This is a genomic window from Pseudomonas sp. BNK-7 (assembly GCF_048072025.1).
Taxonomy (GTDB): domain Bacteria; phylum Pseudomonadota; class Gammaproteobacteria; order Pseudomonadales; family Pseudomonadaceae; genus Aquipseudomonas; species Aquipseudomonas danubii.
The window spans coordinates 3,418,796-3,534,138 of record NZ_CP182252.1 but is presented as its reverse complement, the minus strand read 5'-3'; the positions used below and the strand labels follow the sequence as shown (position 1 = coordinate 3,534,138).

The 115,343-nt window shown below is 65.1% G+C and carries 79 protein-coding genes and 5 pseudogenes (2 of these 84 running past the window's edge); 41 read left to right on the top strand and 43 right to left on the bottom strand.

Features of this window, described 5'->3' with window-relative positions; all coding sequences use genetic code 11:
• Positions 1-278: the 3' portion of a hypothetical protein gene (locus ACMGF8_RS16435; RefSeq protein WP_250330318.1), read on the top strand. The gene continues 109 nt to the left of window position 1, outside the view; 278 of the gene's 387 nt are visible here — the last part of the coding sequence; its start codon lies beyond the left edge, outside the window; the stop codon is at positions 276-278.
• A gap of 358 nt (positions 279-636) precedes the next feature.
• On the opposite strand, the gene ACMGF8_RS16430 is transcribed toward ACMGF8_RS16435, so the two are convergent.
• From ACMGF8_RS16430 to ACMGF8_RS16420, 3 genes are read right to left on the bottom strand one after another with little or no spacing between them, the layout of a single operon-like run.
• Positions 637-1,713 (bottom strand): lipocalin-like domain-containing protein, encoded by a 1,077-nt coding sequence (locus ACMGF8_RS16430; RefSeq protein ID WP_416756770.1) that lies wholly within the window; start codon positions 1,711-1,713, stop codon positions 637-639.
• Positions 1,703-4,183 (bottom strand): FtsX-like permease family protein, encoded by a 2,481-nt coding sequence (locus ACMGF8_RS16425; RefSeq protein ID WP_250330316.1) that lies wholly within the window; start codon positions 4,181-4,183, stop codon positions 1,703-1,705. The genes ACMGF8_RS16430 and ACMGF8_RS16425 overlap by 11 nt, the downstream gene beginning before the upstream one ends.
• A gap of 1 nt (position 4,184) precedes the next feature.
• Positions 4,185-4,853: an ABC transporter ATP-binding protein gene (locus ACMGF8_RS16420; protein WP_250330315.1), complete on the bottom strand. Its 669-nt coding sequence runs from the start codon at positions 4,851-4,853 to the stop codon at positions 4,185-4,187.
• 116 nt (positions 4,854-4,969) lie between these two features.
• Here ACMGF8_RS16420 and ACMGF8_RS16415 point away from each other — a divergent pair, with 116 nt between their 5' ends.
• Positions 4,970-5,518 (top strand): YniB family protein, encoded by a 549-nt coding sequence (locus tag ACMGF8_RS16415; RefSeq protein WP_102861869.1) that lies wholly within the window; start codon positions 4,970-4,972, stop codon positions 5,516-5,518.
• Here the strand turns inward: ACMGF8_RS16415 and ACMGF8_RS16410 are convergent.
• The 11 genes from ACMGF8_RS16410 to pedF form a co-directional block, all read right to left on the bottom strand.
• A complete protein-coding gene (locus tag ACMGF8_RS16410; protein WP_416756767.1) occupies positions 5,492-6,343 on the bottom strand; it encodes a VanW family protein in 852 nt (283 codons plus the stop codon). The two genes, ACMGF8_RS16415 and ACMGF8_RS16410, sit on opposite strands and share 27 nt — an antisense overlap.
• Positions 6,344-6,494: 151 nt before the next feature.
• Complete coding sequence (locus ACMGF8_RS16405; protein WP_416756766.1) at positions 6,495-8,222, bottom strand: NahK/ErcS family hybrid sensor histidine kinase/response regulator; 1,728 nt, start codon at positions 8,220-8,222, stop codon at positions 6,495-6,497.
• On the bottom strand, positions 8,206-9,369 hold the full coding sequence (gene ercA / locus ACMGF8_RS16400) for an alcohol dehydrogenase-like regulatory protein ErcA (protein WP_060838525.1): 1,164 nt from the start codon (positions 9,367-9,369) through the stop codon (positions 8,206-8,208). The genes ACMGF8_RS16405 and ercA overlap by 17 nt, the downstream gene beginning before the upstream one ends.
• A 255-nt stretch (positions 9,370-9,624) precedes the next feature.
• Positions 9,625-10,539 carry a pyrroloquinoline quinone biosynthesis protein PqqB gene (pqqB, locus tag ACMGF8_RS16395; RefSeq protein WP_416756765.1) on the bottom strand — a complete coding sequence of 305 codons (915 nt, stop codon included), beginning with the start codon at positions 10,537-10,539 and terminating at the stop codon, positions 9,625-9,627.
• A gap of 61 nt (positions 10,540-10,600) precedes the next feature.
• Positions 10,601-10,672 (bottom strand): pyrroloquinoline quinone precursor peptide PqqA, encoded by a 72-nt coding sequence (gene pqqA / locus ACMGF8_RS16390; protein ID WP_011060521.1) that lies wholly within the window; start codon positions 10,670-10,672, stop codon positions 10,601-10,603.
• A 537-nt stretch (positions 10,673-11,209) separates the two neighbouring features.
• Positions 11,210-12,730: an aldehyde dehydrogenase family protein gene (locus ACMGF8_RS16385; RefSeq protein WP_416756764.1), complete on the bottom strand. Its 1,521-nt coding sequence runs from the start codon at positions 12,728-12,730 to the stop codon at positions 11,210-11,212.
• A 197-nt stretch (positions 12,731-12,927) separates the two neighbouring features.
• Entirely contained in the window at positions 12,928-14,703 is a 1,776-nt protein-coding gene (gene pedH, locus ACMGF8_RS16380; protein ID WP_102861874.1) for a PQQ-dependent alcohol dehydrogenase PedH, read from the bottom strand.
• A 381-nt stretch (positions 14,704-15,084) separates the two neighbouring features.
• Positions 15,085-16,014 (bottom strand): quinoprotein relay system zinc metallohydrolase 1, encoded by a 930-nt coding sequence (locus ACMGF8_RS16375; RefSeq protein WP_416756762.1) that lies wholly within the window; start codon positions 16,012-16,014, stop codon positions 15,085-15,087.
• Positions 16,015-16,049: 35 nt separating this feature from the next.
• Positions 16,050-16,820: a quinoprotein dehydrogenase-associated SoxYZ-like carrier gene (locus ACMGF8_RS16370; protein WP_416756761.1), complete on the bottom strand. Its 771-nt coding sequence runs from the start codon at positions 16,818-16,820 to the stop codon at positions 16,050-16,052.
• Positions 16,821-16,828: 8 nt separating this feature from the next.
• A complete protein-coding gene (locus ACMGF8_RS16365; protein WP_305948319.1) occupies positions 16,829-17,704 on the bottom strand; it encodes a substrate-binding periplasmic protein in 876 nt (291 codons plus the stop codon).
• 5 nt (positions 17,705-17,709) lie between these two features.
• Positions 17,710-18,171 carry a cytochrome c-550 PedF gene (pedF, locus tag ACMGF8_RS16360; RefSeq protein ID WP_416756760.1) on the bottom strand — a complete coding sequence of 154 codons (462 nt, stop codon included), beginning with the start codon at positions 18,169-18,171 and terminating at the stop codon, positions 17,710-17,712.
• Between the two features lie 253 nt (positions 18,172-18,424).
• Here pedF and exaA point away from each other — a divergent pair, with 253 nt between their 5' ends.
• Both exaA and ACMGF8_RS16350 read left to right on the top strand, forming a co-directional pair.
• The gene (exaA, locus tag ACMGF8_RS16355; protein WP_102861879.1) at positions 18,425-20,320 is read left to right on the top strand and encodes a quinoprotein ethanol dehydrogenase; all 1,896 of its coding nucleotides are present in this window, start codon (positions 18,425-18,427) and stop codon (positions 20,318-20,320) included.
• Positions 20,321-20,507: 187 nt separating this feature from the next.
• Complete coding sequence (locus tag ACMGF8_RS16350) at positions 20,508-21,167, top strand: pentapeptide repeat-containing protein (protein WP_115582050.1); 660 nt, start codon at positions 20,508-20,510, stop codon at positions 21,165-21,167.
• Positions 21,168-22,256: 1,089 nt separating this feature from the next.
• Here ACMGF8_RS16350 and ACMGF8_RS16345 read toward each other — a convergent pair.
• The 5 genes and pseudogenes from ACMGF8_RS16345 to ACMGF8_RS16325 all read right to left on the bottom strand — a co-directional run bounded on the left by ACMGF8_RS16345 (position 22,257) and on the right by ACMGF8_RS16325 (position 24,895).
• Positions 22,257-22,585 (bottom strand): annotated as a pseudogene (locus ACMGF8_RS16345) (type II toxin-antitoxin system RelE/ParE family toxin).
• Positions 22,582-22,818 carry a type II toxin-antitoxin system ParD family antitoxin gene (locus ACMGF8_RS16340; protein ID WP_416756758.1) on the bottom strand — a complete coding sequence of 79 codons (237 nt, stop codon included), beginning with the start codon at positions 22,816-22,818 and terminating at the stop codon, positions 22,582-22,584. Before ACMGF8_RS16340 ends, ACMGF8_RS16345 begins: the two are co-directional and overlap by 4 nt.
• Positions 22,819-22,860: 42 nt before the next feature.
• Positions 22,861-23,499, bottom strand: coding sequence for a response regulator transcription factor (locus ACMGF8_RS16335; protein WP_060838517.1), 639 nt, complete (start codon positions 23,497-23,499; stop codon positions 22,861-22,863).
• A complete protein-coding gene (locus ACMGF8_RS16330; protein WP_416756757.1) occupies positions 23,499-24,770 on the bottom strand; it encodes a histidine kinase in 1,272 nt (423 codons plus the stop codon). The genes ACMGF8_RS16335 and ACMGF8_RS16330 overlap by 1 nt, the downstream gene beginning before the upstream one ends.
• A 2-nt stretch (positions 24,771-24,772) precedes the next feature.
• On the bottom strand, positions 24,773-24,895 hold the full coding sequence (locus ACMGF8_RS16325) for a hypothetical protein (RefSeq protein WP_019092738.1): 123 nt from the start codon (positions 24,893-24,895) through the stop codon (positions 24,773-24,775).
• A 191-nt stretch (positions 24,896-25,086) separates the two neighbouring features.
• On the opposite strand from ACMGF8_RS16325, the gene ACMGF8_RS16320 reads away from it, so the two are divergent.
• The 6 genes from ACMGF8_RS16320 to ACMGF8_RS16295 all read left to right on the top strand — a co-directional run bounded on the left by ACMGF8_RS16320 (position 25,087) and on the right by ACMGF8_RS16295 (position 30,612).
• Positions 25,087-26,271, top strand: coding sequence for an ABC transporter substrate-binding protein (locus tag ACMGF8_RS16320; protein WP_416756755.1), 1,185 nt, complete (start codon positions 25,087-25,089; stop codon positions 26,269-26,271).
• Positions 26,272-26,301: 30 nt separating this feature from the next.
• Positions 26,302-27,276 carry a YVTN family beta-propeller repeat protein gene (locus ACMGF8_RS16315; protein ID WP_011060508.1) on the top strand — a complete coding sequence of 325 codons (975 nt, stop codon included), beginning with the start codon at positions 26,302-26,304 and terminating at the stop codon, positions 27,274-27,276.
• Positions 27,273-28,031, top strand: coding sequence for an ABC transporter ATP-binding protein (locus ACMGF8_RS16310; protein ID WP_108542700.1), 759 nt, complete (start codon positions 27,273-27,275; stop codon positions 28,029-28,031). The genes ACMGF8_RS16315 and ACMGF8_RS16310 overlap by 4 nt, the downstream gene beginning before the upstream one ends.
• The gene (locus ACMGF8_RS16305; RefSeq protein ID WP_060838512.1) at positions 28,028-28,822 is read left to right on the top strand and encodes an ABC transporter permease; all 795 of its coding nucleotides are present in this window, start codon (positions 28,028-28,030) and stop codon (positions 28,820-28,822) included. Before ACMGF8_RS16310 ends, ACMGF8_RS16305 begins: the two co-directional genes overlap by 4 nt.
• A 534-nt stretch (positions 28,823-29,356) precedes the next feature.
• Positions 29,357-29,899 (top strand): PQQ-dependent catabolism-associated CXXCW motif protein, encoded by a 543-nt coding sequence (locus ACMGF8_RS16300; protein ID WP_416756753.1) that lies wholly within the window; start codon positions 29,357-29,359, stop codon positions 29,897-29,899.
• A 47-nt stretch (positions 29,900-29,946) separates the two neighbouring features.
• The gene (locus ACMGF8_RS16295) at positions 29,947-30,612 is read left to right on the top strand and encodes a response regulator transcription factor (protein ID WP_092316068.1); all 666 of its coding nucleotides are present in this window, start codon (positions 29,947-29,949) and stop codon (positions 30,610-30,612) included.
• 409 nt (positions 30,613-31,021) lie between these two features.
• Here the strand turns inward: ACMGF8_RS16295 and nahK are convergent, their stop codons facing one another.
• From nahK to ACMGF8_RS16275, 4 genes are all read right to left on the bottom strand, one after another.
• Positions 31,022-33,658 carry a hybrid sensor histidine kinase/response regulator NahK/ErcS' gene (gene nahK / locus ACMGF8_RS16290; protein ID WP_416756751.1) on the bottom strand — a complete coding sequence of 879 codons (2,637 nt, stop codon included), beginning with the start codon at positions 33,656-33,658 and terminating at the stop codon, positions 31,022-31,024.
• Entirely contained in the window at positions 33,588-34,751 is a 1,164-nt protein-coding gene (gene nosP / locus ACMGF8_RS16285; protein ID WP_115582043.1) for a nitric oxide-sensing protein NosP, read from the bottom strand. Before nosP ends, nahK begins: the two co-directional genes overlap by 71 nt.
• Positions 34,752-35,005: 254 nt before the next feature.
• Complete coding sequence (locus ACMGF8_RS16280) at positions 35,006-36,190, bottom strand: porin (protein ID WP_416756750.1); 1,185 nt, start codon at positions 36,188-36,190, stop codon at positions 35,006-35,008.
• 225 nt (positions 36,191-36,415) lie between these two features.
• A complete protein-coding gene (locus tag ACMGF8_RS16275; RefSeq protein ID WP_416756749.1) occupies positions 36,416-37,477 on the bottom strand; it encodes an Ldh family oxidoreductase in 1,062 nt (353 codons plus the stop codon).
• 132 nt (positions 37,478-37,609) lie between these two features.
• On the opposite strand from ACMGF8_RS16275, the gene ACMGF8_RS16270 reads away from it, so the two are divergent.
• From ACMGF8_RS16270 to ACMGF8_RS16210, 13 genes and pseudogenes are all read left to right on the top strand, one after another.
• Positions 37,610-38,485 carry a MurR/RpiR family transcriptional regulator gene (locus tag ACMGF8_RS16270; RefSeq protein WP_060838506.1) on the top strand — a complete coding sequence of 292 codons (876 nt, stop codon included), beginning with the start codon at positions 37,610-37,612 and terminating at the stop codon, positions 38,483-38,485.
• A 16-nt stretch (positions 38,486-38,501) separates the two neighbouring features.
• Positions 38,502-39,254 (top strand): transporter substrate-binding domain-containing protein, encoded by a 753-nt coding sequence (locus ACMGF8_RS16265; protein ID WP_060838505.1) that lies wholly within the window; start codon positions 38,502-38,504, stop codon positions 39,252-39,254.
• A gap of 87 nt (positions 39,255-39,341) precedes the next feature.
• Positions 39,342-40,061, top strand: a complete 720-nt coding sequence (locus tag ACMGF8_RS16260; protein ID WP_060838504.1) for an ABC transporter permease — start codon at positions 39,342-39,344, stop codon at positions 40,059-40,061.
• A complete protein-coding gene (locus ACMGF8_RS16255; protein ID WP_235758576.1) occupies positions 40,058-40,768 on the top strand; it encodes an ABC transporter permease in 711 nt (236 codons plus the stop codon). The genes ACMGF8_RS16260 and ACMGF8_RS16255 overlap by 4 nt, the downstream gene beginning before the upstream one ends.
• A gap of 46 nt (positions 40,769-40,814) precedes the next feature.
• Positions 40,815-42,056 (top strand): NAD(P)/FAD-dependent oxidoreductase, encoded by a 1,242-nt coding sequence (locus tag ACMGF8_RS16250; protein WP_161759779.1) that lies wholly within the window; start codon positions 40,815-40,817, stop codon positions 42,054-42,056.
• A gap of 16 nt (positions 42,057-42,072) precedes the next feature.
• Positions 42,073-42,873, top strand: a complete 801-nt coding sequence (locus tag ACMGF8_RS16245) for an amino acid ABC transporter ATP-binding protein (protein WP_416756746.1) — start codon at positions 42,073-42,075, stop codon at positions 42,871-42,873.
• 2,124 nt (positions 42,874-44,997) lie between these two features.
• Positions 44,998-47,133 (top strand): hypothetical protein, encoded by a 2,136-nt coding sequence (locus tag ACMGF8_RS16240; RefSeq protein ID WP_416756745.1) that lies wholly within the window; start codon positions 44,998-45,000, stop codon positions 47,131-47,133.
• A 432-nt stretch (positions 47,134-47,565) separates the two neighbouring features.
• On the top strand, positions 47,566-47,847 hold the full coding sequence (locus tag ACMGF8_RS16235; protein WP_102861821.1) for a hypothetical protein: 282 nt from the start codon (positions 47,566-47,568) through the stop codon (positions 47,845-47,847).
• A 552-nt stretch (positions 47,848-48,399) separates the two neighbouring features.
• On the top strand, positions 48,400-48,768 hold the full coding sequence (gene hxsD / locus ACMGF8_RS16230) for a His-Xaa-Ser system protein HxsD (protein ID WP_233789337.1): 369 nt from the start codon (positions 48,400-48,402) through the stop codon (positions 48,766-48,768).
• Complete coding sequence (hxsB, locus tag ACMGF8_RS16225; RefSeq protein WP_416756744.1) at positions 48,765-50,252, top strand: His-Xaa-Ser system radical SAM maturase HxsB; 1,488 nt, start codon at positions 48,765-48,767, stop codon at positions 50,250-50,252. The genes hxsD and hxsB overlap by 4 nt, the downstream gene beginning before the upstream one ends.
• A gap of 5 nt (positions 50,253-50,257) precedes the next feature.
• Positions 50,258-51,487: a His-Xaa-Ser system radical SAM maturase HxsC gene (hxsC, locus tag ACMGF8_RS16220; protein WP_416756742.1), complete on the top strand. Its 1,230-nt coding sequence runs from the start codon at positions 50,258-50,260 to the stop codon at positions 51,485-51,487.
• Positions 51,484-52,113, top strand: coding sequence for a His-Xaa-Ser repeat protein HxsA (gene hxsA / locus ACMGF8_RS16215; RefSeq protein WP_416756740.1), 630 nt, complete (start codon positions 51,484-51,486; stop codon positions 52,111-52,113). The genes hxsC and hxsA overlap by 4 nt, the downstream gene beginning before the upstream one ends.
• Before the next feature lie 2 nt (positions 52,114-52,115).
• Positions 52,116-52,298, top strand: a pseudogene (locus ACMGF8_RS16210) (hypothetical protein); the annotation flags it as partial.
• A 642-nt stretch (positions 52,299-52,940) separates the two neighbouring features.
• Here ACMGF8_RS16210 and ACMGF8_RS16205 read toward each other — a convergent pair.
• Both ACMGF8_RS16205 and ACMGF8_RS16200 read right to left on the bottom strand, forming a co-directional pair.
• Complete coding sequence (locus tag ACMGF8_RS16205) at positions 52,941-53,729, bottom strand: methyl-accepting chemotaxis protein (protein ID WP_416760318.1); 789 nt, start codon at positions 53,727-53,729, stop codon at positions 52,941-52,943.
• Between the two features lie 66 nt (positions 53,730-53,795).
• Positions 53,796-54,551, bottom strand: a pseudogene (locus ACMGF8_RS16200) (MCP four helix bundle domain-containing protein); the annotation flags it as partial.
• A gap of 482 nt (positions 54,552-55,033) precedes the next feature.
• Here ACMGF8_RS16200 and ACMGF8_RS16195 point away from each other — a divergent pair.
• Positions 55,034-55,390 carry a DUF6572 domain-containing protein gene (locus ACMGF8_RS16195; protein WP_416756738.1) on the top strand — a complete coding sequence of 119 codons (357 nt, stop codon included), beginning with the start codon at positions 55,034-55,036 and terminating at the stop codon, positions 55,388-55,390.
• Between the two features lie 48 nt (positions 55,391-55,438).
• Here the strand turns inward: ACMGF8_RS16195 and ACMGF8_RS16190 are convergent, their stop codons facing one another.
• Together ACMGF8_RS16190 and ACMGF8_RS16185 are read right to left on the bottom strand one after the other, a co-directional pair.
• On the bottom strand, positions 55,439-55,693 hold the full coding sequence (locus tag ACMGF8_RS16190) for a hypothetical protein (RefSeq protein WP_416756737.1): 255 nt from the start codon (positions 55,691-55,693) through the stop codon (positions 55,439-55,441).
• Positions 55,694-55,761: 68 nt separating this feature from the next.
• On the bottom strand, positions 55,762-56,631 hold the full coding sequence (locus ACMGF8_RS16185; protein ID WP_416756735.1) for an AraC family transcriptional regulator: 870 nt from the start codon (positions 56,629-56,631) through the stop codon (positions 55,762-55,764).
• 372 nt (positions 56,632-57,003) lie between these two features.
• Between ACMGF8_RS16185 and ACMGF8_RS16180 the strand changes: the two genes are divergently transcribed.
• Both ACMGF8_RS16180 and ACMGF8_RS16175 read left to right on the top strand, forming a co-directional pair.
• The gene (locus ACMGF8_RS16180) at positions 57,004-57,507 is read left to right on the top strand and encodes a zinc ribbon domain-containing protein (RefSeq protein ID WP_416756733.1); all 504 of its coding nucleotides are present in this window, start codon (positions 57,004-57,006) and stop codon (positions 57,505-57,507) included.
• 38 nt (positions 57,508-57,545) lie between these two features.
• Complete coding sequence (locus ACMGF8_RS16175) at positions 57,546-57,902, top strand: DUF6572 domain-containing protein (protein ID WP_416756731.1); 357 nt, start codon at positions 57,546-57,548, stop codon at positions 57,900-57,902.
• A 20-nt stretch (positions 57,903-57,922) separates the two neighbouring features.
• On the opposite strand, the gene ACMGF8_RS16170 is transcribed toward ACMGF8_RS16175, so the two are convergent.
• The 7 genes and pseudogenes from ACMGF8_RS16170 to ACMGF8_RS16140 form a co-directional block, all read right to left on the bottom strand.
• Positions 57,923-58,198 (bottom strand): hypothetical protein, encoded by a 276-nt coding sequence (locus tag ACMGF8_RS16170; RefSeq protein ID WP_416756729.1) that lies wholly within the window; start codon positions 58,196-58,198, stop codon positions 57,923-57,925.
• Positions 58,199-58,261: 63 nt separating this feature from the next.
• Positions 58,262-58,984, bottom strand: coding sequence for a hypothetical protein (locus ACMGF8_RS16165; RefSeq protein WP_240322081.1), 723 nt, complete (start codon positions 58,982-58,984; stop codon positions 58,262-58,264).
• A gap of 145 nt (positions 58,985-59,129) precedes the next feature.
• Entirely contained in the window at positions 59,130-60,203 is a 1,074-nt protein-coding gene (locus tag ACMGF8_RS16160; protein ID WP_240322080.1) for a 2,3-butanediol dehydrogenase, read from the bottom strand.
• A gap of 88 nt (positions 60,204-60,291) precedes the next feature.
• Complete coding sequence (locus tag ACMGF8_RS16155; protein WP_416756728.1) at positions 60,292-61,404, bottom strand: acetoin dehydrogenase dihydrolipoyllysine-residue acetyltransferase subunit; 1,113 nt, start codon at positions 61,402-61,404, stop codon at positions 60,292-60,294.
• Entirely contained in the window at positions 61,404-62,417 is a 1,014-nt protein-coding gene (locus ACMGF8_RS16150) for an alpha-ketoacid dehydrogenase subunit beta (RefSeq protein WP_060843043.1), read from the bottom strand. Before ACMGF8_RS16150 ends, ACMGF8_RS16155 begins: the two co-directional genes overlap by 1 nt.
• 30 nt (positions 62,418-62,447) lie before the next feature.
• The gene (locus tag ACMGF8_RS16145) at positions 62,448-63,425 is read right to left on the bottom strand and encodes a thiamine pyrophosphate-dependent dehydrogenase E1 component subunit alpha (RefSeq protein ID WP_047303223.1); all 978 of its coding nucleotides are present in this window, start codon (positions 63,423-63,425) and stop codon (positions 62,448-62,450) included.
• A 2-nt stretch (positions 63,426-63,427) separates the two neighbouring features.
• Positions 63,428-64,503 (bottom strand): annotated as a pseudogene (locus ACMGF8_RS16140) (ATP-NAD kinase family protein).
• A 355-nt stretch (positions 64,504-64,858) separates the two neighbouring features.
• Here ACMGF8_RS16140 and ACMGF8_RS16135 point away from each other — a divergent pair.
• A complete protein-coding gene (locus ACMGF8_RS16135) occupies positions 64,859-66,727 on the top strand; it encodes a sigma-54-dependent Fis family transcriptional regulator (RefSeq protein ID WP_416756726.1) in 1,869 nt (622 codons plus the stop codon).
• Positions 66,728-67,874: 1,147 nt separating this feature from the next.
• Here ACMGF8_RS16135 and ACMGF8_RS16130 read toward each other — a convergent pair.
• A complete protein-coding gene (locus ACMGF8_RS16130) occupies positions 67,875-68,888 on the bottom strand; it encodes an AraC family transcriptional regulator (protein ID WP_416756724.1) in 1,014 nt (337 codons plus the stop codon).
• Positions 68,889-69,059: 171 nt separating this feature from the next.
• Here ACMGF8_RS16130 and ACMGF8_RS16125 point away from each other — a divergent pair, with 171 nt between their 5' ends.
• Complete coding sequence (locus tag ACMGF8_RS16125) at positions 69,060-69,911, top strand: 3-hydroxybutyryl-CoA dehydrogenase (protein WP_060838472.1); 852 nt, start codon at positions 69,060-69,062, stop codon at positions 69,909-69,911.
• Entirely contained in the window at positions 69,904-70,500 is a 597-nt protein-coding gene (locus ACMGF8_RS16120; protein WP_115582015.1) for a TetR/AcrR family transcriptional regulator, read from the top strand. Before ACMGF8_RS16125 ends, ACMGF8_RS16120 begins: the two co-directional genes overlap by 8 nt.
• 3 nt (positions 70,501-70,503) lie before the next feature.
• On the opposite strand, the gene ACMGF8_RS16115 is transcribed toward ACMGF8_RS16120, so the two are convergent.
• Together ACMGF8_RS16115 and ACMGF8_RS16110 are read right to left on the bottom strand one after the other, a co-directional pair.
• Positions 70,504-71,139: a response regulator transcription factor gene (locus ACMGF8_RS16115; RefSeq protein WP_060843037.1), complete on the bottom strand. Its 636-nt coding sequence runs from the start codon at positions 71,137-71,139 to the stop codon at positions 70,504-70,506.
• Complete coding sequence (locus tag ACMGF8_RS16110; RefSeq protein WP_102861841.1) at positions 71,136-73,025, bottom strand: PAS domain-containing sensor histidine kinase; 1,890 nt, start codon at positions 73,023-73,025, stop codon at positions 71,136-71,138. The genes ACMGF8_RS16115 and ACMGF8_RS16110 overlap by 4 nt, the downstream gene beginning before the upstream one ends.
• A gap of 180 nt (positions 73,026-73,205) precedes the next feature.
• Here ACMGF8_RS16110 and ACMGF8_RS16105 point away from each other — a divergent pair, with 180 nt between their 5' ends.
• The 6 genes from ACMGF8_RS16105 to ACMGF8_RS16080 all read left to right on the top strand — a co-directional run bounded on the left by ACMGF8_RS16105 (position 73,206) and on the right by ACMGF8_RS16080 (position 79,217).
• Positions 73,206-74,828 carry an acyl-CoA synthetase gene (locus tag ACMGF8_RS16105; RefSeq protein ID WP_250330892.1) on the top strand — a complete coding sequence of 541 codons (1,623 nt, stop codon included), beginning with the start codon at positions 73,206-73,208 and terminating at the stop codon, positions 74,826-74,828.
• 212 nt (positions 74,829-75,040) lie between these two features.
• On the top strand, positions 75,041-76,813 hold the full coding sequence (locus ACMGF8_RS16100; RefSeq protein WP_416756721.1) for an acyl-CoA dehydrogenase C-terminal domain-containing protein: 1,773 nt from the start codon (positions 75,041-75,043) through the stop codon (positions 76,811-76,813).
• Between the two features lie 120 nt (positions 76,814-76,933).
• The gene (locus ACMGF8_RS16095; RefSeq protein WP_416756720.1) at positions 76,934-77,347 is read left to right on the top strand and encodes an LIC_13387 family protein; all 414 of its coding nucleotides are present in this window, start codon (positions 76,934-76,936) and stop codon (positions 77,345-77,347) included.
• 60 nt (positions 77,348-77,407) lie between these two features.
• On the top strand, positions 77,408-77,884 hold the full coding sequence (locus ACMGF8_RS16090) for a hypothetical protein (protein ID WP_060838465.1): 477 nt from the start codon (positions 77,408-77,410) through the stop codon (positions 77,882-77,884).
• 62 nt (positions 77,885-77,946) lie between these two features.
• Positions 77,947-78,552, top strand: a complete 606-nt coding sequence (locus ACMGF8_RS16085; protein ID WP_416756719.1) for a hypothetical protein — start codon at positions 77,947-77,949, stop codon at positions 78,550-78,552.
• Positions 78,553-78,602: 50 nt separating this feature from the next.
• Positions 78,603-79,217: a hypothetical protein gene (locus ACMGF8_RS16080; protein WP_115582010.1), complete on the top strand. Its 615-nt coding sequence runs from the start codon at positions 78,603-78,605 to the stop codon at positions 79,215-79,217.
• 68 nt (positions 79,218-79,285) lie between these two features.
• Here the strand turns inward: ACMGF8_RS16080 and ACMGF8_RS16075 are convergent, their stop codons facing one another.
• Together ACMGF8_RS16075 and ACMGF8_RS16070 are read right to left on the bottom strand one after the other, a co-directional pair.
• Entirely contained in the window at positions 79,286-79,471 is a 186-nt protein-coding gene (locus tag ACMGF8_RS16075; RefSeq protein WP_115582009.1) for a DUF2188 domain-containing protein, read from the bottom strand.
• Positions 79,472-79,563: 92 nt separating this feature from the next.
• Complete coding sequence (locus tag ACMGF8_RS16070) at positions 79,564-79,770, bottom strand: DUF6021 family protein (RefSeq protein ID WP_162884127.1); 207 nt, start codon at positions 79,768-79,770, stop codon at positions 79,564-79,566.
• A gap of 164 nt (positions 79,771-79,934) precedes the next feature.
• Here ACMGF8_RS16070 and ACMGF8_RS16065 point away from each other — a divergent pair, with 164 nt between their 5' ends.
• From ACMGF8_RS16065 to ACMGF8_RS16040, 6 genes and pseudogenes are all read left to right on the top strand, one after another.
• Positions 79,935-80,555, top strand: coding sequence for an HAD family hydrolase (locus ACMGF8_RS16065; RefSeq protein WP_102861848.1), 621 nt, complete (start codon positions 79,935-79,937; stop codon positions 80,553-80,555).
• A 1,327-nt stretch (positions 80,556-81,882) separates the two neighbouring features.
• The gene (locus ACMGF8_RS16060; RefSeq protein WP_102863589.1) at positions 81,883-82,071 is read left to right on the top strand and encodes a DUF1843 domain-containing protein; all 189 of its coding nucleotides are present in this window, start codon (positions 81,883-81,885) and stop codon (positions 82,069-82,071) included.
• 36 nt (positions 82,072-82,107) lie between these two features.
• Positions 82,108-82,737, top strand: coding sequence for a DUF1842 domain-containing protein (locus tag ACMGF8_RS16055; RefSeq protein WP_207167364.1), 630 nt, complete (start codon positions 82,108-82,110; stop codon positions 82,735-82,737).
• Positions 82,738-82,789: 52 nt separating this feature from the next.
• Positions 82,790-83,398 (top strand): DUF1842 domain-containing protein, encoded by a 609-nt coding sequence (locus ACMGF8_RS16050; protein WP_102863591.1) that lies wholly within the window; start codon positions 82,790-82,792, stop codon positions 83,396-83,398.
• A 136-nt stretch (positions 83,399-83,534) separates the two neighbouring features.
• Entirely contained in the window at positions 83,535-85,001 is a 1,467-nt protein-coding gene (locus tag ACMGF8_RS16045) for a GDL motif peptide-associated radical SAM/SPASM maturase (protein WP_102863592.1), read from the top strand.
• A gap of 315 nt (positions 85,002-85,316) precedes the next feature.
• Positions 85,317-86,104 (top strand): annotated as a pseudogene (locus ACMGF8_RS16040) (helix-turn-helix transcriptional regulator).
• A 71-nt stretch (positions 86,105-86,175) separates the two neighbouring features.
• Here the strand turns inward: ACMGF8_RS16040 and ACMGF8_RS16035 are convergent.
• The 4 genes from ACMGF8_RS16035 to ACMGF8_RS16020 all read right to left on the bottom strand — a co-directional run.
• Positions 86,176-88,134: a MacB family efflux pump subunit gene (locus tag ACMGF8_RS16035; protein WP_102882414.1), complete on the bottom strand. Its 1,959-nt coding sequence runs from the start codon at positions 88,132-88,134 to the stop codon at positions 86,176-86,178.
• Positions 88,135-88,136: 2 nt separating this feature from the next.
• A complete protein-coding gene (macA, locus tag ACMGF8_RS16030) occupies positions 88,137-89,288 on the bottom strand; it encodes a macrolide transporter subunit MacA (RefSeq protein ID WP_416756714.1) in 1,152 nt (383 codons plus the stop codon).
• Between the two features lie 148 nt (positions 89,289-89,436).
• Entirely contained in the window at positions 89,437-104,160 is a 14,724-nt protein-coding gene (locus tag ACMGF8_RS16025; protein WP_416760256.1) for an amino acid adenylation domain-containing protein, read from the bottom strand.
• Positions 104,157-115,343, bottom strand: partial view of an amino acid adenylation domain-containing protein gene (locus tag ACMGF8_RS16020; RefSeq protein WP_416760254.1) — the 3' portion only. 1,929 nt of this gene lie beyond the right edge of the window; the window shows 11,187 of its 13,116 coding nt (coding positions 1,930-13,116); the start codon falls outside the window, past its right edge — the gene reads right to left on this strand; the stop codon is at positions 104,157-104,159. The genes ACMGF8_RS16025 and ACMGF8_RS16020 overlap by 4 nt, the downstream gene beginning before the upstream one ends.

The following is a 115,343-nucleotide window of genomic DNA, read 5'->3' as shown; positions in this document are numbered from 1 at the left end:
GGGTCGGGCACGACTACGAAGTGGAACTGAGCCTGGAGGACGAGTTCAGCTGGAATGACAACCTGGAGCCCTGTGCCCAGGGCCCGTTCCGCCTGCACTGGGACCAGGGTGCCTTGCAGGTCAGTGGGCGCCTAGTTCAGCTCGATGAGGATGGCGTCGCCGCCCTGGCAGTAGGCCCCTCGATCATCCTCCTGTCCCTGCGGGATGGCCCCGAGCGCCTGCCGCAGTGGGTCAGTCTGCGCGCCCACCAGATCAGCCTGCAGCCCATCGCGCTTTGAGCGCCCACGACCAACCACGGTGCAGCGCAGAAAACCCGCAGGGGGGGTGTTTGAAGGGGAAGCTGAGCGCCTTTCAAGGGCTCGAACGTCGCCGGACGCGACAGTTACACAACCTGGCGTTCGCAGGACATTGTTCAGGGAGGGTGTTCGCCCAGTGCTCTGGCCTTGGCAATCCATGCACCGGTAAAGAGCCCTTGCACCGGGCGAACGATTGGCATTCTAGTGCAACTGAAGGGGAAAATCCGTGGGCGGATTCTGAATAAAACTGGACACAGGGTGATCCGTCGCCCTCGCCGCCGGCTCGCCCCTCAGTTCAGCCCCGTCAGCCCTGGCCCCTGGGGCTGTCCTGCAGCCCCCCTCAATACCCGGTCATCTCCAGATAACCGCTGCCGGTGTGACTGCCCTCCAGGGTGATCGGCCCCTCCCAATAGGGAATGCTCAGTTTCATCCACGACTGGGGATTCAAGGCCCGGGTTCTGATGTCCAGTTTCTTATCGGGAATCTTCAGTTGCCAGGCGCTCGGCAGGCGTCGCCCCTCGACCTGGGCTTCCTCCAGGGGCGTCATCTGGATCTGCTCACGCCCCAGGCTCTGGGTGCTGCCATCGGCATTGATCCAGGTGCCGGTGATGTAAGGCGCGCGACGGTTCTCCCGCACCCGGAACAGCATCAACCGTTCTCCGCTGTCCAGGTGCAGGGAGAACCAGTCCCAACCGGTCTGGTCGGCGGCCAGGGGCTGGCTGCTCCACTCCCGATCGAGCCAGGCCGGGCCGCTGACCTCATAGCGTTGGCCGTCGATCTGCAACTGCCCCGACGCCTGGAAGAACGGCTGGCTGTAGTAATACGACGCCTGACCCTGGTCCGACTTGCGGCTGTAGCCGCCCACGCCCTGCAGCACCAGCGGCTGGCGGCTGGACAGTTGCAACTGATAGGCGAACCCCGGCCCACTGGCCTGCACCTGCATCCGGGCCAGGGGATTGGCCCCGGTGGGCAGGCTGGTGAAGCGCCAGTCATCGATCCAGGCCTGGAACGGCTGCGCCGTGACCCCGGCCTGCCCCACCCCGCCCCGGGCATAACGCTCGGCGGCATAGTGACGGCTGGCCGAAGTGGCCGCCGCGTGCCCCAGCCAGACCAGCGGTGCACCCCAGCCGGGCTGCTCGGGCGCGGCCCGCAACGCACTGCGAAACAGCGTCCATTGCACACCGAATTGCCGGCCTTGAGCGTCCTTCAGGTTGGCCGTCAGGTACCACCACTCGATGCGAAAACCGTCATGTGGGCCATGATCGGCAGGAAAGCTGAAGGTGCGCCCCGGCACCACCGGGGCAAAGGCCGAGGCCTCGTTGCCCAGCCCGGCAAAACCCTGGGGCGCCGCGGCGTCCTGGTCGCAGCCGGCCAGCAGCAGAAACAGCAGCGGCAGCCACCGGCAATCAATCTTCATGGGCAAAGGTCCTCAGCAAATCCGCCGGTTGTGCACGGTACAGCTTCAACAGCGGCCAGGCCGAGGCCGCCAGGGTGGCCAACATGGCCAAGCCCAGCAGTTGCAGGATCTGCCCTGGAAACACCCGCAACGGCAGGCTCCAGCCAAAGGCCTGGACATTGATCACGCTGTTCAGGCACCCGGCCAGGACAATCCCCAGGGGCAACGCCAGCATCAGGGTGAGCACCGCCAGCAGCCAGGTCTGCCCGAGGTTCAGCAGCATCAACTGGCGCCGGCCCACCCCCAGGGCCCAGAGCGGTGCCAACTGGCCCAGGCGGCTCTGGCTCTGGGTCAGCAGGCTGATGAACAGTGCCACCCCGGACACCCCCAGGGTCAGGCTATTGAGGGCGGCGGTGGCGGCGAAGGTACGCTCGAAGACCTGCAGCGACCAACCCTTGAGCCGGGCCTGATCGATGATCCGGCTGTCATCCAGCTGAAACTGCTGTTGCAAGGCACCGATCAGCGGCGCAACCGCCTCCGGCGCAAGGCGCAGGTTGAAACGGTTCGGCGCCAACTGCGGCCAATGCGCCAGCAGGTGCTGCACATTCACCAGCAAGTGCCCCTTGGGATTGCCGTAGTCGGCATAGATCCCCACCACCTGGGGCGCCCAGTGCCCTGCCGGCACCGGCAGTTCCAGGCGATCCCCCAGGCGCACCTTGAGTCTTCGGGCCAACTGTTCGCTGAGCATCACGCTGTCGTGCGCCGCCAACTGCGCCCAGGGATCGGCCCCCTGGGCCTCCAGCAACGGCCAATGCTGGCGATAGCTGGGATGGTCGATCACCCCGTACAGGTCCGCCGGCCAGCCCTGAACCTGCAACGCCACCTGCCAGCTGGGCAGCACCGCCGTCACCTGGGGCTGGCGCGGCAGCCAGTCCAGCAGTTGCCCGGCCTGTTCGGGGCTTTGCGGGTTGAGGTAGAGCTCGGCGCTCAGGCGCTGCTCCAGCCAGTCATTGAAGGTCTGGCGAAAACCGGCAGTCATGCTGCCGGCGCCAATGTTCGCCGCCAGGGCCAGGAGCAGGGCCATCAAGGCCAGGCTCAGGGCCGGCAACTGCTGCCGACTATCGGCGACAAACCATTGCCCCAGCACCCCGCGACTGCGCCCCAGCAAACCGCCCAGCACCGCGTTGAGCAGCACCGGCAGGCCCAGGGCCGCCGCCAGCAGCAAAGCCGCCAGCAGCACGAAACCGCTGGCCAGGCTGTCGCCCCAGTGCCACGCCAGCAGGGCCACCAGCAAGGCCAGGCAAGCGATCCAACCCTGGCGCCGCAACCAGCGGGCATGGGCCTGGTGCCAGGCCTGGGGATTGGCCAGGGCCAGCAGCGGCAGGCGCGCTGCCCGCAGCAGGCTGGCGCCACCGGCCAGCAAGGCGCCCAACAGACTCAGGCCGATACCGCTGAACCACCACCCGGGACTCAGGCTCAACTGCCCGGCCACTTGCGCGCCGTACAAGCCCCGCAGGCTGGCGGCCACGTCCGGCAGCAACACCCCGGCCAGCAGGTAGCCGCTGACCACGCCAGCCACACCGCCCAACAGCGCCAGCCCTCCCAGCTCGACGATCAGGCAGGCAATCAGCAGCCGCGCACTGACCCCGCAGGCCCGCAGGGTGCGCAGCAAGCCGCGCCGCTGCTCCAGGGCCAGGCCAATGGCGGCGTGCACGATAAACAGCCCCACCACAAAGGACAGGAACCCCAAGGCATCCAGGTTCAGGTGAAAGCTTTCGGTCAGGCGCGCCAGATCGCCCTCTGCTTCACCCTGGCGCAGCACCAGTTGCCCCGCCAGTTGCGCCGGCAGTGGCGGTGCCTGGGCGGCAAAGTCCCTGGGCAGCAACAAGCGGCTCAACTGCCCGGGCTGGCCGAGCACCTGCTGGGCAAAACCGATGTCCATCAACAGCAGCCCCGGGGCCATGTCCGCCTGCACCCGCAGCGGCGGTAAGCGCTGGCCATTGACTGCCTGGGGTTGCTCGCCCTCTTGCAAGCCCAGGCTGGCCAGGGTCTGCGGCGCCACCCAGGTGGTGCCCGGCACACTGAAGAACTCGACCATCTGTTGCAGCGCCAGGGCCTGCCCGGCCACCGCGGAACCGGCGGGCAGCGATAAGGGCTCGATGCCCATCACCTGCAGGGGCTGGTCGGGGTGATCCTTGAGCTGCACCCGCCCCTGGAGCACCGGCGACACCGGCCAGCCGGCACGGCGCAGCTCGACGAACCCCTGCTGGGAAAAACTCGCACCACTGGCGCTGCCCAGGCTGGCCTGAGGCTCGCCGCCGATCAACTGGCTGGCCCGGGCATAACTGTCCCGAGCCTGACTGTTGAGAGCCAGCACGCCGGTCAACAAGCTGGTGGCCAGCCAGAGTCCGGTGAGCACACTGAAAAACTGCACCGGATGCCGGCGCCAGTGGCTCAGCAGCGCCTGCATCGCTGTGACAAAGACCCCCATCTCAAGCCCCGACCGGGTCGGCCAGACGACCGCGTTGCAGCACCACCGTCTGTTGCAGGCGGCTGGCCACCCGCTGGCTATGGGTGACCATCAACAAGCTGGTGGGGCTGTCCGCCAGTAGCTCCAGCAACAGCTGCAACACCTCGTCGCTGGTGGCCTCGTCGAGGCTGCCGGTGGGTTCGTCCGCCAGCAGCAACCCGGGTTTCGCCGCCAGGGCCCGGCCCAGGGCGACCCGTTGCTGCTGGCCACCGGAGAGCTGCTCCGGGTAACGCCGCAGTAAATCCCCCAGGCCCAGGCGCTCCACCAACTGCGCCTGCCACAGCGGATCGAGGCGCCCGGCCAGGCGCGCCTGGAAGCTCAGGTTGTCTTCCACCCGCAGGCTGCTGATCAGGTTGAACTGCTGGAACACCAGGCCCACTTCAGTGCGTCGCCAGTCGGCACGCTGGCCCTCGGTCATCTGCTCCAGGTGCTGCCCGCCGATGCGGATGCTGCCAGCGTCGACCCGGTCGAGCCCGGCGATCAGGTGCAGCAAGGTGCTCTTGCCACTGCCCGACTCGCCCATCAGCGCCAGGCTGCTGCCGTGCCGCAGCTGCAGGTCCACGCCCTGCAGCACCGCCAACGGGCCCTGGGGCGTGGGGTAACTCTTGAAGACGCCTTGTACCTGCAGCATGGGCTGATTCGTCCGAGTAGAGAGGGAGCCAAGGATAGCCTGAGCAGCACCGCCCCTATCGGCCCGTGCCGGTGAAATATAGTATTGCGCCACTTTCTTCATGGCAGGACGCACAGATGAACTACACCCAGGCCCAATTGAAGTACCGGCTGCAGATTGGCGCAGGCGCATTGATGTTCACCGGCGCATTGATCTCCACGCTGTTCTCCACCCTGAAAATGCTCCACTGGCGCCTGGACAGCTACACCGCCATGGCGAGCACCATCAACCGCCCGATTCAGCAGTTCACCCTGATGGTCTCGGAAAACACCCGGGCCCTGGACTGGTTCTGGGACAACAGCCCGACCCCCAGCTTCATCGACCTGAGCTACTCCTCCCACTGGAAATTCCTGGTGATCTACCTGCTGATCTTCGTCGGCGCCGCCCTGTTCGCCTCGGGCCGGACGCTGATGCGCAAGGTCGAGGCCGTGGAACCGCTGATCGAGGCCCAGCTCAACGCCCCGGTCGAGGACGGCGTGCCCGCCAGGACCCTGCAACAGCTGGAGGAGTCGACCCGGGTGGAGGCCGCGCCAGCGTTCTTCAGCCAGACCCGCCTGCTGGTGGTCTGGCCCCTGGGCGGCGCCGCGGTCTACCTGGGCCTACTGTGGATGCTGGGCATCATCTGAGCCCGGCACCGGCTGATCGAGCAGCGCCTCGGCCACCGGGTACTTGACCAGCACCCGGTTGCGATACAGGCACTCCTGGCGCAGCAGCTGGGCGTCCTGGCCCTTGGTGCGAATGTCGCGCCAGATCTGGTTTTCGCGGTACACCCGGGCGCCCTCGCGCACAAAGCGATGGGCCCGCTGGTAGACGTGATAGCGATACTCCCGCGGCCGCTCGCAGAGTAGCTCGCCCTCCAGCTGCTGCGACCCCACATGCAGCTTGAGCTGCAAGGTCTGGGGGCCGGGGTTGTACAGCACCAGATCGATGTAGTTGTAGAAGATCGCCGCACCGGAACCGAAGGGCAGCACCCGGCCCTCGTCGGGGAACGGGTCGAAGCTGTGGTTGGCCCGCTCCACCACCTGGAGCGGCGAATGCAGCGCCATCCAGTGAATCAGGTTGCTCAGTTGGCAGATGCCACCGCCGATGCCGCGGCGGGCCTCGCCGAACGACAGCTCCATGCCTTCGACAAAACCGCGCCGGCGACTGGGTCGGCCCACCATCTTGCAGAAGGAAAAATACTCGCCGGGGGCGATGCGCACGCCATCGATGCAGGCCACCGCCAGCTTGAGGTTGATCACCTTGTTGTGCTGCAGCGCCAGGTCGGAGTCGCCCAGGGTACGGATCAGTTTCGAGGTGTGCTTGATCAACCGATGGGGCAAGCGCGGGCTGCCGGCCTCGGGCCGGGCGTAACGGCGCCCGGAACAGCGCCAGGCCAGGTGGCGCATCAGGCGCTTCTGGCGCACCCGCAGCCAGTACAGCAGCGGGTGATAAGAGGACAGGGGTTTCATCGATGGGTCAACGGCGGCCCGGCGCGCTGGCGCAGGAGCCGGCTTCGTCCTTGAAAAAAAGAGCGGCATCTTAGCCGCAAGCCTGCCCCCATGCCAGAAGCCCCGCACCCGAGCGCCCCCTCCTCGGATGCCCCATGGAACCGGCCCGGCCCTAGCCCAGCAACTGGCTGAGCACGGCCCGCAGCTTGCCCGGCTTCACCGGCTTGTTGAGCAGCGGCGCTCCCAGTTGCTGCAAGGCCCGGCGACACTGGTCGCTGCGGTCGGCGGTGATGATCACCGCCGGCAGCGGCTGCTGGAAGTGCTCGCGCAGCTGTTGCACCACCTGGCAGCCGGTGACCCCGTGATCCAGGTGAAAATCCGCCAGGATCAGCTCCGGCGCCCGGCCCTGAAGCACCGCCAGGGCCGCCGCCTGATCGGTGGCGGTGAGCACTTCGCAGCCCCACTGCCCGAGCAGCGCGGCCATGCTCTCAAGGATGCTCAGCTCGTTGTCCAGCACCAGCAGACGCCGCCCCGGCAGCGGGTTGCCGGTGCCCGGCTGCGGTGCCTGCAAGCTGATGGGCAACGGCACCCGGTCCGCTAGGGGCACCTCGATACTGAACCGCGAGCCGCGTCCCGGCCGCGACTGCACCTGCACCCGGTAGCCGAGGATCTTGGCGATGCGCTCGACAATCGCCAGCCCCAGGCCCACCCCTTTGCGGTCGACGGCGCGGCCCACGTCCAGCTGATTGAATTCGAGGAAGATCGAATCCAGGCGGTCGGCGGCAATGCCGCGCCCGGTGTCCCACACCTCCAGCCGCAACTGATCGCCGCGGCGCCGCGCCGCCAGCAAAATGCTGCCGCGCTCGGTGTAGCGGCAGGCATTGCTGAGGAAGTTACGCAGAATCCGCGTCATCAGCCGCAGGTCGGTGAACAGGGCAAAGTCGCCAAAGCGTACCCGCAGCTCCAGGCCCGCCGCCTCGGCCACCGACTGGAACTCCGAGACCAGCGGCGCGAGCAACTCATCCAGGCGATAGACCGCAGGATCGGGCTTGACCGCCGCCTGGTCGAGCTTGGAGATGTCCAGCAGATCGGTGAGCAGGTCCTCGGCGCCTTCCAGGGCCTGGTGAGTGCGCTCCACCAGCAGTTGCTCGGCCGCCGGCAGGCGCCGCTCGCGCAAGGTAGAGATGAGCAGGCGCGCGGCATTCAGCGGTTGCAGCAGGTCGTGGCTGGCGGCGGCCAGGTATTTGTCCTTGCTGCGATTGGCCGCCTCGGCGGCGTCCCGGGCATCCCGCAGATCACACTCGATGCGTTCGCGCCGGGCGATCTGCTGCTGCAGGTTGCGGTTGGCTTCCAGCAGTTCATCAGTGCGCGCGGCGACCCGCTGCTCCAACTGGTCGTTGAGCTGTTCCAGGTGCTGCTGGGCCAGCTTGCGTTCGGTGATGTCGGCGACAAAACCTTCCACCAGCCCGTCCTGGTCGGGCTTGAGCAGCAGGTTCATCAGCACATCGATGCTGCTGCCGTCCTTGCGCCGCAACTGGGTTTCATAGCCCAACAGGCTGCGCTGGCGCTGCAGCTCCTCGCCGATGGCCGCCAGTTCCGCCGCACCGCCGACGAACAGATTGCCCGCCAGGTCGGCCAGGGAGAACAGCACTTCCTGCGGGTCCTGATAGCCCAGCATGCGCGCCAGGGCCGGGTTGGCCGCGCGCAGGCCGGCCTGCAGGCTGGCCTGGAAGATGCCGTGCACCGCATGCTCGAACAGCCACTTGTAGCGGTTGCGCTCGGTTTCCAGGTCTTCCAGGCGCGCCGCCAGTTCCGGGTAGTGACTCTTGCGCGCCGAGTGGTTGCCCAGCCCCAAGAGCCCGGCCAGGGCTCGTTGCTGTTCGTCAGAGGGCCTCGCCATACACCACCTCGACATCACGCTGGCTGGATTCGCGAGGGTTGGTGAGGATGCACGGATCGTCCATCGCATGCTGCGAGAGGAACGGAATGTCGCTGCTGCTGACCCCATGCAGGCTCAGGGTTTCGTGGAAACCGATGGCGTGCTTGAGGGCGATCAGGTGCTCCACCAGGCGCCCGCAGATCTGCCGCTGGTTGAGCCCGCGGCAGTCGATGCCGAAGGTCTCGGCAATCACCTTGAAGCGCTCCGGCGCCGAGCTGTAGTTGAAGGCCACCACATGCTCCACCAGCACCGCGTTGCACAATCCGTGGGGCAGGTCGAGAAAGCCTCCCAGGCTGTGGGACATGGCATGCACCGCGCCGAGAATCGCGTTGGAGAACGCCAGCCCGGCCTGCATGCTGCCGAGCATGATCTGCTCGCGCAGGGCGATGTCGCCGGGGTTGGCGATCATCTGCACCAGGTTGCCGTTGATCAGGCGCATGGCTTCCAGGGCATGGGGATCGGTGAGCGGGCCGTGGCCGGTGGAAACAAAGGCCTCGATGGCATGCACCAGGGCGTCGATACCGGTGCAGGCAGAAAGAAACGGGTCCATGCCCAGGGTGGTTTCCGGGTCGATCAGCGACACATCCGGCACCACCGCCTTGCTGACGATGGAGAACTTCATCCGTTCCTGCTGGTTGGAGATGATCACGAACTGCGAGACGTCCGCCGAGGTGCCGGCGGTGGTGGGAATCATGATCAAGGGCGGGCTCGGCACGCGGATCATGTCCACCCCTTCAAACTCCAGGATGCTGCGCCCGTGGGCCACCACGATGCCGATGCCCTTGCCGCAGTCCATCGGGCTGCCGCCGCCGACGGCGACGATCACATCGCAGGCGTTTTCGCGGTAGACCTCGGCGCCCTGCATCACCTCCTCCACCCGCGGGTTGGGCGAGACCTGGCTGTACAGGCAATAGTCGACACCCTGGGCCTGGAGACTGGCCTCGACATCGGCGACCCAACCGGCGGCAATCACCCCGGGGTCGCTGACCACCAAGACCTTGCGCGCGCCGAAGGTCTTCGCATAGTTGCCGACGTTATGCCGGCAACCGGCGCCAAAGATGATTTCCGGAGACACGAACTTGCGCAGCAGACTGAGATTCTGGCTCATGACGGAAGCCTGTTTTCTTATTGTTCTGGAAGGAGAACGCCAGCCTAAAGCATCCGTTGCTGAAAGCAATCCGACCATCGGCGGACTTCGCAGCCTCGCAGGCCCTGTAGCCGCTGCCGCAGGCTGCGAACGGCACGAAGGGCCGCGGCGTACTTGAGGCCGCTGCGGGTTTGGCGGGGGATCGTCAGGCAAGGCCCTGCGGGCCTTTGCGCAGCTTCGCCGTGGCTCAGCAGCGGCTACAGGGACCGGGTGGCGTCAGAGGTGGATGTCCAGGCCGTCATGCGCCACTTCGATGCCGCGGCGGGTCAGTTCGGCGCGCTCGGCGGAGTCTTCGTCGAGGATCGGGTTGGTGTTGTTGATGTGGATCAGCACCTTGCGCGCCCGGGGAAAGCGTTCCAGCACCTCGAGCATGCCGCCGGGGCCGCTTTGCGCCAGGTGGCCCATGTCGCTGCCCAGGTTGTCGCCGACGCCACAGACGCGCATTTCATCGTCGCGCCACAAGGTGCCGTCCACCAGCAGGCAGTCGGCGCGGTCCATCCACTCCAGCAGGGCCTCATCCACCTGCCCCAGCCCCGGGGCGTAGAACAGGCTGGCGCCGCTGCGCCGGTCCTCGATGAACAGGCCGATATTGTCCCCCGGGTGCGGGTTGCCGCGATGGGGCGAATACGGCGGCGCGCTGCTGCGCAGGGCAATGGCCCGCAAGGCGAGGTCTGGGCAGGCCGGTAGGCTGAACTCGCGGCCATCGAGGTGGATGGGCTGCCACTGCAAGCCGCCGTTCCAGTGGCTGAGCATGGTGAACAGGGGGAAGCCGCTGCACAGGTCCTGATGGACCATCTCGGTGCACCAGACCTGATGCGGGCAGCCTTCGCGCAGGCTGAGCAGGCCGGTGCAGTGGTCGATCTGGCTGTCCAGCAGGATCACTCCGGCCAGGGCGGTGTCGCGCAGCTGTCGGGCCGGTTGCAGGGTCGGGAAGGATTCCAGCTGCTGGCGAATATCCGGCGAGGCGTTGCACAGGATCCAGTCGTTGCCGTGGTCGCTCAAGGCGATCGACGACTGGGTACGGCGCTGGGCGCGCAGGCTGCCGTCGCGCACCCCGGCGCAGTTGCGGCAGTTGCAGTTCCACTGGGGAAAACCGCCGCCCGCCGCGGACCCGAGAATGCGGATATGCATGACGTGCTCCTGAAGGGCAAAAGACTCCGGCCAACACCAGGAGCGGCCGGAGCGGGACGGCTCAGCGGTTGGCGAAGTACATGGTCACTTCAAAGCCGATGCGCAGGTCGGTGTACGCAGGTTTATGCCACATGGGGTCAATCCTCTTGTTGTGCCGGACGATTCCGGTAGAGGCATTAATGCACGGGGCACGCGGCGGCCGAATGCTACTTTGGGACGAGCCGGCGGGGTGCATTGGTAGGGGCTTGGCGCACGTGTAGCCGCTGCCGCAGGCTGCGAACGGCACGAAGGGCCGCGGCGTTCTTGAGGCCGCTGCGGGTTTGGCGGGGGATCGTCAGGCAAGGCCCTGCGGGCCTTTGCGCAGCTTCGCTGGGGCTCAGCAGCGGCTACAGGGCCGGTGTCGATCCGAGGTTGTGTAGCCGCTGCCGCAGGCTGCGAACGGCACGAAGGGCCGCAGCGTTCTTGAGGCCGCTGTGGGTTTGGCGGGAGATGGTCAGGCAAGGCCCTGCGGGCCTTTGCGCAGCCTCGCCGAGGCTCGGCAGCGGCTACAGGATGGCGCAAGTTGAGGGGATCGGGGTCTCTAAAAAAAACGGCGCGACGTCCACCCAAGACGTCGCGCCGTTGCCACACAAAGCGGGGCAGCACCCAACTACCCCGCCCTTTCTTGCCCTTAGAAGAAGCCCAGGGGGTTGATGTCGTAGCTCACCAGCAAGTTCTTGGTCTGCTGGTAGTGGTCGAGCATCATTTTGTGGGTCTCGCGGCCCACGCCGGATTTCTTGTAGCCACCGAACGCAGCATGCGCCGGGTACAGGTGGTAGCAGTTGGTCCACACCCGACCGGCCTTGATCGCCCGGCCCATGCGGTAGGCGCGGTTGATGTCGCGGGTCCACAGCCCGGCGCCCAGGCCGAACTCGCTGTCGTTGGCAATCGCCAGGGCTTCGGCTTCGTCCTTGAAGGTGGTCACGCCCACCACCGGGCCGAAGATTTCTTCCTGGAACACGCGCATCTTGTTGTGGCCCTTGAGCAGGGTCGGCTGGATGTAATAGCCGCTGGACAGGTCGCCTTCCAGGCGCTCGGCGGCGCCACCGGTGAGCAGCTCGGCGCCCTCTTCCTGGGCGATCTGCAGGTAGGAGAGGATCTTCTCGTACTGCTGCTGCGATGCCTGGGCGCCGACCATGGTCTCGGTGTCCAGCGGGTTGCCGCGCTTGATCTTGACGATCTTCTTCATTACCTCGGCCATGAACGGCTCGTAGATCGACTCCTGCACCAGGGCGCGGGACGGGCAGGTGCAGACCTCACCCTGGTTGAAGAACGCCAGCACCAGGCCCTCGGCGGCCTTTTCGATGAACTTGGGCTCGGCCTGCATGATGTCTTCGAAGAAGATGTTCGGCGATTTGCCGCCCAGTTCCACGGTGGACGGAATGATGTTCTCGGCGGCGCATTTCATGATGTGCGAGCCCACCGGGGTCGAGCCGGTGAAGGCGATCTTGGCGATGCGCTTGCTGGTGGCCAGGGCCTCGCCGGCTTCGCGGCCAAAGCCCTGGACGATGTTCAGCACCCCGGCCGGCAGCAGATCGGCGATCAGTTCGGCGAAGATCATGATCGACAGCGGGGTCTGCTCGGCGGGCTTGAGCACCACGCAGTTGCCGGCGGCCAGGGCCGGGGCGAGTTTCCAGGCGGCCATCAGCAGCGGGAAGTTCCACGGGATGATCTGCCCGACCACGCCCAAAGGCTCGTGGAAATGGTAGGCGGTGGTCAGTTCGTTGATCTCGGCGGCGGCGCCTTCCTGGGCGCGGATGCAACCGGCGAAGTAACGGAAGTGGTCGGCGGCCAGGGGCACGTCGGCGTTGAGGGTTTCGCGCACCGCCTTGCCGTTGTCCCAGGTCTCGCTGACCGCGAGGATCTCCAGGTTCTGCTCGATGCGGTCGGCGATCTTCAGCAGCACCAGCGAACGGTCCTGGGCGCTGGTCTTGCCCCAGGCATCGGCGGCGGCATGGGCGGCGTCCAGGGCCTTGTCGATATCGGCGGCGCTGGAACGGGGGAATTCGGCGATCACTTCGCCGTTGACCGGCGAGGTGTTGGTGAAGTACTGGCCAGCCACCGGCGGCACGAACTGGCCGCCGATGAAATTGCCGTAGCGTGGCTTGAAGGACACGACGGCGCCTGGGGTTCCGGGTTGTGCGTAGATCATGCTGAGCCTCTGCTGGTCGAGGCCTGTCCGACGACAGGCGATGGACCGATGGTAGAGAGCCCCGGGTGCCGGACGAATGCATCGTTGGCAGGGGGGGCTCTCGTCATTTGGTCGTAGGTTGATTGCCCTGTGCGGGAGCCGGCTTGCCGATGAAGGCGCTCTTGCGGGCCTCTTCGCCAGCAAGCTGGCTCCTACGATTAGCGTTTGCTCACCAGGTCCTTGGGCAGCTTGAAGGTCCAGAGCATGCCGCCCTGGTTGAAGTCCTTGACCCGCTTGGCCACTTCGCCGCCCCACAGCGGCACCGCGCCGCCCCAGCCGGAGAGCACCGAGACGTACTGCTCGCCGTCCATTTCCCAGGTCACGGGCGAGCCCAGGACTCCTGAGCCGGTCTGGAACTCCCAGACCTTCTCGCCGGTCTTGGCGTTGAACGCCTGGAGGAAGCCTTCAGGCGTGCCGGTGAACACCAGGTTGCCCTTGGTGGTCAGTACCCCGCCCCACAGCGGCGCGAAGTTCTTGTGGCGCCAGACTTCCTTGCCGCTGATGGGGTCGATGGCCCGCAGCACGCCGATGTAGTCCTCGTTCAGCGGCTTGATGGTGAAGCCCGCGCCAAGGAACGCCGCGCCCTTCTTGTAGGCGATGCCTTCGTTCCAGATGTCCATGCCCCACTCGTTGGACGGTACATAGAACAACCCGGTGTCGCGGTTGTAGGCCATGGGCATCCAGTTCTTGGCGCCGAGGAAGGCCGGGGCGACGAACACCGAACTGCCCTTGGCTTCGCTGCCCGGGGCGCCGGGACGGCTGGCCTCGTTGTAGATCGGCCGGCCGTTCTTATCCAGGCCAGTGGCCCAGGTGATCTTGTCGACAAAGGGGAAGCCGCGGATGAACTTGCCGTTGGTGCGATCGAGCACGTAGAAGAAGCCGTTGCGGTCGGCGGTGGCGGCGGCCTTGATCTCCTTGCCGCCCTCCTTGTAATTGAAGGAGATCAGCTCGTTGACGCCGTCGAAGTCCCAACCGTCGTGGGGGGTGCTCTGGAAGTGCCACTTGATGGTGCCGTCGTCCGGGTTCAGGGCCAGGCGCGACGAGGAATACAGGTTGTCGCCAGGGCGCAGGTGGGAGTTCCACGGCGCCGGGTTGCCGGTGCCGAACAGCAGCAGGTTGGTTTCCGGGTCGTAGTAGCCGCCCAGCCACGGCGCCGCGCCGCCGGTCTTCCACAAGTCGCCCGGCCAGGTCTTGCCCGCCTCGCCACCGGAGATGCCGTTCTCGATGGCCTTGCCGTCCTTGTACACATAGCCCATGTGGCCTTCCACGGTGGGGCGCATCCACAGCAGCTCGCCGTTTTTCGGGTCGTAGGCCTGGATCTTGCCTACCACGCCGAACTCGCCGCCGGCGACCCCGGTGATCAGCTTGCCGTTGACCATCATCGGCGCCGCGCTGATGGAATAACCCTCTTTGTGGTCGGCGACCTTCTTGCTCCACACCACCTTGCCGGTGTCCTTGTTCAGGGCCACCAGCTTGGCGTCCAGGGTGCCGAAGAACACCAGATCGCCGTACAGCGCCACGCCGCGGTTGATCACGTCGCAGCACGGGCGGATGTCGTCCGGCAGGCGCGCATCGTACTGCCAGAGCTTCTTGCCGGTGCGCGCGTCCACCGCGAACACCCGCGAGTAGGAGCCGGTCATGTACATCACCCCGTCCTTGATCAGCGGCTGGGCCTGCTGGCCGCGCTGCTTCTCGCCACCGAAGGAGAAGGCCCAGACCGGCCGCAGCTCCTTGACGTTATCGACGTTGAGCAGGTCCAGCGGGCTGTAGCGCTGGCCCTGGACGCCCAGGCCGTTGGTGACGATCTGCTGCGGGTTCTTCGGGTCCTGGAGGATCTCTTCATCGGTGACGGCGGCCAGGGCCGCGCTGGACAGCAGCATGGCGCTGAGCACCAGGCTCACGGCGAAACAGGGACGACGTGGGGGTTGGGTCATGACGGCTACCTCGGCGGTTATTGTTGTTCCCGGGAAATTTTCCCGGTCTGCCGGGAATTCTTGGTCCCGGCCTGTTTGCCAACAATTGCCCGCAGTGCGGAGTTTTCTAGTTCCTTGGTACTGGAGGGGCAGAGGCAAGCGACAAGCAGGCGCCATGCCCCCGCACTGTAGGAGCTGGCTTGCCAGCGAAGAGGCCCACAAGACCGCCATCGACGGCAAGCCCCCACAAGATCCCTCATGTAGATGTGGCGAGGGAGCTTGCTCCCGCTGGGTGGCGCAGCCGCCCCAATGGCGGCCACCCCGTTCTTGCTGATAGATCACGGATTCAGGTCTGGCGCCCGCTGCGCGGTCGAGCGGGAGCGAGCTCCCTCGCCACAAGGGTCAGTGATCGTCGATACGCTGCAGGCGCTGGCGCTCGTAACGCGGGTACAGGTGGCTGACGCTGCGGATCAGCTCATAGCGGGTCAGGCTGATGCCGGCAAAACGCTCGGGGATCGGGCGGCGGATCATCTCCGCCATGTCGTCGCCCCGGGCCGCGCCGTCGCGCATCAGCCCATCGAGCCAACTCAGGTAATCGCGCATCTGGGCAAAAGGCGCCGCATCGCTGGCCACCGGGCCATGGCCTGGGACGATCAGCTTCCACGGCAGGGCCTGCAAGGTGTCCAGGTCCTTGAGCCATGCCTCCAGCCCCGGGCTGTTGGGGGTGGTCAGCGCGCGCTCGTAAAACACCAGGTCACCGGCAAACAGCACCCCGGTGTTCTCATCGAGAATCGCCAGGTCGGCACCGGTGTGCCCACTCAAACTGAGCAGGCGCAAGCGATGCCCGCCCACCTCAAGCACCCCGGGCTGTAGCACCTGGGTCGGCAACACCACCTCGGTGCCGCGCATCCAGTCGCCGACCATGCGGTACAGGTTCTCGGCCATGGCGTCCCCCTGCTGGCGCAGCAGGTCGGCTGTGCCGGCCAGGGCGCCGATGGGCACATCGCCAAAGGCCTGGTTGCCCAGCACATGGTCGGGATGATGGTGGGTCAACAGCAGCTGGATCACCGGCTTGTCGGTGGTGGCGGCAATCGCCCGGCGCAAGGCTTCGCCGTAGCGCTTGGACGGCCCGCTGTCGATCACCACCACCCCGCTGTCGGTGACGATGAACCCGGTGTTGACGATATTGCCGCCATTGGCCTTGGCGAAGTTGTCGGTGCTGCCTTCCAGCAGCCAGGTGCCCTCAGCGATCTGCCGGGGCTTGAGTTGATAGTCCAGGTCGGCCCGGGCCGGCAGGCCCAGGCATAGCAGCAACAGCAGGATCCAACGCATGGTGCGCCTCGGCTCGGGTGGGTCAAAGGATGCGCTCAGGGCAGCTTGGCCTCGAACTGGTTGCCGCTGTTGTCGCGCAACAGCAAGCGGGTCTGCCCCGGCCCCTGGATGTCGAACCCCAGGTTGGGGTTTTCGCTGACCGCCGGGAACAGTTCGAGGCTGGCCAGAAGCTGATCGTTCTGGTCGCGCAATTCGGCGTGGTTGAGAAAGAACTCGGGGATGCCGCTGACCAGGCCGTTGTCCATCGGGTGGGACACTTGCAGGCGCAGACGGCTGGCATCACCCCGGGGGTAACGCCCGCCCAGCACCTCGCCGATGTGCTCTTCCCAGCCGGGCTGGGTGCGCACCACGCTGGGGGCGGTGCAGCCGCCACCGGCGGCATCGATCAGGGTCGAGCCCACGTGCCACAGGCCGTCGCGGGTCTGCACCGCGGCGCGCAGCGGCGTGGCCTGCTCGATGCGGATGCGGATCGACAGCCAGGGCAGCACCCGCTCCCCCGGCACGAAATCGACAATGCGCGGCAAGGGGTTGAGCTCGGCCCAGGCAAGGATGCGCACCACCTCGCCGCTGAAGGCCCGGGCGTCGATCTCCAGCGGCACCTGTCGCGCATCCTCGGCAAAGGGCGGCGCCAGCAGCTTGACCCGGTCATCGAAGACGAACGCGGCATCGCCCAGCAATTGCTTGTGGTAGAAGGCCCACATCACCGAGGGCACCGGGTCCGCACCCGGGGCCCGGGGATCGGCGGCCAGCGCCGAGGTCGCCAAGGGCAGCCAGCACGCCAAAAGACAGGTCGCTCGCCAGTTCATCGCAGCTCCTACTGATACATCTCTGGGACCTCGTAACGCAGGCCATAACGGGCGTACAGCGCCTGCAGGCGACCGTCGCGGATCAACCCTTCCAGGGCCTCTTCCACGGCATAGGCCAGCTGGCGGTTGCTTTCATGCACCGCCATGCCGATCTCCCACACCTGCTTGCCCATGTTCGGGTAGGCGTTTTCCGCCAGGGCCAGTTGCGGATCAGCGGCCTGGTGCAACTGCCAGTCGATCTCCCCGCGCATGGCCATCACCGCGTCCACCTGCCCGGCCCGCAAGGCGCCGAAGGCCTGCTGCACGCTGGGGTAATGATGGGTCTTGGCACTGAGCATGCCGTTGAACACCGAGGTCAGGTAGAACGACGGCACGCTGTCCACCTCGACGCCAATGGGGTGCTGCTGGAACACCGCGACACTGGCCACCGAGTCCAGCCGGCGGCGGTCGAATGCCACCTGCCAGCGCTCTTCCTGATAGGGGCCGAACATCACCACGTGATCGTTGGTCAGCTCTCCCAGTTCGTTGCGCTTTTGCGCAAAGTCGTGGTCGTAGGGCACGCGCATCATCAGGTCGGCCAACTGCTGATGGCGCAGCGGACTGCCGCGCCAGATGTAATCCCGCAAGTCGTCGTCGAGCTTCTCCCCGGGGGGCGCCCAGATCAGTTGCAGGCGCACCCCCAGGGCCTCGGCCAGGGCTTGCGCCAGCTCCACGTCGACGCCCCGGGGCTGGCCCTGGTCCTCGAAGCTGTAGGGGGCAAAATCCTGGTACACCGCCACCTTCAGCTCACCGGAGGCGATCATCGTGTCGTAGTTGCGCACCTCGGCCTGCACCGCCGCGCAGCACAACAGCAGGCCACTGAGGAACACGCCGAGGCGGCCCATGGCGATCACTCCTCGACGCGCACGCTGTCCAGGTAGGTGCGCACCGCCCACAGGGCTTCCTGGCTCAGGTAGTCGGCCATCTTCGGCATGTACACCCGGCCATCGCGCACCGCGCCGTGGCGCACCCGTTCGACGAACCATTCATCCCCGGCTTCGCCGGCATCGAGCATGCGCAGGTCCGGGGCGATACCGCCGGACTTGGCTTCCAGGCCATGGCAGGCGGCGCAGTTCTGGTTGTAGGCCGAGGCGCCGATTTCCACCGCCTTGTCGCGCTCGGGCGAGGTGCGATAGGGGTTGACCGCGGCCCAGCCGGCGCCATCGAGGCTCACACCGGCATCCTTGATCGGCGTCAGGCCCTGGGTTTCCACCGCCTGGGGCACCACGTTGCCATGGGCCCATACAGCGCCGGTGGCCAAGGCACCGGTCAGCAGCCCTACCGCGAGCAAGGCGTTGCGTTTTGTTGTCATTGTTATGCCCTCAAGATTGCACGCAAGACCTCGCTACAGAGGCCATGGCGCCATCTTAGAAACAGCCGGCGGGCGGCCGTATGCTGCTTTGGTGGTCGCGTCCTACTCCCTTGGTAGTAGGGCTTGTGGCGCGGGCCTAAATCAGGTGCCGCCCGGGAACTTTTCCCGGCAAAGGCGGGACTTTTTCCGTATCTCAAAGCGCGTCTCGCGGCAGACCCTAGTCAGGCCAAAACCTCCACTGGGAACTGCAACCATGACAATAAGATCGCTACCCGCCCTTTCCCCCCTGAGCCTCGCCGTCCAAGCCCTGCTGCTGACCACCAGCTTGTCCCTGGGCGCGGCGGCCACAGCGGCTACCGCCCCGGCGGCACCTGCCAGCAAGAACGTCACCTGGGAAGACATCGCCAACGACCACCTGACCACCCGGGACGTGCTGCAGTACGGCATGGGCACCAACGCCCAGCGCTGGAGCCCCCTGGCCCAGGTCAACGATAAAAACGTGTTCAAGCTGACCCCGGCCTGGTCCTACTCCTTTGGCGACGAGAAGCAGCGCGGCCAGGAATCCCAGGCCATCGTCCGCGACGGCGTGGTCTACGTCACCGGTTCCTACTCGCGGGTATTCGCCCTCGACGCCAAGACCGGCAAACGCCTGTGGACCTACAACCACCGCCTGCCGGACAACATTCGCCCATGCTGCGACGTGGTCAACCGCGGCGCGGCGATCTACGGCGACAAGATCTACTTCGGCACCCTCGACGCCCGGGTCATCGCCCTGGACAAGAACACCGGCAAGGTGGTGTGGAACAAGAAGTTCGGCGACCACAGCGCCGGCTACACCATGACCGGCGCCCCGGTGCTGATCAAGGACAAGACCAGCGGCAAGGTGCTGCTGATCCACGGCAGCTCCGGCGATGAATTCGGCGTGGTCGGCCAGTTGTTCGCCCGCGACCCGGACACCGGCGAAGAGGTGTGGATGCGGCCCTTCGTCGAAGGCCACATGGGCCGCCTGAACGGCAAGGACAGCACCCCCACCGGCGACGTCAAGGCGCCGTCCTGGCCCGATGACAAGACCACCGAAACCGGCAAGGTCGAAGCCTGGAGCCACGGCGGCGGCGCCCCTTGGCAGAGCGCCAGCTTCGATGCCGAAACCAACACCATCATCGTCGGCGCCGGCAACCCCGGCCCGTGGAACACCTGGGCGCGGACCTCGAAAGATGGCAACCCCCACGACTACGACAGCCTCTACACCTCGGGTCAGGTCGGCGTCGACCCGAGCACCGGCGAAGTGAAATGGTTCTACCAGCACACGCCGAACGACGCCTGGGACTTCTCCGGCAACAACGAACTGGTGCTGTTCGACTACAAGAACAAGGACGGCAAGGTGGTCAAGGCCACCGGCCACGCCGACCGCAACGGCTTCTTCTACGTGGTGGACCGCAACAACGGCAAACTGCAGAACGCCTTCCCCTTCGTCGACAACATCACCTGGGCCAGCCACATCGACCTCAAGACCGGGCGCCCCGTAGAGAATCCCGGCCAGCGTCCGGCCAAGCCGCTGCCGGGTGAAACCAAGGGCAAGCCGGTGGAAGTCTCGCCGCCGTTCCTGGGTGGCAAGAACTGGAACCCCATGGCCTACAGCCAGGACACCGGGCTGTTCTACATCCCCGGCAACCAGTGGAAGGAGGAGTACTGGACCGAGGAAGTGAACTACAAGAAAGGCTCGGCCTACCTGGGGATGGGCTTCCGCATCAAGCGCATGTACGACGACCACGTCGGCACCCTGCGCGCCATGGACCCCACCACCGGCAAGCTGGTGTGGGAACACAAGGAGCAGCTGCCGCTGTGGGCCGGCGTCCTGGCGACCAAGGGCAACCTGGTGTTCACCGGCACCGGCGACGGCTTCTTCAAGGCCTTCGACGCCAAGACCGGCAAGGAGCTGTGGAAATTCCAGACCGGCAGCGGCATCGTCTCGCCGCCCATCACCTGGGAACAGGATGGCGAGCAGTACATCGGCGTGACCGTGGGCTACGGCGGCGCGGTGCCGCTGTGGGGTGGCGACATGGCCGAACTGACCAAGCCGGTGGCCCAAGGCGGTTCATTCTGGGTGTTCAAGATCCCGAGCTGGGATAACAAGACCGCCCAGCGCTGACCGACTGGTGGCGAGGCGCTGGCGCCCGCTGGGCCGCGCAGCGGCTCCGAACCCTGCCCACGCGATAGCTCAGGCCTACCGCGTGGGCCGGGTTCACGACGGCTACGCCACCCGGGGCGCCGGCCGGTCCAGCGGGCGCCAGCGCCCTCGCCCCACCCGCCTTCACTCCCGCCTGGAGAACCGCACCATGAACTACCTGCCCCTGGTCCTGCTGTTGGGCCTGTCTCCCGCCTTCGCGGTGAACGTCGACGACGACGGCAACGATGTACCCCTGACTATCAATGGCTGCCTGATTGCCGAATCCAGCCAATGCCCGGGCGCCAACCTGCGCGGCGCCAACCTGGCCAACCAGGACCTGCGCAAGATGAACCTGGCCGGCGCCGACCTCTCCGGCGCCGACCTGCGCCATGCCCAGCTGGACCTGGCCAATCTGGAAAAAGCCCGCCTGCAAGGCGCCAACCTGACCCGTGCCAGCCTGCAACAGAGCAACCTGCGGCTGGCGGACTTTACCGACGCCAAGCTGATGGCCATTCAGGGCTGGGGCCTGTTTGCCCAGGGCGCGCAATTCGAGAACGCCAACCTCAGCGCGGCCTACCTGCAATTTGCCCGGCTGTCCGGGGCCAAGCTGCACCGGGCCAACCTGCAAGCGGCGGATCTGGAAATGGCCTGGTTGAGCAAGGCCGATCTGCAAGGGGCCAATCTGAGTGATGCCAATCTGCAAGAGGCCAAGTTGGGTGAGAGCAATCTGGAACGCGCCGATTTGCGCGGGGCGCGGCAGCATTATGGGAATTTTCAGGATGCCAATATGGAGGGGTGCCAGGGGTGTCCGGGGACTTGGGATAAGTAGGGGGATGGGGGCATAGCCGGTGCTGTGGGTGTGGCCGCTGGCGGTTTCGCTTTTACAGCGGTGGGCTGTGTACATATCCGTTGCTGCGGTCACGGCCACTTAGGGTTCCGCTCTTACAGCGAGTGGGAGGGGGTACATATCCATTCCTGCGGGTGCGGCCGCTGGCGGTTTCGCTCTTACAGCGAGTCACTTTGAAAAGCCCAAAGTAACCAAAGGCTCCTGCCCCTCCACTCGGTGCCTCGCCTAGGCTCGGCATGCCCGAACTCCGGCATTGATCCGTGGGCCGCCGCCACCGGCCTTCCCTGGCCGGGTGGCGGCTAACCCGGCGTCCTGCCGGGTTACCCACGGCTCAATGCCTGCGTTCGGCCATCGTGGTTAACGGGGCGTTCAGATCAAAATCAACAGCAAGATCAAAATCTGACGGCGGCCTGCCGGCCGGCCTGTTTCATTGCCGTTCGCGTTAATGTAGCCGCTGCCGAAGGCTGCGACCGGCTCCGCAGGAGACGCTAAACCTGCCTCCCCGATATTCCTGACCTATCGCGTCGCCTGGTTTTGCGAGCGCGAGCGCTCGTTCGCAGCCTTCGGCAGCGGCTACAAGGAGCCGGCCTGCGCACCTTGGCTTTGGCTTTTGATCTTGATCTTGATCTTGATCTTGATCTTCCGGCCCCTTCCCAGCCGGCCGAGCGTAGGCGTTGCGTAGGGGGCAGCTCGGCATGGATGCCGAGCTAGCCGCCACCCGGCCATGGATGGCCGGTTGGCGGCGGGCCCCCGGAGCAATGCCGGAGAGAGGGAACCCCGAGCCCCAGCGAGGGGCCCATGGAGGGGCAAGCGTTTTTTGGTTCCTTTTTTTGGCGTTTGAAAAAAAGGGACTCGCCGTAAGGGCGAAACCATAAGGGGCCATAACCGCAGCAACGGATATGTACTCCGTCCCCCATCGCCGTAAGGGCGAAACCCTAAGTGGCCGTAACCGCAGGAATGGATATGTACCCAACCCCCAAACCATCAAGACGAAACCACCAGCAGCCACACCCTCAGCAACGGATATACACCCCGCCCTTCACCACAAAAAGCCCCCAACATCCCCCACCACTACCGGAAAACACCTTCAGCCAACCACTCAGGAAAGTCCCGCATACCATGCAAAACCCGCCATACATCGATGTGGTCATCGCGTTCAACGTAGAACACCAGATAGGGATAGCGCTTCAGCGGCCAGCAAAGCACCCCCGGCAGATCCAGCTCGTGGGCGTAGCGAGACATACCCGAGGCCGGATGGCGGCCGATATGTAGATAGGGCTTTTCAAAGCATCGATAAAACCGAGCGCAGCCTGCTCGGCCTGTTGATCAAGGTAGTAGTTGATAACGCCTTCCACATCCTGGCTGGCAAGGGCGCGTGGCATGACCGGCTTGGCTTTCATCCTCGCGCCTTGTGAACCCTGGCACGCAGGGATTCGAAATAGTCACCCTGCACAGCAGTGCCCGGCCCCGATTGAGCACCGGCCAACAACAGACCACGCAGATGTTGCCGATCCTGATCCTTGCGAATCAGCTCACGCACATATTCACTGCTGGTGCTGTAGCCGCGCTGGCTGACTTGATCATCGACAAAGGACTTGAGAGCGTCCGGCAGGGAAATGTTCATGGTGCTCATGGCTTTGTCCGCCTTTGACAAAATTTGCCAAACCATACCCCCTCACCCCGCCACCCGCACCACCCCCATATCAATCCCCAAATGCACCAACTCCGCATGGGAGCTGACCTGCAGCTTGCTCTTGAGCAAGGTCAAATGGTTCGACACAGTCTTGGCGCTGATGCACAGCTGCTCGGCAATCACCCTCGCCGGGGTGCCCTTGGCCAGCATCACGAAGATCTCCAGCTCGCGCTGGGTCATGCTCTGCAAGCGCGGGTCGCTGGCGTTCTGCGCCGGGGTGCAGGCCAGTTGGGTGGCCAGGGGCTGTTCGATGTAGGCGTGCCCGGCCAGCACCCGGTGCACCGCTTCGATCAGCACCTGGGGCGCGGAGTTCTTGGTCAGGTAGCCCGAGGCGCCGGCCTCCAGGGCCTGGCGCACCAGGGGCAGTTCGTCGTGCATGCTGAAGAACAGCACCCGCAGTTGCGGCAGGCGCTGGCGCAGGCGGCGGGTGGTCTCCAGGCCGCTGATGCCCGGCAGGCCGAAATCCATGATCACCAGGTTCGGCACTTCTTCAGCAACCCGGGTCAGGGCTTCTTCGCCGCTGGCCGCTTCGCGCACCTGCATCGCCGGCAATACCGCGCGCAGCAGGCTGGCGTAACCCTGGCGAACCACGGCGTGGTCATCCACCAACAAGATGTTCATCAGGCCTCCACGGGCATGTTCAGGGGCATGTTCAAGGCCAGCGCCCAACCGGCGCCGGGACGGCTGAGAATGTGCAGTTCACCCCCCAGGCTGCGGGCCCGTTCGGCCATCGAGTGCAGGCCGACGCCGGGGCGCTGGGGCTGGCGTGCGCCGCATCCGTTGTCGCGCACCAGCAGGCGCAGGCCCCGGGCGCTGCGTTGCAGGCGCACCCGCACCTGGCTGGCGCCGGCGTGCCGGGCGACGTTGGTCAGCGCTTCTTGCAGCAGGCGGTAGAGGTGGGTCTTGCTGGCGTCGGGCAACGCTGGCAGGTCGGCGCCGACCCGCAATTGGCAGTCGATGCCCTGGCTGTCCTGCCATTGGCTCACCAGCAGGCCAAAGGCTTCGGCCAGCGGCAGGTGCTGCAGCACCACCGGGTACAGGTCCTGCACCAGGGCGCGAAAGCCCTGCTGCAAGCGTTCGCAATTGAGTTCCAGGGCCTGGGCCGTATGTTCCACCACCGTGGGCTGGCCGCTGACCATGCGCAGCAGGCAGACCTGGGCGCGGATGCCCGCCAGGTATTGCCCGAGGTCGTCGTGCAGGGTCTGCGCCAGGTAGGTGCGTTCGCGCTCCTGCACCGCCAGCAGGGCCTGGGTCAGTTGCGCGTTGTCGGCCCGGGTCTGCTCCAGGGTCGCGGTCATGCGGTTGAAGTGTCCGGCCAGTTGTCGCGCTTCCGGCAGGCCGGCCTCGCGCAGGCGCACCGCCAGTTGCCCGCCGGACACCTGCTGCAAGGCCCGCAGCAAATCATCCAGCAAGCCCATGCCCCGACGTACTGCCCAGCGGATGGTCAGCAGGCTCAAAAGCAGGGCCAGGCCGCACAGGCTCAACAGCTGTTGCAGGGAATCCCAGACTTCATCGATCTCGTCGCGCGCGTCCACGGCGATCAGCACCCGGCGGCCGTCGCCCAGGTCCAGTTCGCGGGCGCTGTGGCGACGGTCGCTGAACAGCTGGCGGCCAAGCCAGGCGTCCAGCCCTGCCTCTTCCGGCATGCGCGCCGCCTCGTCCAGCCCCAGCCAGTGCACCCGCACATGGCGCAGGCTCTGGGTGAGATGCGGTTGCAGCCCCGCCGGGTTGCGCTCGGCGCTGTCGCTCAAGTACTCCACCACCGCTGCGGCGGACTGCAGTTCACGCTCGACATCGGCCACCGCCTGATGCAGCAGCAAGCCGGCGCAGGCCAGGGTCACCACGGCAAAGAACGCCGTCACCCACAGGTTGATCCGCCACAGCGCCGGCATGCCTAGCGCCCCGGCACCAGCGGCACCGCCAGGGGCACGACCGGGCGCGGGCCATGCAGGCGATCGACGCCGATCAGGCTGAGGATCAACAGCAAGGGCAGGAGCAGCACTTTGATGATGCGCATGGGCGTCGCTCTCAAGGTTCGGGCTCAGGGTTCGGGGCAGATTCAGGCCAGGATCGAGGCCGCTGGGACCATGCTAAGACCGCCGCGCCCGCGCCGGGTTACTACCTTGGTACTGCCCGGGCGCTACTTTCTGCATATTTCCCCGCCCCGACGCTGTTCCTATGCTGGCGCCACCTGCCGTGGAGCGCCCTATGCACAAGCCTGCCCCGCTTATCCCGACTTGCCTGCTGGTGCTGGCCTCGCTCCTGCTGCCCCTGAGCGCCAGCCAGGCCAGCGAGGAACCCTTGCAGGTGCGCATCGGCTACCTGGGCTATCGCCCCGACCCCGGCCCGCTGCTGTCCAACATCATCCCCGAGCCCGCCGACGCCGGTCTGCAAGGCGCCCAGTTGGCGATTGTCGACAGCAACAGCACCGGGCGCTTTCTCAAGCAGCAGTTCCAGCTCGACAGTGTCAGCGTCGACAGCCCCGAGGCGCTGCTGCAAGCCGCCAGGGCCCAGCACGACCAGGGCCTGCGGCTGTTCGTGGTGAATGCCCCGGCGGCCAGCCTGCGGGAGTTGTCGGCGGCCCTGCCCGACAGCCTCTTGTTCAACGCCGGCAGCCCCGACGACGCCCTGCGCAGCAGCCAGTGCCTGGGCAACGTGCTGCACAGCCTGCCCGGCCGGGCGATGCTGGCCGACGCCCTGGTGCAGTTCATGGTGCTGCGCAAATGGCAGCGGGCCTTGCTCATCGTCGGCCAGACCGAGGACGACCGGGCCTACGCCGATGCCCTGCGCCGGGCCATGCAGCGCTTCGGCCTGAAGATCGTCGCCGAGAAAGCCTGGAGCTTCGACAACGACCAGCGCCGCAGCGCCCAGGCCGACATGCCGCTGTTCACCCAGACCGCCGAATACGACGTGGTGCTGGTGGCCGACGAACGCGGCGATTTCGGCGAATACCTGCCCTACCAGACCTGGTACCCGCGCCCGGTGGCCGGCACCCAGGGCCTGACCCCCACCGGCTGGCACAAGAGCGTCGAGACCTTCGGCGCCGCACAGCTGCAAAAACGCTTCGAAGCCCAGGCCGGGCGCTGGATGAACGACCGCGACTTCGCCGCCTGGATGGCCGTGCGCAGCGTCGCCAGCGCCGTGAACAAACTGCGCCAGGCCGACCCGCGGGCCCTGCAGACGCTGCTGCTCAGCGACCAGCTGCCGCTGGACGGCTTCAAGGGCCGCAAGCTCAGCTACCGGCCGTGGAACGGCGAACTGCGCCAGCCGATTCCCCTGGTGCAGCCCCGGGCCCTGGTCAGCACCTCGCCCCAGGACGGTTTCCTGCACCCCTTCAACGAAATGGACAGCCTGGGCTACGACCGCCCCGAAGTGACCTGCCGCTACCCCTGATCCGATCACCACAACAACAAGGAATCCGCCATGCGCCGCCCTCTTCTCTGCCGCTCCGCCCTCTGCGCGGGCCTGCTGCTCGCCGCCGGGCACGCCATGGCCGCCACGGCCTGGGTCTCCAACGAAAAGGACAACAGCCTGAGCCTGATCGACCTGCAGACCCTGGAAGTCACCCAGACCCTGCCGGTGGGCCAGCGCCCGCGCGGGCTGCTGCTGTCCCATGACAACAAGCTGCTGTACATCTGCGCCAGCGATTCGGACCGGGTCCAGGTGATGGACGTGGCCACCCGCAAGATCATCAAGGAGCTGCCGTCCGGCAAGGACCCCGAGCAGTTCGCCCTGCACCCCAACAACCGCTGGCTGTACGTGTCCAACGAGGACGATGCGCTGGTCACGGTGATCGACACCGAGACCGCCAAGGTCCTCGGCCAGATCAACGTCGGGGTCGAGCCCGAGGGCATGGCGGTGAGCCCTGATGGCAAGTGGGCTGTGAACACCAGCGAAACCACCAACATGCTGCACTGGATCGACACCAGCACCCAGACCCTGGCCGACAGCACCCTGGTGGACCAGCGCCCGCGCTTCGTCGAGTTCAACCAGGACGGCTCAAGGCTCTGGGCCTCGGCGGAAATCGGCGGCACCGTGACCATCCTCGACGTGGCCACCCGCCAGGTGCTCAAGACCCTGAACTTCAAGATCAAGGGCGTGCACCCGGACAAGGTGCAGCCGGTGGGCATCAAGCTCAGCGCCGATGGCAAGTACGCCTTCGTCGCCCTGGGCCCGGCCAACCACGTGGCGGTGATCGACGCCAAGACCTACGAGATCCTCGACTACCTGCTGGTGGGGCGGCGGGTCTGGCAGCTGGCATTCACCCCGGACCAGAGCCAGTTGCTGGCCACCAACGGGGTCAGCGGCGATGTCTCGGTGATCGATGTCAACAGCCTCAAGGTGCTCAAGTCGGTGAAGGTCGGGCGCTATCCCTGGGGCGTGGTGGTGACCCCATGAACGCTTTGGAGGTCAGCCAGCTGAGCTTCGCCTACGGCCCGCGCCAGGCCCTCGATCAGGTCAGCCTGAGCCTGGCTCCCGGGCGCTTTGCCGCCCTGCTGGGGCCCAACGGCGCTGGCAAGTCGACCCTGATCGCCCTGCTCACAAGGCTCTACGACCTGCAGCAGGGCGACATCCGCGTCGGCGGCTGCTCCCTGCGCAACGCCGCCCGCGCCGCCCTGCGCCAGCTCGGTGTGGTGTTCCAGCAAAGCACCCTGGACCTGGACCTGAGCGTCGAGCAGAACCTGCACTACCACGCCGCGCTGCACGGTTTGTCGCGGCGCCAGGGCCAGGCGCGGATCGACGCCGAACTGGCGCGCCAGGGCCTCACCGAACGGCGCCGGGAGAGCGTGCGCGCCCTCAATGGCGGCCACCGCCGACGGGTGGAGATCGCCCGCGCCCTGCTGCATGAACCGCGCCTGCTGCTGCTCGATGAAGCCAGCGCCGGCCTCGACCCGGCCAGCCGCCTGGCCCTCAACCGGCACATTCGCCAGCTGTGCCAGGAACAGCGCCTGAGCGTGCTGTGGACCACCCACCTGCTGGACGAAGTGCAGGCCGACGACCAGTTGCTGATCCTGCATCAGGGGCGCCTGGTGGCCAGTGGCGTGGCCAGCGCCATCAGCCAGCAACAGGGCGGCGACCTGGGCACGGCCTTCGCCCGCCTGACCCAGAATCCCCAGCCGCGCCCGGCGCCGATCGGAGAACCGCTCGCATGAACGCCTACTGGCAGTGCCTGCGCGGCATCGTGCTGCGCGAATGGCTGCGCTTCGTGCTGCAGCGCACACGCTTTCTCAGCGCCCTGGTGCGGCCCCTGCTGTGGCTGCTGGTGTTCGCCGCCGGCTTTCGCGCCGCCCTGGGCATCGCCATCATCGAGCCCTACAGCACCTACATTCCCTACGAGGTCTACATCGTCCCCGGGCTGGCCTGCATGATCCTGCTGTTCAACGGCATGCAGGGCTCGCTGTCGATGGTCTACGACCGGGAAATGGGCAGCATGCGCGTGCTGCTCACCAGCCCCCTGCCCCGGGCCTTCCTGCTGGCCAGCAAGCTGCTGGCCACCTCGCTGATCTCGCTGCTGCAGGTCTACGCCTTCCTCGCCGTGGCCTGGCTGTATGGCGTGCAGCCGCCGGCCATGGGCCTGCTGGCCGCCCTGCCGGCCCTGCTGCTGGTGGCCCTGATGCTCAGCGCCCTGGGGCTGCTGCTGTCCAACGCCATCCGCCAACTGGAGAACTTTGCCGGGGTGATGAACTTCGTGATCTTCCCGCTGTTCTTCCTGTCTTCGGCGCTGTACCCGCTGTGGAAGATGCTCGAAGCCAGCCCCTGGCTGTACTGGCTGTGCGCCCTCAACCCCTTCACCCACGCCGTGGAGCTGGTGCGCTTCGCCCTGTATCAACGCCTCAACCTCCTGGCCCTGGCGGTGTGCCTGGGGCTGACCCTGGTGTTCTCCCTGCTGGCGGTACTGACCTTCAACCCGCAACACGCCGCCCTGCGCAAAAGCACCGCCTAGGTATCTCCAGATAAAGAGCCACTGTAGCCGCTGCCGAGCCTAGGGCGAGGCTGCGACAAGGGCCGAAGGCCCTTCCAGCGATGCAAAGACCGGCACATAGCTGTGAAGAGAACCCGGTGGACTGTCCTGCTGGACCGCGTCGGCAGGTTTAGCGTCTCCTCCGGAGCCGTTCGCAGCCTGCGGCAGCGGCTACACGAAGCCCTGCGATCCCTGCAACGCCTGTAGCCGCTGCCGAGCCTACGGCGAGGCTGCGACAAGGTCCGCAGGACCTTCCAGCGATGCAAAGACCGGCACATAGCTGTGAAGAGAACCCGGTGGACTGTCCTGCTGGACCGCGTCGACAGGTCTAGCGTCTCCTCCGTCGGAATGCCGCCCAAGCCGTTCGCAGCCTGCGGCAGCGGCGACAGACAAGTACAAGAGCGTCACCCAGCCAGGACCTACGACTTTGGTACTGCTTTTGCTGTCGATGGTCGCATTCACAAATGCCCCCGCGCTGGCATGTAATGGGCCCATAACAAGAAGGACAACCCCCTTATGCCCCGTGCCCTGCAGACCCTGGCCCTGCTGTCCCTGAGCCTGACCCTGGGAATGGCCCAGGCCGAGACGCCGCTGTTTTCCGCCGACGGCTATCGCACCAGCCTCTACCGCAGCCCGACGCCCACGCAGATCGAGGTCGCGCAGATCATCGACACCCAGGGTTTGCAGGCCCTGCTCCAGGCGCAACCCAAACCCCTGCTGATCGACGTCTATCGCCGGCAATGGCTGCAAGGCCGCTTCATCGACAGCGAGCCCCACGCCAACCTGCCCGGCAGCCACTGGCTGGCCAATACCGGCGACGGCGAGCTGAGCCCCGAGTGGCAGCGCTACTTCAGCCGCTACCTGCAGCAGCTCAGCGCCGGTAATCGGCAACAACCGCTGGTCTTTTATTGCCGCGCCGATTGCTGGCTGAGCTGGAACGCGGTAAAACGCGCCGCAGCCCTGGGCTATACCTCTCTCTACTGGTATCGCGACGGCCTGGACGCCTGGGAGGCCGCCGGCTTGCCCGTGGTGGCGGCCCAGCCGGAAGCCTTTCCCTGAAGCCGCCAGCGCGCCCCCGCACAATCACAATAACGAGGTGAAAGGCCATGTATAAAATTCTGATAGCCGACGATCACCCACTGTTTCGCGAAGCCATTCACAACGTCATCAGCGACGGATTTCCCGGCAGCGAGGTGATGGAAACCGCCGACCTGGACAGCGCCCTGGCCCTGACCCAGGAGCACGACGACCTCGACCTGATCCTGCTGGACCTGAACATGCCCGGCATGCACGGTCTCAACGGCCTGATCACCCTGCGCAACGAAGCGCCGACCATTCCGGTGGTGATCGTCTCCGCCGAGCAGGACAAGCAGATCGTGCTCCAGGCCATCACCTACGGCGCCGTCGGCTTCATCACCAAATCCTCGGCGCGCTCGCAGATGACCGAGGCCATCGAACAGATCCTCAACGGCAACGTGTACCTGCCGCCGGACATCATCCGCACCCAGAAAAGCCAGCCGGGGCGCCGCAACAGCGAGACCCCGAGCTTCCCCCCGGAACTGCTCCAGGCCCTGACCCGCAAACAGCTTTTGGTGCTGGAACGCATGACCAAGGGCGAATCCAACAAGCAGATCGCCTACACCCTGGACATTGCCGAAACCACAGTGAAGGCCCACGTCTCGGCGATTCTGCGCAAGCTCAACGTGCACAACCGGGTGCAAGCGATCCTCAGCGCCGGGGATATCGATTTCGGCGCCTACCTGCGCCGCTAAACCCTGTAGCCGCTGCCGAGCCTTCGGCGAGGCTGCGACAAGGGCCGAAGGCCCTTCCAGCGATTCTGAAGACCCGCGCATTCATCGCAACCAAAGCCGGAGCGGTGAATCGGATCACGCGGGTTGTTCTGGTGGACCGCGTGGCCAGGGTTGGCGTCTCCTGCGGAGCCGGGCGCAGCCTGCGGCAGCGGCTACACGAAACCTTGCGCGCCCTGCAGGTCCTGTAGCCGCTGCCGAGCCTTCGGCGAGGCTGCGACAAGGGCCGAAGGCCCTTCCTGCGATTCTGAAGACCGGCGCATTCATCGCGACCAACGCCGTGGCGGTGAATCGGGGCACGCGGGTTGTTCTGGTGGACCGCGTGGCCAGGGTTGGCGTCTCCTGCGGAGCCGGGCGCAGCCTGCGGCAGCGGCTACAGGGGGGGCGTCAGCAGGTGGCTGATGGCGGTCTTGAGTTTCATCGGCCGCACCGGTTTGTGCATCAGGGTGTGGCCCAGCTGCCGCAGTTGCTGCTTGAGGTCGTTGCTGTAGTTGGCGGTGATCATCATCGCCGGAATCGCCAGGGCACGGCGGGCGTTGATTCGTGCCACGGCGTCGATGCCGTTCTGCTGGTGGTCCAGGTGGTAGTCGGCAATCAGCAGGTCGGCGTCGGCGCGGTAGTCGTCGACCTGGCGCGCCAGGTCTTCTTCGGACAAGGCGGTGATCACCTGGCAGCCCCAGCCTTCGAGCAGGGTGCGCATGCCGGCGCAGATCGCCGCGTCGTTATCCAGCACCCAGATCCGCGCGCCGTGCAAACGCTCCAGCAGCGCGTCGCCCAGCTCCGGGCGCGGCGCCGGCAAGGGCGCGCTGGCGCTGATGGGTACTTGCACGCTGAACACCGAACCGCGCCCCGGCCAGGAGCGCACGCCGATGCGGTGGCCGAGTATCCCGGCAATCTTTTCCACGATGGCCAGCCCCAGGCCCAGGCCGCGATCCTGGTCGGGGCGCTGTTCTTCGCCGCGTTTGAACTCCTGGAAGATTTCTTCCAGGCGTTCGGCGGCGATGCCCATGCCGCTGTCCCAGACTTCAATCGACAGCCAGTGCCCCTGGCGCCGGCAGCCCAGCACCACGCGGCCCTGGCGGGTATAGCGGATGGCGTTGCTCAGCAGGTTGCGCAGGATCCGCGCCAGCAGCTGGATGTCGCTGCGCACCAGGGCCGAGCACGCCACGAAGTGCAGTTCCAGGCCTTCGCTGCGGGCCACCTGGGCGTACTCGGCGGCGAGGTTTTCCAAAAGTTCGCTCAAGGCAAAGGGCGCGATGTCGGCCTTGATCACCCCGGCATCGAGCTTGGAGATGTCCACCAGGGTGCCCAGCAGGTTTTCCACGTCTTCCAGGGAGTTGCTGACATTGCGCACCAGGGCGCTGCTGGCCTGGGGGTCGCGACGCTCCAGCAAGGCGCTGGTGAACAGCCGCGCGGCGTTCAGGGGTTGCAGCAGGTCATGGCTGACCGCGGCGAGGAACTTGGTCTTCGACAGGTTGGCCCGTTCGGCCTCGGCCTTGGCCTCGCGCAGCCGCGATTCGACCCGGCTGCGCTCTTCGATCTCGCGCAGCAGCTGCTGGTTGAGGGTGGTCAGTTCGGCGGTGCGTTCGCGCACCCGCAGTTCCAGGTTCTGGTAGGCCTGATGCAAGGCCTCGGCGGTGCGCCGGCGTTCGGTGATGTCGCGAATCAGCACGAAAATCCCCACCACTTCGCCATTGGCCAGGCGGTTGGGCACGTAGGAGCGCAGCATGTAGCGCTCCTGGTTGTTGATGTTGGTTTCGGCGAATTCGAAGGTCACGCTCTCCCCGGCCAGGGCCCGTTCCACATAGCTTTCCAGGCGCTGGTAGTGCTGTTCGCTGTGCACCTCGCGCAGGCTCTGGCCAAGCATCACGCCCCGGGGCCAGCAGTACCATTCCTCGTAGACCTTGTTGGTGAACTCATACACCAGGTCGGCATTCAGGTAGGCGATCAGCGCCGGCACATGGTCGGTGATCAGGCGAATCCAGCGCTCGCTCTCGCTCAGGGCCTCGGCGTGCTGGTAGCGCTCGGTGATGTCGGTGAAGGTGTTGACGAAACCGCCGGTGGGTAGCGGATGGGTGCGGATCTCCAGGACCCGGCCGTCGCTCAGGCGCTGCTCGCATTCATGGATCACCCGGCCATTGCCGTCGCGGCTGGCGGGGGTCAGCAGGCTAAGCTCGCTGTCGCCGATGACCTCGGCAAACAAGCGGTGCGCGGCCACCGGGGCCAGCCCGCTGAGTTCCAGGAAGCGCCGATTCCACAGTTCGAGGATGCCCTCGGCATTGACCATGGCCACGCCCTGGGACAGGTTGTCCACCGCCCGTTGCAGCAGGTGGGATTTCTGCGCCACCGCCTGTTCCCGGCGCAGGGTTTCGCTGTGCTTGACCTCGGTGATGTCGGTGAACAGGATCACCCGCCCGCCCTCCCGGGTCGGCCGTTCGCTGACCTGCAGCCAGCGGCCGTTGTGCAGGCGATACAGCAGTTGTTCGTCGCCAGCGCTGCGTGGTTCCTCGCTGAACAGCCCGGTGCTGGTCATCAGTCGGCGCACTTCCGACAGGCGCATGCCGGCCATGATCCGCACCCGACTGTGGCTCCAGAAGGCGCGGAAGCGGCTGTTGAACAGGACGATGCGCTGCTCCTGGTCGAACAGCACGAAGGCGTCGGAAATGCTCTCGATGGCGTCGATCAGGTGCTGGTGCGCCGTCTCGGCCCGCAGCCGCGCCTCGCTGAGCAGATGGTTGCCGGCCTTGAGCTCGGCCATGGCCTGGTTCAGGGCGTCGGTGCGTTCGCGCACCTGCTCGGCCAGCACCACCGAATGCTGGAACGCCGCATAAGGGTCGTTGCCGCGGGTGATGCCAGATTCGACCCGTTCGATCAGCGCCTCGTTGATCCGCCGCAGCTTGCGGTTCTCGCGCTGCAGGCAGTCGAGCTGCGCTTGCAGCTCAGCGGCGGGCCGGAGTTCGACTGCGGGCAATGGCGACCCCGGTGAAGGTCTGGTTGATGTGCATGCCATTGAACTGTTCTCCGTAGGTGTTGAAACCCATCACCCGTTGATCCCGCAAAAAGGCCCCGATCTCCTCCAGGCTGCCGCGATCCTCCAGCTCCAGGCGGCGCAAAAAACAGTCGCAGCCGATGGTCAGCAACAGGCTGCCCAGGCGCTGCTGCAAGCCGTCGAACAGCTGTTGCAGGTTGGGCAGCAAGGGGCCGGGGGTCATGGCGGTGAGGACGATGCCGTTCTCCACCGCGCAGTAGAAACTCAGGCTCAGGTCCGGGTGCACCTGCTGCACCGCGCGCACGTAGTAGTGCTGGTTGATGCGCACCGCCAACGGGTGGGCGGCGAACACCCGGTGGTCGAGCTGCGCCAGGGGCACGCCGATCAGCCGTGCGTACTCCTCGGCGGCCGGTTCCGCGTTCAGTTCATAGACCCGGCGCGAGGCGCTGTCGGCGCCAGTGACCACCAGTTTTTCTTCCCGGGGCTGGATGTGGTGGGTGGTGAACACCTCGAAATCCAGCCAGGTGTTGACCAGCACCACCACCGCCGCGCCGCTGTGGAACTCGCCGCCGTAATACACGTGGGTGTGGGTCAGGTAGTTGTCATCGCCGGCCGAACCGCCGAAATGCGGAATGTCCCCCAGGGCTGCGCTGAGGGCGGCCAGGACCATTTCTTCGCGGCTCGACAGGCCGTCCAGCAGGGTCAGGGCGAAGCTGTTGCCCTTGATCGGCGCCAGGGTGTTGCTGCGGCAGCGGCCCACCAGGCGTTCGACCATCTGCTGGGCGTCGATCAGGCTGAAGTGCTCCATCTGGTCGATCAGCTCGGCGGCGATGGAAAAGTGCCGGTGATCGAAGCCGATGGCGGTCACGCAATTGCGCCCGTAGCCCAGGGGGGTGATTTCCCCGGCGCTGGTGCAGCCCACCAGGGGGATGCCGCCGAAGCTCTGTTGCAGGGCCGGGCCCAGGGTGTGCAGGGGGTATTCGGCGGAGCAGAAAAACAGCACGAAGCCCAGGTGCGGATGCAGCAACTGGCTGGCCAGGTCCTGGGCCACCTGCTGCGGATCGACGGCCTGGGACATGGCACTGACCACGCCCTCGCTCTGGGCTTGCTGCATCGTCGCCTCCGGCGCGGGTTGTCTGAGCAATGAGTGTACGAAGCCGGCCCCCGGGCACGAATGCTACTTGGGTAGCGGGTGGGCAGTTCCATGGGCGTAGGTGCAGGCTTGCCAGCGCAGGCGTCATCCGGGCTGGAGCAAGGCTGGCGGGCCGCTTCGCCGGCAAGCCGGCTCCTACGGGACATGCGGGAGATATGGGGAATGGAGGGGGCGCCGGCCCGGGCGCGATGCGCACGCCAGGGCCGGCGCTGGGGTTACCAGGTCAGCACGGCACCCACAGCGAAGGTGTCGGTGTTTTCGTTCTGCGCATTGGTCTGGCGGCCGTCGATCTCGAACTGGTTGTACTCGGCCACCAGCTTGAGGTTGTCGTTGATGTCGTGGAACAGCGCCACGCCCCGGGTCTGGTAATCGGCGCCGCTGCCGACCACGCCGTTGCCGTCGTCCTTTGTCTTGCCGTAGGACAGCGCCAGGCGGTTCTTGCCCAGTTTGTACGAGCCCTGCAGCAGGTAGCCCTTGCTGTCGACATTGCGCAGGGTGGCCTCGCCGGCATTGTTGGTGAAGAACGGGTTGATGCCCTTGGCCTGGAACCCGGAACCGGTCAGGGACAGGCCGCCCATCTTGGCCTGCAGGCCATAGCCCAGGCCCTTGGAGGTCACCGACTGCACGTTGGGGTCGGTGTTGTCGGAGGTCTGGTAGCTGCCGTTGAGCCAGCTGTAGAACTTGGCCCCGCCCAGGTCGAACTGGTAGGTGACCTCGCTCTCGGTGCGCGGGTTCTTCTGGTAGGCCTTGCCCAGGGCGCTGCTGTCGTTGGTGTCCACCGGGTCGAGGATGCCCACCGCCACCCGCAGGCCGTCCATCACCGGGCTGCGGTAAGTGATCTGCGACGACGGAAAGGGATAGGGGTAACCGCTGCCGATGTTGCCGAACGACACCCCGCCGCCGTCCACCAGCCCCAGGCTGTCGCTGACCTGGCCGTACCCGGCGAGCATTTCATCGAGCAGGATGTTGGAGCGGGCGAACAGGCCAAAGTCCTTGCCGATCAGCACCTCGCCCCACTCCGGGTTGGCCACGGTGCCGTAGAACTGGCGCACGTCGATGGCGGTGTCGGTGCCGTTGGTTTCGCTGTCGTTGATGGTCACCCAGAACGAGGCCCGGGCGCCGAGCTTGAGGTCGTCCACCTGCTTGCCCATGTTGAAGCCCAGGTAGTTGGGCAGAAAGCCCATCTTCACCCGCGCCTGCCGGCGGTCGTACTGCTCGCCGGCGCGGTCGACGTCGCTGTTGACGTAGAAGGCGTTGACGTAGCCGTCGGTGGAAAAGGTGGTCTGGTCCTTGTCGTACAGCATGATCTCGGCTTCGGCGACAGTGCCCAGGCCAAGGGTCGACAGGCCGACGAGCAGGGCCGGAATCAAGGGGTACTGGCAGTTCTTATTGTTATGCATGGCGCGCTCCGCAAACGGGGGACGAAATGTCGGAGGCGATTATCGAAAGGGCCCCAGGGCACTGACAGGCTGCCTTGGAGGCAGATTGCCAGTGCTTTGGAGGGGCTGGCAGGGAGCGGCAAATCCGATCCACGACCGGCCCGCTACCGGGCCCACTACCTGGAGTAACACCAAGGGCTCATGGCCCCGGGTGCGAAGGGATGAAGTCCTTAAGTCGTCGGCCGTTCAGTCGTCGCCCGTCTTATCGTCGCCCGCGAGCGCGCGCAACCGCGCCAGCTCGGCGGTAGCCAGGGGAATGCCGTGCTCCAGCGATTTGGCCCGGGTGCGGTAGCGCCGGTCGCCGGGCATGCGCTCCAGGCCCACGGCCTGCATCTGCCGCACCAGCTCGCCGCTGCGCTGGGCAAAACGCCCGCCGCCCAGGTGGCTGGGGTCGATGACGATCAGCAGTTGCCCGGTCCAGGGCGTTTGCGCCCCGGGGTGTTGCGACCAGTCGAACTCGAAGGAGAAATGGCCACCGGTCAGCGCCGCCGCCAGCAGCTCCACCATCATCGACAGCGCCGAGCCCTTGTGCCCGCCAAAGGGCAGCAAGGCGCCGCCGTCGAGAATCGCTGCCGGATCGCAAGTGGGCTGGCCGTCGCGGTCCACCCCCATGCCCGGCGGCAGCTGCTGGCCCTGGCGCTTGGCGATCTGCACATCGCCGTGGGCGATGGCGCTGGTGGCCAGGTCGAAGACGATGGGCTCGGCGCCCTCGCGGGGGGCGGCGAAGGCAATCGGGTTGGTGCCGAACAGCGGGCGCTGGGCGCCATGGGGCACCACGCAGGTCATGCTGTTGACCAGGCTCAGGGCCACCAGGCCTTCTTCGGCGAAGGGCTCGACGTCCGGCCACAAGGCGGCGAAGTGATGGGAATTGCGAATCGCCAGCACCGCGATCCCGGCGCTGCGGGCCTTGCTCAGCAGCAGCGCGCGGGCCGCGGCCAGGGCCGGCTGGGCAAAGCCGCCTGCGGCGTCCACCGCCACCACGCCGGGGGCCACATCCTCCACTTGCGGCACGGCCTGACCGTTGACCCAGCCACTGGCCAGGGACGACAGGTAACCGGGGATGCGGAACACCCCGTGGCTGTGGGAGCCGTCGCGCTCGGCGCGGGCGCAGTTGTCGGCCAGCACCCGGGCCACCTCGGCAGAGGTGCCGTGGCGAAGAAAAATCCGTTGCAGCAAGTCGGTCAAGGCCGGCAGGTCGAGGTACTCGGCATCAGCCTGCGCCACGGTCGCGTGGTTCGCGTCGGTCATTGCAGCTCCATTGGAATTGTTATTGGAAGGGGCCTGACTATCGCGTCACGCCAGTTAACTGTCAAATGTTGACTTCATGACAGAAAACCTTCATTTTCCGTTTCCAGCGGTCAATAAAAACAAGGAGCGGCCATGAGCCAGCCCATCAAACAACGCCTTGAAAGCAGCTTGTCCAGCGCCACCGCGTCGGGCCGGGCAATTGCCAGCTACATGCTGGCCAACCTCTACGAGCTGCCCTTCCAGACCGCCGCCGACATCGCCGAAAAACTCGGCGTCAGCGAATCCAGCGTCGGCCGGTTCTGCCGCGCCATCGGCTACAGCCATTTCAAGGATCTGAAAAACGACCTGAAGAACGACCTCGGCGAAGGCCCGTGGCTGGTGGGCGACCGCCTGCAGGAATTTCGCCAGCAGCCCAACCCGGCGGCCCAGGGCCTGCCCCGCAGCTTCGAGCTGGAAGTGGCGGCGCTGGTCAAGGTCTACGAATACAGCCTGACCCCGGCTTGGCAGACCGTGGTCCAGCGCCTGGCCAGCCGGCGCCGGGTGTACGTGGCGGGGTTCCAGACCGAGCGCGGCATCGCCGCCTCCATGGTCCACCTGCTGCAATACCTGCGCGACGGCGTGCACCTGGTGGACGGCTCTGCCGGGCATTTCGCCGACGTACTGCTCAGCCCCGCCGAAGACTGCGCCCTGGTGGTGTTCGAGGCCCGGCGCTATTCGCGCCACGCCCTGACCCTGTGCCACAAGGCTCGCGAGGCGGGGATTCCGGTGACCCTGGTCACCGACACCTTCTGCGACTGGGCCGAGCAGAACGCCGACGAGGTGTTCCGCGTGCCCACCGAGTTCAACCTGTTCTGGGAATCCACCGCGGCCATGCTGTCGCTGGTTCACCTCTTGATCAACGAGGTGTGCAAGCACCTGGGCCCCGAGGTGGAAAAACGCCTGGAAGCCACGGCCGCCCTGCATAACGAATTTGTTGGCTACACATCGTCCACCCGCGCAAAACAATAAATAACCGAGGTGCTCCATGAACAACGTCGTCCGCTTCGCCAGTGCCTGCGCCCTGGTCTTCGCCGCCTCCGCGGCCCAGGCCGAAACCCTGAAGATCGCCACCGAAGGCGCCTACCCGCCCTTCAACTACGTGGACTCCAACAACCAGCTGCACGGCTTTGACGTGGACATCGCCAACGCCCTGTGCAAGCAGATGCAGGTCGAGTGCCAGATCGTCGCCCAGGACTGGGAAGGCATCATCCCGGCGCTGCTGGCGAAGAAATACGACGCCGTGGTGGCCTCGATGATCGCCACCGACGAGCGCAAGAAAAAGATCGCCTTCAGCAACCACTACTACCGCACCCCGCTGTCGGTAGCCGTGGCCAAGGACTCGGACATCACCGACGCCCAGACCAACTTCAAGGGCCGCACCGTGGGCGCCCAGGCCTCCTCGACCCAGGCCATCTACGCCGAGGACCACTACGGCCCGGCCGGCGCCGACGTGAAGTTCTACCCGACCCTGGACGAAGCCAACAGCGACCTGGCCGCCGGGCGCGTGGACGGGGTGATCGCCGACAAATTCCCGCTGCTGGCCTGGGCCGAAAGCGCCGGCAAGGACTGCTGCAAGATCATCGGTGACGTCAACGGCACCACCGCCGACGCCTCGATCGCCGTACGCAAGGAAGACAACGCCCTGCGCGAGCGCCTGAACAAGGCCCTGGACGCGATCGTCGCCGACGGCACCTACAAGCAGATCTCCAGCCGCTACTTCGCCTTCGACATCTACTGACCGCCCGCCTTTGCCGCTGCCGTTGCCCCCGCGTTCCCTTGAGCGCGGCGGCGCCCTGCACGGTTCAATCCTCCAGAGGGTTCGCGCATGTTCGAACAGCTGTCACTCCTGTCCTTTGCCAGCGGCGGCTGGGGCTCGGCCCTGCTTGCCGGGGCCCTGGTGACCATCGCCCTGGCCTTGGCCTGCGTGCCCATCGGCCTGCCCCTGGGCCTGCTGGTCGCCCTGGCCGCACGCTCGAAAAACCGCTGGGCGCGGGCCTGGGCCACGACCTTTTCCACGGTGTTTCGCGGCCTGCCGGAGCTGTTGACCCTGCTGATCATCTACTACGGCTGCCAGATCGCCGCGCAGAAGATCCTCGGCGCCCTGGGCTACCCCGGTGAAGTGGCGATCAATACCTTTGTCGCCGCGATGATCGCCTTCAGCCTGGTGTTCGCCGCCTTCTCCAGCGAGATCTGGCTGGCCGCGTTCAAGACCCTGCCCAAGGGCCAGTACGAAGCCGCCAGCGCCCTGAGCCTGTCGCGGCGCACCACCTTCAGCCGGGTGCTGCTGCCGCAACTGACCCGCATCGCCCTGCCGGGGCTTTCCAACAACTGGCTGTCGCTGCTCAAGGACACCTCCCTGGTGTCGACCATTTCCCTGGTGGACCTGATGCGCCAGACCAACCTCGCGGTCAGCGTGACCAAGGAACCCATGCTGTTCTACAGCGTGGCCTGCTTGGGCTACCTGTTCTTCTCGGCGCTGTCGGGGCACCTGTTCAGCTTTCTTGAACGGCGCTTCAACCGTGCGCAACGGAGCCTGCAACCATGAGCCTGGATGACCTGCTGAACCTGTTCCTCAACCAGGACCTGCTGGAACGCTACGGCCCGCGCTTTATCGACGGCCTGCTGGTGACCGCCAAGCTGGTGGCGATTTCCTTCAGCCTGGGCGCCGTGCTCGGCCTGCTGATCGCCCTCGGGCGGCTGTCCAGCAATCAGTTGCTGCGGCGCTTCACCGGGGCCTACGTGTACTTCTTTCGCGGCTCGCCGCTGCTGGCCCAGCTGTTCATGCTGTATTACGGCCTGGGCTCGTTCAAAGGCTTCTGGCAGGACGTGGGCCTGTGGTGGTTCTTCCGCGATGCGTGGTTCTGCACCCTGCTGGCCTTCACCCTGAACACCGCCGCCTACCAGGCGGAGATCCTGCGCGGCAGCCTGCTGGCCGTGGCCCAGGGCCAGCGCGAAGCCTGCAAGGCCCTGAGCCTGTCGCGCTGGACCGCGTTTCGCAAAGTGATCCTGCCGCAGTCGCTGCTGATCGCCATCGGGCCTCTGGGCAACGAGCTGATCCTGATGATCAAGGCCAGCGCCATTGCCTCCCTGGTGACCATCTACGACCTGATGGGGGTGACCAAACTGGCCTTCTCCCGCAGCTTCGATTTCCAGATCTACCTGTGGGCCGCGGTGCTCTACCTGCTGATCGTCGAAGTGGTGCGGCGCAGCCTCAAATACCTGGAAGGCCGCCTGGGCCGGCACCTGAACTGAACCCTTTAGCGGGCCGCCGCGCGGCCCCTGTCATAAGGACCCAAACATGCATTGCCAAACCTTAGTTCTGGGCGCCGGAATCGTCGGCGTCAGCAGCGCCCTGCACCTGCAGGCCCGCGGCCGCCAAGTGGTGCTGCTGGACCGCCAGCCCCCGGGCAACGGCACCAGCCACGGCAACGCCGGGCTGATCGAACGCGCCAGCGTGATTCCCTACGCCTTCCCTCGGGAGGTGACCAAGCTGGTGCGCTACGGCCTCAACCAGCAATCGGACGTGCGCTACAGCCTGCGCCACCTGCCCAAGGCCGGCCCCTGGCTGCTGCAATACTGGCGCCACTCCTCGCCCAAGGGCCTGGCCGCCGCCACCCGCGCCATGCTGCCGCTGATCGAACGCTGCGTCACCGAACACCTGGCCCTGGCACGCCCGGCCAACATGCTGGAGCTGATCGCCGACGGCGGCTGGCTCGAAGCCTTCAACGACCAGCAGGCCTTCGACTTCGCCCAACGCGCCGCCGCCGACCTGCGGGACTACGAACTCAACTACCGGGTACTGGACCGCGCCGAACTCTTGGCCCTGGAACCCGGCCTGCACCCCGACATCGTCGGCGGCCTGCACTGGCTCGACCCCAAGACCGTCAGCGACCCCGGCGGCCTGACCCGCGGCTACGCCGAACTGTTCAAGCAGCGCGGCGGCCAATTCGTCATCGGCGATGCCCTGACCCTGACCCAGATCGAAGGCGGCTGGCAGGTGCAGAGCGAACTCGGCCCGATCACCGCACAGGAAGTGGTAGTCGCCCTGGGCCCGCAAGCCAGCGGCATCTTCGAGCCCCTGGGCTACCGCATTCCCCTGGCGATCAAGCGCGGCTACCACATGCACTACGCCGCCCTGCCCGGCACCCGCCTGCAGCACCCGATCCTCGACCCGGTGGGTGGCTACGTCCTGGCACCGATGGTGGGCGGCATCCGCCTGACCACCGGTATCGAATTCGCCGACCGCGACGACCCGATCAACGAAATCCAACTGCGCCGCTGCGAAGCCCTGGCCCGAAACTTCTACCCCCTGGGCGAGCGCCTCGACGCCGAACCCTGGCTGGGCCGCCGCCCGTGCCTGCCGGACATGTGCCCGGTGATCGGCCCCGCCCCGCGCCACCCCGGCCTGTGGTTCAACTTCGGCCACGCCCACCACGGCCTGACCCTGGGCCCGGTGAGCGGCCAACTGCTGGCGCAGATGGTCACCGGCGAAACGCCCTTTACTGACCCCACCCCCTACCGCGCCGAGCGCTTCAACTGACCGACGGAGAACCGCCATGCAGACCCAGACCGCCCCGCTTCCCGCCGCATCCGAAGCGCCTGCCCGCCCCGCTGCCGACCCGCGCGAAGTGGTGATCGATATTGCCGGGGTGAACAAGTTCTACGGTGCTTTCCATGTACTGCACGATATCGACCTCAAGGTGCGCCAGGGCGAACGCATCGTCCTCTGCGGGCCTTCCGGCTCCGGCAAATCCACCCTGATCCGCTGCATCAACCGCCTGGAGATTGCCGAAAAAGGCCAGATCCTGGTGGACCGCACCGACCTCTCGCAAAACACCCGCGAAGCCGCCCAGGTGCGCAGCCAAGTGGGCATGGTGTTCCAGCACTTCAACCTGTTCCCGCACATGAGCGTGCTGGACAACTGCACCCTGGCACCGATCACCGTGCGTGGGTTGTCGCGGAAAAAGGCTGAAGAACTGGCGCGGGGGTTTCTGGCCAAGGTGGGGATTGAGAATCAGGCGGATAAGTACCCGAGCCAGCTGTCTGGTGGGCAGCAACAGCGCGTGGCGATTGCCCGGGCGTTGTGCATGGAGCCGAAGATTATGTTGTTTGATGAACCGACCTCGGCGCTGGACCCGGAGATGGTGAGTGAGGTGTTGGATGTGATGGTCAAGCTGGCCGGGAGTGGGATGACGATGCTGTGTGTGACCCATGAGATGGGGTTTGCACGGCAGGTGGCGGAGCGGGTGTTGTTTCTCGATGGTGGGCGCATCGTTGAAGACGCGCCGCCTGAGGCGTTTTTTGGGGCGCCGAAGAGTGAGAGGGCTAAGGCGTTTCTTGCGCAGATTGTGCATTGAGATCGAACCCGATTCGTTACCACGGGTGCGGCAGCGACCTACAACGAATCTGGTTGGAAGGCCACAGTGAGCATGGGGCGCGGCGAGCTTACTGTGGCGAGGGAGCTTGCTCCCGCCCGAGCGGTCGGCGTCCCGGCGCGCAGCGGTCGTAAAACCTGAGGTTGCAGTCTTTTTGGTGTACATATCCATTGCTGCGGTAACGGCGGCTTATGGTTCCGCTCTTACAGCGGGTCACTTTGGAAAAGCCCCAAAGTAACCAAAGGGCTCCTGCCCCTCCACTCGGTGCCTCGCCTAGGCTCGGCATACCCTCACTCCGGCATTGATCCGTGGGCCGCCGCAATGGGCCATCCATGGCCCAGTGCGGCTAACCCGGCGTCCTGCCGGGTTACCCACGGCTCAATGCCTGCGTTCGGCCATCGTGTCTAAAGGGGCAGAAAGATCAAAAGCCAAAGCAAGAGCAAAAGCAGATGGCGGCCTACCGGCCGGCCTGTTTTATTGCCGTTCGCGTTCCTTGTAGCCGCTGCCGAAGGCTGCGAACGACCGCGAAGCGGGCGCAGCGATCTCAAGGGTGGCTAACTATCCGACTCCCCCCCTCAATAGCCCCAAAATCTACCAGCTCAAGAAGAAGGTACCCCACCACAACACCTAGGACAGTCTCTAAGCATCCCCGCCACTAAGAATGAGCAAAAGGGTAAACAACAAACCGAAAAATTATGCATTGCAGTAATCACGGCACAAAGTAAACGGCCATTAACTATTTTTGTGGCGGCCAGCTATCGACCAAGAACAGACCTAGTTCCCATTGGTTTTTGGACTAGCTTCCAGAAAGTGCCTAAGATCACATTATGAAATTTTATGACTTTATATTCAGACCATGAAAGTCGAGTTCCAGGGAGACACGTACGATCCGTATGTTTTTTTCAAACTCAGCGACCTCAAGCATGACACTTTAGAGCTCCAGTTCGTACCGACTTCCGTTCGATAGTCAAAAGCTTGGATACCTGCCGAGCAAGCACGAAAATTCATCATCGCTTTCAAGAAGGTGAGCTACTTTACACCGCATAGAAATGCTCAAAACACAGTAGGTAGAGATGAGGGGCTCATACCGTCGGTGTAGTCCTCACGACGCATCAACAGAAGAGTCTCACCTCACGGACATCTTCCGTCCGGACTATCACATAGTGTGTTCAAGCCAGACCTAGTGGATACAAGCAAATTATACGGAGCGTACAATAGTCTGCTGATGAGCCAGAAGTGATGACCTACATATAGCCATTTCGAAGCAAATAAGTTTCTTTTTGACTGTCTGTCTCGGGCTGCAAATCCATCTTAATCGATGTGAAATAATTTTGTTTTTTAGCCCCCCCATAGACTGCCGCCCTTAGATTTGATAGCGTCTAGCCATGATCTCTTTGAATGCAAAAATTCAAAAACTGCGCCCCATCCTCAATCAAAAAAACCTCACTACCTCAAGGACTAGACGAGTGATAACAGCAAATTTATTTATCGACTGGGACTCAGCTTCTCGAGTAGCTCGAATAAAGCCCAGAAGCGATATGCCGTTACAGCTACGACTTTCCTGTACTAAGCAAGCATTCACCGAGCTCCAGGATAGGATAATAAGCAAGCTAGCAGAACTTGAGCCAAAGTCACCCATTAAAATATTAAAATCTAGAATTTATCATGGATGGCATAGAGGCAAGTCTCCATCCGAAGATAAAATCGCATGGGATCAACTTAGAACTCAGCTGAAAGCGATATCCAGAAATGGGATCTCCTATTTACCTGATATAGAATTTGGGAATGAGCTTATATGCAGAGGATCTCGAAGTCCTATTTTTGACACTTTAAGGCCAGATCGAAGCAATCCTGGTTCTTCAAATCAAAAAATGGTAGACACAGCTCTTGTTTCCGACCTCCTAAGTTTTTGTCGATCTGAGAGTAGCAGTTTCAAAAGAAATGAAAAACCCAAGACTTTGGCCATAGTTGTGGGTGACGATGATGATCTATTACCAGGTGTATTTGTTGCTGAAGCCTGGGGATTACCAACATATGTCTTTCGGATAACGCGCGATCACGACAACAAGCATTTAAGTACAGACGGAATAATTCATAGGATTTGAAATGAGCATAGCGCAAGCAATTGAAGACATTAAACTATTCTGCGATCCATTCACCGAAATCGCACAAAAGCCTGTAGCTGGAAAGAAAAGAATAATACTAATCCGGAACGGAAGAGAGCTAACGTTCGACATAGACGTAGAGACAGGGAGAATTTCTGCAAAACATAAAAAAGCAGAATACAAAGACATAAAAACACTTATTGCCTCAAGTGAATTTTCAGACATAAAAAGATTTGCAGAAACCCAAAAAAGACTTTTTTCTCAAACAAAAGAAAAGCCTGTAATTGAGTCAGTAATAAGCTATAGCGGCAATGACATACTCGCAAAAGATCTTGATAGCAATATAAAAATAGCGGATGGAAAGGTAACTTTGGTTTTACTCGACGGCCCAGCCGGAGTAGGTAAAACATTCCAAATAACCGAATTAGCTAAAGCTCAATATCAAAAATTCCTCTCAGACAACACCAGCCCTCCTGTAATTATTATATCTAGCAGCGGACGTCGTTTATCTAATTTTAAAGACGTACTTGCGGCCACTACCCAAGAGATGGGTGCATCCTTCACAGGTGCGCACGTTCCTATGCTTGTTAGGCATGGTTTATTAATTGCGGCAATTGATGGCTTTGATGAACTCGTAGACGCTGATGGTTACGAGGACTCTTGGCGAGCGCTAAAGGACTTCATTGAAGAAATTGGAAACTCTGGAAAGGTAATACTGGCTGCGCGAGACACTTTCCTGGACGAACAGGAACTAATATCTCGAATTAGTACCGAAAACAAAGATGCGATTGACCTAAAGCTTGCACACATAAAACTTGCAACCATTGAAACCGCAGTCAAATATCTCTCAAACTCAAAATGGAAGCCAACCGACCTAGGCCAAGAAATCACAGCAGATATATTCTCCAGTAACAGCTACGCCTTACGCCCTTTTTTTCTCAGTGTTTTGAGAGATGCCGGCGGATGGTCGAATGTGCACTCGGAAGGTTTTCGCTCATTTTTAGTAAATAATTTAATTGAACGCGAGTCAAAAATACTTTCAAAAACCTTTGGCGGCTTAAATAGTGAAGAAGTGGTATCAAGCTTAAACTTACTCTTTGAAGAAGTATCGTTGGAAATGGCTACACGGGAAAACAATCTAATTGAAATAGATCACTTAGCCTTCCTAACAGACTATTGCTTCAGTGATTTACTTGACGACAGTTCCCGCCGAAAACTAACTCACAAGTCCGGTAGCATTTCGCTTCTAGAGACTTCGGATATCAAGGACAAAAGAAAATTCCCTCATACGGAGGTGCAATATTATTTCCTAGGTAACGCGCTGGTCGCGCAGCTAGCAAAAAAAACTATCCCCAGCGTACTTCGCAGAACTATTCTCAGCGCCGAGCATCTTGAAGTTTTTGCAGAAGCTTTCACACAAGCAGAACAAACTGCAAAAAATGCAATGGATTACTTGTATGCGACGATTAATGGAGACTCATCTAACGATGGTCTGGCGTCTAACGGTGGGGCAATGGTGCTGCTGAGTTTTGCCATGGGCCTTACTGACCGAATTGACTACCTTATAGTAAATGACGCAACTTTTGCAGGTGGTTCCCCAAGTGGTGCACTTCAAGACCTCACGATAAGTCGGCTAGATATTTGCGGGAGCGATGTTTCAAACGTTGTCTTTGAAAAAGTCAAAGTCGGAACTCTTGTAGTGAATGAATTCACTATGTTTGGCAGTAGCATACCAAGCATCGACGCACTAGAAATTCGTGGCGAGAGTTCTCGTGTCGAAAGAGATCCAGGCGAAATTGAAGTTTTCATTCGTAATCACTTTGCCGATACAGATACGGGAAAACTCAGAGAGCACCCAGCGGTTTATCTGTTAGAGAAAGTTGCTCGTAGATCGGTCAGATATTGCTATCTCCGGGATGGAGACGATGATGAGGGATCATTCATGCTCCGAGATGAACACTGGCCACTTGTTAAAAGTGTTCTGCTTGCTCATGGTCGAATGGAGGTCAAAAAAGGCAAGCCAATGCACGGCAGGCCAGCAGCACTAATGAGAATTAAGCGTCCAATTGAGCTACTCGACTTTAAGTCTTCGGAAACCTTGAGAATTGTGGAGCAGTTAATTCAGGAAGCCATATAACTTCACTAAGAATTTTCACGTAAGCTTTTGGCCAATAGATGTCAGCAATGAAGACAGCTATTGGCTGAAAGCTATTTTTCTTACACCCATCTAAAAAAGAACGTATTCTAAAACATCTTTATAACCTTACTGCAACCACTGGTGCCGCTAGACACAACCACTCAAACATCCTCTTCAACACCCCGTTGCCCGTTCTCACTCTCCGCCCCTATAGTCCTTCCCACGCAGCGACATCCGCGGCGACCTTGGCCGGTCGAATTACAACGCAGCATCAGCGTCCACAACACCTTTGCAGTCGCCTTTCCGGTGCCCGCGACAGGATGTTATGACGGTTGTGCGCGGTGATTCTCCGGTGGTCATAGGCGCGCACAGCGGTCATTTTCTTCGTCGTCGGCAGCCCAGGTGATTGCTCCATAAACAGGAGCTGTACCGATGATTGACCAGCCACTCTCGCGCTTTACCGCCGTCGACACCCACGACGCCAACCAAGCCGTCTTCTACCTCGACACCCAAGCCTCTCTGAGCGATCTGGCCAGCAGTGCGGCCCATCGTTTCACCGTGGTGCGGGATCTGATGGACACGCTGTCCACGCTTAACCTGAAAGACATTGCCGACTGCGACCTGACGCGGGTCACCCGAGGGGTGCATCTGCTCACCCGGGAGGGCTGCGCGGTGCTGGAGGTGATTCAGTGGCGAACAGCGCAAGAGCCCTGAACGCCATTGAACTCAAGAAACGCGTAAAACGCGCTTGGCTTTGCCCCGGCCTTTGATCTGGCTTTGGCTTTTGATCCTGCTTTTGATCTTGATCTTCCTGCCCCCTCCAGAAGGCCGAACGCAGGCGTTGCGCAGGGGGCAGCTCGGCATGGATGCCGAGCTAGCCGCCATCAGGCCATGGATGGCCTGTGGCGGCGTGCCCCCGGAGCAATGCCGAAGTGAGGGAACGCCGAGCCTAGGCGAGGCGCCGGATGCGGGGGCAGGAGCCCTTTGCTTACTTTGGGGCTTTTCCAAAGTGAGTCGCTGTAAGAGCGAAACCGCTAGCCGCCGCACCCGCAGCAACGGATATATCCCCAAGGCCCACAAAAAGCGTGCCGTGTCGAAGGTAGCTCCGCGTCATCGTTGACGAGCTTCGCTGACAGCCGGCATCTACAGGGAAATCGCTGATTCACAGCTGCCGTTCGCAAGGCCGCCTGGCTGGGACTTCATTAAATCCAATCGATTGCAGTCAAGAACGCGAGCGCAGAAATATTTTAAAGAAAGCTTCGACGAATGATGGCCAATCGCCCAGGAACTCGGCAAAATCCGCACACTCTTCAGGGTTTTCAAGGATTGATGTTGATGACATGGCCAGTCACTCTGCACCTCAGCGACACCGCATACCCTCTCAGCGCAGCACAAAGAACCGCCTATAGCTTGGCCGCTGAATTGGCTATTCAGATCACTCCTGAGCCTGGTTTTATCAACCTCACGATCTACCCTTCCAGCGCCCAAACAGCCCTCTCTATTGATCACGCACGGGCGCTAGTTCTCCAGCATCTGAATGACTTTGCTTTACGTGACCACATCCATAGTGAAACGGCTGGATTGCGAGAAGTCTTGGCACGTGCCGCACTCACTGGATGTGGGTTGCCTCAATGACCTTGATAGCCACCGAAACCCAAGGTTATCGCCTCCTGCCATTTCGCTTCATGCGTATGAGTTCAGGGAATGAACGGGATATTTTGCTTACTTCGGAAACAGGCGAATACCTCCATGTCACCGATCCACAACTTCGAGATCTAAGTTTTAAGCGCGTACAGCCAGGAACCTCTCTATACAAGGATCTACTCGCTCGTCATTTTATTTACGAGCCAGATCAACACGATCCAATTCCGGAGATGGCGGCGCAGTACCGCAGTCGGAAAGACTTCCTCCTGCAAGGTCCTGCATTACACCTGTTTGTGGTGACTCTGCGTTGCAACCATACATGTCAGTATTGCCAAGTATCACGTGCACCTTTGGGTGGCTCTGGACATGACCTTTCCGAAGCAGATGCACGTGCTGCCGTAGACCGCATGTTCGAGTCGAACGCTCGAGCCCTCACGGTAGAGTTCCAAGGTGGCGAACCTCTATTGGCCTTTGAACGCGTCCGCCAGATCATCGAATGGATAGTGGAGCGGAACGTCGTGGAACAGCGCGATATCCAATTCGTCATCACAACCACACTTCATCACTTGACCGAAGAAGTTCTCGTCTTCGCCAAGAAGCATCACATCCAGTTTTCTACTTCGCTCGATGGACCGACGTCATTACACAACGCTAACCGCCCCACTCCCTCCCGAGACTCTTATGAACGAACCCTCGACGGCATTCGTCGCGTCCGCGAATACCTAGGCCATGAAGCTGTCTCGGCTCTAACGACGTTAACAGCGAGGAGCCTTGAGCAACCAAGAGCGATCATCGACGAGTATGTAGCCCAGGGGTTTTCCAGTATCTCCCTTCGCCCCTTAAGCCCCTACGGTTTCGCTTCGAAGAGTGCACAACGGCTGGACTACTCGATGGAACGTTATTTGGTGTTCTACAAGGAAGCGCTGGCTTACCTGCTGGAAATCAATCAACAAGGTGTGTACTTGTCAGAGAGCTACGCAAGTCTACTGTTAAAGAACATCCTGACGCCTTTCTCATCTGGCTATGTCGATCTGCGCTCACCTGCCGGTGCCGGCACCGCAGCCTTGGTTTATAACTACGATGGCTACGTGTACCCATCTGACGAAGCAAGAATGCTGCTGGAAATGGGCGAGGATGGTTTGCGTTTAGGCAGCGTGCATCAGCCGTTAGCCGAGCTACTACGCTCACCAGTCATGGAAGCATTGCTAGCAAGTGGTGTTGCCGAAACACTACCGGGCTGCGTGGATTGCGCACTCGTCCCCTATTGCGGCGCCGACCCTGTGGAACACTTCGCACGCCAAGGCGATCCGATTGGTCACCGTGCCTTCAGTAGCTTCTGTAAGAAAAATCTAGGACTACTTCAACATCTATTCGAACTATTGAGAGATGGCGGCGATGATATCCAACGCGTCTTGCTTTCCTGGCTAAATCGTCGCGCCTACTCCGAAGTCCTCTTCCCTGGGTATCGAGGGTAGGAACGATGCTAAGAAAAGATACCCATTTCGAGACCCAGCATCTAATTGAACCTAAGTTGCTGAAGGTCGTCACCGTAGAAGAGTTCATTGAACAAGGCGTATCCATCTGCGCTGGGGACGTGAGCTTCGACGATCTAATACTATGGCTGCCAGATGCCGAGCTTCAACGTAACCCGCACTTACTATCATTACCCGTTGGAGGCTTCCTTACTCCGGAACAACTTAGCGGGAGTGCAGAGGTCGGCAAGCTGCGACTTCACTCCCCAAAAGATCCAGATGTCGTTCGCCCTGGTGACGTAATTGCCATAACACCCGGAAGCCCGATCGTCCGAGTTCTCTATCGACGCGGCTCCGACAGTAACCTGCTGTTCATGACTGATCGTTGCAACAGCCTCTGCTTGATGTGCTCCCAACCACCTAAGGATATTGATGATCGTTGGCACATTGAGGAGAACCTCCGTCTGATCGATCTAATGGATCCTGGCGACGAGAACCTAGGCATCAGCGGCGGGGAGCCTACGCTCTACCGCGATGGTTTGTTAGAAATCTTAGCCAAGTGCAAAACTGTGCTTCGACAAAAGTCTATTCATGTATTGAGTAATGGCCGGCTGTTCAAGGATCCGAGTTGGATAGAGTCACTTGCTCATATCCAGCATCCGCAACTAAGTTGGGGCATCCCGCTGTATGCCGACAACGCAAGAGATCATGACCACGTAGTGCAGGCGCCAGGGGCCTTTAGCGAAACACTCCAAGGGCTGTACAACCTCGCTCGAGCCAACCAGATCATCGAGATTCGCGTCGTCCTCAGCCGACTGACCACGCAACGACTTCCAGAGCTCGCTCACTACATTTTCCGTAATTTGCCCTTCGTACGACATATTGCACTGATGGGTATAGAGAGTACTGGCTTAGCCCGAAAGCATTATGAGGAGCTGTGGATTGATCCTCTGGATTACCAAGAGTCGCTAAGTCAGGCCATTTACTTTCTGCACAACCGAGGATTACCGGTCTCAATCTATAACCTCCCTCTGTGCCTGGTACCTGCACATCTCTCACGCTTTGCACGCCAGAGCATCTCAGACTGGAAGAATCTGTTCATCGACACCTGCCAACAATGCGCCGCAGCTCATCAATGCTCGGGCTTTTTCAAATCTCATACCGCGCGCTGGCAAAGCCGTGGGATAAAACAACTATCAACTGAGGCATTCAATGCCTACGCAAGGAGCGCACAGTGAAACTGCTTGATCGCTGGAAAATCCTGATTGGGGGCATGACCCTGTTGCCGGTCGCGAGTATCAACCTTGCCCATGCCAACCCAATGCCACTTGCCGATACAAATTGGGAGCCACGGGAGAAGAGTCAGCCACCAGTCTTTGCCGACACGCTCAATGCCCCTGATGCGACCAATATGTACGCAGCTCACCGCTCGCATAGTTCACACCGCTCGCACAGCTCCCATAGCTCTCATTACAGTGGATCAAGTGGCTATAGCGCGCCTCGGTACTACAACCCTCCTGCCACGAGCACTCGCAGCTACAACACACCAAGCAGCTCGAATTACGGCTCAAGCAGCTCTTCCGGCTCATCAACCAGCAGCTCTTTTTACCAATCATCTGGTACATCGACAGGCTCGACCTCAACGACTACTCGAACACGACCTAGCGAAGTACAGAAAAGCAACCTGGTCATACGAGTGCAAACGGCCTTAATGGTGCGCAGGTACTACCAAGGAGCAATCGATGGCGTGATGGGCAAAGGGACTCGAGGAGCGCTGATGTCGTTTCAAACGGACAACGGCCTGACCGTGAACGGACAGATGGACACACCAACATTAAACGCATTGGGCATTCGCATTCCTTAGGTGCTAGCAGCGCGGCCCATCGTTTCACCGTGGTGCGGGATCTGATGGACACGCTGTCCACGCTTAACCTGAAAGACATTGCCGACTGCGACCTGACGCGGGTCACCCGAGGGGTGCATCTGCTCACCCGGGAGGGTTGCGCGGTGCTGGAGGTGATTCAGTGGCGAACAGCGCAAGAGGCCTGAACGCCATTGAACTCAAGAAGCGCGTAAAACGCGCTTGGCTTTGCCCCGGCCTTTGATCTTGCTTTGGCTTTTGATCTGGCTTTTGATCTTGATCTTCCTGCCCCCTCCAGAAGGCCGAACGTAGGCGTTGCGTAGGGGGCAGCTCGGCATGGATGCCGAGCTAGCCGCCATCAGGCCATGGATGGCCTGTGGCGGCGTGCCCCCGGAGCAATGCCGAAGTGAGGGAACACCGAGCCTAGGCGAGGGGCCGGATGCGGGGGCAGGAGCGTTTTGCTTACTTTTGCGCTTTTCAAAAGTGAGTCGCTGTAAGAGCGAAACCGTAAGCAGCCATGACCGCAGCAACGGATATGTACGCAGAACCCTATGCAGCCAGGTGAAAAGCATCGGCAGGTTTGGCGAGGACTGCGTCCTCGTGCGCAGCCTCGCTGCGCTCGACAGCGGCTACAGGTTTCGACGGTCAGGGCCATAAGGAAACTGCTTGCTTTTGCGCTGTTCAAAAGTGAGTCGCTGTAAGAGCGAAACCGCCAACGGCCCTGACCGCAGCAACGGATATGTCCCCCACCCCGCGCCCTCATTGACAAGCTTCGCTGGCAAGCCAGCTCCTACGAAGGAACCGGACCAGCGTAGGGCAAAAAACTGCGCTCAAACCTTGAACCGTGCCACCAACCGATTCAGCTCAATCGCCAGATTGGCCATCTCCCCACAGGCACTGGCCGTCTGGCTGGCCCCCGCCGAGCTCTGGATCGACAGCTCGCGAATGCTGGTCAGGTTCTGGTCCGCCTCGCGCGCCACCTGGGCCTGTTCTTCCGAGGCGGTGGCAATCAGCAGGTTGCGCTCATTGATCTGGGTGATCGCCTGAGCAATCTGCTTGAGCGACACATCAGCGTTCTGCGCCACCGAAATCGAGCTGTTGGCCATCTCCGCGCTGACGTTCATGGCACTCACCGCCTGGGTCGAATCGGCCTGGATCGCAGTGATCATCTGCTCGATTTCCTGGGTCGACTGCTGGGTGCGGTGGGCCAGGGCCCGCACTTCATCGGCCACCACCGCAAAGCCCCGGCCCTGCTCACCGGCGCGGGCGGCTTCGATGGCGGCGTTGAGGGCCAGCAGGTTGGTCTGCTCGGCGATCGCGCGAATCACTTCCACCACTTTGCTGATGTCCTGGGCCCTGCCGGACAGCGCCTTGACCTGCTCGCCGGTGCTGGCCACGTTGCCGGCCAGGCCTTCGATGGCCTTCAGGGTCTGGGCCACGTTCTCGATGCCGGAACGGGTGAACTCCATGGACTCGCGGGACGACTGCGCGGCCGCTTCGGCGTTGCGTGCCACCTCGTCCACCGCGGCGCTCATTTCAGTCACCGCGGTGGCTGCCTGGCTGACTTCGTCGTTCTGCCGCACCAGCCCGCGGCTGGCGTCTTCGGTCACCGCGGTCATTTCTTCCGAGGCCGAGGCCAGTTGGGTCGAAGAGTCGGCGATGTGGGCGATGGTTTCCCGCAGGTTGCTCTGCATCTTGGCCAGGGCGGCCAGCAGGCGACCGGCTTCATCGCGGCCATTGACCCCGATCTCCCGGGACAGGTCGCTGCCGGCGATGCGCTCGGCCACCGCCAGGGCATCGCCGATGGGCGCGGTGATGCTGCGGGTCAGCACGGTGGCCAGCACCACGGTGAGCACCACCGTCACCCCCATCAACACCAGCACCAGCGTCAGGCCGCTGTTGTACACCGACGAAGCGGTGATCCCCGCCTGCCTGGCGCCCTCGTCATTGAAGTCCGAGAGCTTGTCCATCTTCTCCTGCATGGCGTTGGTCATGGGGCTGATGCGGGTGTTGATCAAGGTGATGGCCGCGGCGTTGTCACCGCTGCGCAGCAGCGGCTCCAGCTCGTCCACCAGCTTGAAATAGGCCTGCACATCGGTCGCCACCGCCTGGTACAGCTCACGCTCCGCCGGCCCGGTGATCAGGGGGACGTACTGGCTGATGGTGTTCTGCAGGGCGCTTCGGTAACCGCTCAAGGAGGCGATGCGGGTCTGGCGTTGTTGTTCGTCGGTGGTCACGGTGATGCGGATGCTTTCCAGGCGCAGGCGCAAGATGCCGGTCTTCATCTTGCCGATCTCGCGGATGCTGGCCATCCAGTTGGTCTCCACATCCTGTTCCGCGTCTCGCAGCTTGCCCATTTGCAGCACCGCGACAATGCCCAGGGCAAACACCACCAGGACAATGAGCGAGAAAAAGGCGGCAGACCTTGGAGCAAGATTCATTGTCCTGACGTTCATTTTTTATCTCTCTAATAGAATGTTCGGTACTTCTCTGCTTTCATTCCACGCTATCGACTGAGTGTCAGAGAGCTGCAAACAAGCCGACGACTGGGGTTGCGGCCCACTCGGCACGGCAACGTCGATACTCACTCGGGTCAATCCAGGCCTGTCGGGATTGCAGGCCACACTCCGTCCTCCTGCGCCCATGAACCGCCTCCCGGGCGGGTGAGCATCAGTTAAGTCGAATAACGCGGCCCGCGCCGTCTCGATGCTTCGGGGCAATGGCACCTGGAGCCCGGCGTCTATCCACCGGGGGGCCTAACAAGCCATAGCAGATGATGGCATTTTGTCACTGCCGTCGATCCGACCGCTCTTGAAAACCGCTCGGCCAGGTTGCGCCTGGACGGGGCAAAAACCGACTGCCCACTGAAGAATCCAGCCGCTACGGCATACAATGCCGCCCTCAACCGCCTGAAGGATCAGCCATGTCCATCACCAACCCAACAGTCATCGATATCTGGGCAATCCCCAAATCCGCGCCCGACAGCCTGCTGTTGATCATGGTCGACCCTCTCGAATGGGGTGACGAAGCGGCGCACAGCGAGCACCTGCTCCTGCTGCAGGAGAAGATCAACACCTACATCACCTTTATCGAAGGTGAGGAGATCTACCGCGAAATTCCCGATGCCTGCGGCAAGCAGCTGATGATCCGGGTCCTGGGTTTGCACGAGCTGCCCGAGCAGGTCGATTGGTTTTTCAAACGCATTGGCGAGCTCCTCAACGAGCGCGGCATTGGCTTTGATTTCGAGCTGAAAGTGACCGAACAGGCTCCCGGCCTGTAGCCCGCCAGCTGCGCGCTGCCCCTCGGTCGAGCAGCGCGCAGCACCACCTTATGCCGGCAGGATCAGCGCCCGGTTAAGCGCAATGAAATCCACATGCCGCTCATGGGAAAAGCCCTCGATCACCTCTTGCAGGTGCACATGCTCCAGGCCATCGGCCGCCACGTCAGTTGCAGCCTTGATCAGGAACTCACCCAGCGCCCTGAGCGTGTCCGGCTCGGCGAGAATCGAGATCTCGTCCAGCTGGATGCTCTGCTCACTGCCCACCGCGGTTCCCTGAACGCTAAAGCGTTTCAAGGTTGGCAAAGGTCGAACTCCTGTACCCGTAGGTCATGCTCAAATCGAGGTCATGGGCAAGGTTTGACCCATCCCCACTACTGCAAGGGCACATAAATATCCGTCAGCCACTGCTCCAGTGGGGTCTGCGGATAAATACTCAGGTATTCAAAGAACATCGGCTGATCCCGCAGTTCCTCGCCACTGCCCGGCAACCAATCGCGGTAGATCGGGTAGATGCTTTCACCGATGTGATCCGGCGAGCCCACATGCCGCACCACCGCATAGCGGCCACCGGCAATCTGCATATGGCCAATACCCGCCTCATTGGCCACCACCGCCTCATGAATCTCGCCGCAGATGGCAAAGCGGAATTCCTCCGGCGCCGTGGTATCGGGGTTGTTGAAGGGAATGCCAAAACTGCGACTCGACGCCACCGGCGACTGTCCGCTCTGCATCCGCCAATCGATAAACCTGCGCACGCTTTCATTGACCAGCTCGGCAGGCCCGCAGTGCTCCAGCGCTGCAACCCGGGTGTCGGCAAAGTCCACGATTCGTACCTGCATGATGATGCTCCTGGAAAAATGAGGGATGGCAAATACCGCATTCCAGACCTGCCAGTTCGGCTGCTTCCTGAACGCACTCGGGCTCATGCCGAACGCCCGCCTGAACGCCCTGGAAAACGCCTCGGGGCTTTCGAAACCAGCGCCGAGCGCGGCCTCCAGCACCGAGTAGTCCGCCCGGGACACCAGACGATGGGCCGCACCGCGCAAGCGCATCAGTTGCACATAACGTGCAACCGGCACGCCGACGAAGGCGGTGAATTGCCGATGGAAGTGAAACTCGGAGAAGTTCGCCACCCGGCTCAACGTCTTCACCGACAGATCGCCTTCAAGGTTCTCATTGATGTAGGCGAGTACCGCGTTGAAGCGTTTGGCGTAGGCGGCGTTGATCGACAGGTCAGGCACTGGGCAAAGGCTCCGGGAATAACGGTAGGCACAGGATCGGCTATCCCGGCAGGCACGCGCCTAGCCGCTCTTGCTCAAGGTGCACCCGGGTGGTTCGTGGCAGCCGCCCGGGGAAACAGCCTTGAATCACCCCGCGCCGTGATTGTCCTCATCATTCGACAGCAAGCCAATGGCCTGGCGCGCCAGCAACACAGAGGCGCTCCTGTTTGATAACGGCAGCGGCGCCGACCGAGCAGCCGCTTGACCTCACTGGCCGCTACCGCACACCAGGCCGCTCGCATGACGGTTTATGGCGTCGCCGCCAAAGAACGGATATTTTGCAGCCCCCCGTTCAGCGGGAGCATTACTCACACCTCAACACAAGGAGTTGCAATGGGCATCTCGCTCCCCCTCTGGCTCATTCTCACGGCGATGACCGCTTACGCGGCCAGTACACGTGGGCGCTCGGGGCCAAGATGGTTTGCAATCGGGCTGTTCTTTCCGGGTGTCGCCCTGCTTGCCCTGTGGTTGATGCCCCGGCTGGCCAAGACCGGCGTTGACGCGCTGGTGCATGAAGATCTGCGCCCTTGTCCTGCCTGCGGCCAGGACATCAAGGCCAACGCCTCACGATGCAAGCGCTGCGGCGCCGACGTGGAGCCTATTGCCTTGAGGGAACGCAGCGGATGGGTGGCCCGCATCACCCCGCAAACCGATGAAGACTTTGCGCGCATGGCGGCCCAGATGGGGCTCATCGACATCCCCACCATTCTCGATGAACCACCGCACCTTTTTGCCGGCCCGTTCGAAGAAAAGGCCGAGGCACAAAATACCCTCAACTACCTGAAGTCCGAGCATGGCCTGGATGGGCTGGTGACCTGGCGCTCAGTGACCCGGTAAATGGAATGCTTGCCAGCCGACCTCGTTAAGGATCAGACGTGTCCATCACCAATCCCAAAGTCATCGATTTCTGGGCAATTCCCAAAGACCCGCCCGACAGCCTGTTGCTGGTGATGACCGACCACCTCGAATGGGGCAGCAAGGCGGAACAAGGCAAACACCTGCTGTTGCTGCAAGAGAAAATCAACAGCTACATCGCCTTCATCGAAGGTGGTCAGATCTACACCGAGATCCCCGGCGCCTATGGCAAGTACCCGATCATCCAGGTCGTAGGCTTGTATGAACTGCCCGAGCAGGCCGAGTACTTCATGGCCCGGGTTACCGAAACCCTGAATGAGGTGGGCATTGGCTTTGAGTTCGAACTGCGGGCCGACGAGCGGATTCGCAACATGTAGCTAGGCCGCAATGCGCTGCCTCAGGCAGGCTTGATCAGCGCCCGGTTGAGGGCAATCACATCCACATGCGCCTGGTGCGAGAAGTGCTCGATCACGTCTTGCAGGTGCACGTGCTCCAGGCCATCGGCCGCCATGTCAGTTGCAGCCTTGATCAGGAACTCACCCAGCACCCTGAGCGTGTCCGGCTCGGCGAGAATCGAAATCTCATCCAGTTGAATGCGCCTGTCGCTGCCCACAGCGGTGCCATGCACGGTAAATTTTTTCAGCGTTTTCAACGATTGAATGCCTGTATCCATGGGTCATTTTTGAGGGGTGAGTCCGCAGCGAAAACCAGCGCCTGCAAAGCTATGGTCGGCCCCTTACTGCACCGGCAGAAAATTCATCAGCAACAGGCTCTGCGCATAATTGAACCCCACCCGCCGATAGCGCTCATCCAGAATCTGCGTCAGCAAATCCAACCGCGCCACAATCTTGCCGAACTCCACGGCAAAACTCAGGTTGCTGCCCTCCTCGGAAATCTCGTTGGAGAACAGCAACAGCACGCCATTGGCATCCTGGCGCTGGCTCAGCAGCCAGGTGGCTTTTTCAATATTGCGCGCCGCATTGCTGATGAACTGCGGATCGATGGTATCGGTCATGTAGAACTCGGTCCGCCCGCCGTGGGCGGTCACCAGCATGCTGCCGATGGCATAGATAAAGGCGCCGACCCGATCCCCCTCAAACTCCGGGCTCAAGGAATAACTCAAGGCCGCCAAATCACGACGATCGCCGAGGGCCGGCAGTGGCTGGCGCTTTTCGATGGCATTGCGGATCTCGCGCTGGGCCGTGGTGCCGTCGGGGAACCCCGACTTGCGCCACTGGCTGGGATTGCGCAGGTAGAGCTTGCCCATCAGCAGGTACAGGCTCTGCAGGTTGTCGCGCATGCCGATGGTGGCCATGCGATCGACGCTGGTCTGGAAGAATTCGTCAGGCTTGCCTTCACGAAACTGTTTGGCGATATCGCGCCCTTGCTGCTGGGTGCAGGCCGTGGTGCCAAGCATCAGCAGCGCCACCAGGAACAGGCGCGCAAAGCGGGTTTGCATCATGCAAGAAGAGGGAGCGTAGGCCATCGGCACCGGGTCGAAATTCACGGGCTGCGGCGGGGATCGGCGCGGCCAGGCCTGGTGATAGAACGCAAAACTGTAAAAAAGTGCGATGGCCGCTGCCGACCATCGCCAAACCGCTCACTCAGGAGCGTCGCAACTGACCGGGGGACACGATGATCTTGACGTTGTGTTCCTTGTTGTTGACCAGTTCCTCGAAGCCCTGGCCGACGATCTCTTCCAGCTGGATGCGCCCGGTCACCAGGGGCGCAATGTCCAGCCGGCCATCGGCGATAAAGGCGATCACATCGGCGAACTCACCGTTGTAGGCCAAGGCCCCGAGCACCTGTTTCTCGGTGGCCACCAGTTCGAAGAAGTTGAACTCGCTGGGCTCTTCGAAGATCCCCACCAGCACGCATTTGCCGGCCTTGCGGATCAGGTCGATGGCCAGCTTGGCGGTGTGCTTGTTGCCGATGCACTCGAAGCTGACATCGGCCCCCAGCCCGCCGGTCAGGCGCTTGACCTCGGCCAGGGCGTCGCATTCCTTGGGGTCGAGCACGTGGGTGGCGCCCACTTCCCGAGCCTTGGCCTTGCGCGCGCCGGACATTTCCAGGGCGATCACCTGGGCCGCGCCGGCAGCCTTGGCGCACATGATGGTGCACAGGCCGATGGTGCCGGCGCCGACCACCACCACGTTCTGCCCCAGCAGGCTGCCGGCCTTTTTCACCGCGTGCATGCCCACCGCCAGCGGCTCGATCAAGGCCCCGGCCTCGGCGGGAAAGTTCTCCGGCAAGGCGTACAGCAGGTTGGCCGGCACGTTGACCAGCTCGGCAAAGGCGCCGTTGTTCATCAGCCCGGTAAAGGCCAGGTTCTCGCAGATGTTGTACAGGCCATGGGTGCAGTAGTAGCAGGTGCCGCAGTGCTGGCAGGCGTCGGCGGCCACCGGCTGGCCGAGGCTGAACCCCTGGACCCCTTCGCCCAGGGCGACGATCTCGCCGCAGAACTCGTGGCCGAGGATGCACTGGCCTTTGATCCCGGTCAGCGGGTGCGGCGCGTCCACCGGAATGAACACCGGCCCGGCCACGTATTCGTGCAGGTCGGAACCGCAGATGCCGCACCAGTCGACGCGGATCTGCACCCAGCCGGCGGGCGGCGCGTCGGGCAGCGGTACGTCTTCGACGCGGATATCGTGGCGGCCGTGCCAGACCGCGGCGCGCATGCTCGGAACGGATTTGAGGGAAACACTCATCTTGGCTTCTCCATATTCTTGTAGAGCTGCGACGGCCCCCTGGCCGCCGCAGCACACCTCAGTGCTGGCGAATGAAGTCGAGGATCAGGCGGTTGACCTGCTCCGCCGCTTCCATCTGCAGCATGTGCCCCTGCCCCGGCAGCACCTCGATCTGCGCCTTGAGATCGGCGCTGTGGCTCGCCGGAATGATCCGGTCGTCGCTGCCCCAGATCACCAGCACCGGCTGCGCGCCGTCCTGCACCACCGGGCGCAGGTCGGCCTGCTGGCGGCCGTCGGCGAACAGCGTGCCGGCCAGTTGCCCGAGGGCGTCCTGCACCCCTTCCAGGCGCTTGTACTTGAGCATGTCGTCGAGCATCTGCCGGTTCACCAGTTCGGCGTTGGAGAACAGCTGCACCAACTGCGGCTTCAGCGCGTTGCGGTTGCTGGCCTCGACAAAGCCTTGCAGGTAGTCGCCGTTGATCTCAGCGCCCAGCCCGGCGCTGCCGATCAGGGTCAGGGTGCGCACGCGGTCCGGCGCCAGCCGCGCGGTGTTGAGGGACACCGCGCCGCCCATGGAGTGGCCCACCAGATGGGCCACGGGAATCTCCAGGTGATCCAGCAATGCCAGCAGCACCTCGCTCAACTCGTCCAGGTCGCCCCGTTGCAGGGCCTTGGCCGATTCGCCGTGGCCCGGCAGGTCGAGGGCAATCACCCGGCGCCCGGCAGCCAGGGCTTCGTGGTTGAACAGCCAGTTGTTGAGGTCGCCGCCAAAGCCGTGCACCAGCAGCAGCGGCGTACCGCCTTCACCGCGCTCGAAATAGCGGATCAGCCGACCGCCCAGTTCGACCTTCTGCGGCGCCGGGCCGCTGTCTTCGTCGGCGCTGTCGCCGGGCACGAAGCTGGCCTGGAACTGCGCGATCACCGCGTCGATCTCGGCGTCGCTGGCTTCGCCTTCGACCACGATGCCCAGCAGCGCGCCCACCGCCAGGGTCTCGTCCTGGCGGGCGATCTGCCGGCGCAGGATGCCGGAGAACGGCGCCTCGACGCTGCTGGAGATCTTGTCGGTCTCCACGTCCAGCACTTCATCGCCCTTGCTGATGCTCTGGCCTTCTTCCTTGAGCCAGGCATCGACCCGGCCCTCGGTCATCGACAGGCCCCACTTGGGCATGGTCAGGGTATGGATCTGGCTCATCAGCGGCTCCACTCGATCACGGTAAGCACGGCTTGTTCGATCTTCGCCGCGTCGGGGATGTACAGGTCTTCCAGGGCGTCGGAGAACGGCACTGGGGTGTGGGGCGCGGTGACCATTTCGATCGGTGCCTTCAGCGACGCGAAGGCTTTCTGCGCCACCAGCGCCGAGATGTCGGTGGCCATGGAGCAGCGCGGGTTGGCTTCGTCGATCACCACCAGGCGCCCGGTCTTCTCCACGCTTTCCAGGATGCTGTCTTCGTCCAGCGGGCTGGTGGTGCGCAGGTCGATCACCTCGCAATCGATGCCGCGCCCGGCCAGGCTGCGCGCCGCGTCCAGGGCGGTGTTCACCGTGCGCCCGTAGGACACCAGGGTCACGTCCTTGCCGTCACGCAGGAAGTTGGCCTCGCCGAAGGGAATCGCGTAGGACTCTTCCGGCACGTCGCCCTGCAGGCTGTAGAGCATTTTGTGCTCGCAGAAGATCACCGGGTCGTTGTCGCGGATCGCCTGGATCAGCAGGCCCTTGGCGTCGTAGGGCGACGACGGGCAGACCACTTTCAACCCGGGGATGTGGGTCCACAGCGAGGTGAGCATCTGCGAGTGCTGGGCCGCGGCGCGCAGGCCGGCGCCGACCATGGTGCGGATCACCAGCGGGGTCTGGGCCTTGCCGCCGAACATGTAGCGAAACTTCGCCGCCTGGTTGAGGATCTGGTCCAGGCAGCAGCCGGCGAAGTCGACGAACATCAACTCACACACCGGGCGCACGCCACGGGTGGCAGCCCCCACCGCGGCGCCGACGTAGCCGATCTCCGACAGCGGGGTGTCCAGCACCCGTCCGGGGAATTGATGGTAGAGGCCTTTGGTCACCCCGAGCACACCGCCCCAGGCGTCGTTGTCGCCGGGGGCGCCGGCGCCGCCCGCCACGTCTTCACCCATGATGAACACGCTGGGGTCGCGCCGCATTTCCTGGGCCAGGGCTTCGTTGATGGCCTGCTGGTAACTGATTTTTCTCGCCATGATGGTGATCTCTTGTTGTTCTATGGGGCGTTATGGGTAGGCGACGTAAACGTCGCTGAGCAGGTCGGCGGGGCTCGGCTTGGGATCGGACTTGGCCTTGCGCACCGCGTCTTCGATCAGCGCGTCCACGTCGGCATCGATCTGCTCCAGCTGGCTGGCCTGCACCAGCCCCGAACGGGTGGTGCGCTCGCGGAACTGCATCAGGCAGTCGTTGTGCTCGCGGTAATGCTTGACCTCGTCGGGGGCACGGTAGGTCTGGGCGTCGCCCTCGAAGTGGCCGTAGTAGCGGGTCAGCTTGACCTCGATCAGCGACGGCCCCTCCCCGGCCCGGGCCCGTTCCACGGCGGCGCCGGCGGCTTCGTGCACGGCGAAGAAATCAAAACCGTCCACCGTCACCCCGGGCATGCCGAAGCCGGCGGCGCGGTCGGCGATGTGGTCGCACGCCACCGACCAGTTGGAGGCCGTGGCCTCGGCGTAGCCGTTGTTCTCGGCGATGAACAGGCACGGCAGGTTCCACACCGAGGCCATGTTCATGGCCTCGAACACCGCGCCTTCGTTGGAACCGCCGTCGCCGAAGAACACCACCGACACGCCGTCGGTGCCTTGCAGCCGGGCGGCCAGGGCCGCGCCCACCACCAGCGGCGCCCCGGCACCGACGATACCGTTGGCGCCGAGCATGCCCTTCTCGAAATCGGCGATGTGCATGGAGCCGCCCTTGCCCTGGCAGACCCCGGTCTTCTTGCCGTAGATCTCCGCCATCATCCCGTAGACGTCCACGCCCTTGGCGATGCAATGGCCGTGGCCGCGGTGGTTGGAGGCGATGCAGTCGTCGTCGCGCAGGTGGGCCATGACCCCGGCGGCGGAGGCTTCTTCCCCGGCGTAGAGGTGGACGAAACCGGGGATCTCGCCGGTGGCGAATTCCACGTGCAGGCGTTCTTCGAATGCGCGGATGGTGCGCATCACCCGGTAGGCGTGGAGCAACTGGTCAGTGGTCAGGGGTGTCGACATTTTTATTCTCCAGGGTGTCTTCGGACTGAAGGTTCACGGGGTGTTGCCGGTGATGGCGGTCGATTGCCAGCAGGCGCTGGCGCGCCGCGTGGGCCAGGGCCGCGTTGACGTCGATGCTCAGCGGGCCGCCGGCATCCAGGGTGACCGTGGGCCGGTCGTGGGGGTTGAATTCGATCTCGCGTTCGCCATCCAGGGCCAGGGTGCCGGCGCTCAGGCACAGCGGCTGTGGCTCATTGGGTTGCAGATAACCAGCCTCCAGCACCCCGCAGCCCTGCAGCAGGCCGGGGGCCAGGGGCACCAGCAGCGCTTCGGGGGATTGCGGGTCCAGGCGCATCCAGGCGCCGTGGGGTTCCTGGCGGGTCACCGGCAACCACAGCCCGCAGAGCGCGGAAATGCCGATGGACTGGGGTTCAGCGAAGGTCACGAAGACCTCGGCCAGGTCGCTGCCACGACTGATGGCCCGGGCGCCGACGAAGGCCAGGGGCGACACCGCCACATCCACCAGGGCCACTTCGCACAGACCCCGGGACGGTTCGCGCACCAGCAGGCGCTTGTTGCGCCGCAGGGCGATGTCGGCCGGCACCCGGCCGCTGGCGTAGAGCCCGCCGGCCAGCCCGGCGCTGGTGGCTTCGCGCAGTTCCGGAAAGGCGTTGTTGGTGCCGGTGGACAGGGTCAGCAGCGGGATGTCGCCAACCTCGGCGGCCACCGCCTTGTGGGTGCCGTCGCCGCCAAGCACGGCGATCAGCGCCACCCCGCGCTCGGCCATCCAGCGCGCGGCCTGGCGGGTGTCCTCGACGCTCTGGCGCAGGGTCAGGTCGAGGAACTCCAGGGCCGGCCAGTGCTGCTCCCGGGCCTGGCGGCTGCGGCTGTTCTTCTGCACCGCGGCGGCGATGCCGGTCATGTCGGTGGGCATCAGCACCTGCTCGATGCCGGTGGCACCGAAGGCCGCCAGCAGACGCTGGATTACCGAGACCTTGTCGGTGCTGGAGAACAGCCCGGCGTTGGCGGTGAGGCGGCGCACATCACGGCCCGAGGCCGGGTTGGCGATGATGCCGACGGTCAGGGGGCGGCGGTTCATGAGCTCACCGCGGGCGGAGCACAGGCAGGAGAAAACATCGGGCACCTCGTTCTTATTCTTCGATGGGCCAGTCGACGCGGGTTGCCGGGGACTGGTTGCCAAGGGCCAGAGCAAGGCCGGTGCCAGTTGTCGGAAAATCTGCGGAAAAGGCCGTTCCAGAGCGGCTGACAGGCTTGCTGCGACGCGTTGAAGCCAGCCACCCGTGAGACGTCGCATGTCAGGCTGCACGGGTCCTGGGCGAGACCTTGAGACGTTGCGTCTCACTGCCGTCCCGGCGGCGTTCGATGCTTGTCCAGATCGGCGGATCGGCGCTTAATGCGCCGACAACGATAAGAAGCTGCAACCGGAGGCCTTCATGCTTTCCGCACATTCCAAAGCCCATGTGGACTGCGTCAGCCGGGTCCTGAAAAACGCCGCGCACCTGCCCCAGGCGCCGGTGCCGAGCCTGATCCTCGACTCCTGGCGACGCTCCATGGAGCAGCACCAGCTGGACCCCGGCTCGCTGCAGGGGCCGCGCATCCTCTCGGAAAACGTCCTCAAGGAATGCCGCGAGCGCTCCGAGCTGTTCCTGCGCATCGCCAGCGAAGAAGTGGCGCGCCTGCATGGCCGGGTGCGCGACGCCGACTACTGCGTGCTGCTCACCGATGCCCAGGGCCAGACCATCGACTACCGGGTGGAGTCCACCCTGCGCAACGACTGCCGCAAGGCCGGGCTGTACCTGGGCACCTGCTGGTCGGAGGGTGAAGAAGGCACCTGCGGCGTGGCCGCGGTGCTCACCGCGCGCACGCCGATCACCGTGCACAAGCGCGATCATTTTCGTGCCGCCTTCATCGGCCTGACCTGCTCCGCCGCCCCGGTGTTCGATCCCCAGGGCGAGCTGCTGGGGGTGCTGGACGTGTCGGCAGTGCGCTCCCCGGATGACCGCCGTTCCCAGCACCTGATCCGGCAGATGGTGGTGCAGAGCGCCCGGGAGATCGAACAGGCGTTCTTCATGAACAGCGCCCAGGGCTACTGGGTGCTGCGGGCCCATGCCAGCCCGGGTTATGTCGACAGCCAGCCGGACTACCTGCTGGCCTGGGACGACGACGGCTGCCTGCGGGCCCTGAACCCGGCGGCGCGCCACTACCTGCTGCGCCGCTATGGCCGCTTGCCGCAGCACATCACCCAGGTGTTCGACCCGCAACTGTTGCAACGCGCCCGGGACGAGGCCCTGTGCCCGCTGTCCGCCGAGCTGCATGGCCGCTTGCAGGCGCCGCGCCGGCCGCCGAGCCGCCCGCGTCTGAGCCTGGCCGGCGAGTCGCTGGACCCGCGGGTGGAACAGAGCCTGCGCCTGGCGGTGCGGGTCAAGGACCGGCATCTGCCGGTGCTGATCCAGGGCGAGACCGGTTCCGGCAAGGAAGTCTTCGCCCGCCAATTGCACCAGGCCAGCCAGCGTCGGGACCGGCCCTTTGTCGCGGTGAACTGCGCGGCGATTCCCGAGAACCTGATCGAGAGCGAGCTGTTCGGCTATGTCGCCGGAGCCTTTACCGGGGCGTCGAACAAGGGCATGCAGGGCCTGCTGCAACAGGCCGATGGCGGCACCCTGTTCCTCGATGAAATCGGCGACATGCCCCTGGCCTTGCAGACCCGCTTGCTGCGGGTGCTGGCCGAGGGTGAAGTGGCGCCGCTGGGGGCCGCGCAACGCAAGACGGTGGACATCCAGGTGATCTGCGCCACCCACCGCGACCTGGAAGCCCTGGTGGCCGAGGGCAGTTTTCGCGAGGACCTGTATTTCCGCCTCGGTGGCGCGCGCTTTCAGCTGCCGCCGCTGCGCGAACGCAGCGACCGGCTGGCACTGATCACCCAGATAGTCGAAGAAGAGTCCAAGCGCTGCGGCGCGCCGGTGCAACTGGGCAATGCGGCGCTGGAGTGCCTGCTGGGCTACCGCTGGCCGGGCAACGTGCGGCAACTGCGCCACGTGCTGCGCTACGCCTGCGCCGTGTGCGAAGGGCCGCTGATCCAACTGCATGACTTGCCCGAACAACTGCGCGGCACAGCAGCCGAAGGCGCCCTGCCCGCCCAGGAAAGCGCCACCAGTCCCGAACGCCAGGCCCTGCTGGATGCCCTGGTGCGCCACCGCTGGAAACCCGTCGCGGCGGCCAAGGCCCTGGGCATTTCCCGCGCCACCCTGTACCGCCGCGTGCAGCAGCACGGCATCCAGATGCCCGGCCGCAGCCCGGTCTAACCCCAATGAAAACCTGTAGCCGCTGCTGAGCCCGCGAAGCTGCGCAAAGGTCCGCAGGGCCTTGCCTGGCGATCTCCCGCCGAATCTTCAGCGCCTTCAAAATCCCCGCGTCTCCTGCGGAGCCGTTCGCAGCCTGCGGCAGCGGCTACAGGACGCGGCCCTGCGATCCATGCGGTCTGTGTAGCCGCTGCTGAGCCTTGGCGAAGCTGCGCAAAGGCCCGCAGGGCCTTGCCTGGCGATCTCCCGCCGAATCTTCAGCGCCTTCAAAATCCCCACGTCTCCTGCGGAGCCGTGCGCAGCCTGCGGCAGCGGCTACAGGAAGCGGCCCAGCGCCCCCTGCGGTCTGTGTAGCCGCTGCTGAGCCTGCGAAGCTGCGCAAAGGCCCGCAGGGCCTTGCTTGGCGGTCTCCCGCCGAATCTTCAGCGCCTTCAAAATCCCCGCGTCTCCTGCGGAGCCGTTCGCAGCCTGCGGCAGCGGCTACAGAAAGCGGCCCTGCGATCCCTGCGGTCTGTGTAGCCGCTGCTGAGCCTGCGAAGCTGCGCAAAGGTCCGCAGGGCCTTGCTTGGCGGTCTCCCGCCGAATCTTCAGCGCCTTCAGAATCCCCGCGTCTCCTGCGGAGCCGTGCGCAGCCCGCGGCAGCGGCTACAGGAACCGCCCCTGCGCCCCCCCTGCGGTCTGTGTAGCCGCTGCTGAGCCTTGGCGAAGCTGCGCAAAGGCCCGCAGGGCCTTGCCCGGCGATCTCCCGCCGAATCTTCAGCGCCTTGGAAGTCCCCCGCGTCTCCTGCGGAGCCGTTCGCAGCCTGCGGCAGCGGCTACAGGAAGCGGCCCTGCGATCCCTGCGGTCTGTGTAGCCGCTGCTGAGCCTGCGAAGCTGCGCAAAGGTCCGCAGGACCTTGCTTGGCGATCTCCCGCCGAATCTTCAGCGCCTTGGAAGTCCCCCCGCGTCTCCTACGGAGCCGTGCGCAGCCTGCGGCAGCGGCTACAGGACGCGTCCCTGCGATCCATGCAGTCTGTGTAGCCGCTGCTGAGCCTTGGCGAAGCTGCGCAAAGGTCCGCAGGACCTTGCTTGGCGGTCTCCCGCCGAATCTTCAGCGCCTTGGAAGTCTCCCGCGTCTCCTGCGGAGCCGTGCGCAGCCTGCGGCAGCGGCTACAGGGTGGGGTTGAGGCGGGCGCGGTAGCGCCCGGGGCTTTCGCCGGTCCATTTCTTGAACGCGCGGTGGAAGGCGCTGGGCTCTTGGAAACCGGTGAGTTCGGCAATCTCGCTGATGCTGACGTGGGTGCGGCGCAGCAGTTCGACGGCGACGCCGCGGCGCACTTCGTCCTTGATCTCCTGGTACGAGCCGCCCTCGCGCTCCAGGCGCCGGCGCAGGGTGCTGGCGCTCATCTGCACTTCGCGGGCGAAGGCTTCCAGGGTCGGCCACTGGCTGTAGTGGCTGCCCCGCAGGCGTTGGTGCACCTGGCGGGTCAGGCCGTGCTGGTTGCGAAAACGGATCACCAGCCATTGCGGGGCGCTGCGCAGGAAGACCTTGAGCGAGGCCAGGTCCTGGACCACCGGTAGGCGCAGGAAGCGGCTGGCGAATTCGATCTCGGTGCGCCCGGCATTCCAGCTCAGGTTGCTGCCCCACAGCAGCGCATCGTCGCTGAGGCTCAGGCGGGAATGGCGAAAGTCGGCGCGGTCGATGGGGATCCGCCGCCCGCCCAGCCAGCACAGCAGGCTGATGATCAGCACCAGCAGGGTTTCTTCGGCGTAGTGGCCGCGCAGCGGGTCGGCGCAGCGGCTTTCAACGCTGATCACCGCGCGCTTGCCGCGCACGCTGAGGTGGGCGCCGACGTCCCGTAAAAACAGGCCAAAGTTGTTCAGGCACTGGCGCAGGGCCTTTTCCAGGTTGGGTTCCTGGATCAGTCCGCGGCAGATCAGGGCAAAGGCCCCCGGCGGCATGCCACGGGAGTCGAGCTGGAAGAATTCGTCCTGCAATTCGCGGATCTGGATCAGCCACAGGGCGGCAAAGGCGCTGCCGGGCACCCGCGCCCGAGGCTGGTCGAGCAGCGCCGGGTCGATGCCGGCCTCCCTCAGCACCGCCGCCAGCCGCTGCGGCTGCTCACGCAGGGCGTGGGTCATCACCCGGACAAAGTAGACCGCGACCGAATCCGTTTCACGCATGTAGAGGCTGTGCTCCCGTAGCAGGACCTATGGCAAAAAACGCCAGCACCCTTGACCGCTTTCGGCATAGGCCGGCCACCGTGTGCGGCTCTAGACTCGCGCTGGATAACGCGCTGGGCAAGGCAACCGCGCCATGCTCCGCGAAGGCCATGAACAAAGGAAGAGCTGAAGATGAATCTTGCGAATATCGGGGTGATCGGCGCCGGCACCATGGGCAACGGCATTGCCCAGGTCTGCGCCCAGGCGGGCTTCGACGTGACCCTGCTGGACATCGCCCAGGGCGCCCTGGAAAAGGCCCTGGCCACCATCGGCAAGAACCTCGACCGGCAGGTGAGCAAGGGCACCCTGAGCGAAGGCGACAAGCTCGCCGCCCTGGGTCGGATCCGCATCAGCACCGACTACAGTGCGCTCAAGGACGCGCAGCTGGTGATCGAAGCCGCCACCGAGAACCTCGACCTCAAGCTCAAGGTCTTGCAGCAGATCGCCGCCCAGGTCAGCGCCGAGTGCGTGATCGCCTCTAACACCTCGTCGCTGTCGATCACCCAGCTGGCCGCCAGCGTCAGCGCGCCGGAGCGTTTCATCGGCCTGCATTTTTTCAATCCGGTGCCGGTGATGGGCCTGATCGAGGTGATCCGCGGCCTGCAGACCAGCGACGCGACCCACGCCCTGGCCATGAATATGGCCGAGCGCCTGGGCAAGACCGCAATCACCGCCGGCAACCGCCCGGGTTTTGTGGTCAACCGCATCCTGGTGCCGATGATCAACGAGGCGATCCTGGTGTTCCAGGAAGGCCTGGCCAGCGCCGAGGACATCGACGCCGGCATGCGCCTGGGCTGCAACCAGCCGATCGGCCCGCTGGCCCTGGCCGACCTGATCGGCCTGGACACCCTGCTGGCGATCCTCGAAGCCTTCTACGACGGCTTCAACGACAGCAAGTACCGCCCCGCGCCGCTGCTCAAGGAAATGGTTGCCGCCGGTTACCTGGGGCGCAAGACCGGTCGGGGTTTCCATCACTATGGCTGAGCGCTGCTCACGCTTTGCCGAAAGCCGCGACAAGGCCCTGGAGCTGTTCGCCAGCAAGGGCTTCGGCCAGGTCGGCATGCGTGAGCTGGCGAGCCATCTGGGGCTGACCCCGGGCTCGCTGTACCACCATTACCCGAGCAAGCAGCACCTGCTGCTGGACCTGATTGAAGAGTTCTTCGATGAGCTGCACAGCACCCTCAAGCGCCTGCAAAGGCGCAAGTTGCAGGGCGACTGCCTGCCGGCGCTGATTCGCGCCCACCTCAAGCTGCACCGGGAATTGCCGCGGCATTTTCGCCTGGTGGAACGTGACAGCGGCTGCCTCAATCCCGACCAGCAACTGCGGGTCGGGCAATTGCGCGAGCGTTACGAGCAACAGCTGCTGCAACTGCTGGGCACCCCGCCCGGCCTAGGTCCGCAGGCCCAGCGCGCCGCCGCCCATGCCCTGGCCAACCTGCTCAACAGCGCCCCCAGCTGGTTCAGCGAGCAGCCATTGGCCGAGCGTGAACGTGAGGCGCTGCTGGAAAACCTGCTCAGCGGCGCCATCGAGCGCCTGCTGGGTGGCGCACCGCTGCACAGCGCGGTGGCCTGAGCCTCAGCGCAGTTGCAGCGGGTCCACCAGGCCGGCGGCAATCGCCATGCCCACCAGCTGCGGCAGGTGCTCGGCCTGCATGCGCTTCATCACCCGTGAGCGATACAGGTCGATGGTCTTGATGCTGACCCCCAGCTGTTCGGCGATCTCGCGGTTGCTGTAGCCCTGCACCAGGGGCAGCAGCACGTCCTTCTCCCGCGGCGTCAGGCTCTCCAGCAGCGCCTGCACCCGGGCCTGCCCGGCGCTCTGGTGCTGATGACGGTCGGCGCGGCTCAGGGCCTGCTGCACGCTGTCCAGCAGCAGCTGTTCGTTGTAGGGCTTCTCGATGAAATCCACCGCACCGGCCTTGAAGGCACGGACCACGATCGGCACGTCGGCGTGGCCGCTGACAAAAATCAGCGGCAGGTGGATATCGCGCTGGCGCAACTCTTCCTGGACATTCAGGCCGCCCATGCCGGGCATGCGCACATCCAGCAGCACGCAGGCATTGAGGCTGGGGTCGCAGTGTTCGAGAAACTCGCGGCCGCTGGTGAAGGGCACGGCCTTGAGCCCCACCGACTCCAGCAGCCAGACCGTGGAGTCGAGCATGCCCGGGTCGTCGTCGACCACGTACACCAGCTGCTGCGCCTCACTTGTCATTGCCTTGCTCCTGTTGTCGGGTGGGAAGTTGCATCGGGATCGGCCGGGGCCGTGGCCGGCAGGTGGCAGCACATCGTCAAGCCACGCTCCTGGAGCTGAGCCTGCAAGTCGCCACCAAAGCCTTCGACGATGCTGCGGCTCATGGACAGTCCGAGCCCCAGGCCGTTGGCCTTGCTGGTGTAGAACGGGGTGAACAGCTGGGGCAACTGCTCGGCAGACACCCCGGGGCCCTGGTCGCTGACGCTGATCCGCACCCCGCCCTCGGCCGCCGCTTCGGCGCCCAGCACAATGTGCGAGCCTTGCTGTGGATGCACTTCGCGATTGGCTTCGATGGCGTTGCGCAGCAGGTTCAGCAGCACCTGTTCCAGCAGCACCCGGTCGGCGTACACCGGCGGCAGATTATCCGCCAGGCGCAGCTCGATCGCCACCTGACAGGACTGGGCTTCCCAGGCACACAGGCGCACGGTTTCCCGGGCCACTTCGGCGATGTCCAGGGCCTGCACCCGGCGCCCGCCTTTGCGCAAGAAGGCCCGCAGGCGCTTGATCACTTCGGCGGCGTGGGTCGCCTGTTCGGCGATTCGCTCCAGGCCCTGGGCGACCTTGCGGACCGCCTCGGGCTGGGTGTCCAGGGCCTGCAAATAACGTTGGCTGGCGTTGGCGTAGTTGACCACTGCGGCCAGCGGCTGGTTGATCTCGTGGGCGATGCCCGAGGCCAGTTCGCCCAGGGTCACCAGCCGCGCGCTGTGGGCCAGTTCATCCTGGTGATGGCGCTGCTGGGCCTCGCGCAGTTCGCGCTCGCTCTGGTCGTGGGCCACCAGGGAATAGAAACGCTCGCCGCTGGCGGCGCGATGGGCCAGGAGCATCAGTGACACCGGCACCGAACTGCCGCCCGCCGGCGGTTGCAGGCGTGTCTCGACGCTCCAGCGGCCGCTGCGCTCGGCACAGCTCCAGCCTTCCTGTTGCAGGCTCTGCAGCACTTCCTGGCTGAGGATCGCCGCCAGCTCCGGCATCGCCTGCCCGGCGGCAAGCCCCAGGGTGCGCCGCGCGGCCGGGTTGAGGTAGGTCACCGCGCCGCCGGGCTGGATGAACAGCACCGGGTCGGGGTTGGCCTCTACCACTTCGGCCAGGCGCCGCTTGTTCTCCTCGGCCTGGACCCGGGCGGTGATGTCCCGGGACACCGCCACCACTTCCACCACGGTCCCGGTGTAGGTGTCGCGGATGCCGCGGCAGGCGGTTTCGAACCACAGGTAATGACCGTCGCGATGGCGGATGCGGTAGGTCATGGTGTGGTAGCCGTCCTGCTCCAGGGCGTCGCGGGTGCGCTGCATCAGCCCGGCCAGATCCTGACTGTGGAACAGGCTGCGGGCCAGCAGCCCGCGCAGTTGTTCGGGCCAGTAGCCCAACAGGGTCCAGGAGGCCGGCGAGGCATCGAGGAAGGTGCCGTCCGGGGTGTGCCGGGAAATCAGGTCGGTGGTGTTTTCGGTGATCAGCCGGTACAGGCGCCGGGCCCGGGCCGACTCGCGCTCGGCCTGGACCTGGGCGGTGGCCTCCTGACAGCGCGCCAGCACCCGCTGGTGCAGGGGGTCGGGAATGAAGCTCCAGAGCAGGATGCGTTCGCCCCACTGGGCTTCCACCTGTTCGATGGCACGCTGCTGCTCCAGGCAGGCCCGTACCAGGGCCGGGTGGTTGATCGGCAGCAGGGCCGCGAGATCGCCAGTGGCCGCATCGTCCAGCCATTGGCGCAATGCCGGGTTGAGGTCCAGCGGCTGCGCCTGGGCGTCCAGCAGCAGGCTCGGCTGCGGGTCGTGGCCGAGCCAGGGCGAGTCCGGCAGCTGGCCTTGGCGCTGTAGCTGCAACCAGCGGCTCAGGTGGGTGGAGGTGGGCATGGTCGATCAACCTGTGGGTGGCAACAGCGGAGATTCAATATAGTACAACTACTATACAACTCAGGTAGTACTTCCATATCAATCGACAAACAGTATATAAAAGACCCCGGATAAGTCACCGAGCGCCTGTAAAAAGCCTCGGCCAATAGAGCTAATAATCAGCCACCGGGTACCCGAACCATGTCCATCTACGAGCAAGGCCTCGCGCCGTCTGCCGTCAACCATATCGCCCTCTCCCCCTTGAGCTTCATCGAACGCACCGCTGCGGTTTACCCCGATTATCCGGCGGTGATCCACGGTTCGATCCGCCGCACCTGGGCCCAGACCTACAGCCGCTGCCGGCGTCTGGCCTCGGCCCTGTCCGGGCGCGGTATCGGCAAGAACGACACGGTGGCGGTGATGCTGCCGAACATCCCGGCGATGCTCGAAGCGCATTTTGGCGTGCCGATGATCGGCGCCGTGCTCAATGCCCTCAACGTGCGCCTGGACGCCGAGGCCATCGCCTTCATGCTGGCCCACGGCGAAGCCAAGGTGTTGATCGCCGACCGCGAGTTCCATGAGGTGATCCACGCCGCCGTGGCCATGCTCGACCACCCGCCCCTGGTGATCGACCTTGACGACCCCGAGTACGGCGAAGGCCAGCCGGTCAGCGATCTGGACTACGAGGCCTTTCTCGCCGAGGGCGATCCGGAGTTTGCCTGGCTGTGGCCGGACGACGAGTGGCAGGCCATCGCCCTGAACTACACCTCGGGCACCACCGGCAACCCCAAGGGCGTGGTCTATCACCACCGCGGCGCCTACCTCAATGCCCTGGGCAACCAGATGACCTGGGCCATGGGCAACCACCCGGTGTACCTGTGGACCCTGCCGATGTTCCACTGCAACGGCTGGTGCTACCCCTGGACCGTCACCGCCCTGGCCGGGGTGCATGTGTTCCTGCGCCGGGTCGACCCGCAGAAGATCCTCAACCTGATCCGCGAGCATCAGGTCACTCACCTGTGCGGCGCGCCCATCGTGCTCAATGCCCTGGTGAACATGCCGGATTCGGCCAAGGCGGCCATCGACCACCCGGTCAACGCCATGGTGGCCGGGGCCGCGCCACCGGCCAAGGTGATCGGCGCCGTGGAGGAGATGGGCATCAAGGTCACCCACGTCTACGGCCTGACCGAGGTCTATGGCCCGGTGACTCTGTGTGCCTGGCACGCGGCCTGGGACGAACTGCCGCTGGAGCAGCGGGCGCAGATCAAGTCGCGCCAGGGCGTGCGCTACCCGACCCTGGAAGGGGTGATGGTGGCCGATCCGAAAACCCTCGAACCCATGCCCCGGGACGGCCAGACCATCGGTGAGATCTTCATGCGTGGCAATACCGTGATGAAGGGCTACCTGAAGAACCCCACGGCCACCGCCGAAGCCTTCGAGGGCGGCTGGTTCCACACCGGCGACCTGGGGGTGACCCACCCGGACGGCTACATCGAAATTCGCGACCGGCTCAAGGACATCATCATTTCCGGCGGCGAGAACATCTCCACCATTGAGCTCGAAGGCGTGCTCTATCGCCACCCGGCGGTGCTGGAAGCGGCTGTGGTGGCCCGGCCCGACGAAAAATGGGGCGAGACCCCCTGCGCCTTCATCACCCTCAAGGCCGATCACCAGGACGTGAGCGAAGCCGAGATCATCGCCTTCTGCCGCGAACACCTGGCGGGCTTCAAGGTGCCGCGCACCGTGGTCTTCAGCACATTGCCCAAGACCTCCACCGGCAAGATCCAGAAGTTCGTCCTGCGCGACCTGGCGAAAAACCTCTAGCCTGACTGCACCAGACCCAGCTCCCGAGGGAGCTGGCTTGCCAGCGCAAAGCGCTCTGACGGCCCCAACACCCACAGGGGCCGGCTTGCCAGCCAAGTCGCTGGCAGCGACGCCTTCGCCGGTCAGTCGGCTCCTACAATGGGTTGGTGCGGTCATTTTCGATTCATGCGGCCACGGCCGTTCAACCTCCCCTTTTGCCCGAGGTTCCTGCAATGCCCGAATTCAACGCTCCACTGCGCGATATGCGCTTTGTCCTGCATGAAGTGTTCAACGCGCCCAGGCTCTGGGCCCGTCTGCCGGCCCTGGCCGATACCGTGGACGGTGACACCGCCGACGCCATTCTCGAAGAAGCGGCCAAGGTCACCGGCAATCTGATCGCCCCGCTCAACCGCAGCGGCGACGAGGAAGGCGCCAGCTGGCACGCCGGGCAGGTACGCACCCCGGCCGGTTTCAAGGAGGCCTACAGCACCTATATCCAGGGCGGCTGGGTCGGCCTGAGCGGCAACCCGGCCTACGGCGGCATGGGCATGCCGAAGATGCTCGCGGTGCAGTTCGAAGAGATGCTCTACGCCGCCAACTCCAGCTTCGCCCTGTACTCGGCCCTGAGTTCCGGGGCCTGCCTGGCCATCGACGCCCACGCCAGCGAAGCCCTCAAGCAGCTGTACCTGCCGCCGATGTACGAAGGCCGCTGGGCCGGTTCCATGTGCCTGACCGAGGCCCACGCCGGCACCGACCTGGGGATCATCCGCACCCGCGCCGAACCCCAGGCCGACGGCAGCTACCGGATCAGCGGCAGCAAGATCTTCATCACCGGCGGCGAGCAGGACCTGACCGAGAACATCATCCACCTGGTGCTGGCCAAGCTGCCGGACGCCCCGGCCGGGCCCAAGGGCATCTCGCTGTTCCTGGTGCCGAAGATCCATGTCGACGCCAACGGCGTGCTCGGCGCGGCCAACGCGGTGAGCTGCGGCTCCATCGAACACAAGATGGGCATCAAGGCCTCGGCCACCTGCGTACTGAACTTCGACGGCGCCAGCGGCTGGCTGATCGGCGAGGCCAACAAGGGCCTGGCGGCGATGTTCACCATGATGAACTACGAGCGCCTGTCCATCGGCATCCAGGGCATCGGCTGCGCCGAGAACTCCTACCAGAACGCCCGCACCTACGCCCGCGAACGCATCCAGAGCCGCTCCCCGGCCGGCCCGGTGGCCAAGGACAAGATCGCCGACCCGATCATCGTCCACCCCGATGTGCGGCGCATGCTGCTGACCATGAAGGCCATGACCGAAGGCGGCCGGGCCTTCGCCAGCTACGTCGGCCAGCAGCTGGACCTGGCCAAGTTCGCCGACCAGCCCCATGAGCGGCACAACGCCGAAGCCCTGGTGGCGCTGCTGACCCCGGTGGCCAAGGCCTTCTTCACCGACACCGGGCTGGACAGCTGCGTGCTCGGCCAACAGGTCTTCGGCGGCCACGGCTACATTCGCGAATGGGGCCAGGAGCAACTGGTGCGCGATGTGCGCATCGCCCAGATCTACGAAGGCACCAACGGCATCCAGGCCCTGGACCTGTTGGGGCGCAAGGTGGTGGGCAACGGCGGCGTGGCCCTGCGCCTGTTCACCGGCGAGATCCGCGACTACGCCTACCTGCCCGGCGCCGCCTACGCCGCCGAACTGCTGGACGCGGTGCAGCGCCTGGAAGACCTCAGCGACTGGCTGCGCGAACAGGCGGCGCAGAACCCCAACGCGGTGGGCAGCGCCTGCGTCGAGTACCTGCAACTGTTCGGTTACGTGGCCTATGCCTACCTGTGGGCGCGCATGGCCCAGGTGGCCGAGCACAAGCGCTCCGAGGACGACGGTTTCTACGGCGCCAAGCTGGCCACCGCGCGCTTCTACTTCAGCCGCCTGCTGCCGCGCATCCTCAGCCTGGAGCAGAGCATTCGCGCCGGCAGTGACTCGCTGTTCGGCCTGGACGCCGAGCACTTCTGAGGGCCTGGGCAGGGCGCCCGCCGCCCTGCCCCGTGCCGGTAAAAAAGCCGCGCCCGCAGGTGCAAAACCTCGGGCGCCGCTGCATACTCCGCGCACCCGAGCACCGCCCAAGGAAGAAACGTGTTGGCCCCCGCCCTGATCGTCGCCAGCTCAGCCATCGTGCTGCTGCTCGGCAGCCTGCACCTGATCTACACCTTCGCCAGCGACAAATTCCAGCCCCGTGATCCGGCCCTGGCCGAACGCATGCGCCAGGTGTCGCCAATGATCACCGGCCAGACCAGCCTGTGGCGTGCCTGGGTCGGCTTCAATGCCAGCCATAGCCTGGGGGCGATGTTGTTCGGCCTGGTCTATGGCTACCTGGCCTGGCTGCACCCGGCCCTGCTGCTGGAAGCCCGCGGCCTGCTGCTGATCGGCCTGGGCTTTCTCGCCAGCCTGTGGCTGCTGGCGGTCCGTTACTGGTTCCGCATTCCCCTGGCGGGCATCAGCCTCGCCCTGGTGCTGTTCGCCGCAGGAACTACGCTGCTTTTCAGCTGACGGGTACCCGTTGCCCAACCGCTCCAGCCCTGCCCGACCTGAATAAATTCCGGAGTTCACATGGAACGTCAAACCCCCAACGAAGGCGCCGCCGCCCTGCGTCAACCCGGCAAACGCCCCTGGTATATCTACCTGATGGCGATCTGGGCCCTGATCGGCATCGGCGGCCCTCTGAGCCAGCTAGCGCGAAGGGTGTTCGCCGATGAGCCGCTGCTGTTGCAAGTCAGTTCGGTGCTGATCCTCGGCGGCGTACTGCTGCTGATCATCAACCTGATCAAGCTGAAACCGCAGTACATCGTGGCCTTTGGCGTGCTCTGCTGCCTGGAAGTGGGCCTGCAGCTGTTCGGCATCATCGACCGCCTGTACAGCGGCGACACCCTGGCCCACGCCGCGCTGCTGCTGATCTATCTGGTTCCGGCACTGGCCTTTGCCCTGCTGGCCCTGCGCACGAAACTGCTGAGCCGGGCCAGTGAGTACCGCCAATCGGTCGACCTGCAGAACCGAATCGCCTTTGCGATGAAACACAACAAACGCTGAACCTGCCGGCCCGGCGCCCAGTGGCGCCGGGCCGGATACCCGCTGCCCAATCGAGTCCCATCATGTCCCGTCTGTACACCCTCTGTTCCTGGCTCTACCTGCCGCTGTGCTGGATCGCCGTGGCCGCGCCGACGGCCAGCATGATCCATTGCAACCTGAACCTGATTGTGCCCCGGGAGGTCGGCGGCACCTTGTTCGGCGGCTCCATGGGCTTTGTGATGTACCTGGGCGGCTGGGTCCTCAGCGTCCTGGGCCTGGTGCTGGCGCTGCTGACCCGGGTGCCCGGCGCGCGTCTGGCCTGGATCGTCGCCGGGCTGGCGCAGTTGCTGCTGGGCCTGTGGTGGCGGATCAACTACCCGGATGATTTCGACGGCAACCTGCTCTTCAGCATCCAGCCCCGGGAGCTGGACTATGTGATGGTCTTCGGCTTTGCCCTGGTCTACAGCGGCGTCTACCTGTTGCGTCAGCAGCGGCTCAAGCCGCGTCCACCCGCCAATGGCAATCTGCTCGCGCTGCGCACCCTGTGGGCCCTGGTGCTGGCGGCGACCTTCATGCTCCCACCGCTGCTGGCCATCACCCGCAAGCCACTGCCCTATTGCGCCTTCGACCGGGCCGGCAATCAGTTGAGCGTGTGCCTGGGCCCGGGCACCCGGGTGATTGTCGACTGAACGGCCCCCTGACTTCATTCCTCCTTTTCTTGACCTTGATGAGTGTGCCCATGTCTCGCCTGTTTACCCTGTGGTTGTGGCTGTACCGCCCCCTGTGCTGGATCGTCGTCGCCATCCCGCTGTCGGTGATGCTGTTGTGCGACGTGCAAATGATGCAACCGCGGGATGTCAGCGGCACGCTGTTCGGCGGGGGCATGGGTTTTCAGCTGTACCTGTTTGCCTGGGTGCTGTGCCTGATCGGCCTGGTCCTGGCCCTGCTGACCCGGATGCCCGGCGCGCGCCTGGCGTGGCTGCTGGCCGGGCTGGTGCCCTTGCTGCTGGGGGCCTGGTGGCGGCTCACCTACCCGGATGATGAAGATGGCAGCCGCTCCTTCAGCCCCCAGGACTGGGAACTGGACTACATGATGGGCATCGTGTGCCTGTTCGTTATCAGCGGCCTGTACTTCTACTGGCGCCGACGTCTCGTCTCACGGCCCGCCGCCACCAGCGCCGATGTGCTGTTTCTGCAGACCCTGTGGGCGCTGGTCCTGGCGGCGGCGTTCATCCTCCCGCCGCTGAGTTTCATCAAGCAGCAATCCCTGCCCCGCTGCGCGTTCAACAAGGCCGGGGAGCAATTGACCGTGTGCCTGAGCGATGATCCGAACGAGCCGGTGATTGTCGACTGACCCGGCGCTTGCAGCAGCCCGGACAGAAAAAAGCCCCGAACCGATCGGGGCTTTTTTTCTGCCGGCTGCTATCGACGCTGGGTGGCCGGTGATGCCCTGCGCACCGGCAAGGCGGCGGCAAAGGCCAGGGCTTCTTCCCGGGTGCCAAAAGTGGCGAGCCGGTCACCCGGGGTGCAGACCTTCCAGGGGCCGTGGTTGACGCTCAATACCTGATAACCGTTGATCTGCAACTTGTTCAACAGTGGCGTACTCATGGACACCTCCTTTTTGTCAGCGTGCCTGGGGCTTGGCCGTTTTACCTTACACCCGCAGAACCATCCGGCGACGGCCGCATGTCGGCGCTCGGTCATTTCCTCAGGTTGGCCAGAGGGTCGTAGGCCCGCGAACGCTTGCGCTGATGCTCGGGTTCGGGCTGATCCAGGGGCGCCCTGGCCGGGCCCACCGGATCGACCTGGGGGTCGGCGAGGTCCGGCGAATCGGGGTCGAAACCCGGGTCATGATGATTCGAGGCGTGCTCGGACGAGCGCGGCCCCGTGGGGGTCTTGGCAGCCATGGTCAGCTCCTGTGCTAGCCCGCAAAAGGACGGGGACAGCCGTTGGATCGCGATCCGTTCCCAGGGTGCCGGCCAGCGGACCAATGGCCACCGGCAAATTGCATTGCACGGCGCAGCGTCGCAGGATGACGCCCTGATCCACAACCGCTGAAAAGGAAGTGCTGATGACGATTCGTGCCGTGGTTTTCGATTTTGGTGGCGTGCTGTTCGACTGGAGCCCGCACCACCTGTACCGCCAACTGATCCCCGACGACCAGCGTCGCCAGTGGTTCCTCGACACCGTCTGCACCCAGGCCTGGAACACCCAACAGGACGCCGGCCGGCCCCTGGCCGAAGCGACCCGCAGCCTGGTGGCCGAGCATCCCGAGCATGCGCCGCTGATCGAAGCCTATTACGGGCGCTGGCCGGAGATGCTCAAGGGACCGCTGGAGGAAGGCGTGGCCCTGCTGGAGGATCTGCACCAGGCGCAGATGCCGCTGTTCGGGTTGACCAACTGGTCCCAGGAAACCTTTCCCTATGCCTGGGAGAATTACCCGTTTTTACAGAAGTTTCGCGACATTGTGGTGTCGGGGCAGGAGCGGCAGATCAAGCCCGATGCCGAGATCTATCACACGGCCTTGGGGCGCATTCGTGCGCATTTGCCGGGGGTGGCGCCTGAGGAGTTGGTGTTCATTGATGATCATGCGCCGAACATCGTCGCGGCCAGAGCGTTGGGGTGGCGGGCAATTCATCACGTGGCCGCGGGGGAGACGCGGCGGCAGTTGGGGGAGTTGGGGGTGGTTTGAGTCTTGGGGCTTTTTTTGGGGAGGGGGACATATCCGTTGCTGCGGTCAGGGCTACTTAGGGTTCCGCTTTTACAGCGAGTGGGAGGGGGTACATATCCATTCCGGCGGTCACGGCCACTGGCGGTTCCGCTTTTACAGCGGTGGGCTGTGTACATATCCGTTGCTGCGGTCACGGCCGCTGGCGGTTTCGCTCTTACAGCGGGGGTTGGGTACATATCCGTTCCTGCGGGGGCGGCCGCTGGCGGTTTCGCTCTTACAGCGGGGGTTGGGTACATATCCGTTCCTGCGGGGGCGGCCGCTGGCGGTTCCGCTCTTACAGCGGCTCACTTTTGAAAAGCGCAAAAGTAAGCAAAACGCTTCTGCCCCTCCACTCGGTGCCTCGCTTAGGCTCGGCATGCCCTCACTCCGGCATTGATCCGTGGGCCGCCGCCACCGGCCATCCATGGCCGGGTGGCGGCTAACCCGGCGTCCTGCCGGGTTACCCACGGCTCAATGCCTGCGTTCGGCCATCGTGGTTAACGGGGCGTTCAGATCAAAATCAAAATCAACAGCAAGATCAAAATCTGACGGCGGCCTGCCGGCCGGCCTGTTTCATCGCCGTTCGCGTTACATGTAGCCGCTGCCGCAGGCTGCGACCGGCTCCGCAGGAGACGCTAAACCTGCCTCCCCGATATTCCTGACCTATCGCGCCGCCTGGTTTTGCGAGCGCGAGCGCTCGTTCGCAGCCTTCGGCAGCGGCTACAAGGAGCCAGCCTGCGCACCTTGGCTTTGGCTTTTGATCTTGATCTTGATCTTCAGGCCCCTTCCCAGCCGGCCGAGCGTAGGCGTTGCGTAGGGGGCAGCTCGGCATGGATGCCGAGCTAGCCGCCACCCGGCCATGGATGGCCGGTTGGCGGCGGGCCCCCGGAGCAATGCCGAAGCGAGGGCACCCCGAGCCACAGCGAGGGGCCCATGGAGGGGCAAGCGTTTTTTGGTTCCTTTTTTTGGCGTTTGAAAAAAAGGGACTCGCCGTAAGGGCGAAACCATAAGTGGCCACACCCGCAGCAACGGATATGTACTCCACCCCCCCGTCGTCATAAAGGCACAACCGTCAACGGCCGCCCCGCAGGAACAAAACCACCCCCTCTATCGCCATCCGCAATCACCCCCACCCCTCCATATCGCCCCATGGAATACCCCAAAAATCCCCCCCTTACCCCCGTGAATCCACCTGTCGGAAACCCACAAAATCAATGTGCCATTACCCCGCCAATTCCCCCCGCGCTGCTTAACTGCAAAAGCTGCCAAGTACCGCAGCCCCCCCTAACCCCCAAGGAAGGCACACACCATGAGCCCCACCTCGCAACACACGGTTGTCCCCTACGGAGTCGCGATCCAGTCGGCCATCGCCGAAGGTCAGCTACCCCAGATGAAAGCCCTGCTGGCCAAGCGCGATCCGAAGCACGACGAGCCCAAGGATCTGAAAGCCGCCTACGAAAAACTGGCCAAGGAAGTCGCCCGCCTGGAACAGCACTAATCGCTGTTTCCCCGTCATTGAATCGAGGCAAAGCAAATGTCTGGTTCTATCTCCCAAGAAGGCCTGTTCCCCCTGAGCTACCGCATCGGTACCTCGCAACCCGGGGCCCCGACCCTGATTCTCAATCTGCTGGTCTACACCCCCGAGCACAGCGTGCGCGGCACTTCGTCCATCACTCAGGCGGTCAATCCGCCCCTGGACCTGCACAGCGATGTCTGGGGTCAGTACACCTACCTGACGGTCATGCCACCGAGCTCCAGCAAGATCCTCATCACCGCCCAGGGCAATCAGGGCGGACCCGGTTCCAACTCCATCATCAACTTCAAGCTGCATCTGGTGGTCAGCGATGACTGGAAGGAAGGCGTGGCCAACTACCAGTACTACAACGGACACAGCTGGGTAACGGTCAATCAGGTCCCCGCCCATCTGCAGGAACCCGTGCAGTCGAGCACCCTCTCGGCCCCCCGCCATGGCCAGCCCAACCGTCCGCTGCCGCCGATTTCGGCGCTGTACGCGGCGCCGATCCACGGCGCCATCGCCAGCGGCGACCTGGCGCAGATGAAGAGCCTGCACAAGGTGGCCACCCAGCAACTGGAGCAGTTGCCGTTGATCCGCACGGCGCTGGAGGCGGCCAAGGCCGAGATCAGCAAGCACGAGCGGCGCTGACTGGCGACCGTCCAGCGAACCTGATGTCTTCCACAAGATAAGGAGTTGCAGCATGACAATCGGACTGTTCCATACCCGCCTCATCGTCGCCAACCCTGTGATCGGAGGGCCGGTGCTGACCCTCGATCTGCTGGTCAACACGCCGCAGAAGAAAGTCAGCGGCGTGGCCCGGGTGACTCAGAGCACCTCGCCACCGATGCACTTCCTCGCGGATGTCTGGGGCGACTACTCCCAGGTCAAACTGGACCCCTCCAGTGAAGGCCATATCATCCTCAACCTGACCGGCAACCCCAGCGGCCCTACCAGCCAGATTGCCGAAACCTTCCATCTGCAGGGCATTCTCGGCCTCGACTGGGCCAGCGGTTTCGCCAGCTATCGCTACCAGTACCAGGGCCATTGGCATGTGGTTCAGCATGCCGCCGTGAGCCAGGCGCCGGTGGATCAAGCGGCCAACGCCGATCTGGCGCCCAAGGACGATCAACGGCATCTGTATCCGCAGCCACTGTATGCCGTGGCGCTGCAACAGGCCCAGAGCAGCGGCGATCTGACGCGGCTCAAGGCGCTGGTGGCTCAGGGCGAGCAGCAACTGGCCAACAGTGACAACCTGAGCCAGGCAGTGCAGCAATTGCAGGCGGAAATCAGCCGCCTGGAACGTCGCTGAGTCCAGGCACCCGGGGCCGGCCGACACAGGTCGGCCCCAGGGTTGCGGTAAACCGATCGCGCCATTGCCGCACAAGGAAGGCGCGCCTATTTCGATGGGTTGGTGCCGCGCACCGCTGGGTGCGCAAGGATCTTTCATGTCAGACAGTCTCCCCGCCCGCTACCTCAGCGAAACCGACCTCAAGCGCTATGTGCCGGTGCACGTGGTCTGGGAAATCACCCTCGCCTGCGACCTCAAGTGCCTGCATTGCGGCTCCCGGGCCGGGCATCGGCGCCCCGGCGAATTGAACACCCAGGAATGCCTGTCGGTGATCGACTCCATCGCCGCCCTGGGCACTCGGGAAGTCACCCTGATCGGCGGCGAAGCCTATTTGCGCAAGGACTGGACGCGGCTGATCCAGGCCATCCACGACCACGGCATGTACGTGGCGATCCAGACCGGCGGACGCAACCTGACCCCCGCCAAGATGCAGGCCGCGGTGGACGCCGGGCTCAATGGCGTCGGCGTGTCCCTGGACGGCCTGGCGCCGCTGCACGACGCGGTGCGCAATGTACCCGGCTCGTTCGACAAGGCCCTGGACACCCTGCGCCGGGCCAAGCAGGCCGGGCTCAAGGTCAGCGTCAACACCCAGATCGGCGCCGCCACCCTGCCCGACCTGCCGGCCCTGATGGAACTGATCATCGACGCCGGTGCCAGCCACTGGCAGATCCAACTGACGGTGGCCATGGGCAACGCCGTGGATCACCCGGAGCTGCTGTTGCAACCCTATCAACTGTTGGAAGTGATGCCGCTGCTGGCCCGCTTGTATCGCGAAGGCGAAGAGCGCGGCTTGCTGATGAATGTGGGCAACAACATCGGCTACTACGGCCCCTACGAACACATGTGGCGCGGTTTTGGCGACGACCGCGTGCACTGGAGCGGCTGCGCCGCCGGGCAGACGGTGCTGGCCCTGGAAGCCGACGGCACGGTCAAGGGCTGTCCGTCCCTGGCCACCGTCGGATTCTCCGGCGGCAATGTGCGCAGCATGAGCCTGCACGACATCTGGCACTACAGCGAAGGCATGCACTTCGGCCGCCTGCGCTCGGTGGACGATCTGTGGGGCTACTGCCGCACCTGCTACTACAACGACGTGTGCCGCGGCGGCTGCACCTGGACCTCGCATTCGCTGCTGGGCAAGCCGGGGAACAACCCCTACTGCCATTACCGGACCCTGGACCTGCAGAAAAAAGGCCTGCGCGAGCGCATCGTCAAACTCGAAGACGCCGGCCCCGCCTCTTTTTCGGTGGGCCGCTTCGACCTGATCACCGAGCGCATCGACACCGGCGAGGCGGTCTCCAGCGTCAGCGACAGCGGCCAGGTGATCAAGCTGGCCTGGGCCAACCAGGGCCACGCCTCCCCCGAAGAAGGCCGCATCCCGCCACGCCTGGCCCTGTGCCGCAGTTGCCTGGAGTACATCCACGCCCATGAAAGCACCTGCCCCCACTGCCACGCCGATGTCGCCGCAGCCGAGGCCCGGCACCAGCAAGACCGCCTGCGCCAGCAGGCGCTGATCAACACCCTGCACCAGTTGCTGGGCATGCCCCAGGAGCAACCGCGCCTGTAACCTGCGCCAGCCGCCACCGCGCCAACCCCAGGCGCGGCGGCGGTCATGGCGGCTCTGGCAAGCAGGGAACAGCCATCCAAAAAACTCCGGGCAAGGCCGGTAAGGGCTTTGCCATGGCAGTTCGTCCACAGGCCCGAGCGCCTGCGCGCCTGCGGTGCAAGTTTTTGCGCACTTCATCAAACAGCAGTCGCCACCCTGTACTAGGATACGAGGCGACCCTTTGTCGGTCAGCGCAAACAGGAGGTAAATCACGCGCGACCCAAACTCGTTGTTATAAGGCAGTCCTTCCACACCTTCACATTCATGGATGAAATGATGAACTCACAAGTACTGTTTCCACATATTGGCAAGGTCATCGCCAGCACCGGCAGCCGCAGTTTCCCGCGCATGCTGCACGACCTGATACTCACCCAACTGGCTGTGGACGCCACTCACATCACCCAACTGCGCACCGCCCCGGAACAAGCCACTGGCAGAACCGGCAATACCCTGATGCAGAGCCGTCACCCGCTGTACAGCGATCTGCACGCCAGCAATGACCCGCTGCTGCACACAGGCTTTCCCGAGCAGCCCGACGAGCCCTGCGGCAGCCCGCCACTGCTGCGGCACCGGGGCAACGCGGACCCGGCGCAACTGCACCTGACCGGTCGCAAGGATTCGTACCACTTCGTGCTGTCGGTGTACCGCAGCAGCCAGGAGCAGAGCTTTTCCCCCAGGAACGCCTGCTGCTGGAGGACATCTCGCCGCTGCTGCTGCCCATGGTGGAAAACCACATCAGCGCGCTGCAGCCGCGCAGCGACTCTGCCGAGCAGGACCGCGCCGCCATCGAGGGCCTGGCGACCGTGCGCCTGCGCTTTGCCGAGCGCCTGGAGCAGTCCGGGCTGCGCCTGTCCAACCGCGAGCTGGAAGTCTGTGTCGGGCTGCTGGCCGGGCGCACCGCACCGCAGTTGGCCGAGCAGCTCAAGCTCAAGGTCAATACCGTCGAAAGCTACTTGAAGCGCGCCGCCATCAAGCTCGGCATCAGTGGTCGCCACTCCCTGCTGCGCTGGATGTACTCGCCCCAGGCACAGGCGCCAGGCACCCGCGATGACGCGCCGGCCTGATCCGCCAATGGCCTTGACCCCGTAACCCCGCCCCGCCGGCCCCTGAGCCGGCGGTTCTGTCTGTGGGCCGCTCAATCCCGGGCCAGGGCCTCGATGGGGTCCAGCCGGGCGGCGTTGCGCGCCGGAACGAAGCCGAAGACGATGCCGATCAGGGTCGAACAGGCGAACGCGGTGACGATCGAGCCCATGGAAAACACCATCTCCCATTCCTTGATGAACAAGGTGAACAGGTAGCCGATGGCAAACGACAGGGCGATGCCGATGGCCCCGCCAATCAGGCAGACCATCACCGCCTCCACCAGGAACTGCTGGCGGATGTCCGACTGCCGCGCCCCCACCGCCATGCGAATGCCGATCTCCCGGGTACGTTCGGTGACCGACACCAGCATGATGTTCATCACCCCGATGCCGCCGACCACCAGGGAAATCACCGCGATCAGCGACAACAGCAAGGCCAGGGAGCGGCTGGTGCGCTGCACCGTCTGCATGATGCTGTCGAGGTTGTTGGTGAAGAAGTCCTTGGTGCCATGGCGCTGCTCCATGAGCTTCTTCACATGCTCCTCCACCACTTTGCTCGGCTGGCCGTCCTTGATCTTCACGCTGATGCTGTCCAGGTGGCGCTGGCCCAGCACCCGCCCCGCCGCCGTCTCGTAAGGCAGCCAGACGTTGAGCAGGTTGCTGGCGGCGAACATGTTCTTGTTCTCGGCCGTGACCCCGATCACCGTGCACGGCAGGTTGCCCACCAGGATCACCTGCCCCAGGGGGTCCACATCGGGACCGAACAGGCGGTTGCGCGTGTTGTGGTCGATCACCACCACCTGGGCCTGGCGCCGGGCATCGTTCTCGCTGAAGGCGATGCCCGCCGCCAGCTTGAGATCGCGAACCTTGAAGTACAGGTGGCTGACACCGTTGACCGTGGCATTGAGGTCGATGTTGCCGTAGCGCAGCAGCAGGCTGCGGCCCACCATCGGCGTGGCGCTGTCGACGTAGTACAGCTGGTTCAGGGCCGTCACGTCGGCGGGCATCAGGGTCTGGATTGCCGCCGCCCGGCTGTCGCCGAAACTGGCCCCGGGGAAGATGTCGATGGTGTTGCTGCCGATGGCCTGGATGTCCTTGAGCACGTAGCGCTTGGCCCCCTCGCCAATGGCCACGATGGACACCACCGAGGTGATGCCGATGACGATCCCGAGCATGGTCAGCAAGGTGCGCATGCGGTGCGAGACCAGCGCCACCCAGGCCATGACGAAGGCTTCCTTGAACAGCCCGAGGCTGGCCACCAGGCGTCGTGCTCCGCCCGGCCGGGTGCTCACCGGGGGTTGCGCCGGCTCCTCGTCCACCCCGCGCGCATTGACCCGGTCGCTGACGATCTCGCCGTCGCGCACTTCGATGATGCGCTCGGCGTTGGCCGCCACCTGAGGGTCGTGGGTGACGATGATCACCGTATGCCCCAGGGCATGCAGTTCCTGGAGAATGCCCATCACCTCCTTGCCGCTGTGGCTGTCCAGGGCCCCGGTGGGTTCGTCGGCGAGGATCACTTCGCCGCCGTTCATCAGGGCCCGGGCGATGCTCACCCGCTGTTGCTGGCCGCCGGACAACTGGTTGGGCCGGTTCGCCAGGTGCCCGGACAGCCCCAGGCGCGCCAGCAGCTCCCGGGCCCGGCCATGGCGCTTGACTTGCGGGGTGCCGGCGTAGATCGCCGGCATCTCGACGTTGTGCAGGGCACTCAAGTGCGGCAGCAAGTGATAACGCTGGAAGATGAAACCGAAATAGTCCCGGCGTAGCTCCGCCAGGGCCTGATCGTCCAGGTCGCGGGTTTCCTGGCCGTTGACCTTGTAGCTGCCGGCCGTGGCGTAGTCGAGGCAACCGAGGAGGTTCATCAGGGTCGACTTGCCCGAGCCCGAGGCCCCGGTGATCGCCACCATTTCCCCGGCCTGGATGCTCAGGTCGATGTGTTTCAGGGCCAGGAACTCCCGCTCCCCGGCGGTGAAGCTGCGGCTGATGCCCTTGAGCTCCAACAATGGCTGGGTCATGGTCAGGCCCCTGCCGTGCCGGGCAGCGGATCACCGATCACCACCTGGTCGCCCTCCGCCAGGCCGTCCTTGATCTGCACCTTGACGTTGTTGTTGATCCCGGTGCTGACGTTGCGCGACTGGGCATGGCCCTTGGCGTCCAGCACCCGCACCGCGAAGCGGCCATCGGCGTTGCGCGGCCCCAGGGCGGCCACCGGCACCATCAGCACATCCTTGGCGGTGTCGAGGACGATGCGCACCTGGGCGGTCATGGAGATGCGCAGCCGGTGGTCCGGGTTGGGCACGTCGAACAGGGCGTTGTAGAACACCGCGGTGTTCTGCTTGGGGGTGCCGGCGGTCTGGGTTTCGAGGAAGTTCTGCGGTGCCGGCTCAGTGCCCCGCAGCTTGGCGTAATAGCGCCTGTCGGCCTCGCCGAGGATGGTGAAGTACACCTGCTGGCCGGGAGCGATATGGATCACGTCGGCCTCCGAGACCTGGGCCTTGACGGTCATGGTGTCCAGGTCCGCGAGTTTCAGCAGCACCGGCGCCAGCTGGTTGGCGATCACCGTCTGGCCTTCCTGGGTCACCACCCCCACCACATCGCCGTCAATCGGCGCGACGATGCGGGTGTAGGCCAGGTTGACCTTGGCGGTGTCGATCTGGATATGGGCGCTCTTGATCTGCGCGTCCAGGGACAGCAGGTTGGCACGCTGCACCTCGTAGTTGGACTCGGCGGTCTCGAAGTCCTGCTGGGAAATCGACGCGTCCGACTGCAGGTCGCGGTAACGCTCGTAGATGGCCTTGGTTTCCTTGAGCTGGGCCGCGGTGGCGCGGCGCTTGGCTTGCAGGTTTTCCTCGTCCACCTGGGCCTGGCGCAGGGTGTTCTGCAACACCAGGGGATCGATTTCCGCCAGCCACTGGCCCTTCTTCACCTTGTCCCCGAGCTTGACCTTGAGCGACTTCAACTGCCCGGAAACCTGGGCCCCGACGTCCACCTGCTTGATGCCCTCCAGCAGGCCCGAGGCCAGGACCGCGTTCTCGATGTCTCCCCGCTCGACCCGGGCGGTCAGGTACTGCGGCGGCTCTGCCGGCGCCCGCACCGTATAGAAAATCAATCCGGCCACAACCACCAGCAACAGCCCCATACCGATTTTGCGAAACTTCGACTTTTCCATAGGTGACCACAAGTGCGTTGAGGGCGGGCTCCACCGGCCAGCGGCGAGCCCCCTTACAGAACACCGTGCTGCCGTAGTGAGCGGTGTTCCAGATGAATGAAAGGCTATCAGCCAGCGGCGGGCACCCGGCCCGCCGCCGCATCCAGGCTCATGACACAGCCTCCCCCTGGGGCAGCGCCAACCCGTCACGCCACCAGGCCGCCAGATGCTGGACGTGGGGTGCCTTGAGCAGGCTGAAGTGGTTGCCCGGCCCCTGCCACAGCCCCAGCTCCGTCACCTGCCCACGCCAGCCCTGGACCATCACCTCCTGCTCGCGCAGGTTGCCGGCGGCGTCCAGGCGCGGATCGTCCGCCAGCACCAGGCGCACCGGTCCCCGGTAAGGGCGTTGCGGCTGGTAGCGGGTGCGCAGGGCGCTGGCGAAGGTTCGCGCCGGCCCCTGCATCGCCCGAGGATCGGCACGCTGGGACAGCAGGCCGACCCGGACCATGCCGGCATGCAGCAGGTGCATCTGCATGGCGTCGTCCTCGGCGGCAAACAGCTGCGGATCGATGCCCAGGCTCTGGCCGCACGCCAGTTGCATGGACTCGATCAGCCGCAACAGCGCGGCCGTGCTGGTGTAGGGCCGCCCCACCACGCCGTGGCCGTCCGGGGCCTCGCTGTCGATCAGGGTCAGGGACGCCACTTCGCGCCCCGCGGCCTGCAGGGCCCCGGCCATTTCGAAGGCAACCCAGCCGCCGAAGGAGTGGCCGATCACGTGCAACGGCCCTTGGGGGTACTCCTGCTCGATGGCTTGCAGGTAGTAGCGCGCCGCCGCCTCCACCCGGGTGTGGGGCACGCCCTGGCCATCCAGGCCCCGGGCCTGCAGGCCGAAGATCGGCCAGTCCGGCCCCAGGGCTTCGGTCAGGCCGATAAAGCCGGTAACGCTGTCGCCGGCCCCCGGTACACAGAAGATCGGCGTCTGCCCGCAGCGCCCGCTCTGAATCCGCAGCAAAGGCTGGTGGGACGTTGCTCCGGTGCTGGCAGCGACCCCGGCCTGCTCGATGGCCTGGCTCATGGCCTGGCCCAGTTCATGGATATGCGGCGCCTTCATCATGCTCAGGTGATCCCCGGGCACGCTGATGCAGTGCAGGCATGGCCCCGGCAGCACCTCGCCCCAGCCCAGGGTCGGGCTGCGCCGGGACAATGCGCTGGGCCGCTGGGCGGCGCAGAACAGGTGCACCGGCACACTGATCGGCTGCAGGCGGTAATGGGCCAGTGCATGGCCGTGAGCCACCTCACGGTCCAGGTAATGCCCCAGCGTCTCGGGCGCCGCGCTTGCCAGTTGCTCGAACAGCAGGCCCTGTTCCCGGCAGCGCTGCAGCAGCTCGGGGAAGTCCAGGCGGTCCAGGGCCTGGCGCAGCTGTTCGACGAGCGCCAGCGGTTGCACGCCCGCCGGGCCCTGGGCGCTCCAGTAGGCGCTGCACTGCAACAGCAGGTGCTGCTTGCGGGGATCGCTTGCGGACCAGCGCGCCTTGCCCTGGTCGGTCAGGCGCGGCACGTAGCTGTCGATCAAGCCGAGGAACGCCACCTGCTGATCCTGCCCCAGCAACTGCTGGGCGATCTCATAGGCCAGCACCCCACCGAAAGACCAGCCCGCCAGGCGATACGGCCCTTCGGGCTGGACCCGGCGCATGACCTCCAGCAAGCGGGTGGCCAGGCACTCCAGGGTGCGCAACTGCGGCTGGCCGAGGGCCACGCCCGGCAGGCCATAGATAGGGAAATCCCCTTCCAGGTGCTGCCCCAGCGCCGGGAAGTAGGCATCCAGGCCGGTGAACTCATGCACCAGGAACAGCGCCGGGCCAGTGCCGCTGCGCACCGTGACCCACTCGGGGGCCTGTGGCGGGGTCGCCGGGCGCGCCTCCAGCAAACGCGCCATGGCGGCCACGCTGGGGTGCTGGAACAACTGCGCCAGGCTCACGTCGAGCCCGGCCTGTTGCAGGCGGTTGACCAACTGGATCGCCAGCAGCGAATGCCCGCCGTGTTCGAAGAAATGCTCGTGGCGCCCCACTTGCTGCTGTTTCAGCACCTGCGCCCAATGGACCGCCAGGGTCTGCTCCAGGGGCGTCTGCGCCGCTTCAAAACAGGCGGTGACCTGCGCCGCAGGGGTCGGCGCCGGCAGCGCGTTGCGGTCCAGCTTGCCGTTGTTGGTCAGGGGCAGTGCCGGCAGACGCACGTAAGCCTGAGGCACCATGTACTCCGGCAGTTGCGCCAGCAGGTGGTTGCGCAAGGCTTCGACGGCCGGCTCCGGCGCCTGTGGCTGCAGGGTGTAGTAGGCCACCAGGCGCAAGTCCCCGGGCGCCTCCTCGCGCACCAGGACCACGCCATCGCGCAGTCCGGGGAAGCTCGCCAGCCGCACCTCGATTTCCCCCGGTTCGATACGAAAGCCACGGATCTTCACCTGCTGGTCGTTGCGCCCCAGGTACTCCAGCAGGCCGTTCTCCTGCCAGCGCCCCAGGTCGCCGGTGCGGTACATCAGGGGTTCGGAGCCGGGGTTGGCGGCCTCGCTGCAGAAGGGATCGGGGAGGAACTTCTCGGCGCTCAGTTCAGGCCGATTCAAGTAGCCCTTGGCCACGCCCTGGCCGCCGATGTAGATCTCCCCCACTACGCCGATGGGCAGCGGCTGGCCCTGGGCATCGAGGATGTACACGCAGGTGTTGGACAGCGGCCGGCCGATGGGCACGCTGTCGGCGTCGGCCGCCAGTGCCTCGGGCTCATGGGTCACGGCAAAGGTGGTGGTTTCCGTCGGTCCGTAGCCATTGACCAGACGCAGGCCGGGCACCTCGGCCTGCATCCGCCGGAAGGCCACCGGGTCGGCCCGTTCACCGCCGCACAGGAGCATGCGCAGGCCGCTGAACGCCTGGGGCATCAGTTGCACGTACTGGTTGAACAGGCTGGTGGTGAGAAACAGCAGCGTGGCTCCCGCGGCCTTCAGCAACTCGGCGAAGGCCTCGGGGTCCAGCAGCGTCTGCTGGTCCACCACCACGACCCGGCCGCCGTTGAGCAAGGGCCCCCAGACGTCCAGGGTGCTGGCGTCGAAGGCCGGGTTGGAGGCAAAGGCCACCCGGTCCCCGGGGTTGAAATCGGCGTAGCCGTTGTTGATCACCAACCGGGTGATCGCCCGGTGCGGCACCAGTACGCCCTTGGGCACGCCCGTGGAGCCTGAGGTGTACATGATGTAGGCCACCGCCTCGGAGGACTGGGCCAGGGCCGGGTTGTGCCCCGGCAGCCGGTCCAGGCGCAGGCGATCCAGGTCCACCCGCAGTAACTGCGCCCCCGGCAGCGCCCCCTCCAGGGCCTGCGCCGAGTGCGCCAGCAGCACCCTGGCGCCGCTGTCCTGGAGCATGAACACCTGGCGTTCGGCGGGGGCGTTGATGTCCAGCGGCACGTAGGCCGCGCCGCACTTGCTGGCCGCCAACTGCGCCAGCAAAAGATCCAGGGAGCGTGGCAACAGCAGCGCCACCCTGTCCCCGGGCTGCACCCCCAGCCCCAGCAAGTGATGGGCCAGCTGATTGGCCCGGGTATTGAGCCGGGCGTAGCTGAGCACTTGCTCGCCATGGACCGCCGCCACCTGCTGGGGACGGGCCTGCACCTGTTCCTCGAAACGCTGATCCAGGGTCTGCTGGCGTGGATAGTCGCGGGCGGTGGCGTTGAAGTTCACCAGCACCTGCTGGCGCTCGGCAGCCGGCAACACCGGCACTTGGCCGATGGCCAGATCGGGCGTCTGCTCCAGGGCCTGCAACAGGTTGTCCAGGGCCTCGTGCAGGTAGTGGCAAATGCGCTGGGCATCGATGCCCGCCACCACGGCGGTGAGCATGAAGCCATCCCCCAGGTCGTCGATGCTCAGGGTCAGGGGGTAGTTGCTGCGCTCCTGGGCATTGAGCAACTGCATGCCCTCCCAGGCAGCGTTGGCTTGCCCAGGCAGCCCGGTCGACGGCGCGCTGTGGCGGTAGTTGAGCAGGCTGCTGAACAGCGGCGTACCCGCCTCCACCGCGCTGCAACGCTGCACCAGGGCCAGGGGCGCCTGTTCATGGCCCAGCAGTTGCGCCAGGCGTTCATGGGTGGCCAGCAGCGCATGGCGCACCGGCAGGTCCCCCAGGTCCACCCGCAGCGGCAAGGTGTTGATGAACACCCCCAGGGCCCGTTCGGCACCCTCGCCGCCCTGCATCCGTCCCAGCAGCACGGTGCCGAACACCACCTGCTGCTGGTTGGCCAGGCAGCCCAGGACCCGGCCCCAGGCCAGGTGCATCAGGCTCGCAGCGCTGACCCCCAGCTGCCGCGCCTGCAAGCGCAGGCGCCGGCTCAGCAGGCGGTCCAAGGGTTGGCGTGCCTCGTTGAGCGGCGCGCTGGCGCCCTGCACGTCCTGCAAGCCCAGGGGCAGGGTCGGTTGCCGGATATCGCCGAGCATCTCGCGGAAGAAGGCTTCATGTTCGGCCTCACCGATGCCCAGTCGGGCCTGGGCCACGTAGTTGCGGTAGGGCACGGGGTCACCCAGCCGTTGCTGCTGGCCAAGGAGGAAGGCCTGCAGTTCATGCTGCAGCACTTCCAGGGCCACGTGGTCCATCACCAGGTGATGGAACAGCAACAGCGCCACCAGCCGCTGGTTGACCGGGTCCCGGGCGTAGACCAGGCGCAACAACGGCGCCCGGGCAATGTCCAGGCGATAGCGCGTACTGTCGAAGCGCGCCTGCAACTGGCCGAGGATGTCGCCCTGGCCCGGGTCGAGGACGATTTCCTCGGCCTCCAGGGGCGCCTGGCGCCAGACCACTTGCAGCGGCTCGTCCAGCCCTTCCCAGAGCACCGCGCTGCGCAGGATGTCGTTGCGTTCGATCACCCCCTGCAAGGCTCGGACGAAGGTCTGCAAGCGCTGGGCCGTGTCGAAGGCAAACTGCGCCTGCAACACATAGGGATCGCCCCGGCCGGCGGCCAGATGGTGAAACAGGATGCCGGCCTGCAACGGCGCCAGGGGGTAGATGTCCTGGACGTTGGCGGTGCCGCCCGGCACCGTGGCCACCACCCGGTCAATGGCCGCCTGATCCAGCGTCAGCAACGGCAGCAGCTCGGGGGTGATGCGCGGGCAGTCGCGGTAGATCAGGTTGTCCGGCACCTGCACTTCACGGCCACGCCCCACGGCGGCGGCCAGGGCCGCCAGGGTCGGCTGGCCGAACAGCACCCGCACATCCGCCGAGAGCCCGGCCCGACGCATGCGGCCGATCAGGCTCACCGCCAGCAACGAATGCCCGCCCAGTTCGAAGAAGTGATCCTGGCGCCCCACCCGCTCGACATTGAGCAGCTCGGCCCAGAGCCCGGCCAGAAGAATTTCCACCTCGCCTACCGGCGCCTCGTACTCGCGCACGCTGGCTGCCGCCAGCCCCGGGGCCGGCAGCTCCTTGCGCGCCAACTTGCCGTTGGGGCTCAAGGGCAGCGCTTCCAGGTGCACGAACAAGGCCGGCACCATGTAATCCGGCAGGTGTTCCAGCAACGCCTGGCGCAGCTGTTCCACTGCCAGGGCCGGACGCCCGGCGGCGCAGGTGTAGTAGGCCACCAGACGCAGGTCCCCGGGCACGTCTTCCCGGGCCAGGACCACCGCTTCCTTGACCCCGTCCAGCTGGGTCAGGCGGGCCTGGATTTCTCCCAGTTCGATGCGCAGGCCACGGATCTTCACCTGATCGTCATTGCGCCCCAGGTACTCGATAGCGCCGTCGGCCCGATAGCGACCCAGGTCGCCGGTGCGGTAAATGCGCGCGCCGGGGGCCTCGCTGAACGGGTCCTTGAGGAAGCGCTCGGCGGTCAGCTCATCTCGATTGAGGTATCCCCGGGCCACCTGCACCCCGCCGATGTACAACTCGCCCACCACTCCCCGAGGCACCGGTTGCATGTGCCCGTCCAGCAGGTAGATGCGGGTGTTGGCAATGGGCTTGCCGATGGGGGTGTTGTCCGGGGTCTCGGCCAACGGTCCGGCGCAATCCCAGGCGGTGACGTCCACCGCCGCTTCGGTGGGGCCATAGAGGTTGTACAGCCCGACCTGGGGCAACTGCTGCTTGAAGCGCCGTACCAGGCTGCCCGGCAGGGCCTCGCCGCTGCACATCACCTGACGCAGGCCGCTGCAATCCCGGGTATCGCCATAGGCCAGGAACGCATCCAGCATCGACGGCACAAAGTGCAGGGTGCTGATGCCCTCATCGCGGATCACCTGACGCAGGTAGGCCGGGTCCTTGTGCCCTTCGGGGCGGGCCATTACCAGCCGTGCACCGGTGAACAGCGGCCAGAAGAACTCCCAGACCGAAACGTCGAAGCTGAAGGGGGTCTTCTGCAGCACCGCGTCATCGGCGCTCAGAGCATATTGTTCCTGCATCCACAGCAGGCGGTTGACCACCGCCCGGTGCTCGTTCATCGCGCCCTTGGGCTGGCCGGTGGAACCGGAGGTGTAGATCACATAGGCCAGGTGCCCGGGGGTCAGCCCGTTGACCCGGGGATTGACCCGGGGCTGGCGCGCCCAGAGTGGCTGGTCCAGGTCCACCCGGGGCACGGTCGGGCTGCCCGGCAGTGCCCGGGTGGCACCCTGCACCAGCAGCGCCTGGGGCGCGCTGTCCTCAAGCATGTAGGCGATGCGTTCTGCGGGGTATGCCGGATCGATGGGCACATAGGCGCCGCCAGCCTTGAGGATCGCCAGCAGGCCGATGACCATTTCCAGCCCGCGCTCGACACAGATCGCCACCCGACTGTCCGGCCCCACCCCCAGTTGCAGCAGGTGCCCGGCCAACTGGTTGGCCCGCTGGTTGAGCTGGAGATAGCTCAGGCGCTGCTCACCGGCCTGCACCGCCAGTGCCTCGGGGGTGCGCAGTACCTGGGCCTCGAACAAGCCGTGCAGGGTCTGCTCCAGGGGGTAGTCGCGAGCGCTGGCGTTGACGCCGTGCAGCAGTTGCCGACGTTCGGCGGCGTCCAGCAGCGGCACCTGCTCCAGCAGCATCTGGTCGTCCGCCACCATGGCCTGCAACACCCGCTTCAGGTAACCGACATACCGCCTCATGGTCGACCCATCGAACAGCGCCGTGGCGTACTCCAGGCTGCCTTCGATCCGGTCCTGCACCTCCCCCAGGCTCAGGGACAGGTCGAACTTGGCGAAGTGGCTGGCCTCGTGAATGGCTTCCAGGCGCAGGTCCCCCAGCACCAGTTGCGGCCCGTCGCCGTTTTGCCAGGTCAGCAGGGTCTGGAACAGCGGGCTGTGGGACAGGCTGCGCACCGGACGCAGGATTTCCACCACCTGTTCGAACGGCAGGTGCTGATGGGCCTGGGCCTCCAGGGTCCGGACCTTGACCTGGGCCAGCAAGGCCTCCACCCGTGGCGCGGCGCCCAGGTCCAGGCGCAGGGCCAGGGTGTTGACGAACAGGCCGATCAGCCCTTCGACTTCGGCGCGCATGCGGTTGGCCACCGGAGTGCCGATCACCACGTCGGCCTGCCCGGACAGCCGCCCCAGCAGCAGCCCCCAGGCCGCCATCAGGGTCATGTACAAGGTGGTGCCATGGCGCTGGCTCAAGGCTCGCAGCCCGGCCGTCAGGGCAGCATCGAGGCGGACTTCGACGCTGCTGCCGGCGTAGTCCTGGCGGGCCGGCCGTGGTCGGTCGCCGGGCAGCATCAGCAAGGGCGGCGCGCCCTCCAGGGCCTGGCGCCAGTACTGCGCCTGCTGCTCCAGCACCGCGCCGCTGAGCCAGCGCCGCTGCCAGTGGGCGAAGTCGCTGTACTGCACCGCCAAGGGCGGCAGCGGATCAGGCAGGCCGCGGCTGAAGGCGGCGTACAGCGCCACCAGTTCCCGGGTCAGCACGCCCATGGACCAGCCATCGCTGACGATATGGTGCAGGGTCAGCAGCAACACGTGATGATCATCCGCCAGGCTGATCAGGCGCCCACGGATCAGCGGCCCGCGCTGCAGGTCGAAGGGCGCCGAGGCTTCTCCTTGCACCAGGGCCTGCAAGGCTTTGTCGGCCTGAGGATGGCCCCGCAGGTTTTCCAGCAGCAGGCCCAGGCCCGCCTCCACGGGCGCGATCAGCACCTCGGCTTCATCAGCGTACTGGGCAAAGCGGCTGCGCAGGGTTTCATGGCGCGCGACGATACGCTCCAGGGCCCGTTGCAGGGCATCGCCATCCAACTGCCCGCGCAAGCGCAGGCCAATGGGAATGTTGTAGGCGGTGTTGGCCCCCTCCATCTGCGCCAGGAACCACAGGCGCTGCTGGGCGAAGGACAAGGGCAACGGCTGATTGCGCGGCGCCGGCAGCAAATCCGGCAGGCTGCTGCGCTCGGCCTGTTCCAGGGCCTGGGCCACGGCGCTGAGCCGGGCATTGGCGAACAGCTCGGCCAGGGCCAGCTCCACCCCCAGGCGCTGGCGCACCTGGGACAGCATGCGCATGGCCAGCAGCGAATGCCCGCCCAGTTCGAAGAAGTGGTCGTGGCGTCCCACCTGCTGCACCTGCAGCAGCTCGCTCCAGATCTCGGCCAGGGCGATCTCGCTGGCGCCCTGGGGAGCCACGTAGTCCTGGGTCAGCAGCGCATCGAGCTCAGGCCGGGGCAGCGCCCGCCGATCCAGCTTGCCGTTGGCGGTCAACGGCAGCGCCTCCAGGCCCACGTAGGCCGCCGGCACCATGTACTCGGGCAAGAGCCCGAGCAATTGACTGCGCAACGCCGCCGGGGTCACTGCCACGGCGCCGGTCGCGGTGAAATAGGCCACCAGGCGGATCTGTCCCGGTCGATCCTCCCGGGCCAGCACCAGCGCTTCCTTGATCCCGGGCAGCCGCTTGAGGCAGCTCTCGATCTCCCCCAGTTCGATGCGCACGCCACGGATCTTCACCTGGTCATCGTTGCGCCCCAGGTACTCGATGCGCCCGTCCGCCCGCCAGCGAGCCAGATCGCCGCTGCGGTACATGCGTGCCCCGGGCTGGTCGCTGAAGGGATCGTCGAGGAAACGCTCGGCCGTCAGTGCGTGGCGATTGAAGTAGCCCCGGGCCACCCCGGCGCCGCCCACATAGAGTTCACCGGCCACGCCGATGGGCACCGGCCGCTGCAACTCATCGAGCAGATAGATCCGCGCGTTGGCGATGGGTCGGCCGATGTCCAGGGGCCCGCCGGCTTCCATCAGCCCGGAAGTCGCCACCACCGTGGCTTCGGTGGGGCCGTAGTTATTGATCACGGCAAAACTCTGCGGCTGGCTGAACTGCCGCAGGCGGTCGCCACCGATCAGCAGGGTGCGCAGCGTCGGATGCCCGAGCGACTGGCTGAAGGCGTATTCCGCCACGGGCGTGGGCAGGAAGCTCAGGTCCAGAGGCTGGGCGCGCCACCACTGCAGCAGTTGGTCGAGGTCCTGGTGGCCGATGCTGGCCGGCGGCAGGTGCAGGGTGGCGCCTGCGCACAGGGTCGGCCAGAACTCCCAGGCCATGGCATCGAAGCTCAGGCCGGCGACACAGGAAGCATGGCGCCCCGGGCCCAGGTCGAACGCCTGGCAGTGCCAGTCCACCAGGTTCTCCAGGGTGGCGTGTGCCACCATCACCCCCTTGGGCAATCCGCTGGAACCGGAGGTGTAGATCACATAGGCCAGATGCTCGCTGCACAGCCCGGGCACCTGGGGGTTGGCCAAGGACTGCTGCTGCCAGTCCGGCTGCAGCAGATCGATCACCGCAACCGGCGGATCGCCCACCAGGGCACGGGTTGCCCCCTGCACCAGCACGGCCAGCGGTGCGCTGTCCTGCAACAGGTAGGCGATACGCTCCGGCGGATGGCTCGGATCGATGGGCACATAGGCGCCACCGGCCTTGACGATTGCCAGCAGACCGACGGCCAGCTCCAGGCCTCGCGGTGCACAGATCGCCACCCGGCTATCCGGGCCCACCCCCAGCCCGCGCAGATGGTGGGCCAGTTGATTGGCCCGGGTATTCAACTGCTGGTAGCTCAGGCTCTGCTCACCGGCCTGCAGCGCCGTGGCGTCGGCTTGCTGCCTGGCATGTACCTCGAAGCGCTGGTGCAGGGTCATGCCCTTGGGGTAGTCCTGCGTACTGGCGTTGAAGGCCTCCAGCAGTTGTCGACGCTCGCCCTCCTCCAGCAGTTGCACCTGGGCCAGCCGTTGCTGATCGTCTGCCACCATGGCCTGCAGTACCTGCACCAGATAGCCGACGTAACGCCGCACGGTCGCTGCATCGAACAAGGCGCTGGCGTAGTCCAGGGCGCCACGGATCTGCCCCTGGCTTTCTCCCAGGCTCAGGGTCAGGTCGAACTTGGCCACCTGAGTGGCCCCGGCCACGCCTTCGAGCGTCAGCTCATCGAGCACCAGGTCCTGGGTGAAATCGTCGAGCCAGGTCAGCACCACCTGGAACAGCGGGCTGTGGGACAGGCTGCGCTGGGGCCGGACGATCTCCACCACCTGCTCGAAGGGCAGGTCCTGGTGGGCCTGGGCGGCGAAGCTGCGGGCGCGGACCTGGGCCAGCAAGGCGGCAACGCTCTGCTCGGCGTCCAGGTCCAGGCGCAGGGCCAGGGTGTTGACGAACAGGCCGATCAGCCCTTCCACCTCGGCGCGCATGCGGTTGGCCACCGGAATGCCGATCAGCAGATCGGTCTGTCCCGAGAGGCGCCCCAACAGCAAGCCCCAGGCCGCCAGCAGGGTCGTGTACAGGGTGCAGCCATGGCGCTGGCTGAGGCGCTTGAGCTGGGCGCTCAGCGGCCCATCGAGGAGGATCTCGACGCTGCCACCGCTGAAGTCCTGGTGCGGCGGCCGTGGCCGGTCGTAGGGCAGCGTCAGCAAGGTCGGGGCATCGGCCAGGGTCTGGCGCCAGTAGTCGCCCTGCTGCTGCAGCACCTCGCCACTGAGCCAGCGGCGCTGCCACAGGGCAAAGTCGCTGTACTGCACCGCCAGCGGCGGCAGCGGGTCCGGGCGGCCCTGGCTGAAGGCTTGGTACAGGGCCACCAGTTCCCGGGTCAGCACCCCCATGGACCAGCCGTCGGCGACGATGTGGTGCAGGGTCAGCAGCAGCACATGATGATCGTCCGCCAGGGCCAGCAAGCGCCCGCGGATCACTGGCCCGCGTTCCAGGTCGAAGGCCTGGGCCGCTTCGGCCCGTACCCGTTCGGCCAGGTTCCGGGGCGCGTCCCGCAGGTCTTCGAAGCCCAGTTCCAGGGCCTCTTCGATGGCACCGATCAGCACCTGAGGTTGGTCTTCCCCCAGGACAAAGCGGCTGCGCAAGGTGGCGTGCCGAGCGACGATGGCCTGCAGCGCCTGTTGCAGCGCCGGGCGATCCAGGCGCCCGCGCAGGCCCAGGCCGATGGGGATGTTGTAGGCACTGCCGGCGCCGTCCATCTGCGCCAGGAACCACAGGCGTTGCTGGGCAAAGGACAGTGGCAGGTCATGGTCCTGGGACGCCGGGAAGATCTCCGGCAACTGGCTGCGTCCGGCCCGGTCGAGCACCGCCGCCACCGCGCAGAGTTCGGCATTGGCGAACAGCTCGCCCAGGGCCAGCTCCACCCCCAGGCGCTGACGCACCTGGGACACCATGCGCATGGCCAGCAGGGAGTGGCCGCCCAGTTCGAAAAAGTGGTCGTGGCGCCCGACTCGCGGCAAGTGCAGCACTTCTTGCCAGATATCCGCCAGGGTGGTTTCGGTGGGTCCCCGGGGGGCCTGGTACTCGCGGCTGATCAAGGCCGCCTGATCCGGCGCCGGCAGCGCCATGCGGTCCAGCTTGCCGTTGGCGGTCAGGGGCAAGGCATCGAGCTGCACATAGGCCACCGGCACCATGGAGTCCGGCAGTTGCGCCAGCAAGTGGGCCCGCAGGTCCGCCACCGACAGCGCAGCAGCCCCCTCGTGCGCAGTGAAGTAGGCCACCAGCCGCGGGTTGCCCGGCTGGTCTTCGCGGACCAGCACCACCGCTTCCTTGATCCCGGGGAACGGGTTGAGGCGGCTCTCGATTTCCCCCAGTTCGATGCGCACGCCACGGATTTTCACCTGGTCGTCATTGCGCCCCAGGTACTCGATACGCCCGTCCGCCAACCAGCGGGCCAGGTCACCGCTGCGGTACATGCGCGCCCCGGGCCGGTCGCTGAAGGGATCGTCGAGGAAACGCTCGGCCGTCAGCGCATCGCGATTGAGGTAACCCCGGGCCACCCCGGCGCCGCCCACATAGAGTTCGCCGGCCACGCCGATGGGCACCGGCCGCTGCAACTCATCGAGCAGGTAGATCCGCGCGTTGGCGATGGGCCGGCCGATGTCCAGGGAGCCGCCCGCCGCTATCGGGCCGGACGTTGCCACCACCGTGGCTTCGGTGGGGCCGTAGTTGTTGATCAGGGCGAAGGGCTGCGGATGGCTGAACTGGCGCAGGCGGTCGCCGCCGATCAACAGGGTGCGCAGGGTCGGATGTTGCAGTTCCTGGCTGAAGGCGTACTCGGCCACCGGGGTCGGCAGGAAGCTCACGTCCAGGGGCTGGGCACGCCACCAGGCGAGCAAGGCATCCACGTCCTCGCTACCCTCATGGGCCGGTGCCAGGTGCAGGGTGGCGCCGACGCACAAGGCCGGCCAGACCTCCCAGGCCATGGCGTCGAAGCCGAACCCGGCAAGGCTCGACGTGTGGCTGCCGGCGTGCAGGTCGAAGGCCTGGCAGTGCCAGTCCACCAGGTTGCACAGGGTCTGGTGTTCCACCATCACCCCCTTGGGCAGGCCGGTGGAGCCGGAGGTGTAGATCACATAGGCCAGATGGGCCGGGGTCAGCCCCGTCAGGTCAAGGTTGTCCTGGGCCGGGTCCTGCCAGAGACCTTGATCGAGCTCGATCACCGGCACCGCCACAGGCGGCAGGCGCCCCAGCAGATCGGCCTGGGTCAGCACTGCCCGCGGGCCGCTGTCCTGCAACAGGTAGCCCAGGCGCTCGGCGGGATGGGCCGGATCGATCGGCACATAGCAGGCCCCGGACTTGAGGATGGCCAGCAAGCCCACCAGGGTCTCCAGGCCGCGCCGGGCGACGATGGCCACGCGGTCGTCGGGCTGCACGCCCAGCTCGCGCAATTGCCGGGCCAGCCCATTGGCCTGTCGGTTGAGCTGGACGTAACTCAGGGCCCGGCCCTGGTACCAGGCGGCCACCGCTTCAGGGGTACGGGCCGCCTGGGCCTGGATGCGCTCATGGATGGTCTGGCCCCGGGGGTAATCCACGGCGCTGTGGTTGAAGCCTTCGAGCAACTGCTGGCGCAGGTCCCGGGACAGGATCGGCAGTTGTGCCAGGGCCAGCCCGGGCGTCTGCTCGAGGGCCTGGGCCAGGTGCTCCAGGGTGCACAGCAGGTAGTCGAGGATCGGTCGCGGATCGACCTGGGTGCTGGCCAGCAAGGTCAGGCCGAAGCCCGCGCCGAGGTCGTCGACACTCAGGGTCAGGGGGTAGTTGGTGCGCTCCTCGGAGTGCAGGGTGCTGATCCCGGCCCAGGCGGCCTGGGCCTCGGTGCTGACGGCGGCGCCGCTGTGGCGGTAGTTGAGCAAGGCACTGAACAGCGGGGTCGGCGCGCTCACGCCGCTGCAGCGCTGGGCCAGGGCCAGGGCCGCGTGTTCATGGCGCAGCAAGGTGGTCAGGCGCGCATGGGTGGCCTTGAGGGCCTCATCCAGGGGGCGTTCGTCCACATCCAGGCGAAACGGCAAGGTGTTGATGAAGATCCCCAGGGCCCGGTCGGTGGCCTCGGCCCCCTGCATGCGCCCCATCAGCACCGTGCCGAACACCACCTTGCGCTTGCCCGCCAGGGTCGCCAGCACCCGGCCCCAGGCCAGGTGGAACAGGCTCGCGGCGCTGACCCCGGCCTGCCGCGCCCGGGCCCGCAGGTGCTGGCTCAACGGCTCCGGCAGGATCAGGCTGGCTTCCTCGATGGCTCGCCCATCGCCCTGCACATCCTGCAGGCCGAACGCCAGGGTCGGTTCGTCGATATCGCCGAGCATCTGCCGGAAGAAGGCTTCGTGCTCCTCTTCACGGGTGCCCAGCCGGGCCTGGGCCACGTAGTTGCGAAACGCCAGGGCTGGCCCCAGGCGCTCGCCCTGGCCCATGAGCAACGCCTGCATTTCATGGCGCACCACATCCAGGGCGCTGTGATCCAGGGCCATGTGATGGAACAGCAGCATGGCGACAATGCGCTGCCCGGCGGCGTCCCAGGCATGCACCAGGCGCAGCATCGGCGCCTGGCTGATGTCCAGGCGAAAGTGGCGGGCGTCGAAACGGCCATGCAACTGGGCCATGACGTCGCCCGCGCCCGGGTCGGTCTCGACCTCCTGGAGCACCAGCGCGGCTTCGCGCCAGACCACCTGCATCGGCTGCTCCAGGCCATCCCAGAGCACCGCGGTGCGCAGGATATCGTGGCGTGCAATGACCCCGCGCAAGGCCTCGGCAAAGGCCTCCAGGCGCTCGCGGCTGGCGAAGGCAAAATGCGCCTGCATGACATAGGGATCGCCCTGCACGGCACTGACATGGTGATAGAGAATCCCCTCCTGCAGCGGCGCCAGGGGGTAGATGTCCTGCACGTTGGCCACCCCGCCCGGCACCGTGGCGACAATGCGCTCGATGGCCTCCTGGCTGAGGTCGGCCAGGGGCAGCAGGTCCGGGGTGATGTGGCGGGTCGCCGGGGTGATGCCGTTGGCCGGCACCTGGACCTGCCCGGCCTTGGTGGCCGAGTATTTCCCGGCCTTGATCAGCTCGATCAGTTGCGGTTTGTACTCCCGAAGCCGGGCCAGCAGGGCCGGTTCGCTCAAGGCCTGCTTGTTGCCCTGGACCACCAGTTGCTCGCCCTTGAGCACCAGTTGCACGTCTTTTTCCTTCAGTGTCGCCAACAGTTCGGTCACGCTCACAGGACGATCTCCATTCGTTCGGTCATTGCCGCGTAGCCCGCCAGGGTCGGTTGTTCGAACAGCGTCCTGACATCAGCTTCCATGCCTTCTTCGCGCATCCGGCTGATCAGGCTCACGGCCAGCAGCGAATGCCCGCCCAGTTCAAAGAAATGATCCTGGCGCCCCACCCGCTCGACATTGAGCAACTCGGCCCAGAGCCGGGCCAGGGTGATCTCCGTGTCTCCGATGGGCGCCTCGTATTCGCGCACCAGGGCCGCGTCGCGCCCCGGAACCGGCAGGTCCTTGCGCGCCAGCTTGCCGTTGGGGCTCAAGGGCAGCGCCTCCAGGTGCACGAACAAGGCCGGCACCATGTAGTCCGGCAGGTGCTCGCGCAACTGCGCCCGCAGGCGTTCGATGGGCAGTTGGCGGTGCGTTTCGTGGCAGGTGTAGTAGGCCACCAGACGCAGGTCCCCGGGCACGTCTTCCCGGGCCAGGACCACCGCTTCCTTGACCCCGTCCAGCTGGGTCAGGCGGGCCTGGATTTCTCCCAGTTCGATGCGCAGGCCACGGATCTTCACCTGATCGTCATTGCGCCCCAGGTACTCGATAGCGCCGTCGGCCCGATAGCGACCCAGGTCGCCGGTGCGGTAAATGCGCGCGCCGGGGGCCTCGCTGAACGGGTCCTTGAGGAAGCGCTCGGCGGTCAGCTCATCTCGATTGAGGTATCCCCGGGCCACCTGCACCCCGCCGATGTACAACTCGCCCACCACTCCCCGAGGCACCGGTTGCATGTGCCCGTCCAGCAGGTAGATGCGGGTGTTGGCAATGGGCTTGCCGATGGGGGTGTTGTCCGGGGTCTCGGCCAACGGTCCGGCGCAATCCCAGGCGGTGACGTCCACCGCCGCTTCGGTGGGGCCATAGAGGTTGTACAGCCCGACCTGGGGCAACTGCTGCTTGAAGCGCCGTACCAGGCTGCCCGGCAGGGCCTCGCCGCTGCACATCACCTGACGCAGGCCGCTGCAATCCCGGGTATCGCCATAGGCCAGGAACGCATCCAGCATCGACGGCACAAAGTGCAGGGTGCTGATGCCCTCATCGCGGATCACCTGACGCAGGTAGGCCGGGTCCTTGTGCCCTTCGGGGCGGGCCATTACCAGCCGTGCACCGGTGAACAGCGGCCAGAAGAACTCCCAGACCGAAACGTCGAAGCTGAAGGGGGTCTTCTGCAGCACCGCGTCATCGGCGCTCAGAGCATATTGTTCCTGCATCCACAGCAGGCGGTTGACCACCGCCCGGTGCTCGTTCATCGCGCCCTTGGGCTGGCCGGTGGAACCGGAGGTGTAGATCACATAGGCCAGGTGCCCGGGGGTCAGCCCGTTGACCCGGGGATTGACCCGGGGCTGGCGCGCCCAGAGTGGCTGGTCCAGGTCCACCCGGGGCACGGTCGGGCTGCCCGGCAGTGCCCGGGTGGCACCCTGCACCAGCAGCGCCTGGGGCGCGCTGTCCTCAAGCATGTAGGCGATGCGTTCTGCGGGGTATGCCGGATCGATGGGCACATAGGCGCCGCCAGCCTTGAGGATCGCCAGCAGGCCGATGACCATTTCCAGCCCGCGCTCGACACAGATCGCCACCCGACTGTCCGGCCCCACCCCCAGTTGCAGCAAGTGCCCGGCCAACTGGTTGGCCCGCTGGTTGAGCTGGCGATAGCTCAGGCGCTGCTCACCGGCCTGCACCGCCAATGCCTCGGGAGTGCGCACGACCTGGGCCTCGAACAAGCCGTGCAGGGTCTGCTCCAGCGGATAGTCCCGGGTCGTGGCATTACAGGCGTGCAGCAACTGCCGGCGCTCCTCCGGCGGCAGGATCGGCAACTGGCGCAAGGGCCGCTGCGGCGCCTGTTCCAGGGTCTCCACCAGGGCGTGCAGGGCCTGCTCCATGTAGCCGCAGATGCGCTCGGCGCCGATCCGCGCCAGGGTCATGGCGGTCAGGCGGAAGCCCTGGCCCAGGTCATCGACGTTGAGGCTCAGGGGGTAGTTGGTGCGCTCTTCGCTGCGCAGGGTCTGGATGCCTTGCCAGGCCTGTTGCATGGCCGGGCTCGGCGCTGCGTCGCTGCCGTGGCGGTAGTTGAGCATGGCGCTGAACAGCGGCAGCGGCGCGGCCACGGCACTGCAACGCTGGGCCAGGGCCAGGGAGGCATGCTCATGCCCCAGCAAGGCGCTGAGCCGGGCATGAGTCGCCTTGACCGCCGCCCGGGTGCCGCTGTGGTCCAGGTCGACCCGCAACGGCAAGGTGTTGATGAACATGCCCAGGGCCCGGTCGGCCCCCAGTCCGCCTTGCAGGCGTCCCAGCAGCACGGTGCCGAACACCACCCGCTCCTGGCCCGAGGTGACGCTCAGGACCCGGGCCCAGGCCAGGTGGAACAGGCTCGCGGCACTGACTCCCAGCAACCGCGCCTGGGCCCGCAGGCGCGCGCTCAGGTCGGCGTCCAGCACCCGCTGCAACTCTTCAATGGCCTCACCGTCGCCCTGCACGTCCTGCAGGCCGAACGGCAGGGTCGGTTCGTCGATGTCCCCGAGCATCTCGCGGAAGAACGCCTCATGCTCCTCGCGACTGCCCCCCAGGCGGGCCTGGGCCACATAGTTGCGATAGGGAATCGCCGTGCCGGCAGGCTCCTGCCCCAACAGGCAGGCCTGGATTTCCTCGCGGACCACCTCCAGGGCGGTGTGGTCCAGAACGATGTGATGGAACAGCAGGATCGCCACCGTGCGTTGCCGGACCGGGTCCTGGGCATGGACCAGGCGCATCAACGGCGCCTGGGTCAGCTCCAGGCGCCAATGCCGGGCATCGAAGCGAGCCTGCAACTGCTCAAGGATGTCGCCCTCGGCCGGGTCGAGGATGAGCTCCTCCACCGCCACCCGGGCCCGGCGCCAGACCACCTGCAGCGGCTGTTTCAGGCCCTCCCAGAGCACCGCGGTGCGCAGGATGTCGTGGCGCTCGCCCACGCGCTGCAAGGCCTGGGTGAAGTCTTCCAGGCGCTGCCGGTCGGCGAAGGCCAGATGGGATTGCAGCAGATAAGGATCACCCTGGCGGGCGCTCAGGTGGTGATAGAGAATGCCCTCCTGCAATGGCGCCAGGGGGTAGATGTCCTGCACGTTGGCCACCCCGCCCGGCACCGTGGCGACGATGCGTTCGATGGCGTCCTGGTCCAGTTCGATCAGCGGCAACAGCTCGGGGGTGATGCGCTGGCAATCGGCGCCGATCAGATTGGCCGGCACCTGCACCTCGCGGCCGCTGCCCACCGCAGCGGCCAGGGCCGCCAGGGTCGGCTGGTTGAACAGCACTCGCACATCGGCGCCAAGGCCGATCTGGCGCATGCGCTCGATCAGGCTCACTGCCAACAGCGAGTGCCCGCCCAGCTCGAAGAAGTGATCGTGGCGTCCCACCTGCTGCACCTGCAGCAGCTCGCTCCAGATCTGCGCCAGGGCGTTTTCCACCTCGCCCTGTGGCGCTTCGAATTCGCGGCTCAGCCAGGCGTCCTGATCCGGTAGTGGCAACGCTTTGCGATCGAGCTTGCCGTTGGCGGTCAGGGGCAGCGCCAGCAAGCGCACATAGGCCACCGGCAGCATGTAGTCCGGCAGCCGGCCTTGCAGATGGTCGCGCAAATCCTGGAGATCCAGCTCCTGGTTGGAAACCTCGGCATGCTCGGTGAAGTACGCCAGCAAACGCCCTTCGCGCACCAGCACCAGGGCTTCCTTGAGGGCCGGATGGCTCAGCAGCGCCGCCTCGATTTCGCCCGGCTCGATGCGCATGCCACGGACCTTGACCTGATCGTCGTTGCGCCCCAGGTAGTCGAGGCTGCCATCGGCACGCCAGCGGGCCAGGTCGCCCGTGCGATACAGGCGCGCCTGGGGCTCGGCGCAGAACGGGTCGTCGAGGAAACGCTCGGCCGTCAGCGCGTCGCGATTGAGGTAACCCCGGGCCACCCCGGCGCCACCGACGTAGAGCTCACCGATTACCCCCAGGGGCACCGGGCGCAGCCGTTCGTCCAGCAGGTAGATCCGCGCATTGGCCATGGGCCGGCCGATGTGCAGGGAGCCGCCCACTGATATTGGGCCGGACGTGGCCACCACCGTGGCTTCGGTGGGCCCGTAGTTGTTGATCACGGCAAACCCCGGATCGGCCGGGAACTGGCGCAGGCGGTCGCCGCCGATCAGCAAGGTGCTCAGGGTCGGGTGACCCTGGCCCTGGCTGAAGGCGTACTCGGCCACCGGCGTCGGCAGGAAGCTGATATCCAGGGGCTGGGCCCGCCACCAGCCGAGCAAGGCGTCAAGGTCCTGGCTGCCGACCTCGGCCGGTGGCAAGTGCAAGGTGGCACCGCTGCACAGGGTCGGCCAGACCTCCCAGGCCATGGCGTCAAAACCCAGGCCGGCGACGCTGGAACTGTGGCGCCCCGGCCCCAGGTCGAAGGTCGCGCAGTGCCAGTGCACCAGGTTCTCCAGGCTCTGGTGCTCCACCATCACGCCCTTGGGCTGGCCGGTGGAACCGGAGGTGTAGATCACATAGGCCAGGTGCGCCGGGGTCAGCCCCGGCACCAGGGGATTGTCCAGGGGCGCCTGCTGCCAGATGCAGCCGTCCAGGTCGATCCGCACCAGGCCTGGCGTGCCCGGCAGCTCGCGGGTTGCGCCCTGCACCAGCACCGCCAGGGGCGCGCTGTCCTGCAGCAGGTAGGCGATGCGCTCCGGCGGATGGCTCGGGTCGATGGGCACATAGCTGGCTCCGGCCTTGAGAATCGCCAGCATGGCCGTCAGCAGTTGCGGGCCCCGTGGCAGGCACAGCGCCACGCGCTCGTCGGGGCCGGCCCCCAGCTCCAGCAGTTGCCGGGCCAGTTGATTGGCCCGCTGATTCAGTTGCCGGTAGCTCAGGCGCAATGGCCCTTGCACCAGGGCCACGGCCTCGGGCGCGGCCTGCACCCGGGCCTCGAACAGGCCGTGCAGGGTCTGTCCACGGGGATAGTCGGCGACGCTGGCGTTGAAGCCTTCCAGCAACTGCTGGCGCTCCGCCGTCGGCAATACCGAGAGCTGCCACAGGTCCAGGTCCGGGCTCCATTCCAGGGCATCGGTCAGTTGCTCCAGCACCTGGAGCATGTAGCCGGCCATGCGCTGTGCGCCAATCGCCGGCAACGCCAGCAGCGACAGGCTGAAGCCCTGGCCCAGGTCGTCGACGCTCAGGCTCAGCGGATAGTTGCTGCGCTCCTCGCCCCCCAGCAGCTCAATCCCCTGCCAGATATCCAGGCCAGCACCGCGTCCGGCGTCCGCCACGCTGTGCCGATAGTTGAGCAAGGCACTGAACAGCGGCGAGCTGGCCGGCACCCCGCTGCAACGCTGGGCCAGGGCCAGGGACGCATGCTCATGAGCCAGCAGGGCGCTGAGCCGGGCATGGGTCGCACGGACCCCGGCCCGCACGCTGCCGGCGTCCACATCCACCCGCAGCGGCAAGGTATTGATAAACACCCCCAGGGCCCGGTCGGCGCCCTCGCCGCCCTGCATCCGCCCCATCAGCACGGTGCCGAACACCACCTGCCGGCGATTGGACACCTGCCCCAGGACCAGGCCCCAGGCCAGGTGCATCAGCGCCGCGGCACTGACCCCCAACTGCCGCGCCTGCTCGCGCAGGCGCAGGCTCAGGGCGTCGGGCACGGGCACCCGGGCCTCTTCGAGATCCCGGCCATCGCCCTGCACATCCTCCACGGTAAAGGCCAGGGTCGGCTCGTCAATATCACCGAGCATCTGCCGGAAGAACCCCTCGTGCTCCGCCTGACCGGCCCCCAGCCGAGCCTGGGCCACGTAGTTGCGATAAGGCTTCGGGGTGCCCAGGCGCTCGTGGTGGTTGAACAGCAGCGCGTGCATTTCCTCGCCGATCACCTCCATGGCGGTGTGATCCAGGGCCAGGTGGTGGAACAGCAGGATCGCCAGCACCCGCGACTGCCCCGGGACCCGGGCATAGACCAGGCGGATCAGCGGCGCGCGGGTCAGGTCCAGGCGCCAGTGGCGGGCGTCGAAACGTTGCTGCAGTTGTTCGAGCAGATCGCCGTCGGCCGGGTCCAGGACCTGCTCCAGAACCTGCAGTTCGGCCTGCCGCCAGACCACCTGCAGCGGCTGCGGCAAGCCCTCCCAGAGCACTGCGGTGCGCAGGATGTCGTGACGCTGGATGACCTGTTGCATGGCCCCGGCAAAGCGCTGCAAACGCTCCAGGCTGTCGAAGGCCAGGCGCGATTGCAGCAGGTAGGGATCGCCCTGTTCGGCACTCAGGTGGTGATAGAGGATGCCCTCCTGCAGCGGCGCCAGGGGGTAGATGTCCTGCACATTGGCCACGCCCCCGGGGACGCTGGCCACCACCCGATCGATGGCCTGCTGGTCCAGTTCGATCAGCGGCAGCAGCTCTGGCGTGATGCGCTGGCAATCGGCGCCGATCAGATTGGCCGGCACCTGCACCTCGCGACCGCTGCCCACGGCGGCGGCCAGGGCCGCCAGGGTCGGCTGGCCAAACAGCACCCGCACATCGGCGCTGAGGCCGATCTGGCGCATGCGCTCGATCAGGCTCACCGCCAGCAGCGAGTGCCCGCCCAGCTCGAAGAAATGATCGTGACGCCCGACCCGCTCGACCTTGAGCAGTTCGCTCCAGATCCGTGCCAGGGCCATCTCCACCTCGCCCTCGGGAGCGACGAAGCCACGGCTGAGCAGGGCCGACTGATCCGGCGCCGGCAGGGCCTTGCGGTCCAGCTTGCCGTTGTTGGTCAGGGGCAACGCATCGAGGCGCACATAGGCCAGGGGCACCATGTAGTCCGGCAGTTGCTGTTGCAGCGCCTGGCGCAGGGATTCGGCGGACGGCTCCGGGGTGTCGGCCTGCACGCTGTAGTAGGCCACCAGGCGCTTGTCCCCGGGCTCATCCTCACGGGCCAGGACCACGCCTTCCTTGACCCCGGGACAGCTCAGCAAGCGCGCTTCGATCTCGCCCGGTTCGATGCGCAGGCCGCGAATCTTCACCTGATCGTCGTTGCGCCCCAGGCACTCCAGCACCCCGTTGTCCAGCCAGCGGCCCAGGTCCCCGGTGCGGTACAGCAGCGCCTGCGGCTGGTCGCTGAAAGGGTCGCGGATGAACTTCTCGGCGCTCAGTTCGGGACGGTTGAGGTAACCCAGGGCCACGCCATCGCCACCGATGACGATCTCGCCCTGGGCCCCCAGGGGCACTGGCTGCTGGTGCTGATCCAGGACATACACCCGGGTATTGGAGATCGGCCGGCCGATGGCCACGTGCTCGGCGTCGACCGCCAATTGCCGGACCTCATGGGTGGTGGCGTAGGTGGTGGTTTCGGTGGGGCCATAGCAGTGCACCAGGCGCAGTTGCGGCGCGTGCGCCAAGAGCCGGCGGAAGGCCGCCGGGTCGGCACGCTCGCCGCCGCAGAGGAGAATCCGCAAGCCCTTGAGGGCCTCGGGAATCAGCTGCACATACTGGTTGAACAGCGCCGTGGTGACGAACAGCACCGTGGCCCCCAAGGTGCTCAGGGCCTGGCCGAAACCCAGCGGGTCCAAGAGGGTGTGCTGATCGATGACCAGCACCCGTCCGCCGTTGAGCAAGGCCCCCCAGACGTCCATGGTGCTGGCGTCGAAGGCCGGGTTGGAGGCGAAGACCACCCGATCCTCGGGATTGAAATCGGCGTAGCCGTTGTTGATCACCAAGCGGCTGATGGCCCGGTGCGGCACCCGTACCCCCTTGGGCGTGCCGGTGGAGCCTGAGGTGTACATGATGTACGCCACGCTCTCGGAGGACTGGGGCAGGTCCGGGTTGTGGGTGGGCAAGGCACTCAGCCGCAGGCGATCCAGGTCCACGCGCCGGGCCGGGCAATCCAGCACCTCGTCGCTGCGGGTCAGCAAGACCACGCTGCGGCTGTCGCTGACCATGAAGCCCTGACGCTGGGCCGGGGCCTGGATATCCAGGGGCACATAGGCCGCGGCGCACTTGCTGATGGCCAACTGGCTCAGCAACAGGTCCAGGGAGCGTGGCAACAGAATCGCCAGGTGATCCCCGGGCTGTACCCCCAGCTCCAGCAGATGGTGGGCCAGCTGGTTGGCCCGGGTATTGAGTTCGGCGTAGCTGAGCAGCGCATCGCCCTCCACCGCCGCCACCCGCTGCGGATGGGCCTGGGCCTGGGCTTCGAACAGTTGGTGCAGGGTCTGTCGGCGCGGATAGTCACGGGCCGTGGCATTGAACTCCACCAGCAGCTGCCGGCGTTCGGCCGCGGGCAGCAGCGGGATCTGTTGCAGGGCCATGTCCGGCGTCTGCTCCAGGGCCTGGGCCAGGTGCTCCAGGACGCATTCCATGTAGCGGCAGACCCGCTCGCCATTGACCTGGGCCACCGCCTGCAGGGTCAGGCGCAAGCCCTCGCCGTCATCGTCGATGTTCAGCGCCAGCGGGTAGTTGCTGCGCTCTTCGGACGCCAGCACGCGAATGCCGTCCCAGGCCGCCGGCCCCTGGTCCCCAGCGGCTTGCTGGGGGCTGTGACGGTAGTTGAGCAGGCTGTTGAACAGCGGCTGCGCCGCCGGTACGCCGCTGCAACGCTGGGCCAGGGCCAGGGAGGCGTGCTCATGCCCCAGCAGTTGCGCCAGTTGCTGATGGGTACGGCGCAGGGCCTCTGCCACGCCCTGGGGGCCCAGGCCGATCCGCAGCGGCAAGGTATTGATGAACATGCCCAGGGCGCGGTCGGCCCCTGCCCCGCCGTGCATGCGGCCCAGCAGCACGGTGCCGAACACCACCTCGTCGCGGCCGGACAGCGGCCCCAGGACCCGGCCCCAGGCCAGGTGCATCAGGCTGGCGACACTGACGCCAAGGCTGCGCGCCTGCTGGCGCAAACGCCGGCACAGTGCCGGTTCCAGCCGCAGCTGCTGCTCGCGGATGCCGCTGCCGTCGCGATTGACGTCCTGCAGGCCGAACGCCAGGGTCGGCTCGTCGATGTCCCCCAGCATCTGGCGAAAGAACGCCTGATGTTCCGGTTCGCCAAGCCCCAGGCGCGCCTGGGCCACATAATTGCGGTAAGGCACGGCAGGCGGCAGCTGCGCGCCGTGGCCTTGCAGCACGGCACTGATCTCTTGCACCAGCACCTCAAGGGAGCTGTGGTCCAGGGCCAGGTGATGCAGCAACAGGATGCCCAGCCAGCGCTGCGGGTCAGCGTCCCGGGCACAGACCAGGCGCAGCAAAGGTGCCCGGCCCAGGTCGAGGCGATAGTGACGGGGGTCGAAACCGGCCTGCAGTTGCCCGAGGATCGTCCCCCGGGCGGGGTCCAGCTCCAGCACTTCCAGCTCCAGGGGAGCCTGGCGCCAGACCACTTGCACTGCCGCGTCGAGGCCTTGCCAGACCACACTGGTGCGCAAAATGTCGTGGCGCTGGATCACCTGCTGCAAGGCCAGGGTAAAGGTTTGCAAGACGTCGTCGCTGGCGAACTCGAACTGCACCTGGAGCACATAGGGGTCGCCCTCGGTGCTGCTCAGGTGGTGATACAGGATGCCCGCCTGCAGGGGGGCCAGGGCATAGATGTCCTGAACGTTGGCCGCGCCACCGGGCACCTGGGCCAGCACCCGGTCGATGGCCGCTTGATCGAGGTCCGCCAGGGGCAGCAGCTCTGGCGTGATGCGCCGGCAATCGGCAGCGATCCGGTTGGCCGGCACCTGCACCTCGCGCTGCCCACCCACGGCGGCCGCCAGGGCGGCCAGGGTCGGCTGGCCGAACAGCACCCGCACATCGGCGCACAGATCCACCTGGCGCATGCGCTCCATCAGTTTGACCGCCAGCAGCGAATGGCCGCCCAGCTCGAAGAAATGGTCCTGGCGCCCGACCTGGGGCACTTGCAGCAGCTCCTGCCAGATCTTCGCGATGGCCTGCTCCACCTCGCCCTGGGGCGCTTCATAGTCGCGTCGGGCCAGCGCGGCGCTGTCCGGCGCCGGCAGGGCCTTGCGGTCGAGCTTGCCGTTGGTGGTCAGGGGCCAGGCCTGCAGCAGCACGAAGGCGCTGGGCAGCATGTAGTCCGCCAGGCTCTGGCGCAGTTGCTCACGCAGTTGCGCGGCGCCCGGGGCCGCTCCCGGCCGGGGAATCACATAGGCCACCAGGCGCTTGTCTCCCGGGCTCTGTTCCCGGGCGATCACCACCGCCTCGCCCACCCCGTCGCACGCCGCCAGCCGCGCCTGGACCTCCCCCAGCTCGATGCGGAAACCGCGAATCTTCACCTGATCGTCGTTGCGTCCCAGGTACTCCAGGCTGCCATCGCTGCGCCAGCGGGCCAGGTCGCCGGTCTTGTACAGCCGCGCCCCCGGTCGATTGCTGAAGGGGTCGGCGATGAAGCGCTCGGCGGTCAGTTGATCCCGGTTGAGGTAACCCCGGGCCACCCCGGCGCCCCCTACATACAGTTCCCCCACCACCCCCGTGGGCAAGGGCTCGCGGCGTGCGTCCAGGACATAGAGTTGCAGGTCGGGAATCCGTCGGCCGATGGGGCTGCTGCCCGCCCATTGCGCGTCCGCCGCCTGCAACGGCCGGTAGGTCACGTGCACCGTGGTTTCGGTGATGCCGTACATGTTCACCAGTTGCGTGCCGACGTTCTCCAGCCGGGCGTACCAGGGCTTGAGCATCCCCGGCTCCAGGGCTTCGCCGCCGAAGATCACCTGGCGCAGGGAGTGCTTGAGCCCGCTCTGGCCCTGGGCCGCAATCAGCGAGCGGAAGGCACTGGGGGTCTGGTTGAGGATGCTCACCCGGGCCTCGCACAGCAGTGCGTAGCAAGCTTGCGGGGAACGGCTGACGACCTGGGGCACCACCAGCAACTGGCCGCCATGGATCAGGGCGCCCCAGATCTCCCACACCGAGAAGTCGAAGGCGAAGGAATGGAACAGCGCCCAGACGTCGCGCCAGTTGAAATCGAACCAGTCGCGGGTGGCGGAAAACAGCCGGGCGACGTTGCGGTGTTCCACCATCACGCCCTTGGGCAGACCGGTGGAGCCGGAGGTGTAGATCACATAGGCCAGGTTGGCCGGGGTCAGCCCCGGCACGTCGGGGTTGTCCGCGGACTCGTGGGCCAGGGTGCGGCTGTCGAGGTCGATCAGCGGCACCCGCAGGTCGGCCACCAGGGCCTGGGTATCGGCCTGCACCAACAGCGCCACCGGGGCGCT

Coding starts and splice junctions, on each gene's coding strand:
- pedF (WP_416756760.1), bottom strand. CDS start 18,171: ATGACAACAAAACGCAACGCCTTGCTCGCGGTAGGGCTGCTGACCGGT.
- ACMGF8_RS16050 (WP_102863591.1), top strand. CDS start 82,790: ATGACAATCGGACTGTTCCATACCCGCCTCATCGTCGCCAACCCTGTG.
- ACMGF8_RS16110 (WP_102861841.1), bottom strand. CDS start 73,025: ATGCCCACCTCCACCCACCTGAGCCGCTGGTTGCAGCTACAGCGCCAA.
- ACMGF8_RS16320 (WP_416756755.1), top strand. CDS start 25,087: ATGCACAAGCCTGCCCCGCTTATCCCGACTTGCCTGCTGGTGCTGGCC.
- ACMGF8_RS16425 (WP_250330316.1), bottom strand. CDS start 4,183: ATGGGGGTCTTTGTCACAGCGATGCAGGCGCTGCTGAGCCACTGGCGC.
- ACMGF8_RS16045 (WP_102863592.1), top strand. CDS start 83,535: ATGTCAGACAGTCTCCCCGCCCGCTACCTCAGCGAAACCGACCTCAAG.
- ACMGF8_RS16085 (WP_416756719.1), top strand. CDS start 77,947: ATGTCCCGTCTGTACACCCTCTGTTCCTGGCTCTACCTGCCGCTGTGC.
- ACMGF8_RS16280 (WP_416756750.1), bottom strand. CDS start 36,190: ATGCATAACAATAAGAACTGCCAGTACCCCTTGATTCCGGCCCTGCTC.
- ACMGF8_RS16325 (WP_019092738.1), bottom strand. CDS start 24,895: ATGCGCATCATCAAAGTGCTGCTCCTGCCCTTGCTGTTGATCCTCAGC.
- ACMGF8_RS16385 (WP_416756764.1), bottom strand. CDS start 12,730: ATGATCTACGCACAACCCGGAACCCCAGGCGCCGTCGTGTCCTTCAAG.
- ACMGF8_RS16255 (WP_235758576.1), top strand. CDS start 40,058: ATGAGCCTGGATGACCTGCTGAACCTGTTCCTCAACCAGGACCTGCTG.
- ACMGF8_RS16100 (WP_416756721.1), top strand. CDS start 75,041: ATGCCCGAATTCAACGCTCCACTGCGCGATATGCGCTTTGTCCTGCAT.
- ACMGF8_RS16165 (WP_240322081.1), bottom strand. CDS start 58,984: ATGCAAACCCGCTTTGCGCGCCTGTTCCTGGTGGCGCTGCTGATGCTT.
- ACMGF8_RS16420 (WP_250330315.1), bottom strand. CDS start 4,853: ATGCTGCAGGTACAAGGCGTCTTCAAGAGTTACCCCACGCCCCAGGGC.
- ACMGF8_RS16120 (WP_115582015.1), top strand. CDS start 69,904: ATGGCTGAGCGCTGCTCACGCTTTGCCGAAAGCCGCGACAAGGCCCTG.
- ACMGF8_RS16305 (WP_060838512.1), top strand. CDS start 28,028: ATGAACGCCTACTGGCAGTGCCTGCGCGGCATCGTGCTGCGCGAATGG.
- ACMGF8_RS16155 (WP_416756728.1), bottom strand. CDS start 61,404: ATGAGCCAGATCCATACCCTGACCATGCCCAAGTGGGGCCTGTCGATG.
- ACMGF8_RS16375 (WP_416756762.1), bottom strand. CDS start 16,014: ATGCGTTGGATCCTGCTGTTGCTGCTATGCCTGGGCCTGCCGGCCCGG.
- nahK (WP_416756751.1), bottom strand. CDS start 33,658: ATGGCATGCACATCAACCAGACCTTCACCGGGGTCGCCATTGCCCGCA.
- ACMGF8_RS16125 (WP_060838472.1), top strand. CDS start 69,060: ATGAATCTTGCGAATATCGGGGTGATCGGCGCCGGCACCATGGGCAAC.
- ACMGF8_RS16130 (WP_416756724.1), bottom strand. CDS start 68,888: ATGCGTGAAACGGATTCGGTCGCGGTCTACTTTGTCCGGGTGATGACC.
- hxsD (WP_233789337.1), top strand. CDS start 48,400: ATGATGGCCAATCGCCCAGGAACTCGGCAAAATCCGCACACTCTTCAG.
- pqqB (WP_416756765.1), bottom strand. CDS start 10,539: ATGCATATCCGCATTCTCGGGTCCGCGGCGGGCGGCGGTTTTCCCCAG.
- ACMGF8_RS16415 (WP_102861869.1), top strand. CDS start 4,970: ATGAACTACACCCAGGCCCAATTGAAGTACCGGCTGCAGATTGGCGCA.
- ACMGF8_RS16370 (WP_416756761.1), bottom strand. CDS start 16,820: ATGAACTGGCGAGCGACCTGTCTTTTGGCGTGCTGGCTGCCCTTGGCG.
- macA (WP_416756714.1), bottom strand. CDS start 89,288: ATGGAAAAGTCGAAGTTTCGCAAAATCGGTATGGGGCTGTTGCTGGTG.
- ACMGF8_RS16035 (WP_102882414.1), bottom strand. CDS start 88,134: ATGACCCAGCCATTGTTGGAGCTCAAGGGCATCAGCCGCAGCTTCACC.
- ACMGF8_RS16180 (WP_416756733.1), top strand. CDS start 57,004: ATGGGCATCTCGCTCCCCCTCTGGCTCATTCTCACGGCGATGACCGCT.
- ACMGF8_RS16090 (WP_060838465.1), top strand. CDS start 77,408: ATGGAACGTCAAACCCCCAACGAAGGCGCCGCCGCCCTGCGTCAACCC.
- ACMGF8_RS16275 (WP_416756749.1), bottom strand. CDS start 37,477: ATGACCGACGCGAACCACGCGACCGTGGCGCAGGCTGATGCCGAGTAC.
- ACMGF8_RS16075 (WP_115582009.1), bottom strand. CDS start 79,471: ATGAGTACGCCACTGTTGAACAAGTTGCAGATCAACGGTTATCAGGTA.
- ACMGF8_RS16060 (WP_102863589.1), top strand. CDS start 81,883: ATGAGCCCCACCTCGCAACACACGGTTGTCCCCTACGGAGTCGCGATC.
- ACMGF8_RS16410 (WP_416756767.1), bottom strand. CDS start 6,343: ATGAAACCCCTGTCCTCTTATCACCCGCTGCTGTACTGGCTGCGGGTG.
- ACMGF8_RS16365 (WP_305948319.1), bottom strand. CDS start 17,704: ATGGGCCGCCTCGGCGTGTTCCTCAGTGGCCTGCTGTTGTGCTGCGCG.
- ACMGF8_RS16065 (WP_102861848.1), top strand. CDS start 79,935: ATGACGATTCGTGCCGTGGTTTTCGATTTTGGTGGCGTGCTGTTCGAC.
- ACMGF8_RS16170 (WP_416756729.1), bottom strand. CDS start 58,198: ATGGATACAGGCATTCAATCGTTGAAAACGCTGAAAAAATTTACCGTG.
- ACMGF8_RS16195 (WP_416756738.1), top strand. CDS start 55,034: ATGTCCATCACCAACCCAACAGTCATCGATATCTGGGCAATCCCCAAA.
- ACMGF8_RS16335 (WP_060838517.1), bottom strand. CDS start 23,499: ATGAACATCTTGTTGGTGGATGACCACGCCGTGGTTCGCCAGGGTTAC.
- ACMGF8_RS16270 (WP_060838506.1), top strand. CDS start 37,610: ATGAGCCAGCCCATCAAACAACGCCTTGAAAGCAGCTTGTCCAGCGCC.
- ACMGF8_RS16250 (WP_161759779.1), top strand. CDS start 40,815: ATGCATTGCCAAACCTTAGTTCTGGGCGCCGGAATCGTCGGCGTCAGC.
- ACMGF8_RS16240 (WP_416756745.1), top strand. CDS start 44,998: ATGAGCATAGCGCAAGCAATTGAAGACATTAAACTATTCTGCGATCCA.
- ACMGF8_RS16310 (WP_108542700.1), top strand. CDS start 27,273: ATGAACGCTTTGGAGGTCAGCCAGCTGAGCTTCGCCTACGGCCCGCGC.
- ACMGF8_RS16315 (WP_011060508.1), top strand. CDS start 26,302: ATGCGCCGCCCTCTTCTCTGCCGCTCCGCCCTCTGCGCGGGCCTGCTG.
- ercA (WP_060838525.1), bottom strand. CDS start 9,369: ATGAGCCAGAATCTCAGTCTGCTGCGCAAGTTCGTGTCTCCGGAAATC.
- ACMGF8_RS16150 (WP_060843043.1), bottom strand. CDS start 62,417: ATGGCGAGAAAAATCAGTTACCAGCAGGCCATCAACGAAGCCCTGGCC.
- ACMGF8_RS16070 (WP_162884127.1), bottom strand. CDS start 79,770: ATGGCTGCCAAGACCCCCACGGGGCCGCGCTCGTCCGAGCACGCCTCG.
- ACMGF8_RS16145 (WP_047303223.1), bottom strand. CDS start 63,425: ATGTCGACACCCCTGACCACTGACCAGTTGCTCCACGCCTACCGGGTG.
- ACMGF8_RS16205 (WP_416760318.1), bottom strand. CDS start 53,729: ATGACCGCGGTGACCGAAGACGCCAGCCGCGGGCTGGTGCGGCAGAAC.
- ACMGF8_RS16340 (WP_416756758.1), bottom strand. CDS start 22,818: ATGAGCACCATGAACATTTCCCTGCCGGACGCTCTCAAGTCCTTTGTC.
- ACMGF8_RS16055 (WP_207167364.1), top strand. CDS start 82,108: ATGTCTGGTTCTATCTCCCAAGAAGGCCTGTTCCCCCTGAGCTACCGC.
- pedH (WP_102861874.1), bottom strand. CDS start 14,703: ATGACCCAACCCCCACGTCGTCCCTGTTTCGCCGTGAGCCTGGTGCTC.
- ACMGF8_RS16135 (WP_416756726.1), top strand. CDS start 64,859: ATGCTTTCCGCACATTCCAAAGCCCATGTGGACTGCGTCAGCCGGGTC.
- ACMGF8_RS16265 (WP_060838505.1), top strand. CDS start 38,502: ATGAACAACGTCGTCCGCTTCGCCAGTGCCTGCGCCCTGGTCTTCGCC.
- ACMGF8_RS16160 (WP_240322080.1), bottom strand. CDS start 60,203: ATGCGCGCCGCGGTCTGGCACGGCCGCCACGATATCCGCGTCGAAGAC.
- ACMGF8_RS16105 (WP_250330892.1), top strand. CDS start 73,206: ATGTCCATCTACGAGCAAGGCCTCGCGCCGTCTGCCGTCAACCATATC.
- ACMGF8_RS16405 (WP_416756766.1), bottom strand. CDS start 8,222: ATGGCGAGGCCCTCTGACGAACAGCAACGAGCCCTGGCCGGGCTCTTG.
- ACMGF8_RS16260 (WP_060838504.1), top strand. CDS start 39,342: ATGTTCGAACAGCTGTCACTCCTGTCCTTTGCCAGCGGCGGCTGGGGC.
- ACMGF8_RS16080 (WP_115582010.1), top strand. CDS start 78,603: ATGTCTCGCCTGTTTACCCTGTGGTTGTGGCTGTACCGCCCCCTGTGC.
- ACMGF8_RS16430 (WP_416756770.1), bottom strand. CDS start 1,713: ATGAAGATTGATTGCCGGTGGCTGCCGCTGCTGTTTCTGCTGCTGGCC.
- hxsB (WP_416756744.1), top strand. CDS start 48,765: ATGACCTTGATAGCCACCGAAACCCAAGGTTATCGCCTCCTGCCATTT.
- nosP (WP_115582043.1), bottom strand. CDS start 34,751: ATGCAGCAAGCCCAGAGCGAGGGCGTGGTCAGTGCCATGTCCCAGGCC.
- ACMGF8_RS16295 (WP_092316068.1), top strand. CDS start 29,947: ATGTATAAAATTCTGATAGCCGACGATCACCCACTGTTTCGCGAAGCC.
- exaA (WP_102861879.1), top strand. CDS start 18,425: ATGACAATAAGATCGCTACCCGCCCTTTCCCCCCTGAGCCTCGCCGTC.
- ACMGF8_RS16330 (WP_416756757.1), bottom strand. CDS start 24,770: ATGCCGGCGCTGTGGCGGATCAACCTGTGGGTGACGGCGTTCTTTGCC.
- hxsC (WP_416756742.1), top strand. CDS start 50,258: ATGCTAAGAAAAGATACCCATTTCGAGACCCAGCATCTAATTGAACCT.
- ACMGF8_RS16235 (WP_102861821.1), top strand. CDS start 47,566: ATGATTGACCAGCCACTCTCGCGCTTTACCGCCGTCGACACCCACGAC.
- ACMGF8_RS16245 (WP_416756746.1), top strand. CDS start 42,073: ATGCAGACCCAGACCGCCCCGCTTCCCGCCGCATCCGAAGCGCCTGCC.
- ACMGF8_RS16300 (WP_416756753.1), top strand. CDS start 29,357: ATGCCCCGTGCCCTGCAGACCCTGGCCCTGCTGTCCCTGAGCCTGACC.
- ACMGF8_RS16350 (WP_115582050.1), top strand. CDS start 20,508: ATGAACTACCTGCCCCTGGTCCTGCTGTTGGGCCTGTCTCCCGCCTTC.
- ACMGF8_RS16115 (WP_060843037.1), bottom strand. CDS start 71,139: ATGACAAGTGAGGCGCAGCAGCTGGTGTACGTGGTCGACGACGACCCG.